The 113473-nt window shown below is 62.5% G+C and carries 103 protein-coding genes; 45 read left to right on the top strand and 58 right to left on the bottom strand.

All coding sequences use genetic code 11. The features are described from left to right. Nucleotides 1-133 precede the first annotated feature (133 nt). The 5 genes from AX729_RS34070 to AX729_RS34090 form a co-directional block, all read right to left on the bottom strand. On the bottom strand, nucleotides 134-757 hold the full coding sequence (locus AX729_RS34070) for a flavin reductase family protein (protein WP_061028837.1): 624 nt from the start codon (nucleotides 755-757) through the stop codon (nucleotides 134-136). 177 nt (nucleotides 758-934) lie between these two features. Further along, nucleotides 935-1534 (bottom strand): TetR/AcrR family transcriptional regulator, encoded by a 600-nt coding sequence (locus AX729_RS34075; protein WP_061028656.1) that lies wholly within the window; start codon nucleotides 1532-1534, stop codon nucleotides 935-937. 34 nt (nucleotides 1535-1568) lie between these two features. Beyond that, on the bottom strand, nucleotides 1569-4706 hold the full coding sequence (locus AX729_RS34080) for an efflux RND transporter permease subunit (RefSeq protein ID WP_061028658.1): 3138 nt from the start codon (nucleotides 4704-4706) through the stop codon (nucleotides 1569-1571). Between the two features lie 178 nt (nucleotides 4707-4884). Then, complete coding sequence (locus AX729_RS34085; RefSeq protein ID WP_061028660.1) at nucleotides 4885-5991, bottom strand: efflux RND transporter periplasmic adaptor subunit; 1107 nt, start codon at nucleotides 5989-5991, stop codon at nucleotides 4885-4887. A 203-nt stretch (nucleotides 5992-6194) separates the two neighbouring features. Further along, on the bottom strand, nucleotides 6195-7541 hold the full coding sequence (locus AX729_RS34090; protein ID WP_061028661.1) for an MFS transporter: 1347 nt from the start codon (nucleotides 7539-7541) through the stop codon (nucleotides 6195-6197). Nucleotides 7542-7621: 80 nt separating this feature from the next. On the opposite strand from AX729_RS34090, the gene AX729_RS34095 reads away from it, so the two are divergent. After that, complete coding sequence (locus AX729_RS34095; protein WP_061028663.1) at nucleotides 7622-8038, top strand: ribosomal maturation YjgA family protein; 417 nt, start codon at nucleotides 7622-7624, stop codon at nucleotides 8036-8038. 92 nt (nucleotides 8039-8130) lie between these two features. Here the strand turns inward: AX729_RS34095 and AX729_RS34100 are convergent, their stop codons facing one another. The 3 genes from AX729_RS34100 to AX729_RS34110 all read right to left on the bottom strand — a co-directional run bounded on the left by AX729_RS34100 (nucleotide 8131) and on the right by AX729_RS34110 (nucleotide 10012). Continuing rightward, nucleotides 8131-9297, bottom strand: a complete 1167-nt coding sequence (locus AX729_RS34100) for a winged helix-turn-helix domain-containing protein (protein WP_061028665.1) — start codon at nucleotides 9295-9297, stop codon at nucleotides 8131-8133. Between the two features lie 112 nt (nucleotides 9298-9409). Beyond that, nucleotides 9410-9655 (bottom strand): hypothetical protein, encoded by a 246-nt coding sequence (locus tag AX729_RS34105; RefSeq protein WP_061028668.1) that lies wholly within the window; start codon nucleotides 9653-9655, stop codon nucleotides 9410-9412. Nucleotides 9656-9775: 120 nt separating this feature from the next. Further along, on the bottom strand, nucleotides 9776-10012 hold the full coding sequence (locus AX729_RS34110; RefSeq protein ID WP_061028670.1) for a hypothetical protein: 237 nt from the start codon (nucleotides 10010-10012) through the stop codon (nucleotides 9776-9778). A 376-nt stretch (nucleotides 10013-10388) separates the two neighbouring features. On the opposite strand from AX729_RS34110, the gene AX729_RS34115 reads away from it, so the two are divergent. Continuing rightward, nucleotides 10389-11030 carry an OmpA family protein gene (locus AX729_RS34115; RefSeq protein WP_061028672.1) on the top strand — a complete coding sequence of 214 codons (642 nt, stop codon included), beginning with the start codon at nucleotides 10389-10391 and terminating at the stop codon, nucleotides 11028-11030. A gap of 58 nt (nucleotides 11031-11088) precedes the next feature. Here the strand turns inward: AX729_RS34115 and AX729_RS34120 are convergent, their stop codons facing one another. Then, nucleotides 11089-12519 carry a phospholipid carrier-dependent glycosyltransferase gene (locus AX729_RS34120; RefSeq protein ID WP_061028674.1) on the bottom strand — a complete coding sequence of 477 codons (1431 nt, stop codon included), beginning with the start codon at nucleotides 12517-12519 and terminating at the stop codon, nucleotides 11089-11091. 51 nt (nucleotides 12520-12570) lie between these two features. On the opposite strand from AX729_RS34120, the gene AX729_RS34125 reads away from it, so the two are divergent. Both AX729_RS34125 and AX729_RS34130 read left to right on the top strand, forming a co-directional pair. Next, nucleotides 12571-13272, top strand: a complete 702-nt coding sequence (locus AX729_RS34125) for a FecR family protein (protein ID WP_061028676.1) — start codon at nucleotides 12571-12573, stop codon at nucleotides 13270-13272. Between the two features lie 2 nt (nucleotides 13273-13274). Further along, nucleotides 13275-14426 (top strand): hypothetical protein, encoded by a 1152-nt coding sequence (locus AX729_RS34130; RefSeq protein ID WP_061028839.1) that lies wholly within the window; start codon nucleotides 13275-13277, stop codon nucleotides 14424-14426. A gap of 154 nt (nucleotides 14427-14580) precedes the next feature. On the opposite strand, the gene AX729_RS34135 is transcribed toward AX729_RS34130, so the two are convergent. From AX729_RS34135 to AX729_RS34145, 3 genes are all read right to left on the bottom strand, one after another. Then, nucleotides 14581-15069, bottom strand: a complete 489-nt coding sequence (locus AX729_RS34135) for a VOC family protein (protein WP_061028678.1) — start codon at nucleotides 15067-15069, stop codon at nucleotides 14581-14583. A 35-nt stretch (nucleotides 15070-15104) separates the two neighbouring features. Next, nucleotides 15105-15533 carry a VOC family protein gene (locus AX729_RS34140; protein WP_061028841.1) on the bottom strand — a complete coding sequence of 143 codons (429 nt, stop codon included), beginning with the start codon at nucleotides 15531-15533 and terminating at the stop codon, nucleotides 15105-15107. Nucleotides 15534-15659: 126 nt separating this feature from the next. Further along, nucleotides 15660-16172 (bottom strand): cupin domain-containing protein, encoded by a 513-nt coding sequence (locus AX729_RS34145; RefSeq protein ID WP_061028680.1) that lies wholly within the window; start codon nucleotides 16170-16172, stop codon nucleotides 15660-15662. 133 nt (nucleotides 16173-16305) lie between these two features. On the opposite strand from AX729_RS34145, the gene AX729_RS34150 reads away from it, so the two are divergent. Next, the gene (locus tag AX729_RS34150; protein WP_061028682.1) at nucleotides 16306-16524 is read left to right on the top strand and encodes a CsbD family protein; all 219 of its coding nucleotides are present in this window, start codon (nucleotides 16306-16308) and stop codon (nucleotides 16522-16524) included. Nucleotides 16525-16628: 104 nt separating this feature from the next. On the opposite strand, the gene AX729_RS34155 is transcribed toward AX729_RS34150, so the two are convergent. Then, nucleotides 16629-17093 (bottom strand): FKBP-type peptidyl-prolyl cis-trans isomerase, encoded by a 465-nt coding sequence (locus AX729_RS34155; protein ID WP_061028684.1) that lies wholly within the window; start codon nucleotides 17091-17093, stop codon nucleotides 16629-16631. Nucleotides 17094-17269: 176 nt separating this feature from the next. Beyond that, on the bottom strand, nucleotides 17270-18856 hold the full coding sequence (ggt, locus tag AX729_RS34160) for a gamma-glutamyltransferase (RefSeq protein WP_061028687.1): 1587 nt from the start codon (nucleotides 18854-18856) through the stop codon (nucleotides 17270-17272). Nucleotides 18857-19052: 196 nt separating this feature from the next. Here ggt and trhO point away from each other — a divergent pair, with 196 nt between their 5' ends. Together trhO and AX729_RS34170 are read left to right on the top strand one after the other, a co-directional pair. Further along, nucleotides 19053-19835 (top strand): oxygen-dependent tRNA uridine(34) hydroxylase TrhO, encoded by a 783-nt coding sequence (gene trhO, locus AX729_RS34165; protein WP_061028689.1) that lies wholly within the window; start codon nucleotides 19053-19055, stop codon nucleotides 19833-19835. Then, on the top strand, nucleotides 19825-20043 hold the full coding sequence (locus tag AX729_RS34170; RefSeq protein ID WP_061028690.1) for a SlyX family protein: 219 nt from the start codon (nucleotides 19825-19827) through the stop codon (nucleotides 20041-20043). Before trhO ends, AX729_RS34170 begins: the two co-directional genes overlap by 11 nt. Before the next feature lie 6 nt (nucleotides 20044-20049). Here AX729_RS34170 and AX729_RS34175 read toward each other — a convergent pair whose 3' ends face one another. Further along, the gene (locus AX729_RS34175; RefSeq protein WP_061028843.1) at nucleotides 20050-21951 is read right to left on the bottom strand and encodes a diguanylate cyclase domain-containing protein; all 1902 of its coding nucleotides are present in this window, start codon (nucleotides 21949-21951) and stop codon (nucleotides 20050-20052) included. A 174-nt stretch (nucleotides 21952-22125) separates the two neighbouring features. After that, a complete protein-coding gene (locus AX729_RS34180; RefSeq protein WP_061028844.1) occupies nucleotides 22126-22341 on the bottom strand; it encodes a hypothetical protein in 216 nt (71 codons plus the stop codon). Between the two features lie 103 nt (nucleotides 22342-22444). Here AX729_RS34180 and hemE point away from each other — a divergent pair, with 103 nt between their 5' ends. Beyond that, a complete protein-coding gene (gene hemE / locus AX729_RS34185; RefSeq protein WP_061028692.1) occupies nucleotides 22445-23479 on the top strand; it encodes a uroporphyrinogen decarboxylase in 1035 nt (344 codons plus the stop codon). A gap of 173 nt (nucleotides 23480-23652) precedes the next feature. Here hemE and hemC read toward each other — a convergent pair whose 3' ends face one another. The 3 genes from hemC to AX729_RS34200 are packed head-to-tail and all read right to left on the bottom strand — an operon-like array spanning nucleotide 23653 to nucleotide 26925. Then, nucleotides 23653-24633: a hydroxymethylbilane synthase gene (hemC, locus tag AX729_RS34190; protein ID WP_197433743.1), complete on the bottom strand. Its 981-nt coding sequence runs from the start codon at nucleotides 24631-24633 to the stop codon at nucleotides 23653-23655. A gap of 25 nt (nucleotides 24634-24658) precedes the next feature. After that, nucleotides 24659-26284 (bottom strand): GMC family oxidoreductase, encoded by a 1626-nt coding sequence (locus tag AX729_RS34195; RefSeq protein ID WP_061028696.1) that lies wholly within the window; start codon nucleotides 26282-26284, stop codon nucleotides 24659-24661. Nucleotides 26285-26334: 50 nt separating this feature from the next. Beyond that, nucleotides 26335-26925 carry a TetR/AcrR family transcriptional regulator gene (locus AX729_RS34200; protein WP_061028698.1) on the bottom strand — a complete coding sequence of 197 codons (591 nt, stop codon included), beginning with the start codon at nucleotides 26923-26925 and terminating at the stop codon, nucleotides 26335-26337. A 100-nt stretch (nucleotides 26926-27025) separates the two neighbouring features. On the opposite strand from AX729_RS34200, the gene AX729_RS34205 reads away from it, so the two are divergent. Further along, the gene (locus tag AX729_RS34205; RefSeq protein ID WP_061028701.1) at nucleotides 27026-27391 is read left to right on the top strand and encodes a nuclear transport factor 2 family protein; all 366 of its coding nucleotides are present in this window, start codon (nucleotides 27026-27028) and stop codon (nucleotides 27389-27391) included. Between the two features lie 10 nt (nucleotides 27392-27401). Here the strand turns inward: AX729_RS34205 and AX729_RS34210 are convergent, their stop codons facing one another. Beyond that, complete coding sequence (locus AX729_RS34210) at nucleotides 27402-28598, bottom strand: hypothetical protein (protein WP_245325494.1); 1197 nt, start codon at nucleotides 28596-28598, stop codon at nucleotides 27402-27404. A 231-nt stretch (nucleotides 28599-28829) separates the two neighbouring features. On the opposite strand from AX729_RS34210, the gene AX729_RS34215 reads away from it, so the two are divergent. After that, on the top strand, nucleotides 28830-30791 hold the full coding sequence (locus AX729_RS34215) for a putative bifunctional diguanylate cyclase/phosphodiesterase (protein WP_061028704.1): 1962 nt from the start codon (nucleotides 28830-28832) through the stop codon (nucleotides 30789-30791). Between the two features lie 208 nt (nucleotides 30792-30999). On the opposite strand, the gene AX729_RS34220 is transcribed toward AX729_RS34215, so the two are convergent. From AX729_RS34220 to pgm, 4 genes are all read right to left on the bottom strand, one after another. Next, entirely contained in the window at nucleotides 31000-31980 is a 981-nt protein-coding gene (locus tag AX729_RS34220) for a PDR/VanB family oxidoreductase (protein WP_061028706.1), read from the bottom strand. An 11-nt stretch (nucleotides 31981-31991) separates the two neighbouring features. Beyond that, nucleotides 31992-32744 (bottom strand): GntR family transcriptional regulator, encoded by a 753-nt coding sequence (locus AX729_RS34225; protein ID WP_061028707.1) that lies wholly within the window; start codon nucleotides 32742-32744, stop codon nucleotides 31992-31994. A gap of 3 nt (nucleotides 32745-32747) precedes the next feature. Further along, entirely contained in the window at nucleotides 32748-33797 is a 1050-nt protein-coding gene (locus AX729_RS34230) for an aromatic ring-hydroxylating dioxygenase subunit alpha (RefSeq protein ID WP_061028709.1), read from the bottom strand. Between the two features lie 318 nt (nucleotides 33798-34115). Then, entirely contained in the window at nucleotides 34116-35762 is a 1647-nt protein-coding gene (gene pgm / locus AX729_RS34235; RefSeq protein ID WP_061028711.1) for a phosphoglucomutase (alpha-D-glucose-1,6-bisphosphate-dependent), read from the bottom strand. A gap of 240 nt (nucleotides 35763-36002) precedes the next feature. On the opposite strand from pgm, the gene AX729_RS34240 reads away from it, so the two are divergent. Both AX729_RS34240 and AX729_RS34245 read left to right on the top strand, forming a co-directional pair. Next, entirely contained in the window at nucleotides 36003-37154 is a 1152-nt protein-coding gene (locus AX729_RS34240; RefSeq protein WP_156457359.1) for an alpha/beta hydrolase family protein, read from the top strand. Between the two features lie 49 nt (nucleotides 37155-37203). Next, complete coding sequence (locus AX729_RS34245; RefSeq protein WP_061028716.1) at nucleotides 37204-37998, top strand: lytic transglycosylase domain-containing protein; 795 nt, start codon at nucleotides 37204-37206, stop codon at nucleotides 37996-37998. Between the two features lie 121 nt (nucleotides 37999-38119). Here AX729_RS34245 and AX729_RS34250 read toward each other — a convergent pair whose 3' ends face one another. Further along, the gene (locus AX729_RS34250) at nucleotides 38120-38935 is read right to left on the bottom strand and encodes a response regulator transcription factor (RefSeq protein ID WP_061028719.1); all 816 of its coding nucleotides are present in this window, start codon (nucleotides 38933-38935) and stop codon (nucleotides 38120-38122) included. A 249-nt stretch (nucleotides 38936-39184) separates the two neighbouring features. Here AX729_RS34250 and AX729_RS34255 point away from each other — a divergent pair, with 249 nt between their 5' ends. Then, entirely contained in the window at nucleotides 39185-40033 is an 849-nt protein-coding gene (locus AX729_RS34255; RefSeq protein ID WP_061028721.1) for an MBL fold metallo-hydrolase, read from the top strand. 19 nt (nucleotides 40034-40052) lie between these two features. Here AX729_RS34255 and AX729_RS34260 read toward each other — a convergent pair whose 3' ends face one another. Then, the gene (locus AX729_RS34260; RefSeq protein WP_061028723.1) at nucleotides 40053-40943 is read right to left on the bottom strand and encodes an aldose 1-epimerase family protein; all 891 of its coding nucleotides are present in this window, start codon (nucleotides 40941-40943) and stop codon (nucleotides 40053-40055) included. A gap of 181 nt (nucleotides 40944-41124) precedes the next feature. Between AX729_RS34260 and AX729_RS34265 the strand changes: the two genes are divergently transcribed. From AX729_RS34265 to AX729_RS34295, 7 genes are all read left to right on the top strand, one after another. Beyond that, complete coding sequence (locus tag AX729_RS34265; RefSeq protein WP_061028725.1) at nucleotides 41125-42228, top strand: glycosyltransferase family 4 protein; 1104 nt, start codon at nucleotides 41125-41127, stop codon at nucleotides 42226-42228. A 250-nt stretch (nucleotides 42229-42478) separates the two neighbouring features. After that, nucleotides 42479-43618 carry a glycosyltransferase gene (locus AX729_RS34270; RefSeq protein WP_061028846.1) on the top strand — a complete coding sequence of 380 codons (1140 nt, stop codon included), beginning with the start codon at nucleotides 42479-42481 and terminating at the stop codon, nucleotides 43616-43618. A 109-nt stretch (nucleotides 43619-43727) separates the two neighbouring features. Continuing rightward, nucleotides 43728-45062, top strand: a complete 1335-nt coding sequence (locus AX729_RS34275; protein ID WP_061028727.1) for a hypothetical protein — start codon at nucleotides 43728-43730, stop codon at nucleotides 45060-45062. Nucleotides 45063-45090: 28 nt separating this feature from the next. Next, complete coding sequence (locus tag AX729_RS34280) at nucleotides 45091-46365, top strand: glycosyltransferase family 4 protein (protein WP_061028730.1); 1275 nt, start codon at nucleotides 45091-45093, stop codon at nucleotides 46363-46365. Next, nucleotides 46362-47753 carry a hypothetical protein gene (locus AX729_RS34285; RefSeq protein ID WP_061028733.1) on the top strand — a complete coding sequence of 464 codons (1392 nt, stop codon included), beginning with the start codon at nucleotides 46362-46364 and terminating at the stop codon, nucleotides 47751-47753. The genes AX729_RS34280 and AX729_RS34285 overlap by 4 nt, the downstream gene beginning before the upstream one ends. 496 nt (nucleotides 47754-48249) lie before the next feature. Beyond that, on the top strand, nucleotides 48250-52158 hold the full coding sequence (locus AX729_RS34290; protein WP_061028736.1) for a hypothetical protein: 3909 nt from the start codon (nucleotides 48250-48252) through the stop codon (nucleotides 52156-52158). Between the two features lie 245 nt (nucleotides 52159-52403). Beyond that, nucleotides 52404-53528, top strand: a complete 1125-nt coding sequence (locus AX729_RS34295; protein WP_061028738.1) for an acyltransferase family protein — start codon at nucleotides 52404-52406, stop codon at nucleotides 53526-53528. A 125-nt stretch (nucleotides 53529-53653) separates the two neighbouring features. Here AX729_RS34295 and AX729_RS34300 read toward each other — a convergent pair whose 3' ends face one another. Beyond that, on the bottom strand, nucleotides 53654-55135 hold the full coding sequence (locus AX729_RS34300; protein WP_245325495.1) for a lipopolysaccharide biosynthesis protein: 1482 nt from the start codon (nucleotides 55133-55135) through the stop codon (nucleotides 53654-53656). 110 nt (nucleotides 55136-55245) lie between these two features. Here AX729_RS34300 and AX729_RS34305 point away from each other — a divergent pair, with 110 nt between their 5' ends. Further along, on the top strand, nucleotides 55246-56079 hold the full coding sequence (locus tag AX729_RS34305) for a polysaccharide pyruvyl transferase family protein (RefSeq protein WP_061028743.1): 834 nt from the start codon (nucleotides 55246-55248) through the stop codon (nucleotides 56077-56079). A gap of 1 nt (nucleotide 56080) precedes the next feature. Then, complete coding sequence (locus AX729_RS34310; RefSeq protein ID WP_061028746.1) at nucleotides 56081-57196, top strand: glycosyltransferase family 4 protein; 1116 nt, start codon at nucleotides 56081-56083, stop codon at nucleotides 57194-57196. Nucleotides 57197-57213: 17 nt separating this feature from the next. Here AX729_RS34310 and AX729_RS34315 read toward each other — a convergent pair whose 3' ends face one another. The 4 genes from AX729_RS34315 to AX729_RS34330 are packed head-to-tail and all read right to left on the bottom strand — an operon-like array spanning nucleotide 57214 to nucleotide 61971. Beyond that, a complete protein-coding gene (locus AX729_RS34315; RefSeq protein ID WP_061028749.1) occupies nucleotides 57214-58302 on the bottom strand; it encodes an acyltransferase family protein in 1089 nt (362 codons plus the stop codon). After that, nucleotides 58299-59408 (bottom strand): acyltransferase family protein, encoded by a 1110-nt coding sequence (locus AX729_RS34320; RefSeq protein ID WP_245325496.1) that lies wholly within the window; start codon nucleotides 59406-59408, stop codon nucleotides 58299-58301. Before AX729_RS34320 ends, AX729_RS34315 begins: the two co-directional genes overlap by 4 nt. 6 nt (nucleotides 59409-59414) lie before the next feature. Next, nucleotides 59415-60752 carry a hypothetical protein gene (locus AX729_RS34325; protein WP_061028752.1) on the bottom strand — a complete coding sequence of 446 codons (1338 nt, stop codon included), beginning with the start codon at nucleotides 60750-60752 and terminating at the stop codon, nucleotides 59415-59417. 7 nt (nucleotides 60753-60759) lie between these two features. Next, nucleotides 60760-61971, bottom strand: coding sequence for an acyltransferase family protein (locus tag AX729_RS34330; RefSeq protein ID WP_245325497.1), 1212 nt, complete (start codon nucleotides 61969-61971; stop codon nucleotides 60760-60762). Between the two features lie 669 nt (nucleotides 61972-62640). On the opposite strand from AX729_RS34330, the gene AX729_RS34335 reads away from it, so the two are divergent. The 3 genes from AX729_RS34335 (at nucleotide 62641) to AX729_RS34345 (ending at nucleotide 66205) form a co-directional block, all read left to right on the top strand. Further along, a complete protein-coding gene (locus AX729_RS34335; protein WP_245325498.1) occupies nucleotides 62641-63147 on the top strand; it encodes a hypothetical protein in 507 nt (168 codons plus the stop codon). A 31-nt stretch (nucleotides 63148-63178) separates the two neighbouring features. Further along, nucleotides 63179-65380: a Wzz/FepE/Etk N-terminal domain-containing protein gene (locus AX729_RS34340; protein ID WP_061028753.1), complete on the top strand. Its 2202-nt coding sequence runs from the start codon at nucleotides 63179-63181 to the stop codon at nucleotides 65378-65380. A gap of 537 nt (nucleotides 65381-65917) precedes the next feature. Beyond that, a complete protein-coding gene (locus tag AX729_RS34345; protein ID WP_061028757.1) occupies nucleotides 65918-66205 on the top strand; it encodes a hypothetical protein in 288 nt (95 codons plus the stop codon). A 33-nt stretch (nucleotides 66206-66238) separates the two neighbouring features. On the opposite strand, the gene AX729_RS34350 is transcribed toward AX729_RS34345, so the two are convergent. Next, entirely contained in the window at nucleotides 66239-67669 is a 1431-nt protein-coding gene (locus AX729_RS34350; RefSeq protein ID WP_061028760.1) for an undecaprenyl-phosphate glucose phosphotransferase, read from the bottom strand. Between the two features lie 134 nt (nucleotides 67670-67803). On the opposite strand from AX729_RS34350, the gene AX729_RS40205 reads away from it, so the two are divergent. Both AX729_RS40205 and AX729_RS34355 read left to right on the top strand, forming a co-directional pair. Beyond that, nucleotides 67804-68271, top strand: a complete 468-nt coding sequence (locus AX729_RS40205) for a hypothetical protein (protein ID WP_156457360.1) — start codon at nucleotides 67804-67806, stop codon at nucleotides 68269-68271. A 5-nt stretch (nucleotides 68272-68276) separates the two neighbouring features. Beyond that, nucleotides 68277-69014, top strand: a complete 738-nt coding sequence (locus AX729_RS34355) for a metallophosphoesterase family protein (protein ID WP_061028763.1) — start codon at nucleotides 68277-68279, stop codon at nucleotides 69012-69014. A gap of 55 nt (nucleotides 69015-69069) precedes the next feature. Here the strand turns inward: AX729_RS34355 and AX729_RS34360 are convergent, their stop codons facing one another. Continuing rightward, a complete protein-coding gene (locus AX729_RS34360) occupies nucleotides 69070-69342 on the bottom strand; it encodes a hypothetical protein (protein ID WP_061028766.1) in 273 nt (90 codons plus the stop codon). Nucleotides 69343-69919: 577 nt separating this feature from the next. Here AX729_RS34360 and AX729_RS34365 point away from each other — a divergent pair. Then, nucleotides 69920-70183: a hypothetical protein gene (locus AX729_RS34365; protein ID WP_061028768.1), complete on the top strand. Its 264-nt coding sequence runs from the start codon at nucleotides 69920-69922 to the stop codon at nucleotides 70181-70183. A gap of 451 nt (nucleotides 70184-70634) precedes the next feature. On the opposite strand, the gene AX729_RS34370 is transcribed toward AX729_RS34365, so the two are convergent. The 6 genes from AX729_RS34370 to AX729_RS34395 all read right to left on the bottom strand — a co-directional run bounded on the left by AX729_RS34370 (nucleotide 70635) and on the right by AX729_RS34395 (nucleotide 77571). After that, complete coding sequence (locus AX729_RS34370) at nucleotides 70635-70925, bottom strand: hypothetical protein (protein WP_245325499.1); 291 nt, start codon at nucleotides 70923-70925, stop codon at nucleotides 70635-70637. 640 nt (nucleotides 70926-71565) lie between these two features. Beyond that, nucleotides 71566-72171, bottom strand: a complete 606-nt coding sequence (locus AX729_RS34375) for a putative colanic acid biosynthesis acetyltransferase (RefSeq protein WP_061028770.1) — start codon at nucleotides 72169-72171, stop codon at nucleotides 71566-71568. A gap of 36 nt (nucleotides 72172-72207) precedes the next feature. After that, nucleotides 72208-73170 (bottom strand): GDP-L-fucose synthase, encoded by a 963-nt coding sequence (fcl, locus tag AX729_RS34380; RefSeq protein WP_283807830.1) that lies wholly within the window; start codon nucleotides 73168-73170, stop codon nucleotides 72208-72210. Continuing rightward, entirely contained in the window at nucleotides 73151-74221 is a 1071-nt protein-coding gene (gene gmd, locus AX729_RS34385; RefSeq protein ID WP_061028774.1) for a GDP-mannose 4,6-dehydratase, read from the bottom strand. The genes fcl and gmd overlap by 20 nt, the downstream gene beginning before the upstream one ends. Before the next feature lie 153 nt (nucleotides 74222-74374). Further along, nucleotides 74375-75679, bottom strand: a complete 1305-nt coding sequence (locus tag AX729_RS34390) for a WcaI family glycosyltransferase (protein WP_061028776.1) — start codon at nucleotides 75677-75679, stop codon at nucleotides 74375-74377. An 863-nt stretch (nucleotides 75680-76542) separates the two neighbouring features. Beyond that, nucleotides 76543-77571 carry an ABC transporter substrate-binding protein gene (locus AX729_RS34395; RefSeq protein ID WP_245325500.1) on the bottom strand — a complete coding sequence of 343 codons (1029 nt, stop codon included), beginning with the start codon at nucleotides 77569-77571 and terminating at the stop codon, nucleotides 76543-76545. 191 nt (nucleotides 77572-77762) lie between these two features. On the opposite strand from AX729_RS34395, the gene AX729_RS34400 reads away from it, so the two are divergent. Next, a complete protein-coding gene (locus AX729_RS34400; RefSeq protein ID WP_082770608.1) occupies nucleotides 77763-79262 on the top strand; it encodes an undecaprenyl-phosphate glucose phosphotransferase in 1500 nt (499 codons plus the stop codon). Between the two features lie 228 nt (nucleotides 79263-79490). Further along, entirely contained in the window at nucleotides 79491-80711 is a 1221-nt protein-coding gene (locus AX729_RS34405) for a lipopolysaccharide biosynthesis protein (RefSeq protein ID WP_061028780.1), read from the top strand. A 4-nt stretch (nucleotides 80712-80715) separates the two neighbouring features. Here AX729_RS34405 and AX729_RS34410 read toward each other — a convergent pair whose 3' ends face one another. Beyond that, a complete protein-coding gene (locus tag AX729_RS34410) occupies nucleotides 80716-82167 on the bottom strand; it encodes a hypothetical protein (RefSeq protein WP_156457361.1) in 1452 nt (483 codons plus the stop codon). A 198-nt stretch (nucleotides 82168-82365) separates the two neighbouring features. Between AX729_RS34410 and AX729_RS34415 the strand changes: the two genes are divergently transcribed. From AX729_RS34415 to AX729_RS34430, 4 genes are all read left to right on the top strand, one after another. Further along, nucleotides 82366-83829, top strand: coding sequence for an endo-1,3-alpha-glucanase family glycosylhydrolase (locus AX729_RS34415; RefSeq protein ID WP_082770609.1), 1464 nt, complete (start codon nucleotides 82366-82368; stop codon nucleotides 83827-83829). Nucleotides 83830-83885: 56 nt separating this feature from the next. Then, complete coding sequence (locus AX729_RS34420; RefSeq protein ID WP_156457362.1) at nucleotides 83886-84665, top strand: class I SAM-dependent methyltransferase; 780 nt, start codon at nucleotides 83886-83888, stop codon at nucleotides 84663-84665. 118 nt (nucleotides 84666-84783) lie between these two features. Further along, nucleotides 84784-85455 carry an acyltransferase gene (locus AX729_RS34425; protein ID WP_061028786.1) on the top strand — a complete coding sequence of 224 codons (672 nt, stop codon included), beginning with the start codon at nucleotides 84784-84786 and terminating at the stop codon, nucleotides 85453-85455. 426 nt (nucleotides 85456-85881) lie between these two features. Then, nucleotides 85882-86691, top strand: coding sequence for a glycosyltransferase family 4 protein (locus tag AX729_RS34430; RefSeq protein ID WP_197433744.1), 810 nt, complete (start codon nucleotides 85882-85884; stop codon nucleotides 86689-86691). Nucleotides 86692-86709: 18 nt separating this feature from the next. Here the strand turns inward: AX729_RS34430 and AX729_RS34435 are convergent, their stop codons facing one another. The 5 genes from AX729_RS34435 to AX729_RS34455 form a co-directional block, all read right to left on the bottom strand. Next, nucleotides 86710-87105 carry a hypothetical protein gene (locus AX729_RS34435; protein ID WP_061028790.1) on the bottom strand — a complete coding sequence of 132 codons (396 nt, stop codon included), beginning with the start codon at nucleotides 87103-87105 and terminating at the stop codon, nucleotides 86710-86712. Further along, nucleotides 87105-87824 (bottom strand): hypothetical protein, encoded by a 720-nt coding sequence (locus AX729_RS34440; RefSeq protein ID WP_156457364.1) that lies wholly within the window; start codon nucleotides 87822-87824, stop codon nucleotides 87105-87107. Before AX729_RS34440 ends, AX729_RS34435 begins: the two co-directional genes overlap by 1 nt. Nucleotides 87825-87861: 37 nt before the next feature. Further along, complete coding sequence (locus AX729_RS34445; RefSeq protein WP_061028794.1) at nucleotides 87862-90081, bottom strand: polysaccharide biosynthesis tyrosine autokinase; 2220 nt, start codon at nucleotides 90079-90081, stop codon at nucleotides 87862-87864. A 224-nt stretch (nucleotides 90082-90305) separates the two neighbouring features. After that, nucleotides 90306-91031 carry a hypothetical protein gene (locus tag AX729_RS34450; protein ID WP_245325501.1) on the bottom strand — a complete coding sequence of 242 codons (726 nt, stop codon included), beginning with the start codon at nucleotides 91029-91031 and terminating at the stop codon, nucleotides 90306-90308. Nucleotides 91032-91047: 16 nt separating this feature from the next. Beyond that, the gene (locus tag AX729_RS34455) at nucleotides 91048-92487 is read right to left on the bottom strand and encodes an O-antigen ligase family protein (protein WP_082770614.1); all 1440 of its coding nucleotides are present in this window, start codon (nucleotides 92485-92487) and stop codon (nucleotides 91048-91050) included. A gap of 469 nt (nucleotides 92488-92956) precedes the next feature. On the opposite strand from AX729_RS34455, the gene AX729_RS34460 reads away from it, so the two are divergent. Both AX729_RS34460 and AX729_RS34465 read left to right on the top strand, forming a co-directional pair. Beyond that, nucleotides 92957-93865 carry a glycosyltransferase family 2 protein gene (locus tag AX729_RS34460; RefSeq protein WP_063817325.1) on the top strand — a complete coding sequence of 303 codons (909 nt, stop codon included), beginning with the start codon at nucleotides 92957-92959 and terminating at the stop codon, nucleotides 93863-93865. Between the two features lie 53 nt (nucleotides 93866-93918). Then, on the top strand, nucleotides 93919-94776 hold the full coding sequence (locus tag AX729_RS34465; RefSeq protein WP_061028802.1) for an FkbM family methyltransferase: 858 nt from the start codon (nucleotides 93919-93921) through the stop codon (nucleotides 94774-94776). Nucleotides 94777-95023: 247 nt separating this feature from the next. Here the strand turns inward: AX729_RS34465 and AX729_RS34470 are convergent, their stop codons facing one another. Next, nucleotides 95024-95605, bottom strand: coding sequence for a hypothetical protein (locus AX729_RS34470; protein ID WP_061028804.1), 582 nt, complete (start codon nucleotides 95603-95605; stop codon nucleotides 95024-95026). A gap of 172 nt (nucleotides 95606-95777) precedes the next feature. Further along, complete coding sequence (locus tag AX729_RS34475) at nucleotides 95778-96980, bottom strand: polysaccharide biosynthesis/export family protein (protein ID WP_061028806.1); 1203 nt, start codon at nucleotides 96978-96980, stop codon at nucleotides 95778-95780. A 402-nt stretch (nucleotides 96981-97382) separates the two neighbouring features. Here AX729_RS34475 and AX729_RS34480 point away from each other — a divergent pair, with 402 nt between their 5' ends. The 3 genes from AX729_RS34480 (at nucleotide 97383) to AX729_RS34490 (ending at nucleotide 99578) form a co-directional block, all read left to right on the top strand. Continuing rightward, the gene (locus tag AX729_RS34480) at nucleotides 97383-97826 is read left to right on the top strand and encodes a hypothetical protein (RefSeq protein WP_245325502.1); all 444 of its coding nucleotides are present in this window, start codon (nucleotides 97383-97385) and stop codon (nucleotides 97824-97826) included. A 74-nt stretch (nucleotides 97827-97900) separates the two neighbouring features. Further along, nucleotides 97901-98176 carry a hypothetical protein gene (locus AX729_RS34485; RefSeq protein ID WP_061028808.1) on the top strand — a complete coding sequence of 92 codons (276 nt, stop codon included), beginning with the start codon at nucleotides 97901-97903 and terminating at the stop codon, nucleotides 98174-98176. 130 nt (nucleotides 98177-98306) lie between these two features. Next, nucleotides 98307-99578, top strand: coding sequence for a hypothetical protein (locus AX729_RS34490; RefSeq protein ID WP_061028809.1), 1272 nt, complete (start codon nucleotides 98307-98309; stop codon nucleotides 99576-99578). A gap of 11 nt (nucleotides 99579-99589) precedes the next feature. Here the strand turns inward: AX729_RS34490 and AX729_RS34495 are convergent, their stop codons facing one another. After that, entirely contained in the window at nucleotides 99590-100216 is a 627-nt protein-coding gene (locus tag AX729_RS34495) for a transglutaminase-like cysteine peptidase (RefSeq protein ID WP_061028811.1), read from the bottom strand. A 192-nt stretch (nucleotides 100217-100408) separates the two neighbouring features. Here AX729_RS34495 and AX729_RS34500 point away from each other — a divergent pair, with 192 nt between their 5' ends. Further along, nucleotides 100409-101146: a metallophosphoesterase family protein gene (locus tag AX729_RS34500; protein WP_061028813.1), complete on the top strand. Its 738-nt coding sequence runs from the start codon at nucleotides 100409-100411 to the stop codon at nucleotides 101144-101146. Between the two features lie 62 nt (nucleotides 101147-101208). Beyond that, nucleotides 101209-101871 (top strand): hypothetical protein, encoded by a 663-nt coding sequence (locus AX729_RS34505; RefSeq protein WP_061028815.1) that lies wholly within the window; start codon nucleotides 101209-101211, stop codon nucleotides 101869-101871. A 3-nt stretch (nucleotides 101872-101874) separates the two neighbouring features. On the opposite strand, the gene AX729_RS34510 is transcribed toward AX729_RS34505, so the two are convergent. Next, nucleotides 101875-102282, bottom strand: coding sequence for a hypothetical protein (locus tag AX729_RS34510; protein WP_061028818.1), 408 nt, complete (start codon nucleotides 102280-102282; stop codon nucleotides 101875-101877). A 454-nt stretch (nucleotides 102283-102736) separates the two neighbouring features. Here AX729_RS34510 and AX729_RS34515 point away from each other — a divergent pair, with 454 nt between their 5' ends. Continuing rightward, on the top strand, nucleotides 102737-103114 hold the full coding sequence (locus AX729_RS34515) for a hypothetical protein (RefSeq protein WP_061028820.1): 378 nt from the start codon (nucleotides 102737-102739) through the stop codon (nucleotides 103112-103114). A gap of 356 nt (nucleotides 103115-103470) precedes the next feature. Here the strand turns inward: AX729_RS34515 and AX729_RS34520 are convergent, their stop codons facing one another. Beyond that, nucleotides 103471-103716 (bottom strand): hypothetical protein, encoded by a 246-nt coding sequence (locus AX729_RS34520; protein WP_061028823.1) that lies wholly within the window; start codon nucleotides 103714-103716, stop codon nucleotides 103471-103473. An 804-nt stretch (nucleotides 103717-104520) separates the two neighbouring features. Here AX729_RS34520 and AX729_RS41435 point away from each other — a divergent pair. Further along, the gene (locus AX729_RS41435) at nucleotides 104521-105108 is read left to right on the top strand and encodes a hypothetical protein (RefSeq protein ID WP_245325503.1); all 588 of its coding nucleotides are present in this window, start codon (nucleotides 104521-104523) and stop codon (nucleotides 105106-105108) included. Nucleotides 105109-105155: 47 nt separating this feature from the next. Here AX729_RS41435 and AX729_RS34530 read toward each other — a convergent pair whose 3' ends face one another. Together AX729_RS34530 and AX729_RS34535 are read right to left on the bottom strand one after the other, a co-directional pair. Continuing rightward, a complete protein-coding gene (locus tag AX729_RS34530) occupies nucleotides 105156-105389 on the bottom strand; it encodes a hypothetical protein (RefSeq protein WP_245325504.1) in 234 nt (77 codons plus the stop codon). A 276-nt stretch (nucleotides 105390-105665) separates the two neighbouring features. Further along, the gene (locus AX729_RS34535; protein ID WP_061028826.1) at nucleotides 105666-106082 is read right to left on the bottom strand and encodes a hypothetical protein; all 417 of its coding nucleotides are present in this window, start codon (nucleotides 106080-106082) and stop codon (nucleotides 105666-105668) included. A 730-nt stretch (nucleotides 106083-106812) separates the two neighbouring features. Here AX729_RS34535 and AX729_RS40830 point away from each other — a divergent pair. Together AX729_RS40830 and AX729_RS34540 are read left to right on the top strand one after the other, a co-directional pair. Further along, nucleotides 106813-106986: a hypothetical protein gene (locus AX729_RS40830; RefSeq protein WP_197433745.1), complete on the top strand. Its 174-nt coding sequence runs from the start codon at nucleotides 106813-106815 to the stop codon at nucleotides 106984-106986. Nucleotides 106987-107637: 651 nt separating this feature from the next. Further along, complete coding sequence (locus AX729_RS34540; protein ID WP_061028827.1) at nucleotides 107638-108003, top strand: VanZ family protein; 366 nt, start codon at nucleotides 107638-107640, stop codon at nucleotides 108001-108003. Between the two features lie 26 nt (nucleotides 108004-108029). Here the strand turns inward: AX729_RS34540 and AX729_RS34545 are convergent, their stop codons facing one another. The 6 genes from AX729_RS34545 to AX729_RS34570 all read right to left on the bottom strand — a co-directional run. Then, the gene (locus AX729_RS34545; protein ID WP_061028829.1) at nucleotides 108030-108314 is read right to left on the bottom strand and encodes a hypothetical protein; all 285 of its coding nucleotides are present in this window, start codon (nucleotides 108312-108314) and stop codon (nucleotides 108030-108032) included. Between the two features lie 166 nt (nucleotides 108315-108480). Next, nucleotides 108481-108924 (bottom strand): hypothetical protein, encoded by a 444-nt coding sequence (locus AX729_RS34550; RefSeq protein ID WP_061028831.1) that lies wholly within the window; start codon nucleotides 108922-108924, stop codon nucleotides 108481-108483. Between the two features lie 150 nt (nucleotides 108925-109074). Further along, complete coding sequence (locus AX729_RS34555; RefSeq protein ID WP_061028862.1) at nucleotides 109075-110802, bottom strand: hypothetical protein; 1728 nt, start codon at nucleotides 110800-110802, stop codon at nucleotides 109075-109077. A gap of 5 nt (nucleotides 110803-110807) precedes the next feature. Next, a complete protein-coding gene (locus tag AX729_RS34560; protein ID WP_061028833.1) occupies nucleotides 110808-111899 on the bottom strand; it encodes a protein-glutamate methylesterase/protein-glutamine glutaminase in 1092 nt (363 codons plus the stop codon). A gap of 16 nt (nucleotides 111900-111915) precedes the next feature. Continuing rightward, the gene (locus tag AX729_RS34565; RefSeq protein ID WP_061028835.1) at nucleotides 111916-112770 is read right to left on the bottom strand and encodes a CheR family methyltransferase; all 855 of its coding nucleotides are present in this window, start codon (nucleotides 112768-112770) and stop codon (nucleotides 111916-111918) included. 133 nt (nucleotides 112771-112903) lie between these two features. Beyond that, nucleotides 112904-113473 (bottom strand): methyl-accepting chemotaxis protein (locus AX729_RS34570; RefSeq protein WP_245325505.1); only part of this gene is annotated, 570 nt, incomplete at its 5' end.

A 113473-nucleotide genomic window follows, 5' to 3' on the forward strand; every position in this document is an offset into this window, starting at 1 on the left:
CGCGAAGCGTGAGCTATGGTGCGCAATTGCGCACCTGAGAATCCATCGTGCGGCAGCGTCGGTGGATGAATGGATTCCGGGCTCGACGCTACGCGTCGCCGCGGAATGCCGGTGGGCTAGAGTTTGGGCCGGCCTAATCCGGCCGGATCATCTCGAACATGTTTTCCGGCTTGATCTCGAAATAATCGCCGCGGCGGCCGGCGCGGACGATCGGGCGGGCGGCGGCGGTCTGGTAGACGCCGTCCATGATCAAGGTCTTGTCGATGTGGACGGCGACGACCTCGCCGAGCGTCAGCCAGGCGTCGGTCTCCTTGCCGTCGGCGCCCTTGAGGCGGACGATGTCGGACACCTTGCACTCGAAGGCGACCGGGCTCTCAGCCACGCGCGGCACGTTGACGAGCTTTCCGGGTACGGCGGTGAGCCCTGCAAGCTTGAACTCGTCGACCTCGGGCGCGACATGCGCCGCGGTCGCGTTCATCTGCTTCGCAAGGTCCATCGTGGCGAGATTCCAGACGAACTCGCCGGTCTGCTGCATGTTCTCGACAGTGTCCTTCCAGTTGGTGGAGGAGAAGCCGATGATCGGCGGCACGTAACAGAACGCGTTGAAGAAGCTGTAGGGCGCAAGATTGACGTGCCCCCTGGCGTCGCGGGAGGAGATCCAGCCGATCGGCCGCGGCGCGATGATGGCGTTGAAGGGATCGTGCTTGAGGCCATGCCCCTTGGAAGGCTCATAAAAGTACAGGTCTTTGTCGGTCACGCGGTGCTTCCTTCTCGTCATTGCGAGCGCAGCGAAGCAATCCAGAATCCCTCCGCGGAGACAGTCTGGATTGCTTCGCTGCGCTCGCAATGACGGCGTTTGTTGGTCCGTCCTGGCCGCCTCCAGCCGGTCAGCCCGGGGCGGCCGGCTGCTTATAGAGGGAAACCCACCGCCTCGTCAGTGGCGTGGCGACAGACCCGCGATGACGAAATCGATCATCTGGTCGATGGTCGGGCCAGGCTTGGTGGCACATTGGGCGATCATCTGGGGGTGGAAGAAGCGCACCATCGCAGTGCAGGAACACATCGCAGCCAGCTGCAGGTCCGGCGCCTCGAACTCGCCGGAGGCGACGCCTTGGGCGATCATCTGGCCGACCACGCCGGCGACACACTCCATATGGTTGACGCAGACCTGCCAGTCCTCCTGCATCGCGATCTCGACCATCTCGTGCAACTTGTTGTCGCCGACATAGCGCTCGGTGTTCATGCGGTGGATGGTGGTGAGCAGCTCGCGGAAGCGCTCCTTGACCGGACCGGGTTTTGCGACGATCCGCTGGGCTTCGAGCTCGACCTCGCCCATGAGCGAGCGGGCCACCGCCTGATGGATCGCTTTCTTCGATTCGAAGAAGCGATAGACGTTGGCGGGGCTCATCCGGAGCTCCTTGGCGATATCCCCGACCGTGGTCTTCTGGTAGCCGATCTGGCGGAACAGCCGCTCAGCCACCTCGAGAATACGATCCCGGGTGTCGCCTTCGATATGTTCCGCAACCAGTGTCATTTGTCAGGACTCGTCCGTCAGCACTTCATGTCACTTATTCAGCCGCTTCAGCAAGCGGAATTGCCGGATGCTCATCGCTGCCATGCTGCGGCGCGGCAGGCTGTTCGGGGGTACCTGCTTCATCCAGGCTCTTCCTGAACCACAGCGCGTAGAGACCCGGCAGATACAGGAGCGTCAGGAAGGTCGCGACGAACAATCCGCCCATGATGGTGATCGCCATCGGGCCCCAGAAGGCCGAGCGCGACAGCGGAATCATGGCGAGGATGGCGGCGAGCGCCGTCAACACCACGGGCCGGGCGCGGCGGACGGTGGCTTCCACGATCGCCTCTCGGCGCGTCAGGCCGTGCGAGACGTCGGTCTCGATCTGGTCGACCAGGATGACCGTGTTGCGCATGATCATGCCGGCGAGCGCGATCAGACCGAGCAGCGCCACGAAGCCGAACGGCGCGTTGGCCACGTTGAGCCCGAGCGAGGCGCCGACGATGCCGAGCGGCGCGGTCAGGAACACCAGGATCAGGCGCGAGAAGCTCTGCAGCTGGATCATCAGCAGCGTCAGCATCACCATGACCATCACCGGGAAGAGGATGAAGATAGAGGCATTGCCCTTGGCCGACTCCTCGAAGGCGCCGCCCGGCTCGATTCGGTAGGCGGGCTCGAGATGGTCCTGGATCGCCTTCAGCTTCGGCGCGATCTGATTGGTGACGTCGGGCGCTTGCACGCCGTCGACGACGTCGGAGCGCACGGTGATCGCCATGTCGCGGTTGCGCCGCCACATGATCGGCTCTTCATGGGCATACTCGATCTTGGCGATCTGCTGCAGCGGCACAGCCACCCCATTGCGCGAGGTGATGGTGAGATCACCGACACCGCCGAGGTCGAGGCGTTCGGACGGGACCGCGCGGGCAACCACGCCGACCTTCTCGATGCCGTCACGCACGGTGGTGACCTGCGAGCCCGAGATCAGCATGGAGAGCGCCTGCGAGACGTCCTGGGGGGTCAGGCCCATCGCGCGAGCGCGGTCCTGGTCGACGACGAGCTTGAGGTAAGGCGACTGCTCGTTCCAGTCGAGCTGGACGTCCTTGACGCTCTTGTTCTGCCGCATGACGTCGCGGACCTGGTAGGCGATCTCGCGCACCTTGTTGGCGTCGGGGCCGATCACGCGGAACTGGACGGGGAAGCCGACCGGCGGGCCGAAATTGAAGCGGTCGACGCGCACGCGCGCCTCGGTGAGCATGCCGTCGGCGACCGCATTCTCGATCTTGGCCTTGATGCGTTCGCGCGCCTCGACGCCCTTGGCGACGATGACGATCTCGGCGAACGCCTCGTTCGGGAGCTGCGGATTGAGGCCGAGCCAGAAGCGCGGCGAGCCCTGGCCGACATAGGAAGTATAGGTCTCGATGTCCTTGTCGTCCTTGAGCAGCGTCTCGGCCTTCTTCACCGTCTTCTCGGTGACGTTGAAGGCGGTGCCTTCAGGCAGGCGCAGCTGGAAGAACAGCTCGGGCCGTTCGGACAGCGGGAAGAACTGTTGCTGCACCTGGCCGAAGCCGACGATCGAGGCGACGAAGACGCCGACGGTCGCAACCACCACCGTGATGCGGTGGTTGACGCACCATTGCACGATGGCGCGCAGGCCGCGGTACATGCGGGTCTCGTAGATCGCGTGCGGGTCGCTGTTGTGGTGGGCCTTCATATCGGGCAGCAGCTTGACGCCGATATAGGGCGTGAAGATCACCGCCACGAACCAGGAGGCGACCAGCGCGATCGCCACGATCCAGAAGATGCTGCCGGCATATTCGCCGACCGCGGAATTGGCAAAGCCGATGGGGAGGAAGCCAGCGGCCGTGACCAGCGTTCCCGTGAGCATCGGAAACGCAGTTGATTCCCAGGCAAAGGACGCCGCGCGCATGCGGTCCCAGCCCTGCTCCATCTTCACCACCATCATCTCGACCGCGATGATGGCGTCGTCGACGAGCAGGCCGAGCGCAATGATCAGGGCGCCGAGCGTAATGCGATGCAGGTCGAGCGACATCGTGTTCATGACGATGAAGACGATGCCGAGCACCAGCGGCACCGACAGCGCGACCACGATGCCGGTGCGCCAGCCGAGCGCCAGGAACGAGACGAACAGCACGATGACGAGCGCCTCCATGAAGGAGCGCACGAACTCGCCGACGGCGTGCTCGACCACCTTGGGCTGATCGGCGATGAGCTTGACGTCGATGCCCTGCGGCACCGACTTCATGAATTCGGCCGTCGCCTTCTCGACCTCCTTGCCGAGATCGAGGATGTTGGCGCCCTTGGCGGTGACGACGCCGATACCGATCGCGGGCTTGCCTTCCTGACGGACGACGAAGCTCGGCGGATCGACAAAGCCATGGGTGACGGTGGCGATGTCGCCGAGCCGGAACACGCGGCCGTTGCTCTCGACCGGCGTTTCCGCGACGGCCTTGGCGCCGTCGAGTGCGCCGGTGACCCGCAGCGGCACGCGCTGCGAGGAGGTCTCGACCGTGCCGGCCGGCGTCACGTTGTTCTGCTTGGCGAGCGAATCGAACAGCGCCTGCGGCGTGATGCCGAGGGTGGCGAGCTTGGCGTGGGAGAATTCGACGAAGATGCGCTCGTCCTGATTGCCGTAGACGTCGACCTTGGTGACGCCGGGCACCTTAAGCAGGCGCTGGCGGAAGCCTTCCGAGACCTTCTTGAGCTGGGCATAGTCGGCGCCATCGCCGGTCATCATGTAGAGGATGGAATCGACGTCGGAGAACTCGTCGTTGACCACCGGCCCAAGGATGCCGGACGGCAGCTGGCCCTGCACGTCGACCAGCTTCTTGCGCAGCAAATAGAAGAGATAGGGCACGTCCTTCGGCGGCGTGCTGTCGCGGAAGGTCACCTGGAGCGCGGTGAAGGCGGGCTTGGAATAGGTCTGCACCTTCTCGAAATAGGGCAGCTCCTGGATCTTCTTCTCGATGGGATCGGCGACCTGGGTCTGCATCTCCTGCGCGGTCGCGCCCGGCCAGATCACGGAGACGTTGACCACCTTCACCGTGAAGAACGGATCCTCGCCGCGGCCAAGCTTCGAATAGGAGAAGAGGCCGGCGACGCCGAGCACGATCATCAGGAAGAGCACCAGCGTCGGATGGCTGACGGCCCAGGCCGAAAGATTGAAGCGCTTCATCGCACTCTCCGAAAGACGATCCAATTGCCAAAAACGACAGCCAGCCTGTTCAACACATCATCGCGAGGCAGCGAAGCAATCCAGGGGGCTGGGCAAGTTCTGGATCGCTTCGCCGCTTCAGCCCCAGCATTTGCGCTCGGGCCGAAACTCGCCTCGCAAAGACGGCAACTCGTAAACCTTAGAACGACAGCGACGACACGATCCGCACCCTCTGGTTCGGATCGAGCTTCTGCACGCCAAGGGCGACGATCTTGGCGCCCTCTTCCACACCGCCGGTGATGATCACGTCGTTGCTCTCGTAGGACTTCACCGTGACGGGCTTCAGTGTGACCGCGCCGTTGTCGTCGACGACGTAGAACGACGGCTTGTCGCCTGCATTGAACAGCGCCGACAGCGGCAACCGTGCGACGCGCTCGGTGGCGGCGTCCGACAGCGTCAGCGTCGCGGTCATGCCGAGCGCAACCTTGTCGTCGGCCTCGGGCAGCGAGAATTTTGCAAGGTACGTCCGCGTGGCCGGATCGGCTGTCGGCGCGATCTCGCGCAGCTTGGCCGCGTATTTCTTGTTCGGCTCGGACCAAAGAGTGACGCTGGCGGCGCCCGTCTTGGCGCGCCCGACCAGCGTCTCAGGGATCGCGACGACCGCTTCCTTCTCGGCAAAGCGGGCGACACGGATCGAAGCCTGGCCCGCGGCAACCACCTGGCCGGGCTCGATCAGCGTTGCGGTGACGACGCCACGGGCGTCGGCATTGAGCGTCGCGTAGGAAAGAGAATTCTTGGTCAGTTCGACCGAGCGCTCGGCCCGGTTCAGGCGCGCACGGGCCTCGTCGGCGGCAGCGCGGCTCGAATCCAGCTGCGCATCGGTGGTCCAGCCCTTGGCCTTCAAATCCTTGGCGCGCTGCTCGGCGGCGGCGGCCTGGGCCAGCACGCCGGTCGCGGCAGTCTGCTCGGCGACGGCCTGCTCGGCCTGGAGCTTCAGATCCACCTCGTCGAGGGTGGCGAGCGGCTGGCCGATCTCGACGGTCTGGCCGACCTCCACCAGGCGCTTGGCGACCTTGCCGGCGACGCGAAAGCCGAGATCGCTCTCGATCCGGGGCCTGATCGTGCCGACGAAGCTGCGCTCCGGCGTCTCGGCAACATAGTGCGCGGTCGCGACCAAAACCGGCCGCGGCGGCTCCGCCTTCTCGGCGACGGTGTCATTGCACCCGGCCAGCGCTGCGGCCATCAGGGCCAGCGACATACCTACCAATAGCTTGGAATAGCTGGACAAAACGGACCGGACGAACATGAAAGGACACTCCTGCAGCTCGAATGAGAGGAATGTCGACTAATCACTGATGAAAGTCAATATTCGTCAGTCATCAGGAAAGCGTGATCGTTAAGAGGCGGTAACCTCTCTGATATCTTGGCGAGCGCAAGGGCCATGACTCTTGAAGTGGGCGACTACTCGCCACGCGTGTCCGGGCCCTGGCTTTGCGAGGGCCGCGTCGGTTACGGCCTCTCGTCGGCGAACTCGTGCTTGCTGTCGTGGCCACCGACGAAGACAAGGATTCCGGCGATCAGCGGCAGCGCCGCGAGCACGAGGAGGCCGGTCGAGGTCTGGCCGGTGGCTTCCTTGACCCAGCCGATCAGGTAGGGACCGCCGAAGCCCGCGAGATTGCCGATCGAGTTGATCAGGGCGATGCCGCCGGCAGCCGCGGTGCCGGAGAGCCACGCGGTCGGCAGGGTCCAGAACACGCCGAAGCAGCAGAACACACCGATCGCGGCCACCGTCAGCACCACCATCGTCAGGGTGGGATCGGTGAGATAGGAGGAGATGGCGAGCGCGACGGCGGTGAGCAGCAGCGGTGCGCCCACATGCATCACGCGTTCACGCGTCGCATCCGAATGCCGCGCCCACAGGATCATGGCGATGGTGCCGAACAGATACGGGATCGCGGTGACGAAGCCGGTCTGCGCGTTGGTGAGGCCGAACGCCTTGACGATCTGCGGCAGCCAGAACTGCATGCCGTAGAGCGCGCCGACGAAGCCGAAATAGATCAGGCTGAGCGCGATCACCTTCGGCGAAGACAGCGCCTCGCCGAGCGACAAATGCTTCGCCGCCTGCTTTGCGGCGACTTCCGAGTCGAGCTTCGCCTTGAGCCAGGCTTTCTGCTCGGCCGAGAGCCAGTCGGCCTTCTCCGGCTTGTCGGTCAGATAGAACCAGGTGACGATGCCGAGCAGCACGGACGGGATGCCCTCGATGATGAACAGCCACTGCCAGCCCTTCAGGCCCATCATGCCGTCGAGCCCGAGCAGCAAGCCCGAGACCGGCGCGCCGATGACGGTCGAGACCGGCACCGCAATGGCGAAGGCCGCAAGAAAGCGGGCGCGATATTCGGCCGGATACCAATAGGTGAGGTAGAGGATGATGCCGGGAAAGAAGCCGGCCTCGGCGACGCCGAGCAGGAAGCGCAGGACGTAGAAGCTCGTGACGCCGCTGACCGCCGCCATCAGTGCCGAGATGATGCCCCAGGTCACCATGATGCGGGCGATCCATCGGCTCGCGCCGAATTTCTCCAGCGCGAGATTGCTCGGCACCTCGAAGATGAAGTAGCCGATGAAGAAGATGCCGGCGCCCCATGAGAAGATCAGCGGGGTGAACTTCAGCTCCGCGTTCATGGTGAGCGCGGCGAAGCCGAGATTGACACGGTCGAGATAGGAGAAGAAGTAGGCCAGCACCAGGAACGGAATCAGCCGCCACGAGATGGCGCGGATGGTCGATGTCTCGATTTCGCTCTTGCTGACGTTCTTGCTGGCACCGCCGGCGGAACCGGCATAGGCGGTGGTCTGGCTCATGGCTTCCCCCGGGTTGTTGCTTTTCTAGGGCCTGAGTGGCGGTTTTGAGCATCGCGGGCAAAGAGTCAATGGAGCGAGCAATGCATGTGGCGCAACCGGATCAACCTGTTGCGCCGATCCGGACATCGCTGATCCGCGCAGCGCTCGCGCTCGCTGTGATCGCCTGCGGGCTGAGCTTGCGCTGGTACGGCTTTCCGCTCGGGCTTCCAGCCTTCGTGGTGAAATATGGCGGCTCGCTGTTGTGGGCGACGATGGTGTTCCTGCTCGTCGGGGGTGCGCTGCCGCGCCTGCCCCGTACGCAGATCGCAATCATCGCAATGACAATCGCGGCCCTGGTCGAGTTCTCCCGGCTGGTGCATACGCCTTGGCTCGATGCGTTCCGGCTGAGCACGGCCGGCGCGCTGCTGCTGGGGCGCATCTTCTCGCTGTGGAATTTGGCAGCTTATGCGGTGGGTATCTTGCTCGGCATTTGCATCGATCGGCTCGTCGCGCGGTAGCGCCGTGCCCACCATTTCGCCTCATGTCGTGGCAATGGTGGCACTCTAGGCTTTGCCTATCTTTGCGAGAGCGGCACCGTGGCGAGCAACATTCACTCCGCCAATTGAAACCGCTCGAAACGATCGAGCTCGTCCTCGATTTTCCGCTTGAGCTCCTTGCGGCCTGCCGTCTTCTTGCCCTGCCCGACCCAGGTCCATTTTTGTATGGTGAGCTTCTTCGCCTGCCGGTCCGTCTTGAGGTCGAGCGCGGCGACGATCTCGTCACCGACGAGCACCGGCAACGCGAAATAGCCGAGCTTGCGTTTGGCTTTCGGCACATAGGCCTCGAACAAATGGTTGTAGCCGAAGATCAGATTGGTACGCTTGCGCTGGATGATCAGGGGATCGAACGGCGAGAGGATGTGGACGAGATCGGGCGACGGCCCCTCGCCGACCGCCTCCAGCGCTGCAGGCGAGACCCAATGTTCCTGCTTGCCGGCGCCCTCGAGCGCGACCGGCACGAGTTCGCCGCGGCGGACGCGCGAGGCAAGCAGGCGCGCGACCGGCTTCTTGCTCGGCGCGTCGAGATGGCAAATCGAATCCAGGCTGACCACGCCCTGCGCCCGCAGCGCGCGGTCGAGCAGATAGGCCGTGACGTCGCTTGCCGACGCCGGCCGCGGCAGCCTCTCCCAACCGAAATGGCGCGTCATCAGTTCGTAGGTCTTGAGCATGCCCCGGCGCTCGCTGATGGTGACGTCGCCGGTATAGAAGGCGAGTTGTAAGGCGCGCTTCGAAGGCTTGCGGCTCTGCCAGAGGTGCTCCTTTTCGACGAGCACGTCGTCCTCGATGTCTCGGATCGTCAGCGGCCCGGCGCGCAGCAGCCGCATCACCTTGCGCATGTCGGCCGGCTTCACCGAGGCGAACCATTTGTGCCCTTCGCGCCGGTGCTCCCGCATCGCCGGAAGGAAGAAGCGGAAGTCGGCGGCCGGCACGTAGGAGAGCGCGTGCGTCCAGTACTCGAAAACGCTCTTGTCGTCGCTTTGGGCCTGGCGCAGATCGGCGCGGCGGTAGGACGGAATGCGGCTGAACAGGATGTGGTGGTGGCAGCGCTCGATGACGTTGATGGTGTCGATCTGCACATAGCCGAGATGCGCGACCGCATCCGCCACGGCCTGCGCGCCGACGCCGAACGGCGTGCGTTCGTCCAGCCGCTGCGCATGCAGCCAGATCTGCCGGGCCTGTGCGGTCGAGAGAGGAAGAGGTTTCGGGGCGCGGGACATTGCGAAATGCAATGTAGCCGGATTCGCCGCGAGGCAAAGAAGCAGAGACACGAAAAGGCCGCGCTGCCATCTGCTGCCAGCGCGGCCATCACGTCCGGGATCGGCGGGAGGCCTACTTCATCGCCATCGCCTTCTCGGCGTTCATGTAGTGCTTGCAGGCGCCGCGCATGTTGCCTTTGCTCATGTCGGAATTGGCCGAGGCCATCGACTTCCTCGCTGCGATCTTGCCCGGCGTGTCTTCGCCGCCCATCCCGGCAACGAGCTTGGCCATATTTGCACTGGTGCACGCCATCTTGGCGGCGGATGCGGGGGACAGAGCAAGCGCCACGAATGCCGTCGCGAGCAACAGGGTCTTCATCAATTTTCTCCTCCGGAAAAGGAAGCCGGCCCAATACCGGCCACCGCAATTGCCATTCTTCAGTGACAAGTTTTCAGGGAGAAGACATTTTCGTTGCTGCGCCGCAACGCCATCCCGCCATCAGCGTGCGGCTTTTGGGCGCTCCCCGAGGCTACCCGTGGCAACGTCCGGCTCGCAGATGGCCCTGCCGCGGGCCTCCGCCTGGCAGCGATAGACGCTGCCGGTGAGGCGGTCGACCAGCCACATGTTCTCGTCGGTCGGCCCCTCCAGGCCGACGTAGCGGGAGGTCAGCCCCGTGATCAACGTCGAGAGCAGGATCGCCACTGCGATCATCGCCGCGCCGACATAGATGGGCATTGAGCTCAGGGATACTGTCCGATCCGGCGGGCCGCTGCGATAGTAGTCACGCTGATAGTCACTTGGCCTCGGCACTGGGCGGAACTCGGCTCCCGTCGCGGACGAATTGTCGATTGATTGAAGCGTGGTAAGCGGCCATCTCGACGAATTCTTGTTCGCGGGCGGGCCGTGAGACGACGCCTTTGCGTCGACCGGTGAACACGGCCTTCCCGGGACCCTCGGGGCGGGTGCGAAGCAAACCGCGAAACGATCGAGCCACACCACGTTGAACCCGGCTCGCAATTTCGAATGTGACAAAGATCACATCAACGTCTTTGAACCTGCCCTAGGCTCGCAGCATCAAATCGCCATCAGGCGTAACAGCGAGGATACGACAATGACCCGTTTTGATAAGTTTTTTGGATTGAAGGCGATTACCCTCTCCGCGGCCCTGTCGATGACGGCGGGCATGGCCCTGGCCGGAGACAACAACGTCTCCACCGACAAGATCCTGGATGCACTGAAGCCCAAGCCGTTGACTCGCGGCCTGTCTGTCGGGCCGCAGGCCGATACCGCCGCACAGGCCAAGGAATCGACCTTCCTGAACACCGTGCGCAATCGCTCGACCCGGTCGCTCTCGATCGGCGAACGCGAGCAGATCGCCGAGCTCGCGGCGACCAAGCCGAAGATCGATCTGGAGATCCAGTTCGACTACAACTCGGCCGACATCGCCAAGAGCTCGATGGCCTCGGTGCAGGCTCTCGGCAAGGCCCTGTCCGATCCGGCGCTGAAAGGCTCCACGTTCGTCGTCGCCGGCCACACCGACGCGACCGGCGGCGAAGAGTACAATCAAGGGCTCTCCGAACGGCGCGCCGACACCATCAAGAAGTACCTGGTGCAGAATTACGGCCTCAACGGCACAGATCTCGTGACCGTCGGATACGGCGAGACCAAGCTGAAGGACGCCTCCAAGGGCGGCGACCCGATCAACCGCCGCGTCCAGGTCGTGAACATGGACACCAAGACCGCGTCGAAATAAATCGAAGGCATTTCGTCGCAAGACGGCGCCGCCTGCCCTCCCCTGGCAGGCGGCGTCGTCATATCCAGCTCTGAAACAGCATCAATCGATTGAAGGTCTGCATCGAGACGCCGACGAAGGCCGCGGAGATCGGCAGCATGACGGCAAAGCCGGCCGCGGCGACGGCGACATAGGCCCACAGCAGCCAGCGCGGCAGCCCCTTCCGGCGCAGCACATAGACCAGCGCAAGCGACGCCGCGGTGGCGGCGGGAAGATAGTAGTAGATGAAGCCAAGCGTACGCGGCAGCAACGCCCAGGCGAGCCATGGGCCGAAATAGAATGCTGCGATCAGGAACGCATCCCAGCGGCGCGCCACGATGAAATCTCGCAGCACGATGACGAGCGCGAGCAGCGCCGGCCACAACACCAGCGGATTGCCGAGGAAGACGATCGCAGCGACGTTGTCCCCTGTCGTCTTGTCGAACAGGAACCACACCGGGCGCGCGAGCAGCGGCCAGGATGGCCAGCTGCTCATATAGGTGTGGCCGGCAATGGCCGTCGTGGTGTTGTCGGCAAAGATGCGCCGCTGGGCTTCGATCAAATCCGGCAACGACACTCCGTGGAGCGGAACGAAGGCGGCAAGATACGTCATTGCCGGCAAGATAGCGAAGCAGAGCGCGACATGATGCAGCTTCAACCCGGGCCAAAGCGCCGGCCGATACCAGTCGTCCGGCCTGGCATCGGCAAACAGCGTGCTCCAGCCCTGCATCAGGCGGATCACCGCGACGACGACGATGCAGACGCCGAGCGGAAACAGGCCGCTCCATTTGCAGGCCGCAGCAAGTCCGAACAGGGCTCCCGCCGCGGCAAACAAGGCATGCGGCCGCTCTCGTCCAAAGCCATGCATGAAGGCGGCGGTCGCAAGCAGGCCGAAGCCCAACGCAAAAATGTCGAGCATGGCGATGCGCGCCTGCACGTACAGCATCTGGTTGAACGCCGCAATCAGCGCCGCGGCGATCGCCGGTCCTTGCGCGGAGAACAGCGCGAGGCCGCACAGATAAATCGCGACGAGCGCGAGCGCGCCGAACAATGTCGCGGGATAGCGCCAGCCAAACGCGTTGTCGCCGAAAGCCGCGATCGACGCAGCGATCAGCTCCTTGGCCAGCGGGGGATGCATCGGATTGAGCATCGGCTGCGACATCGCAGGCGTCAGCATCTGCCGCGCCGCCGGCACGTAATGCACCTCGTCGAAGACGAACTTCTCGGGCGTCGCCAAGCCGATCAGCAGCGCAAGATGGCCGACCAGGAAAATTGCGACAGCAATCACTGCGCTTCGCGACAATTCCGGAACTGCGATCGCTCCAAGCGGCTGCTGTGGGGATGTTTTGCGTGGCAAATTTGCGTCACCGCGGACAAAAATAGAGATCGTCGTTTTCATTGAACGCATTCTGCCGCAACTGTCACTAAGCATAACGCACGTCCCGCGCCGCTTGTGATAATTCCGCCACATCGCAAGCGCGCGCGATCCGGTACGATCAGGGACAAATCGATCGGTTGCGAAATGAATTTGCGTTTTTGGCTTTTCCCCATCCTGTCGTCGGCCGCACTATGCGCGGCACCATGCGCGCAAGCGCAGACACGCGTCGGCCAAGCCGTCGTGGTCCAGAATGAAGTGGTGCGCGTCGCCGCGACCACGACGCCGATCAACGTCGGCGACAGCATGCTGCGCGACGAGACCGTGCGCACCGGCGCCGATAGCGCGGCGCGCTTCGTCATGGCCGACAGCACCAATCTGTCGCTGGGGCCCAGCGCAACACTGAAGCTCGACCGCACCGTCTTCAACGACGAGCACAGCTATCGCGACGTCGCGATCCGCATGACCACAGGCGCGTTCCGCTTCGTCACCGGCAACTCCGACAAGGCTGCCTACAAGATCACGACGCCACTCGCGACCATCGGTGTGCGCGGCACCACGCTCGACATCCTCTCGCAGCGCGGACGCTCCGTGGTCGTGCTTCAGGATGGCGCAGCCAGCGTCTGCACCAAGAGCGGCCAGTGCGTGCAGCTCACCCAGCCCGGCGACACCGCAATCATCACCTCGACCGGCGGCAAGGTGAGCATCACCAAGTCCAGCACGCCGCCCTGGACGTTCGCTGCCAACTGCGCCGCGAGTGCCGGGCTGTGCGCCGTCAACCGGTACGCCGGCGCCTCGCCGACCATCACGCCCGCCGTCCAGGACGACAGCATGCTGTGCGGGCGCTGACGATGGCAAAGTTCAACGTCAGGCGCCTCATACTCGCCACTGCGCTGACCGCGATTGCGGCGTTTGCGCTTGTCGCATTCAATGCCGGCCCGGCGGCTGCGCAGGAGTCGGAGTGCGGGTCCGAGTGCGAGCCGAATCCCACTCCGTCCCCGACCTATTCTCCGTCGCCGTATCCGTCACCCACTCCGACTCCCTCCCCGTCGCCGAGCCCCTATCCGTCGCCGTCACCAAGTCCGAATGCTCCGCCGTCGGGACCGACCGGCGCCGATTCCAGCGGCAATTCGATCGGCGGCCTCGCCAATCAGCGCTTCAACCAGATGATCACCAACCGCGTGCTCGGCACGGTGCTGCTCGGCGTCAACGAGCAGATCAATTGCGGCGACTGCGTCAGCGCGTTCGGCTCGGCGGGCTCGTTCTCCGCCGGCATCCACGGCCGCAAGGCGCTGACCAACAATCTGTCGCTGCTCGCCGGCATCGCCTACACGCACTACGATGGGCGTGGCTACGAGATCACCAGCGCACCGATCGGCGCTTTCGCGCTACGCTATGACTTCACCGATTGGGGCTCGTCGCGCCCGTTCTTCGACGTCGGCACGATCCTGACGCCGTGGGAGAAGGCTCGCTACACGCGCAGCTACGACACCAGTCTCGGGCCGGTGAGCGTGACCAGCTCGACCAACGCCTCGAACTACGCCGTCTACGGCCGCGCCGGCTGGATAAGTCGCCTCTCGCCACGCGACGAGGTCGCGGCCTCGATCGAGGTCTGGCAGCTCTGGCAACGCGTGTCGGGCTACACCGACAGTGCAGTGGCCTTCAATCCATTCGATGCCAGCATCGCGACCGGTACCGACCGCACCAGCCTCGTCAAGATCGGCGGCCAGTGGACACACCTCTTCGGCAGCAACATCGAGACCAACATCAATGGCGGCTGGGTGCAGTCGTTTGCGAGTCACAGCGGCATCGTCGCGACCGTGACCGGCAACGGCACGGTGGTGCCGACCATGGGCAACCAGGGCTGGTTCGAATATGGCGGCCGCCTCGGCTTCCGCGTGCAAAAGGGCTGGATCGTGGACCTCTTTGCCAACGGCACGCTGGGCCCGCAGCCGGTCGGCAACACCATCCACGGCGGCGTCGGGCTGCGGATCAATTATTAGGCCTTGCTCTCACCTCAGATTCCGCCGTCATGCCCCGCGCAGGCGGGGCATCCAGTACGCCGCGGCCTTTCGGCTCAATCAATGCCGTCTCGGAGTACTGGATCGTCCGCCTTCGCGGACGATGACGAAGCGTGTGAGGCGCGCGCGTGCCGCCTCACGCCGCCGACTTGCCCTCGAACGCCCGGCGCAGCACGTCCACGTCGAGCTTGACCATCTTCAGCATGGCCTGCACCGCGCGCGCGGCCGCCGCCTTGTCCGGGCTCGACAGGAACTCGAACATCACTTTCGGCACCACCTGCCAGGCCACGCCCCAGCGATCCCTGAGCCATCCGCACTGCTCTTCCTTGCCGCCGTGGGCGAGGAAGGCGTTCCAGACGCTGTCGACCTGCGCCTGGTCGTCGCAATGGATCATCAGCGAGATCGCGTGGGTATATTCCATCTTCATACCGCCATTGAGCGCGACCAGGGGCTGTCCGGCCAACGTGAACTCGACGACGAGCACAGAGCCTTCCTTGCCGGAGGGACCGTCCGAAACGTTGCGCTGGACGTGCGTGATCTCCGAATCCGGAACGAGCGAGACGTAGAATTTTGCAGCGTCCTCGGCGTCGCCGTCGAACCACATGCAGGGCACCAGCTTGGACATCGTAAATGCTCCTCTTCAGATCGTCTGGGCTCGGATCAGGCGTTTGCCATGTCGGGCTGCAGAGGCGCGGCCGCGAGATCCATCCAGTTCACGCCCCACATGTGGCCATCGGGATCTTCAAAGCTGCGGCCGTACATGAAGCTGTATTCGTCCTTCGGGCTGGGATCGGCCACCCCACCGGCAGCCTCGGCCTTGCCGACAAGATCGTCGACCTCGCTGCGACTGTCCGCGGACAGGCAAAACAGCGCCTGGTTCGAGGACTTGGCATCCGCGATCGGCTTCGGCGTGAACTGGCGGAATTTGTCGTGAGTCAGCAGCATGGCGTAGATGGTCTCGGAAAAGACCATGCAGCTCGCCGTATCATCGCTGAATTGCGGACTCTTGACCGCGCCGATCGCCTCATAGAAGGCAGTCGCGCGCTTGAGGTCGGTGACCGGCAGATTGACGAAGATCATCCTGGGCATCGGAAGCTCCTTGGCGGGTTCTGACCAAGGACGGACGGCCAGACGGCCATCCGACATCGCTTCCGACTTTTTTTGGACCCCGATCTGCCGGGTTCTGTCGCACCGACCCGGTGTGCCCTCGACGGCTTACTTTTTTTCGTTCGGATCGCGGTGAACCGGATCGATCCACAGCACGGTCTCGGGTTTCTCGACCGGCTCGATGTCGAGATTGATCGCGACCGCCTCGCCGTCGCTGCGCACCAGCACACATTCCAGCACCTCGTCCGGGCTGGCATTGATCTCCTGGTGCGGCACGTAGGGTGGGACGAAAATGAAATCGCCGGGCCCGGCTTCCGCAGTGAATTGCAGGCTCTCGCCCCAGCGCATCCGCGCCTTTCCCTTCACGACGTAGATGACGCTTTCGAGATGGCCGTGGTGATGCGCGCCGGTCTTGGCATCCGGCTTGATGCTGACCGTACCCGCCCACAATTTCTGCGCGCCCACGCGCGCGAAATTGATGGCGGCCGCGCGGTCCATGCCGGCCGTCGACGGCACGTTGGTGTCGAGCTGGTTGCCGGGGATGACGCGCACGCCGTCATGTTTCCAGCGATCGTCGTGATCGTGTGCATGATGAGTGTGCGAGTGATCATGGCCGGTCATGGGGATTCTTCTTTCTGTTGGTTCCGTGTGCGGCAAATTAACCCGAAGCGGGCTGCACTAGCCATACCCAAAATCGGAACCCTTATCGCCGCCCCGTGTTGTCATTGCGAGCAACGCAAAAGGAGCATTTTTCATGGGCAGCACCACTGACAAGATCAAGGGCACCGCGAACGAGGCGATCGGCAAGGCCAAGCAGGGCATTGGCGAAGCCACCGGGTCCGATCGCCTGAAGGGCGAAGGCGTCATCCAGGAAGTGAAGGGTAAGGGCCAGCAGGCCATGGGCGATGCCAAGGATGCCGCGAAGGATGCCGTGGATCGCGCTGCGGCCGCGGCGAAACGTGCAACGGACTAAGACACTCCGCACTGTTAGCCAAAGGACCGGCCGCGAGGCCGGTCCTTTTGTTTGCGTGGTCTTCATCCGTCATGGCCAGGCTTCACCCCGGCATGAGGCAGACGTCACTTCACGGCGAGCAATTCCACGTCGAACATCAGCGTTGCGTTCGGCGGGATCACGCCGCCGGCGCCGCGCGCGCCGTAGCCGAGCTGCGGCGGAATGATCAGCGTACGCTTGCCGCCGACCTTCATCGAGGCAACGCCTTCGTCCCAGCCGGCGATGACGCGGCCCTTGCCGATCGGGAACTCGAATGGCTCCTTGCGATCGACGGAGGAGTCGAATTTCTTGCCCTTCTGGCCGTTTTCATAAAGCCAGCCGGTATAGTGCATCACACAGATCTGACCGGGCTGCGGCGAGGCACCGGTGCCGACGCTGGAGTCGATGATCTGCAAGCCTGAAGCTGTGGTCATGGTCTTTCCTGCGGTCTGGGCCGAGGCCGTGGTGGAAACGAAATGCGACACGCTGGCGATCACGGTGATCGCGAGTGCCGACATCAGGGCGAGAAGCACGCGCTGGAAACGCCGCATAAAACACCTTCCGTTCGAGGCGGGAGGTGTCTAGCCCAACGGCGTCGCCGTTTCCACCCCTCAGATCCCGATATTCTCCGTTTGACCGGCAACTTGCGATGAAGGGCGGCGCAGCAGATGCCGCGCCGCCCTCCGTCAACTTTTCCTGATCTTGTGCGCGGAACCCCCGCGCGAGCTCAATAGCCGAGCGCGCAGCCATCCTTGCGCGGATCGGAGCCGCCGGTGAGCGTGCCCTTGTCCCAGTCGATCCAGATCGCCTGTGCGCCGCCGAGCGGGCTGACCACGCTAGTCGTCTTGTGGCCAAGCTTCTTCAGGCCTTCGACGATCGCGGCCGGGACGCTGTCCTCGAGTTGATACTGGCCCTCGTAGTGCAGGCCGCGGGGCATGTCGATCGCCTCCTGCACGTCGCAGCCGTAATCGAGGATGTTGGTGAGAAGATGGGTCTGTCCGGTCGGCTGGTACTGGCCGCCCATCACCGCAAACGACATCGTGGACCGGCCGCCCTTGGTGAGCAGCCCCGGCATGATCGTGTGCAGCGGACGCTTGCCGCCTTCGATGCAGTTGGGATGGCCGGGCTGGATGCGGAAGCCGCCGGCGCGGTTCTGGAACAGCACGCCGGTCTTGTTCGACACGATCGCCGAGCCGAAGGAATGCGCGACCGAGTTGATGAACGAGCAGACGTTGCGGTCCTTGTCCACCACCGTGATGTAGATGGTCGAGGGGTTCATCGGCGGCGCGACGTTCGGCAGGTCGAGCATGCCGTCCATGCGGATCTTGCTGATATACTCGTCGGCAAAGCTCTTTTCGAGCATCTCGGCGACGTTGATCTTCATGTGCTCGGGAGAGGCGACGTGCATCTCGCGATTCATGTAGGCGACGCGGGCGGCTTCTGCTTCGAGATGGAAGCGCTCGACGCTCACGGGCGCGTACTTGGTCAGGTCGAAGCGCGAGAGGATGTTGAGCATCAGAAGCGCGGTGACGCCCGGGCCGTTCGGCGGGCACTGCCAAACGTCGTAGCCCTTGTACATGGTGCCGATCGGCGTCGTCACCTCTGTGGTATGCGCGGCGAAATCATCGAGCGTGTGCAGGCCGCCGATCCCCTTGAGGGTCTCGACCATGTCTTCCGCGATCGGTCCCTTGTAGAAGGCATCGCGGCCGTCCTTGGCGATCGCGCGCAGGGTCTTGCCGAGCTCGGCCTGGCGGATGACGTCGCCAGCCACCGGCGGCTTGCCGCCCGGCAACAGGTAGCGCACGGTGTTGGTGCCATTCTTCAGCTTCTCGAACTGGTTCTTCCAGTCGAAGGCGATGCGGGGCGCGACGACATAGCCTTCCTCGGCCGCCTTGATCGCGGGCTGGAGCAGGCGGTCGAAACCGAACTTGCCGTGGTCGCGCAGAACCGTCGCGAAGGCATCGATCACGCCGGGGATCGAGACCGCATGCGCCGAAGTCAGCGGCACGGAGTTGATCTTGCGCTCGAGATACCAGTCGGCGTTCGCCGCCTTGGGCGCGCGGCCGGAGCCGTTATAGGCGATGATCTTGCCCTCGCCGCGCGGCTGGATCAGCGCAAAACAGTCCCCGCCGATGCCGGTCGACTGCGGCTCGATCACGCCGAGCAGGGCAGAGGCGGCAACGGCCGCGTCCACCGCCGTGCCGCCCTCACGCAGCACCTCGATCGCCGCGAGCGAGGCCTGCGGATGCGAGGTCGCCACCATCGCGTTGGTGGCGTGGACCGTGGACCTGCCGGGAAAATGAAAGTTTCTCATCGAATGTCTTGCTCTCTTGGCCGTCGGCGCGGATGGCGCGCCATCTCGAAAACCGCGTCTACATGACACATTCCGGCCCGGCGGGGCAATGCTGGCATACCAGGAAAATGGCTGCCATCCGCTGCGCGTATGGACCTTTCTGCGCTGACCGCCATGCGGGTTTTCCGGATGGCTGCCGCCTGCTAAACGAGCCGCCATGTCTCGTCCGGATTCAGCCGCCAAGGTCGCGGCCTTCTATCAGTTCGTCGCCCTCCCGGAATACCGCGAGCTGCGCGAGCCGCTGCGCGCCTTCTGCGCTGACCTCGAGCTGAAGGGCAGCGTGCTGCTGGCGCAGGAGGGTATCAACGGCACCGTCGCCGGTGCGCCGGAGGCGATCGATGCGTTCGTCCATGAACTCGCGCACGGCGGCCTGTTCGGCGGCCGGCTCGACAATCTCGAATTGAAGTTCTCGGCCGCCGAGGCGATGCCGTTCGGGCGCCTCAAGGTGCGGCTGAAGAAGGAGATCGTCACGCTCGGTGACGCGGCTGCCGATCCGACTCGCCAGGTCGGCACCTACGTCGATGCAAGCGAATGGAACGCGCTGATCTCTGCGCCCGACACGCTGCTGCTCGACACCCGCAACGCCTTCGAGGTGGCGATGGGAACGTTCGATGGCGCGATCGATCCCGGCATCAAGAGCTTTGGCCAGTTCAAGGATTTTGCCGCCGAGCGGCTCGATCCGGCAAGGCACCGCAGGATCGCGATGTTCTGCACCGGCGGCATCCGCTGCGAGAAGGCGAGCGCGCACCTGCTCGCACGCGGCTTTGCCGAGGTCTATCACCTCAAGGGCGGCATCCTCAAATATCTCGAGGAGGTGCCGGAGGCGGAGAGCCGCTGGCGCGGCGAATGCTTCGTATTCGACGAGCGCGTGGCGCTCGGCCATGGTTTGCGCGAACGGGGCTTGCTCAAACAGGAAATGGAGCACGGCCGTGACGAATGAGATCAAGGCGCTGAGCGAGCGCATCGACACGCTGGAGACGCGCCTCGCCTACCAGGACGACACGATCGAGACGTTGAACCAGACGATCACCGCGCAGTGGAAGCAGATCGACACGCTGACGCGGCAGATCGCGCAGCTCTATGAGCGACTCCAGGAGGCCGAGGCAAATGCGCCCGGACCTGCCAACGAGCCTCCGCCGCACTATTGAGCGGCCTTACTGGCCGGACGCCTTGGGGAGCAGGCTCATGAGCTCGCCGGACATCATCAGGCGGTCGCGGCCTGCGTCCTTGGCGGCGTAGAGCGCGCGGTCGGCGGCTTCGACCAACGATGCCACTCCCGCCGTGCGCTCCAGCGCCGGCCGGCAGGTCGCACCGCCGACCGAGACGGTGACGATTCCGGAAGCAGGATTGGCGCGATGAACGAGGCCGGCCTCGCGAATGGCGCTGCGGATCCGCTCGCCGACCAGGGCGCAGCCGGCGGAGTCGATGTTCGGCAGCAGCATGGCGAACTCCTCGCCGCCATAGCGCGCCGCAAGATCGCCGACGCGCTGAGCCTCGGCGGCGATGATCTTCGCGATCAGGCGCAGGCAGGCATCGCCCGCGGGATGGCCGTATTCATCGTTGTAGGCCTTGAAGTGGTCGACGTCGATCATCAGCAAAGCGAGGCTGGAGCGGTCGCGATAGGCGCGCGCCCACTCCTCCTGCAGCCGCTCGTCGAAGTGGCGGCGATTGGCAAGGCCGGTGAGGCTGTCCTCGATCGCAAGCGATTCGAGCCTGGTTTCCAGCCTCTTCTGTTCGGTGATATCGCGGGAAATCGCGACCACGCCGTCGACACGGCCATTGTCCTTGCGCGTCACGCGCATGGTCGATTCGAGCCAGATTTCGCCGTTCAGCCGGTGCGCGTTGCGGTAGGTGAGACGCGCCTCCTCCTTCTCGCCGCGCTTGATCGCATCGACGATCGCCTGGACCCCCGGTAGGTCCTCCGGATTGATGCCCGCAAGAGCCGGCGTGCCGACCAGCTGGTTTGGGCGCCAGCCGACGACGCGGACCGACGATGGCGAAACATAGCGCAGCCGTTCGTCGGGGCCGATGCGCGTCACCATGTCGCTGGAGCCTTCGGCGAGCAGTCGGAAATGGGCCTCGGTCTCGGCCAGCGCGACGGCCATGCGCTGACCCCGGTGCAAGTGCCGCACCAGTACGCCGCCGATGACCGCGATCAGCATCACCAGCGCGAGCACGTAGACCATGCGGGAGATGGCCGCGGCGCGCCAGGGCGCGAGCAATTCGTCCTTGTCGACGGTGGCGACCAGGACGAGCGGGAAACGGCTGCTGCGATTGAAGAAGCTGATGCGTTCGGCATCGTCCAGGGGCGACTTGAAATGATAGACGCCGCTCGGCCGCTGCAGGCTGGCATCGCGGAACAACGCGGTGTCGGCGACGCTGCGTCCAACGAATTTATCGTTGCCGGGATCGCGCGCGATGATCAGCCCATCGCCATGCACCAGCGTCGCGGAGCTGTTGCGGCCGATCTCGAACTGCTCGTAGAAATGCGAAAAATATCTGGAGCTGATGGTTGCGAGCACCACCCCGCCGAAGCTCCCGTCCTGCTTGTTGAAGCGGCGCGACATGGGCACGACCCATTCGCCGTCGATCAGGCTCTTCACGGGACGGCCGACATGGGCCTCGCGCTTCGGCGAGAGCCGGTGATATCGGAAGAACGCATCGTCGCTGAGGGTGGAGCCGATCGTACCGGGCGAGGTCAGCCAGTTGCCCTGATCGTCGATGATGGCAAGGCTGTGGATGCGCGAGATCGCGTTCTTCCGCGCTTCCAGGATCGTTCCAACCTTTGCGATCGCGGCCGGCCCGGTGCCATCCATCTCCAGCCGGCTCACCACGCCGACGACGCCGGAATCGAGCAGATCGAGGCTGTCTTCGGCATGCTGCGTCAGCGAACGCGCAACGTTCGCCATTGCGGTCTCTGCACCCCTGAGCACCGAGTCGCGCGCAGCCCATTCCCGCCAGGCGCTGACGCCGAGGATGGTCGCGCAGGTCAGCGCGACGAAAGCCGCCGCGCGTAGCGGCAGGCGGCTCCATCCGGCTTGTTGGGTAGCGCTCATGCGGCAGAGTCCTCCGATCATTCGGAAGCTCTGCCGTTTCTGTTATGGAACTCTGAAGCTACGACCCGAACAGGTACCGATCCGACCGCGTTCCAGTACTATTACGGACGCAATGAGCGGTGCGTCGCTAACAAGCCGTTAGCAAGCCTATCGGATTTCGGCGCCCCGAAGCCGCTAGCTGAAGATGGCCTTGACCTTGTCCCAGAGCGAGGGATTGTCGGCGTCCGCATCGGCCTTCGAGGGGGTCGGCTGCGCGGCGCTGACGGGATCGGAGGCCGGGAAGGTGTCTTGCAGCCCGGCGTCGAGCTTGGCGTTGCGGTCGGCAACGAGCGCCTCGCGCGGGTCGACGGCGTGCTTGTCGTGCGGCGCGGGATTGAATGTCTCAGCCATGATCTCCTCCATGAGCTGTCAACGCAGCCCGGTCGCGCTGGTTCCCCTGTTCCGCCGAGGGCTGGCGGTGTATCAGGAGCCATAACCGTCAGCAGGATCATTCGTGCCCCAGTCTCCGACGAAACCCTTCATCGACGTGCTCTCCGGCCGGCGCCAGACCATCCCGCCTTTGTGGATGATGCGCCAGGCGGGGCGCTATCTTCCGGAATATCGCGAGGTGCGCGCCAAGGCCGGCGGCTTCCTCGATCTCTGCTTCAACCCGGAGCTTGCCGCCGAGGTGACGCTGCAGCCGATCCGCAGGTTCGGCTTCGATGCCGCGATCATTTTCTCCGACATTCTGGTGATCCCCTATGCGCTCGGGCGCTCGGTGCGGTTCGAGGTCGGCGAAGGCCCGCGGCTCGAGCCGCTGGACGATCCCGCCAAGGTCGCGACGCTCGCCGCACAGGCGGACTTCGGCAAGCTCAAGCCCGTGTTCGAGGCGCTGAAGATCGTGCGCGGCGCGCTCGATCCCAAGGTGGCCCTGATCGGCTTTTGCGGCGCGCCCTGGACGGTTGCGACCTACATGGTCGCGGGCCACGGCACGCCGGACCAGGCGCCGGCGCGGATGATGGCCTACCGGCATCCGGAGGCGTTTGCGAAGATCATCGATGTGCTGGTCGACAGCTCGATCGAATATCTGCTGGCGCAGCTCGCCGCCGGTGCCGACGCGCTACAGATCTTCGATACCTGGGCTGGCGTGTTGCCGCCGGCCGAGTTCGCGCGCTGGTCGACCGAGCCGACGCGGCGCATCGTGGAGGGCGTGAGGGCCAAGGTGCCGGATGCGAAGATCATCGGCTTCCCTCGCGGCGCCGGCGCGCTGCTGCCCGGCTATGTCGAGGCAACCGGCGTCAATGCGGTCAGCATCGACTGGACCGCGGAGCCGGCCTTCATCCGCGAGCGCGTGCAAAGCAAGGTCGCCGTGCAGGGCAATCTCGATCCGCTGGTGCTGATCACAGGCGGCGGCGCGCTCGACCGCGCGGTCGACGATGTGCTGGCCAATTTTGCGCAAGGCCGGCTGATCTTCAATCTCGGCCACGGCATTCAGCCGGAAACGCCGATCGCCCATGTCGAGCAGATGATCAAGCGCGTGCGGGGCTGATCTATTTCGCCGCTTCGGGGGCGGCAAAACAAAAACCGCGAAAACAACCCCATGCACAGTAGACAAGTCATTGAAAAGCTTGGGCTGGCATGGCTCGTCCCGCGCGTTTGACACGTCGGGCAAAACAGGCGCACGATGACATCATCGCCGTCGTCGTTTCACAGCCAGGCCAATCAGCGCGGCCGGCTGCGCTCGATGATCTCCGCCGCCCCCTTCGCCAGCAGATCCAATCCCACGGCACGCCCGAGCTCACGCGGGCGGTTGGCGGGGCCTGCGCGCGAGGCTTCGATGATGGTGTTGCCGGAGAGGTCGAGCACGGAGGCGGCGAGCGACATCTGATCGCCTGCGATGGTCGAGAAGCCCGCGACCGGTGAATTGCAGTGACCGTTGAGCACCCACAGCACCTCGCGCTCGGCATCGGCCGAGGCGTGCGCAGCGGGATCGTCGATCGATGACAGGATCTGCCGCGTCTGCCAGTCCTGCGCGGCGCATTCGACGGCGACGATGCCCTGCCCCGCCGCCGGCAGCATCTCCGCCGCGGTAAACTCATAACCGATGCGGTGCGCAAGACCGACGCGATCGAGACCGGAACGGGCCATGATGAGCGCATCGGCCGGGCCCACCGCGCCGCCATCCGGCAGGCGCTGCTTCTCGCCGTTGTCGAGCTTGCGCACGCGCGTGTCGGCGGCGCCGCGGAAGTGGATGATCTCGACATCGGGGAACAGCCGCCGCGCATAGGCCGCCCGGCGCACCGCGTTGGTGCCGATCTTGAAACCCTTGCCGCCGGACTGGCGCAGCGCCTCCAGCGTCACGCCGTCGCGCAGCACCAGCGCGTCGCCCGGTGGATCGCGCGACAGCGTCGCGCCGATGACGAGGCCGGGCGTGTCCTCGTTGCCCGGCACGTCCTTGAGTGAATGCATTGCCGCCTGCAGCTCGCCCGACAGCACAGCGGCGCGGATCTGCGCCACGAAGGCGCCGCCCTTGCCGCCGTGCGGCAGGAGCTTGCTGGTCTGGTCGAGATCGCCCGTGGTGTCGAACTTGACGATCTCGACGTCCAGACCGGGCACGGCGGCGGTCAGGCGGCGCGCGATCTCTTCCGTCTGCGCCAGCGCCATGGCGCTCTTGCGGGTGCCGATCTTGAGTCGTGTAGCCACGTCGTTCTCCATCCCGGACGCGTACTCAGCGCGCATCCTCCAATATCATGTCGGAGGCCTTTTCGGCGATCATGATGATCGGCGCGTTGGTGTTCCCCGACACGAGGTCCGGCATGATCGAGCCATCGACGACGCGAAGGCCTTCGAGCCCCCTCACCTTCAGCCGCTGATCGACCACCGCGAGCGGGTCGTTGCCCATACGACAGGTCGAGGTCGGATGGTAGATGGTGCTGCCGCGCTCGCGGCAATAATCCAGTATCTCGGCATCCGTGGATACTTTCGCGCCGGGGTCGTACTCGCTGACGACGAACGGTTTCAGCGCCGGTGCGTTCAGGATCTTGCGCAGGATCTTCAGACCCTCGACGTTGGTGGTGCGGTCGGTCTCGGTCGACATGTAGTTGATGCGGATTTCCGGCGGCACGGCCGGGTCCGCGCTTTTGATGCGGAGGCTGCCGCGGCTTTCGGGCCTGAGCTGGCAGACCGAAGCGGTGAAGCCGGAGAAATCGTGCAGCTTCTCGCCCATCTTGTCGGTCGAGAATGGCAGGAAGTGCACCTGGATGTCGGGCGACGCCAGCCGTGGGCTGGTCTTGAAGAACGCGCCCGCGGTGCCCGCCGCAATCGTCAGCCAGCCCTTGCGGAACAGCGCATAGCGCGCGCCGGCCATGGTGCGGCGTAGCGGATGATTGATCGTGTCGTTCAGCGTGATCTTCTGCGAACAGCGCATCACGATGCGGACCTGCATGTGGTCCTGGAGATCGTGACCGACGCCGGCGGCGTCCAGCACGACGTCGATGCCGTGCTTGCGCAGGAGATCGGCGGGACCGACGCCCGAGAGCTGAAGGAGCTGCGGTGAATTGTAGGCTCCGCTCGACAGCACGATCTCCTTGCGTGCTCGCGCGCGGCGCACGGCCGCGCCTTGCCGATATTCGACCCCGACCGCGCGGCGCCCTTCGAAAAGGACGCGCTGAGCGTGTGCGGAAGTCTCGATCCTGAGATTGCTGCGCGTCCTGGCGGGGCCGAGATAGGCCACCGCAGTCGAGGCACGGCGGCCCTTGCGCGTCGTCGTCTGGAACAGGCCGACGCCTTCCTGCGCGGCACCGTTGAAATCGGGGTTGTAGGGCAGACCGGTCTCGACTGCGGCATCGATGAAGGCTTTGGACAGCGGATCGGTCACGATCATGTCGGACACCGGCAGCGGACCGCCCGTGCCGTGATACTGATCGGCGCCGCGCGATTGGTTCTCGGCTTTCTTGAAGTAGGGCAGCACGTCGTCGTAACCCCAGCCGGTGTTGCCGAGCTGGCGCCAGCGGTCGTAATCCTCGTGCTGGCCGCGAACATAGAGCAGGCCGTTGATCGAGCTCGACCCGCCCAACGTCTTGCCGCGCGGCTGGAACACCTGGCGTCCCTTCAGCTCGGGCTCCGGCTCGGTCTGGTACATCCAGTTGACGGTCTTCTCCTTGAACAGCTTGCCGTAGCCGAGCGGCACGTGGATCCAGATGTTGGAATCCTTCGGGCCGGCCTCGAGCAGCAGCACACTGTGCTTGCCGTTCGCCGAGAGCCTGTTGGCCAGCACACAGCCGGCCGAGCCGGCACCGACTATGATGTAGTCGAATTCGGGATCGGACGGCGCGAGAGGGGAGTTTGCGTTCATGTGCTACTGTTCTTCTTGGTGTTGGCGTTTCCGTCGCTCACTTAGCACAATCATTCGCGCAGGCGCAGCGCCTCGACCAGCGACTTGAACGCACGGGCATATTCCGCGCCCGCCCTTGCGATATCGGCGCGTCCGGCGCAGGCGACCGCGGCTTCCGTCACCGCGCCGAGCAGCAGCCGGGCGAGCGGCTCGACCGGCTGGCGCGCGATCAGGCCGGCGTCCATCGCCGCAGAGAGCGCGCGAGGCAGCTTGCCACCAAAGTGCCTGGCGTCGATCTCGCGCCAGCGCTCCCAGCCGAGCACGGCCGGGCCGTCGCGCAGAATGATCTGGCCGGCCGGTCCCTTCGCTGTCGCAGCAAAATAGTGCTGGGTGCCCGCGACCAGCGCGGCAAGCACATCCTTCTCGGCCCGTGCCGTGCGGTCGATCTCGGCCACGAGGTCGCGCGAGACCTGGTCGAACACGGCTTCGAACACCGCTTCCTTGGTCTTGAAGTGATGATAGACCGCGCCCTTGGCGACGGAGGCTCCTTCCGCGATCTCGTCCATGGTGGTGGCGGCATAGCCCTGCGTCCCAAACAGGCGACGCGCCGCCGTCAGAATCGCCTCCGTCGTCGCCGCGCGCCGCTCTGCTTGCTTGGCCATGAGTCTCGTCTAGTCGAAACGGGCGCAGGCCGCCAGTTGACTTTTCGACTATCGGTCGGTACTTACCAACTATCAGTCGGTTTTATGCCTGAGGTGCATCATGCCGAGCCGTGAGATCGTCGAAGCGTTCGCAAAGAGACTGGAAGGCGGCGACTTCGTCGGAGCGATCCTCGACTACTACGCGCCGGACGCCGCAACCTACGAGAATCTCGCCGCGCCAACGGTCGGGCGCGACAAGCTCGCGGACAAGGAGCGTGGCGTGCTGGCGGCGTTCAAGGAGGTCACGGCCGTGCGCCTCGGCCCGAGCTTGATCGATGGCGATATCGTCGCAAGCCGCTGGAAATTCTCCTTCACCAACGCCGAGGGCGTGACCCTGACACTGGAGGAGATCGCATGGCAGACCTGGCGAGCCGATGAGATCATCGAGGAACGCTTCTTCTACGACCCGAAGCAGCTTGGACGCTGAGCGGACTTCCTCATCGGTACAGCATGACCACGATCATGCCGATGAGAGGTGCAAAAAACCTGACGGCCTGCCACGGCGAGCCGTCGATCGACCAGCGTCCATAGACGATGGCGCCGCCGTCGTGGGATGACGGCTTCGGTTGATCCCGGAATGCTTTCCATCGCGCCTCCGCAGGCCCGAGAAAATCTTCCGGCTTGACCGTCATGTCGGCGCTGTTCAGCACCACCTGCATCATCTCGCCTTTCGGCTGGAACATGGCTTCGGCCCCGGGCGGCGCAAAGAAGCTGCGCTTCGGGGCGATGTGCTGTTCATAGAAATCCTGGCCGACCGTGACGGCCGCAGCATATGGACTGACGAACGGCACCCCCGAGATGCCGGGAACGACGAGATGGCCCACCCCACGCACCTCCCGCCAGGGAATGAAGAGACCCTTGAGCCAGGGCCTGTGAAACCGGATGCCCGTGGCAGACATTGAGACGACCGCCCGATCCGCGTAGAGATGCCGGTAAGCTGAAAACACAATCCATCCGAAACCCAGATAGAGCAACATCCAGCCGAAGACATTCAGCGATGGATTCACGAGGTGGCTCCAATAGAGACTGCGCATGGCCCCGACGTAGCTGGAACGGCCGCTTGGTCCGCCGACCAACACGCTGATGACACCGATCACGCCGGAAACGATGATCAGGACAAGGACGCCGATCAACAGTTCCAGAAGCAATGGCAGGCCGGACCGTCCGATCAGGGTCGTCAGTGCATAGCCTGCGAACGCCAGCCCCAGGAGAGCCAGATAGACGGCGGCCAGGGCCGCACCATTCTGGCCGCGGCTCTCGGCGTGAATGGCGATCGCAAGACCGGCGACGCAAGCCCACATGGCCCAGGGAAGGCGGTCCATCCGCCACTTGTCCATCGTGTATTCGACCGTTGCCGAAACATCGGCAGAAGGCTCGCTCATGGACAGGCCCTCGTGATCGCAAAACGTATCCGCAGCCGACGCGGCGCACTCAAACCTGGTCGGTCCGAGAAATCTTACCATGCGTTCGCGGAGGTCGTCACGATGCGGCCGGGGGGCGCGGAAAGAACGGACGAGGAGCGCTTCTATTACGATCCGAAGCAGCTGGGGCGGTGATTCCGGACTGAAGGCGTTGAACCTCCGCAGCGTCATGGCCGGGCTTGTCCCGGCCATCCACGAGCTTTCCTGCGGCACGAAGAACGTGGATGCCCGGGACAAGCCCGGGCATGACGGACCTGCGGCGATCGCTTCGGATGCAATTGCCTACCCCCGCCACCCTGCATCTGTATCGATTTGTTATCGATACTCCCTCACGAACACGCAGAAGTGGTCAGCGCGAGCACCGCAGCGAAGCATAATTCATAGTTCGTCAAAGGTTTGCGGCGAATTCTCGCGCGCCGGACAAACGGCCGAGCAGGCTCTGGAATGCGGACTCGAACGACCAACTATGCCGCACGGCTGTTCGCCGGCGATCTGTCGGCCTTTGGCGGTCCCGCAACCGACGAGGCCGTCGCCGGGTATATCCGTGCCGAACAGATGTCGCTGGTGCTCTGCTATTCGGTCGGCATCATGCTCGCCAATGCCTGCAACGCCATCGTGCTCGCCATCGCACTGTGGCAGTCGCCCGACGGGACGGCTGCCCTGATCTGGGCTGCCGCTGTCGCCACCGCCGCGATCGGATTCGGCCTGCAATCCCGCGCCGCGCGCCGCATCACCAGGCCGCTGGTCGTCTCGCGCCGCGCCATGCATCGGCTGGTACGCAATGCTTTCCTGCTCGGCGCGGCCTGGGGCATCGTCCCGGTCGCCTTCTTCGCCGACGCTTCGACCGGCGGCCAGCTCGTCATCACCTGCCTGTGCTCGGGCATGCTGGCCGGCGGCGCGCTGGCCTTCGCCACGATTCCGATCGCGGCCATCGCTTTCACGGCCCCCATCTTCGTCGGGATCGCCGTCTGCCTCGGCAGGAATGGCGACCTGGCCTTCCTGCTGATCGCCTTTCTGGTCGCAGTGTATGGCAGCGTCCTGCTACGCGGCGTGTTCGTCAATTCGTTCTCGTTCACGCGGCGTTTGATGCGGCAGATCGAGGCCGAGCGCACGGTGCGGCTGGATTCCCTCACCCATCTGCCCAACCGCGTCGCCTTCAACGAGACACTCGATGCGGCGCTCAAGCGGCTGGCGTTGTCGGGTGAGGAGTTCGCGGTGCTGCTGCTCGACCTCGATCGCTTCAAGGAGGTCAACGACCAGTTCGGTCATCCCGCCGGCGACGAATTCCTGGTCCAGGTCGCAAGCCGCCTGGAACGCTGCACGCGCGCAGGCGAGCATGTCGCGCGCATCGGCGGCGACGAGTTCGCGCTGGTCATGAACAATGTGGGGCGGCCGGAAGACGCGCTCGAGATCGCCGAACGCTTCGTCGCGGCCTTCACCGAACCGTTCCAGATCGAGGGCCGCCGGATCGTCGGCGCGACCAGCGTCGGCATCGTGCTGGCGCCGCGCGACGGCAACACGCCGCTCGACCTCATGAAGAACGCCGATGCCGCGCTCTACCGCGCCAAGAAGGCGGGACTCGGCACGGTCTGCTTCTTCGAACAAGCCGACGACAGGCTGTCCCGCGACCGCAAGGCGCTGCAATCGGACCTCGAGGGCGCGATCGCAGGGGACCAGCTGTTCCTGGTGTTCCAGCCGTTCCTCGATCTCGGCGGCAGCCGCATCACCGGCTTCGAGGCGCTCCTGCGCTGGCAGCATCCAACGCGCGGACTGGTACCGCCGAGCGAGTTCATCCCGATCGCCGAGGAGTCCGGGCTGATCCACGAGATCGGCGAATGGGTCGTCCGCCGCGCCTGCGCGACGGTCGCCGGGTGGCCGGAGGAGATCCGGGTGGCCGTGAACTTCTCGGCAGCGCAGTTTCACAACACAGCTATTCTCCAGATCATCGTGCAGGCGCTCGCCGAGGCCAAGATCGCCCCGCACCGGCTCGAGATCGAGATCACGGAATCGATGCTGCTCTCGAAATACGCCTCGGCCGCGACGGTCCTGAATGCGCTGCTGGAGCTCGGCGTCACCGTGGCGCTGGACGATTTCGGCACCGGCTTCTCGTCGTTGACTTACCTGCGCAAAGTGCCGTTCAGCCGCATCAAGATCGACCAGTCCTTCATCCGCGACATGCTGGAGCAGCCGGACTGCGCCGCGATCGTGAAGTCGGTGATCTCGCTCGCGCGCGACTTGCAGATCGGCGTCGTCGCAGAAGGCGTCGAGACCGCCGATCAGCTCGAATATCTGCGCCAGTTAGGTTGCGACGAGGCGCAGGGCTATCTCGTCAGCCGGCCTGTATCGCCCGATCGCGTGCTGGCGCTGCTGGATACGAAGACGTATCGGGCGACTTTCGCGGCGTAGGTGATTGGGGCGAAAGTGGCAGATACGGCGGCGGTAAGCCCCCTCTCCCGCTTGCGGGAGAGGGCTGGGGAGAGGGTTGTCTCCGCAGAGGGACTCCCCCAGAGCAGAGAACCCTCACCCGCGCCTTCGGCGCGACCTCTCCCGCAAGCGGGAGAGGTGGAGACCGCGGCGCGTCCATTCATCCCAACGAATTCCAGCTTCAGGCAGATCAGAGCGCGTCGACGCGCAGCAGCGTATCCACCGTGATCGTGCCGCGGGCGCGGGAGACGCAGGCGCAGATCTTCTGGTTGCTTTGCTTCTGGTGATCGCTGAAGAAGACATCGCGGTGGTCGATCTCGCCGTCGATATCGACCACGTCGATGGCACACAGGCCGCACTCGCCGCGCTTGCAGTCGTACATCACCTCGTGGCCGCTGGCGTTGAGCACGTCCAGCATCGAGCGCTCGCGCGGGATTTCGAGCTCGATAGCCGAGTCCTTCAATCGGACGCGAAACGTTTCGGTCGGCAGCGTGCCGCTGGAGCCGAAGGTCTCATAGCGGAGATCGGGAAGCGGATGACCGGCGCCGATCCAGGCGTGGCGCGCCGCGTCCAGCATCCGCATCGGGCCGCAGAACAGCGCGAGCGTGCCCTTGGGAAGTGAAGCAAACAGGCCGTCGAGATCGAGCCGGCTGCCTTCGTCGCTGGCATGAACGACGAGGCGATCGCCGAGCATCGCGGCGAGATCATCGAGATAGGCGGCCTCTGCGCGCGAACGCACCGCGTAGTGCAGCCTGACATTCGCCCCGCGGCGCGCCAGCGCCTGCGCGGCACCGAGGACCGGCGTGATACCGATGCCGCCGGCGATCAGGCAATAGTCTTCGCGGGTCCAGTCCACCGCGAGCAGCGAGGCGGGCTGCGTGATGTCGAGCCGCGCGCCCGGCTGCAATGACCACATGTAGCGCGATCCGCCGCGGGAATCGTCGGCGCGGCGCACCGCGATCTTGAATCCATGCGAAGAGGCCTCGCCGACCAGCGAATAGGACCGCGTCTCCGGAAGGCCGTCGATGGTCACGCTGACATTGATGTGGCTTCCGACCGGATAGGCCGCGACGTCGAGCTGATCCGGCTTGATCAGGAATTCGCGGATGCCGGGCGCGAGATCGCGGGTCGAGACGAGCGTTGCCGGATTCCAGGTTTCGATGAAGCGCATGGTGACGGCCCTCAATCGGTTGCGGTCTTGATCAGCGCGAGCGCCGGCAAGAGGTCGAGATGGGTCCGGTTGCGCAGCGCGAGGCGCAGGTTTCGCACAGCGAGCCGCGCGTGCTCACGCATGATGGCCTCGGCGCGCGCGCCTTCGCGGTTCTCGATGGCGTCGATCACGACGCGATGGTGCTCCTGCCCGATGATCAGGATCTGCTGCGCCTCGGGCAACGCCGACTGCGCCATCACGAAGCCGCTCGGCGAGGCGAACGGCAGCGCCGAGGCGCGGTCGATCTGGCGGATCAACGGCGGGCTGCGCGACAGTTCGGTGAGCACCGCGTGGAAGCGCGCGTTCAGCGTGACATAGGACGAGAAGGCATCGACCGAGATCGGCACCTGCCGCAGAAGCTCGTCGATCGCCGCGAGGCATTCCTTCAGCGGCTCGAGCTCGCGTGCGGAGACGCCGCGCTCGGCGGCGAAGCGCGCCGCAAGGCCTTCGAGCGTGCCGCGCAGCTCGATGGAATCGGAGATGTCGCGCTCCGAAAACGCCTTCACCATGAAGCCGCCGGAAGGGATCGCCTCGAGCAGACCCTCCTCCTCCAGCCGCACCAGCGCCATGCGCACCGGCGTGCGCGAGGCGCCGGTGGTCTCCACCGCCTGAAGCTCGGAGATGCGCTCGCCCGGGCGCAACGCGCCCGACAGGATCTGGTCGCGCAGCGCGAGCTGCGCCTTCACGGTCTGCGAGACGGATCGGTCGACTTCCCGCTCGGCCATCGCCTACTCCGCGGCCTGGAGGCGTTGCGGCGCATTCTCCTTGGCAATCATCTTGTCGATCAGCTTGCGCGACCACATCGCGCCGGCGTCGATGTTGAGGTTGTAGAAGATGCGGTCGGGGTTCTCGTCCATCGCGCGCTGCTGCGCCTCCAGGATCAGCTCGTCCTCGCGGAAGATGCCGGAGACGCCCTCACGGATCTCGGTGGTGATGCGCTGCTCGCCGAGGCGGTAGTTGCGCACGAAGGCCCAGAAATAATGGCAGGTCTTCTCTGTCTCGGGCGTAATGGTGTTGAGCACGAAGCCGTTGACGCCCTGCGAGCGGTCGCCTTCCGGCGCGCCGGTGCCGGTCGGCGCGACGCCGACGTCGATCGCGATGGTGCACGGGGCCTCGAAGCGGATGATCTGCCAGCGGTCGACGAGTCCGGGCTTGCCGAGCTGCTTGGCCCAGAACGGCGGCGGCTCGATGCCCCGCATCCAGCGGGTCACCGTCACGGTCTTCTCGCCATGGGTGACGTCGAACGGGGCTTCGGCAACCGCCTCGTTGCCGATCGAGGAGCCGTGCACGAAGGTCTCGTGGGTGAGATCCATGAGATTGTCGAGCACGAGGCGATAGTCGCAATTGACGTGGATGGTCTTGCCGTCGCCGGCCCAGGCCGGATCGTGATTCCAATGCATGTCCGGCACGAGCGCGGGATCGGCAAGCGCGGGGTCGCCCATCCAGAGCCAGATGTAACGGTGGCGTTCGACCACGGGATAGGCGCGCACGCAGGCCGACGGATTGATGGTCTCCTGCGAGGGCATGAAGGTGCAGCGGCCTTGCGCATTGTATTTCAGACCGTGATAGCCGCAGACGACGGTGTCGCCCTCGAGCCGACCCTTGGACAGCGGCACCAGGCGATGCCAGCAGGCGTCCTCCAGCGCGGCCACCGAGCCATCGGCCTTGCGGTACATCACGACATGCTTGCCGCAGATCGTCCGCGGCAGAAGCGCCGGCTTCACCTCCGCATCCCAGGCGGCGGCGTACCAGGCATTCATGGGGAAGGGCTTTGTCATCGGTCTCACTCCCACGGCTTATGTATGCGTTCTGTATACAATAGCGCGGGACTAGAATCGTTCAAGCGTGAAATAATACCGTTACTCGTCATATCGGTATACAGGAAATAATGTAAGATCCTTCCGCGGAGACGGTGCACCTCTCCCGCTTGCGGGGGAGGTCGGCGCGAAGCGCCGGGTGGGGGCTCTCTCCACCCAGGGGTCCCATCTGCAAGTCCCAGACAATCCCGACGCGGAGACACCCTCTCCCTGACCCTCCCCCGCAAGCGGGGGAGGGAACGCACCCGTCACCGCGGCGACAGCTTCGATTTCAAAAGACTACGCCCCGAACACCTTCGCCAAGCCCGCCTGCGCCTCGTCCTGGATCCGCTTCAGGTGCTCGGTGCTGCGGAAGCTCTCCGCGTAGATCTTGTAGACATCCTCGGTGCCGGAGGGCCTTGCAGCGAACCAGCCGAAATCGGTCTCGACCTTGATACCCCCGAAGGACTGGCCGTTGCCGGGCGCCTTGCTCAGCGTGGCGCGAACCGGATCGCCGGCGAGATCCTTCAGGCCGAGCTGCTCGGGCGTGACGGACTTCAGGATGTTCTTCTGCGGACCTGTCGCGGCGACGTCGATGCGCGCGTAATGGGGCATGCCGAATTCGGCGGTGAGATCGCCGAAGAGCTGGCTGGGATCGCGGCCGGTCTTCGCCATCATCTCGGCTGCGAGCAGGCCGAGGATGATGCCGTCCTTGTCGGTGGTCCACACCCCGCCGTCGCGACGCAGGAACGAGGCGCCCGCACTCTCCTCGCCGCCGAAGCCGAAGCCGCCAGTGAGGAGGCCATCGACGAACCATTTGAAGCCGACCGGAGTCTCGACCAGCTTGCGGCCGAGCTTTTTCGCGACGCGATCGATGATCGAGCTCGACACCACGGTCTTGCCGATCGCGGCATCCTTGCCCCAGTGTGGGCGGTGCGCGAACAGATAGGAGATCGCGGTCGCCAGATAATGGTTCGGATTCATCAGGCCGCCGGTGCGCGTCACGATGCCGTGGCGATCGGCATCGGTGTCGTTGGCAAAGGCGACGTCGAAACGGTCGCGCATCGCGATCAGGCTCGCCATCGCGTAGGGCGAGGAGCAATCCATGCGGATCTTGCCGTCCCAGTCCACGGTCATGAAGCGGAAGGTGGGATCGATCGCTTCGTTCACGACGGTCGCCTTCAGGCCGTAGCGCTCGATGATCGGATGCCAGTAATGCACGGCGGCGCCGCCGAGCGGATCGATGCCGATGTTGACGCCGGCGGATTTGACGAGGTCGAGATCGACGACATTGCCGAGATCGGCGACGTAGGGCGTGATGAAGTCGTAGGCGTGGACATTCGCGGATTTTTTCGCCTTGGCGTAGTCCATCCGCGCGACGCCCTTGAGGCCATCGGCGAGATAGGCGTTGGCACGCTTCTCGACGACGCCGGTCACATCGGTATCCGCCGGGCCGCCATGGGGCGGATTGTATTTGTAGCCACCGTCCTCCGGCGGATTGTGCGATGGGGTGATGACGACGCCGTCGGCGAGGCCGCTGGCGCGGCCCTTGTTGTAGGTGAGGATGGCGTGCGAGATGACGGGCGTCGGCGTGTAGCCGCCGTCCTTGTCGATCATGATCTCGACGCCGTTGGCCGCGAACACCTCGACCGCGCTGACCAGCGCCGGCTCGGCCAGCGCGTGGGTGTCGATGCCGATGAACAACGGACCCGTCAGCCCCTTTTCCTTTCGGTAGTCGCAAATCGCCTGCGTGGTGGCGAGGATGTGCCCCTCGTTGAAGGTGTTCCTGAACGAGGTGCCGCGATGGCCGGAGGTGCCGAACGCCACCCGCTGCGCGGGATCCGCAACATCAGGCTTGCCGGCGAAATAGGCCGTCACCAGCCGTGGAACGTTAGTGAGCGCGTCCGGCGAGACAGGCTTGCCCGCCGCGGGATGAACATCAGCCACTGAGATTTCCTCGTCCTGTCGTCACGGATTTAGCGGATACCATAGCATCGGCGGTGCCCCCGCCAAGTGCACAACACGCGCGGTGGGGAAGGCGTTCCTTGGGCATCAACCCGGAATGAATGCCGCAGCCCGCATGAGCAAAGCGATATGCGGGACCATCTGCCCCGGATGTCGCTCCGCTCATCCGGGCTACGAAACCGTGCTATGCTCTCCGCCAACGGTGCCCTTTCCAATCGTCTCATGATTCCTTCGCGCAAGCTGCTTCCGCTGATCGCTGGTCTGGTCTTCGGCGTCACCTTGGCTGGCCCGCCGACGCGGGCCGCCGAGTTCTACACCGAGGACCTGCGCATTCCGATGTCGGAGGCTGGGCCGCAGGGGCTGGAGGCGTTTCTGGTCCGCCCCGCCGGTGCAAAGCGTTATCCGCTGGCGCTGCTCAGCCACGGCTCGCCGCGCAAGTTCGACGACCGCGCGACGATGTCCGCGCGCAAATATTACGGCATCGCGCTCGAATACGCCCGGCGCGGCTTCGCCGCCTTGATCGTGATGCGGCGCGGCTACGGCACCTCGCCCGGCGGTCGCATCGACAGCCTCGGCGGCTGCGCGAAAGCGGCGTACCTGCCTGCAAGCGCAGTCGCGGTTGCTGATCTGCGCGCCGCGATCGATGCGATGGCGCGCCGGGCCGACGTGACGACGTCAGGCATGATCGCGGCCGGCCAGTCCGCCGGCGGGCTCGCAACCGTCGCGCTGAGCGCGCAGGCCCCACCCGGCCTCGTCGCCGCGATCAACTTTGCCGGCGGCCGCGGCTCGCGGAACGACGACGACGTCTGCAATCCCGATGGGCTGGTGCGCGCCTTCGCCACCTTCGGCAAGACGTCGCGCGTGCCGACGCTGTGGGTCTACGCCACCAACGATTCGTACTTCGGTCCCGACCTCGCGCGCCGACTCCATGACGGCTTTAGTGCCAGCGGCGGCAACGCGACGTTCATCGCGGCGCCGCCTTACGGCGACGACGGCCATTATCTCTATTCGGTCGCGGGCCGCCCGCAATGGACGCCGTATCTCGACGCATTCCTGCGCGAGCGCGGCCTCGTCGGCCGCGACATCCTCGGCCCGCCCGATCCGCTGCCGCCGCCACGCCAGCTCGACGAGGCCGCGCGGGCCGAGTTCGCCCGCTATCTCGCGAGCATGCTGCCGCACAAGGCTTTCGCGGTGTCGCCGAACGGCGGCTATGGCTGGCGCTCGGGCCGCGCAACGGCCGACGATGCCCGGCGCGACTCGCTGGCGGCGTGCCTGAAATGGTCGCCCGTCTGCACGCTCTATGCGGTCGACGACCGGTTGGCCGCGCCTTCGCCAGCGACCTCCACCGATCAGAGCGCCCGCGCGCGGCAGTGACGGCGCGCCGGATGCCGGTTTGTTAACTCCGGGGCTCTATGAGAAAACCATGCTGTGGGATCGGGCATGCTTCAAGCTCGGCGCGACGTGGAGACACGTAGCGGTCGTCCTGATTTTGTCGGCCCCGATCTGCGCGCATGCGAGCGACGGCGATACCGACGGGCCGCACACGACCTCGACGATCGCCAACGCCAGGACGGAGCTCGGTGCCGGCGAGACGCCGACATCCCGGGCCATGATCCGGAAAATCATCGAGAGAGAAACCGCAAACACCAATCTGTCGGCCGATATCGCCGAAGCCGTCGTCTTCGTCGAAAGCGGCTATAATCCGGGGGTCATCGGCAGCGCCGGCGAGATCGGCCTGATGCAGGTGCGGCCCGGGACGGCGGCGATGCTGGGCTTCCGGGGAAGCGACGCGGAGCTCGCAGAACCGGACGTCAACATCCATTTCGGCGTGCTTTATCTCAGCCGGGCCTGGCATCTGGCAGGCGGGGACCTCTGCCGCGCCCTGATGAAATACCGGGCAGGTCACGGCGAAGAAGAGATGACCGCGCGGTCGCAGGTCTATTGCAACCGCGCCCGTAACCGTCTCGTCGCGATGAGCGCGATGCCGACAGGGGCCGAAGCCGCGGCTGCTCCGGATCCGGCGCCCCCGGTCGCTGCTGTGGCTCCGGCAAAACCGGCGAGCCGCCCGAAGATGCCGGCGCAGCCCAAAGCGGTCTATGCACGCTATCGCCAAGGCACCGCGGCCGCCAGCCGCGCCTATTGGGCCGCGCACGAAGCCCGGATCACCCAAATCAAGGCGCGCATCCAAGCCAGATGGAAGCGCGTCGCATCGCGTTGACGGCGAGCCGGCCTCTCACCTGGAGCCTTTCCCGTTCCGATGGGATTGGAACGAGCCTCCAGATTCTTGGTCTAGCGTGTCTTCCTGACGCGAGCCGGTGTCCACTTCGTTCGAAAACGCTCTACAGCCGCTCGCTGAGCGCGAGCTTGTAGCCGACGCCGGTGACGGTCGCGATCACCGGCGTGCCGCTGCCGATCAGCTTGCGGCGCAGCCGCGCCACCAGCGCATCGACCGTGCGGATGTCGACTTCGGCCTGGCGGTTGCTGACCACCTCGATCAGATAGTCGCGGCTGAGCGGCCTGCCGTCGGCCCCGACCAGTGCCGCCAGCAGGTCGAACTCGGCGCGGGTCAGCGCCACCGGCTTGCCGTCGCTGCCGAGCAATTCACGCCGGGTCAGGTCGATGATCCAGTCGCCGAACGCGATCGAATTGTGGTTGCGCGCCGCCTTGCGGTCGATCGAACGCCGCCGCAGCACGCTGCGCGCGCGCGCGAGCAGATCGCGTAAGTTGATCGGCTTGGTGACGTAATGATCGCCGGCGATCTCGAGGCCGAGGATGCGATCGACGTCGGTGTCGCGGCGGGTCACGAAGATGATGCCGGCGTTGCTGGTGGCCTGGATCTCCTTGGCGAGCTCGAAGCCGTCGCCGTCCGGCAGCTGCACGTCGAGGAAGACGAGATCGGTACGCGCGCGCAAAGCCTGGCGACATTCCGCGCAGGAGCCGGCACCGACCACGTCGAAATTGTTCTCGTTGAAATAGCCGACCAGCATGGTCCGCGTCACCGGATCGTCCTCGACGACGATCAGCCGCTCGCGGCCGATAGGACGTAACTCCTGACGGGCGGAATCGGCCACGATGTTGGATATCCTGTGTGCTTGCGGCCCGGCCTGAAGACCCAGATCGTCGCGCAACGCGCGGCCTTGTGAACGACCATTCACGACCTGTTCGAGCCCCCGAAATTTGCCTGCCGCGATACTAGGCGTGTTGTACTGCCCAAACAATATTGGTCATGGCCTTGCCGCATTAAGTATGAATTGGCCCACATTTCTCATTCCGCGCATCATCGCGCCGGCAAGGTTCACGACTTCTGAAAATCAGATCCCGCAGCGGCAGCGACTCGCGGCTTGCTCCGCCGCGAGCTTCGCATCTACTGTGCGTCTCCGGAGTCTGCAGCTGGAGGTGGCGTCATGGAGGTCATACTGCTCGGCACCGGCGGCCCACGCCCGGACCCCCGCCGGATGGCGACGACCACACTGATCAGGCTCGGCGAGGAGAACATCCTGTTCGACGCCGGCCGCGGCGTCATGGTGCAGCTCAGCAAGGCCGGCGTGCCCCTCGGCGCCATCAACACGGTCTTTCTCACCCATCACCATTTCGACCATATCGGCGACCTCTACGACGTGATGCTGAATTCATGGATGCACGGACGCAAGGAGGAGTTGCGCATCTATGGACCGCCCGATACCGAGCGCCTGGTCAATACGCTGATCACGCAGGTTTACGACAAGGACATCGCCTGGCGCGATCAAGCCGAGCCGAGCTTCGGCGGCTGGAAGCCGGTGGTCGCAGCCGACATCGTGCCGGGCCCCGTTCGCGACACCGGCCGCTGGAAGATCAGCGCAGAACTCGTCTCGCACGGCGACGGCCTCGACATGTCGCCGGCGTTTCTCCACCGCTGGATGTGTCTCGGCTACCGCTTCGAGGCGGAAGGCAAGGTCATTGCGATTTCCGGAGATACGGTGCCGTGCCCCGGTCTCGAGCGACTGGCCGAGGGAGCCGACCTGCTCGTCCAGTGCTGCTTTCTCGCGACGCCCGAGATCAACAACGAGCAGCTCCGCCGCCTCGCAAAATTGACGATTGCCTGCGGCGATACGGTCGGCAAGGTCGCGGCCAACGCCGGCGTCAGGAAGCTCGCGCTGACCCATCACCGGCCGCGCACCGACGACACCATGCTGAACGCGCTACTTGACGACGTGCGGCAGGATTATTCGGGGCCGGTGGTGCTCGGCGAGGATCTCACGCGCATCGAGGTCTGAGGCCATCGGCCGTCCGGCCTCAGGACGATCCGACCTCGATCCGGAACGACAGCTGCTCTTGCGCGTCCGGCGCAATGTGCATCAGACCCGGCTTGTCGGTGAACTCGCCGTCGAAGCCGGCGGGACTGGCATAGCCGCGCCACGGCTCGATGCAGAGGAACGGCGCGCCTGCCGGTTTCGACCAGACGCCGAGCTCGCGAAAGCCGCGCCAGGACATTTTCAACCAGGGTCCGGCCGATGCGCCCTGCCCCGCGGCATAGCGGACCGAATTGCTCTCGATCCGGTCGAAGATGATGGCGTCGTCGGTGAACAGGGAATTGGACAAGGGAAGCAAGGCGCCTTGGACCGGGCTCGGCTCCGCTGCCGGCCGCAACAGGCCACCATCGAGACGGCGGACCGACGCCGATTCTGCGCCCGCGAAAGTCAGCGCATAGCTCTCCTTTGCCGCGCCAGGCTGGAGCGGCCAGTTGAAGGCGGGATGGCCGCCGACCGAAGCCGGCAATGTCTCCTTGCCGGTGTTGGCGACGGTGAGCGTCAGATCGAGGCCGGACTCGTCGATCGCATAGGCCGCCGTGAGCCGGAACGCGAACGGATAGAGCGCGCGGGTCGTCTCATTGTCATCGAGCACCAGCGTGCAGCGGCTCTCGCCACGTTCGGCCCACATAAAGCGGCTGTCGCGGGCAAAGCCATGCTGGGTCATCCGATACGTCTTGCCCCGGTGCCGCAATTCGTCGTTGGCGAGCCGCCCGACGATCGGAAACAACAGCGGCGCGTGGCGCGGCCATTCCGGCCCCGCCTGCCAGACGAATTCGAGACCCCTGCCATCCTTCAGCGAGCACAGCTCGGCGCCATGCGCCTTGACGGTTGCGCTGAGGGAGCCGCTGTGGATTGTGTGAGTGTCATCGCTCATGCGCGACGTCTATACCGCGACCTCACACGCGGCAAGGTGACGCCAGCCATGCAGGCGGAGACCAGGGTCCTGCAGAGCTGCGTCATATTTCTGTACCTAACGGTTGCTCCCTTGCGCCTCGTCCACCGTCTGAGTCCCGCAGTCCGGAGCCGGACTCCGAATCAACCATCGTGGTAGCCAATTGAAATTCTTCATCAACGGCCGCTTTCTGTCGCAAAAGCTCACCGGCGTTCAGCGCTATGCCGCCGAAATCGTCAAGGCGATCGACGCGCAGCTGGCCTCCGAGCAGACTCCCGCCTCGCTGCGGAGCGCAGACTGGCAGTTGCTGACGCCCGTGGATGCAAGCGAGGACCTTCACCTCGAACGAATCAAGATTCGCACCGTCGGCCGCCGGCGCGGACATGCCTGGGATCAAATCGATCTGGCGCGCGCCGCCACGGGAGGCCGCTTGATCAGCCTGGCCAATTCCGGGCCGGTGTTTCATCGCGACCATATTGTCGTGATCCACGACGCTCAGGTCTTTCGCAGGCCCGATTTCTTCAACTGGCGCTATCTGGCGGTTCACCGCACGATGGGACGGCTGCTCGCCCGGCATGCAAGCATCGCGACCGTCTCGGCATTTTCGCGCAGGGAGCTTGCAGAGGTGCTGCATCTGCCGGCAACGGAAATCCCGGTCTTCCCCAACAGCGCAGAACATTTCGCGAAGACGAAGCCGGATCCCGGCATCATGGCCCGGCTCGGCGTTCAGCCGCAGAAATTCTTTCTCTACGTGGGCTCGCGGACCAAGAACAAGAATCTTGCCGTCGCGATCCGCGCGGTCCAGTTGCTCGATCGGCCCGATGTTCCGCTGGTCATCGTCGGCGGCGACAACAGCAAGGTCTTCCAGGACAATTCGAGCGAAGGCGCTGCCGGCCTGCTGCTGGCCGGGCGCCTGACCGACAGCGAGATCGCAGCTCTCTATGCGCATGCATCGGCATTCGTGTTTCCCTCGCTCTATGAGGGATTCGGCGTGCCGCCACTCGAAGCCATGATCTTCGGCTGTCCGGTCATCGCCTCGACGGCTGATGCCGTCGTGGAGACGTGCGGTGATGCCGCTGCGTATTTTCACGCCAGCGATGCCGAATCGCTGAAGCAGCTCATGCTCGAAAGACTGGCAGCCGGCGCAATTTCTGATCAGGAACGCATGAAGCAGCAAGATCGGATTGCGTTCTATTCGTGGAAAAAGTCGGCGAAAGCGCTGCTCGATCATCTCGCCGGGCCGGCAAACGTCGCCAGCGCTGCTTGAAATTCCGCGCAACTCGCCCATCGCGCGCAATGGTTCTTGCACAAACGATTTGCAACTCGCTGCCTCATATCTGGTTCCATGAAGCTCTCCGTAATTGCTATGATTCGTCGGTGCAAAGAGCTTGGCGCAACATCACCACATCGCTGCCCCAATATCGCTACGTATTCGGGGAACTGTGTTCGCATCAGCGAGATCAGAACGAGGGTCCCCGATGCCCGGCTCTCCCACGCGGTCCTATGGAAAGCAAAAGATGAAAGTGCTGCACATCGCCGAGACCATCCGCGGCGGGATTGCGAGCTATCTGAACGAGCTGCATCCGCAGCAACAGGCAAGCTTCGGCGCCGAGAACGTGCACTATGTCGTGCCTTCCGATCATCGTCGCGACCTCGCCGCGATCGATGACAGCCAGATCACGACGTTCGAACGGTCGGGCCGCAGCGTCTCCGGCCTGTTTCAGATGCTGCGCGCGAGCATGCAGGCATTGGATGCCTTCCGGCCGGACGTGGTCCACCTGCACTCCTCGTTTGCAGGCCTCGTGCTTCGCCCCGCACTGGCGGCCCGCTCGGACGGACCGCGCGTCGTCTATTGTCCGCACGGCTGGGCGTTCTCGCGCGAGACCAGCCGCCTCAGCCATCTCCTGACGAAAGCGGCGGAAAAACTGCTTGCGCGCACGTCGGACCGAATCATCTGCATCTCGAGCGACGAGTTCAACGAAGCGGTCCGCGCCGGAATTCCCGCCGAGCGCCTGACCCTCGTGCACAACGGCATATCGAAGAGCCGCACGCCGCAGCCGGTCGCGGCAGACTGGACTTCCAACAAGGTCAAGGTCCTGTTCATCGGGCGCCTGGATCGGCAGAAGGGCTTCGATCTCCTGATCGAAGCGGCGCGTTCGCTCGAGCATGCGCTGGACGTCCGCATGATCGGCGCCTCCGTCGTCAACAAGTACGAAGGCCCGGCCGTCCCGTCCAACGTGGCCCTGCTGGGCTGGCTGGACCGCCCGACCATCGAGACGCAACTCGAGGCCGCCGATCTCGTCGTGATCCCGTCACGATGGGAAGCCTTCGGGCTCGTTGCGCTGGAGGCGATGCGCGCGGCCAAACCCATCCTGGCGTTCCGCAGCGGTGCATTGCCCGAGATCGTCGTCGACGGCGTCACGGGCGTGCTTTGCGAGCCGGTCGCCGTGCAGCCGCTCATCGACGGCTTCCGGCGCGCGCTCGATCTCGATCTCAAGGTGCTGGGACAGCGCGGCTACGACCGGTTCAAGCAGTTTTATGACGTTCAGAAGACACATGGGCAATTGCAGCAGGTCTATACCGAGCTCCTCCAGGACGACCCGACACCGGTCGAAGCGAAAGCGGGGCTGCAATCGGATCTCTCCAAGAATTTCTGATGATCAACATGCACGCCTGCTCTCGCACATGCTGGAGATCGGACTGGCGATGCCCTGGGCCGGGATCGGTGTCTCCGCCAGTGCGTCGCGCGTGAGCCTGATCTAGACCATGACACGCCCACGCACCTTTGTTCGCGACAGAGTCCTCCGCCTCGCGGGCCTCGTCTCGTCCATACTCCTGTCGGTTCCTGCCTGCGCTCAGCAAGCTCAGCCGCTCGATGCTCGATTCCTGCTGGGTGTCGGCACCCATCAGGGGCTGGGAGGACCCGTCAGCGCACGCGGATACGTTCCTGCGGAGAACATCGCCCAGATCAAGCAACTCGGCCTCAATTCCTTCCGTGACGATTTCCCCTGGTCCGATTTCGAAACGGCCGGGCGCCGGATGGGTTTCGCGCCCAGACTCGGTAGGCTGGAGGCGCAAGTCAGGTCCGGAGTCGCGCGCCCGCTCCTGATCCTTGCGTTCGGCCATCATCTCGTTCCGAACTCCTCGCCACCGACGACCGATGAAGCCCGGCGCCGGTTTGCCGATTATGCGGCCGCCGCCGCGCAATCGGTCGTGACGCAACATCCGATGTTCGAGCTCTGGAACGAATGGAACCTGGCGGCCAAGAAGGATGCCGCATTCTCACCGGAAAACTACCTGGCGCTTGCCGAGGTGACGCGGCCGGCGGTCAAGCGGGTTGCCCCGAACGCGCCTTTCATCGTCGGCGCGCTCGGCGACGATCCCGGCTGGACATGGACGGAGAAGATGCTGCGGACCGGCATTCTTCAACACGCGGACGGCGCCTCGATCCATCTCTACAATTTCTGCATGGGGCCAAGCAAACGCACCTCGGCTGAAATCATCGACAGGCTGACGGCGTTTCACCGCCTCGTGGGCCAGGCGAGCGGAAACCCCGACTTCCCGATCTATGTGACCGAAACGGGCTGGACGACAGCCACCAACAAATGCGGCGTCAGCGAACAGGCCCAGGCCGACAATACGGCGCAACTGATCCTGTGGGCGTCGACCGCGACGCGCTGGCTCAAGGGAATGTGGCTCTACGAGCTCAAGGACAGCGGAAAGAATCCATCGGAGCTGGAGGACAATTTCGGACTTTATCGTTTCGACAATTCGCCAAAGCCGGTCGCCTGCGCGGCTCAGGGCGCGTGGGCTTTCATTCGCTCCAGCCTGAGTGCCGAGCGGCGAGAGCTCGCCAGCGGCGTCGTGTCGATCAATGCATCGACGGCGTCCGGCGGCAGAGTTGCGGTCTGGTCCGAGGCTCCGGACCGACGCTACGAAATCCGGCTCAAGGGTGATCCGCAAGGGGCAACCGTCGCCATGCCGTGCGACTCCACGGCAAGACCCGCCTCCGGGGCCTGGATTCCCGTTTCGAGCACACCGGTCCTGATTGCAGCCAATGACAGTGCAATACCCGCTCTGGAGATACGGCCGGCGCGGTAAACGCAATTTCAGACATGAGGTTGACACGATGAAAGTTCTTTTGACGTCCACGCTTTATCCGACGCCTCAGGCACCAAAGATCGTCGGCGGCGCAGAGATCTTCGCGCGGCGTTTCGCCGAGGGCCTGGCGCAACGCGGCGACGAGGTGGAAGTGATCCGGGCCGCGTCCTCCCCTGGGCAGGCGCGCGAAAGCTGCAACGGCATCGACATCTATTCCGCGCCGGTGCAGAACGTCTATCTGCCGTTCACCGAGCAGAAGAACGTCGCCTTGCGCAGCATCTGGCACGCCGTCGACGATTGGCAGATGCAAGCGCCCTTGATTGCGGAGCGCATCCGGGCCTTCAAGCCTGATGTCCTGCACTCCAACAATCTATCGGGTCTCACCACCGCGATCTGGCGCGTTGCGGCCCAGCTCGGCGTTCCCGTGCTCCATACGCTGCACGACTATTATCTGACCTGCCCGCGCTGCTCCCGCTTCGACAAGGGACGGTCTTGCGAGCACACCTGCACGAGCTGCAAGATTCTGAGTTTCCATCGCAGGCGGGCCACGCATTGGCTCAGCGCCGTGGTCGGCGTCAGTGAACGCGTCCTGTCGATCCATACCGACATGGGCATGTTCACGGAGACGCCGATACGTACCGTGATCCGCAATGCCTCGACCGAGCCGCCACGTGAGCCCTACCCTCGCCCGGTCTGCACGACCGAGGTGACGTTCGGGTTCATCGGCCGCCTCACGGAGGAAAAGGGCATCGACAACCTGATGCGGGCGCTTGCCCTGCTGCCTCGTGATCGCATCCGGATGCTGATCGCAGGTCGCGTCAGCGACGAGGAGCAACGGCGCCTCAGGGCGCTCGCGCCGGATGCGCGACTCGAGTTCATGGGATTCGTGGTGCCGGACGATTTCTACAAGCAGGTCGACGTGGTGGTCGCGCCGTCGATCTGGCACGACCCAGGTCCGCTCGTGGTCGCCGATGCCAAGGCGGCCGGCAGGCCGCTGCTCGGAACGCGCTTTGGCGGCATGCCCGAGGTGATCGAGCACGGCGTGACCGGTTGGCTGACCGAAGCCGATCCGCAATCCCTGGCCGACAGCATGCTCGCGGTCGCCTCGGATCCGCGCAAGATCGACGAGATCAGCCGCCGCCTCATCGCGGATACCAACAAGTGGATATTTGCCGACGTGCTGTCTTCATACAAGAACCTGTATGAGCAGTTGCGCGAGCAACGGATGTCGCGCATGCGCGCCGCCACGGCTGAAGCGCCACAGGGACGGGGCGTCGGCAAGGAGCGCCTCATTCCCAGATGACACGCCTCTTCGCCATGGCGGGCTACGTCTATCAGAGCGCCGCGGCGATCATCCTGATCTTCGCGATCAGCCATCTGTTGCCCGCTTCCGACTACACCAGCTTCTCCTTCGCGCTGGCCTCGAGCCAATTGCTCTGCGTCCTGATGTTCGAATGGCTGCAACTCGCCGGACTGCGCTTTCTGGCGGGGGCCGGAGAGAACGAGGCGGCGCGGCTGAGATGGTCGCTGTTTGCGGCAGGCCTGTCGAGTGCGGGCGCGCTCGTCATCGTCGGGAGCTGCGCATCCCTGACCAGCGCGCTTCCCGCAGAAATCATCGCGCTCGGGCTCGGCATATCCGTGCTTCAGGGCTTGACGGATCTGTACTTCCTGACGGTCCGTCTGTCCGACCGGCTGGGCGTCGCATCCTCCCTTCTTGCGCTGCGCGCCACCGCCCTCCTGGCCGGGGCCGCCGCAGGAGGTGCGATGTCGGGGACGGCCGAGGCCGCGCTGCTCGGCATTGCGTCGGGCCACACGCTGGGCCTCGTCGCCGGGCTCCTCGCATACCGCACGCCGCTGGAGCGCGCGTCGTTGCCGGCGATGCTCGCCGACTGGAAGACTTTCGCCCGCTACGGCATGCTCGCGGCCGGCGCATCCGTCATCCATTTGTCGGTGCCGGTGCTGCTCCGCGTCATCATCATCGGCCGGCTCGGCGCGACGGGAGCCGGCGCCGGATTCTCCATCGCGCTCGACCTGCTGCAACGTCCGTTCTGGGTTCTCAACGCGGCGATCCACACCGTGAGCTATCCCGAGGTGGTCAAGGACTTCGAGCACGGGAGCGTCACGAAGTCGGTTCGATCGGCGCGACGCATGTTCGAGTTCATGATCTGCACGACCCTCGTGCTGTTCGGCGGGCTGGTCGGCTTCATTCCGGATGCGGCCCGCATCTTGGTGCCGCGGGAGAGCCTGGATGGGTTCCTGCAGACGGCCCCCGCGGTGGCCGCCTTCTATTTCCTGCACCTCCATCTCCAGGCGACCGTCGCAGTCGTTCCTCACCTCGAGAAGCGCGCGACCCGGCTCGTGGTGGTCGCGGCCGGACAGCTCGCGATCGTCGCGGCCTGCTCGCTGGCTGCGGTATGGGCCGGCCTGTCGCCGCGACAGGCGGTCGGCTGCGCGTCGCTCGCCACGCTCGCGGCGATCCTGGCCGCGCTCGGTCCGACCCTGCGGTTCGAGGCATTCCCGCGCTGGCAGCTGGTCACGCAGGCGCTGGTGGCCGCGATCCTGATCGGATCGCTCGGCGCGATGCCGACGGAACCCGCGGCATGGCTCGCCGTCAAGGTCGTGATCGCCGCGATCGCGACGGCGATCATCGGATGGCGAGGAGACTTTCTGATGCTGGCCCGCCGCAGCTAGTTCGTCGCGCCCGGCGCGACCGAGCCACCCCGCGCGGACGGCGGTGAGCCGTTGGACGACGCCGCCGATCCCGTTCTGCGCGGAACCGTCAGGCTTCCAGATCCAATCAGACGGCAAACATCCTGGAAACTACACACACAACCATCACGATAATATTTATTAATCTACCCGCCATCGAAAACGGCATCTGCCGATGCGCTGTGCAATCCGACGATGAAGATGAAAGCTTCAGCGGAAAACGCTGGGCAACCCTGCCGGCATGCGCACATATTCAGCAGCGCGGATCGTGAAAATCACGAAAGCGCCTTTCTCGCGTCACCCTGCTTTGGCATCGCATTACTATTCTGCTGCAAAAGAGCGATTCTGTTCCTGCGCAAGGAACCTCTGTTCGCTCGCGATTTGTAGCTTCCATTTTTATCTGAAATTCACACTCGACAGAGATGGTTGACCGCAAATCCAGCGAGCAATTTCGTTCGCGCTGAAATTCGAGTGTGCAATGCCCGATCAAGCCATCTTGTCTGCCAGCGGATTCATCAACTCCATCGGCGTCAACACGCATGCCGGCTTCGGTTGGACCGGCTACAACAATCTCGCGCTGATGGTCGAGGACCTCAAGTATCTCGGCGTCACCCATCTCCGCGACGCGATGGGCACCAGCCCGGCTGCGCAACCCGTCGTCGAGGGATTGGCGGCCGCCGGATACAAGTTCGACTTCCTGGTGTCATCTGCCCTGCCCCAGACGGGCACGGTCGGGCTGCAGAACTACATCGCCTCGCTCGAGAAGTTCGCGACGAGCTATGCGGGCAGCATCAGCGCCATCGAGGGGCTCAACGAGGCCAATCACCAGCCCTTCAGCTACAATGGCAGTTCGAGCCTCACGGCCGCGGGTCAGTTCCAGAGTGCGCTCTATCAGGCCGTCAATGCCAACGTCGCGCTCGCCAGCATCCCCGTCTACAATCTCTCACTGGCCTACAACGATCCCCAGGGCTACAGCCAGCTCGGCAACATGTCGGGCTCCGTCGACTACGCCAACGCCCACGCCTATGTCAGCACCAGCCTGACGCCGAGCAGCTCCATTGCGGCGACGCTGAGCGCCGTCATGACCGCTGCACCGGGAAAGCCCGTCGTCATCACGGAAACCGGCTACACCACGCAGGCCAACACCCAATATCTCGGCGTCAACGAGACGGTGCAGGCCAAATCGATCCTGAACACGCTCGTCGATGCCTACAAGGCCGGCGTCAGCGCGACTTATCTCTACGAGCTGTTCGACCGCGACTCCTCCGCGAGCAATACCAATCCGGAAGCCAATTTCGGCCTGTTCAACTCCGACGGCACGCCGAAGCTCGCCGCGACGGCGATTCACAACCTGACGACCATTCTGGCTGACGACGGCAAGGGCGGCCTGCAGCCGACTGATCCCTTGAACTACACGCTGAGCAACATGCCGGCCTCGGGCAACAGCATGGTGCTGGGCAAGAGCAACGGTGCCTACGAGCTCGTCGTCTGGGCCGAGCCGAAGCTGTGGAACGACGCCACCGATACCGAGATCAGCAATAGCGCCCAGACGGTCACCGTGAACCTCGGCGCCGTCCATCATACGGTGAAGGTGTACGACACGCTGACGGGCACCACCGCGATCGCCAGCTACACGGACGTCAGCACGATCACGATTCCGGTCAGCGATCACCCGCTGATCATCGAGATCGATGCGCCCCCGACCACGCCCACTCCGCCGGACACCCGGACCAGCATCAGCGGCACGGCCGCCGAGATCGTACCGCAACTGTCCGACCTGAGCGACTCGACGGCGCTGCAAACCATCACGCTGACGGACTCGCATGTCCTGCCGGTCGCCTCGAAAGCGACGATGGACTACATCATCGCCCATTACGGCAGTGCGCTGTCCAAGATTGGGGGCGGATACTCGTTCTCGGTGACGAACACGGCCGCGACCTGGACCAGCACGAAGACTTACGACGCGAGCGGAAAGCTGCTCTCGCAGTCCGACACCGGCCTCAATTCGAGCGGGCAACCGACCTCGACCACGGTCGCCTACACCGACGGCTCCAAGGATGTGATCAGCTACACCGCCGGCGTGCAGACGAAATTCGTTCACATCGGCACCGACGCAACCCGGACCACCGACACCTACAACACGGCCGGAACGCTTCTGAGCGAGATCGTGCAGAAGGCCGACGGCTATTACTCCACGACGCTCTACACGAACGGCGTGAAGACCGCCGCCTACGTCAAGAATGCAGACGGATCGCAGGACAACTTTACCTACAACATCACGGGCAAGAGCTTCACCACGCAGGTGCAGCACCTCGACAAGACGGGAAAGGTCACCTCGGTGACCCGCAGCCATGCCGACGGCTCGCTGGACTCGACGCAGGTCTACAACAGCGACGGCAGCAGCGTGATCACCACGTACAGCGCCACCGGCGTCAAGCTGGTCGAGACCAGCTATCATGCCGACAAGAGCAAGGACGTCTGGACCTACAACATCAAGGGCCAGAACTACACGACCGAGCACGACGTCTACGACTCGACCGGCTTCCTCACCACGCTGACACGCCTGCACAGCGACGGCAGTCTCGCCTTCAAGCTGGCCCAAACCACCGACGGCACCAAGACGACCGATTGGTACAATGCCGCCGGCAGCCTCACCAGCGAGGTGGTCCAAAAGGCCGACGGCTTCACATCGACGACCCTCTACAGCAACGGCGTCAAGACCAAAGCCTATATCAAGAACGCCGACGGCAGTCAGGACAACTATGCCTATGGCATCAGCGGCCAGAGTTACACCACGCTGATCCAGCACGTGGATCCGTCCGGCAAGGTCACGGCCGTGACCCGCAAGCATGCCGACGGCACGCTCGACTACACACAGGTGATCAATGCCGACGGCAGCAGCGTCGTCACCAATTACGACGCCGCAGGCGTGCGGACCAAGGAAACCAACTACCACGCCGACGGCAGCAAGGACGTGTTCCTCTTCAACATCACCGGCCAGACCTACACGACCGAGCACGACATCTACGATACGACCGGCTTCCTCACCACGCTGATCCGCAAGCACGCCGACGGCAGCATGGCGTTCAAGCTGATGCAGAGCAGCGACGGCACCAAGACGACGGACTGGTACGACGCCAAGGGTGTCCTCACCAGCGAAGTGCTCGAGAAGCCGAGCGGCTACAGCTCGACCACGGTGTACACCAATGGTGTGAAGACCGCGGCCTACATCACCAATGCCGACCAGAGCCACGACAACTACAGCTACAACATCACCGGCCAGAGCTATACCACGCAGTACCAGCACGTCGACCCGACCGGCAAGACGACGGAGGTGACCCGCTGGCACGCCGACGGCTCGCTCGACTACACCCAGGTCGTCAACGACGACGGCAGCAGCGTGGTCACCAGCTACGATGCGGCCGGCGTCAAGAAGCTGCAGACCGACTACCACGCCGACGGCTCCAAGGACGTCTACCAGTTCAACATCGTCGGCCAGACCTACACGAACGAGCACGACAGCTACGATTCGACCGGCTTCCTCACCAACATCGTGCGCACCCACGCGGACAACAGCCTGGCCTTCACGCTGGTGCAGAGCGCCGACGGCACCAAGACCTCGGACTGGTATGACGCCAAGGGCGTCATCACCAGCGAGGTGACGACCAAGAGCGACGGCTACAGCTCCACCACAGTCTACACCGGCGGTATCAAGACCGCGGCCTACATCAAGAATGCCGACGGCACGTCGGACAACTGGAACTACAACGTTACCGGGCAGTCCTACACCACCCAGCATCAGCACCTCGATGCCTCGGGCAAGCTGGTCGAGCTCACCCGGACCCACGCCGACGGCACTCTGGACTATACCCAGGTCATCCACGACGACGGCAGCAAGCTGACCGACATCTATAACAGCGCCGGCGTCAAGACCCAGGAGATCGCCAATAACGCGGACGGATCGAAGGACGTCTTCCTGTTCAACTTCAACGGACAGTCCGGTACGACCCAGCACGAGAACTACAACAGCGCCAACACGCTGCAGTTCTTCGACCAGACCAAGACCGACGGCACCCACAACGTCACGGCGGTCGCCGCCGGCGTGACGATCCAGGGCGGAGCCGGCAACGACGTGTTCTCGGCCGCGCCGAACTCGACCACCATCGCCTACGACCATGGCCAGGACCAGATCGTCAACTTCCAGGCTGGCGACGGCACAACGCACGACGTGATCCAGATCTCGAAGCTTCTGGCTGCCGACTACAGTCACCTGCAGATGACTCAGTCCGGCACGAACGCGCTCATCACGTTCTCGGCCAACGATTCGATCCTGCTGAAGAACGTCTATGTCAGCAACCTGACGAGCCACGATTTCCTGTTCGTCTGATCGCTGCGGAGCACTGGCAAGACAGGCGGCAACGTCGCTGGGGGCGGGGGCCATGTCCCCGCCCCGTTCATTTGTTGGGCGCCTGCCTCATCGATGAGCAGAGAGCCGACTGCCATCCGCATTCGGATGGGCGCCATGCATTCGCGGACTGCCGCGATTGCGCCGTATCGGCCAGTGTGCTTGCGAACTTGCGTCACAATTCGTCTCTAGAAGAGAGACGAACCGCGCAAGGACTCCGAGACCCGATGGAAGCCAGTGAAGCAAGACGTTTTGTCGTTCTCGACTTCTACCGCTTCGTCGCCGCGCTTGGGGTCTTCATCTTCCACCTGAAGCTGATCGACCCCGGCATCTCGCCGGCCTGGAACGGGTCCTACGGCCTGTTCGTGGACATGTTCTTCATCCTGTCCGGATTCGTGATCTCCTACTCCTATCCGTCAACCTCGACAGGCCTGCGCTCATATGCGCGCTTCCTCGTTAGGCGGATTGCGCGAATCTACCCCTTGCATCTGCTCACATTGTTGACATTCGCGGCCCTTGCTCTCGTGGGCATATCCGGTCCGACCTCGCACGCGAGCTGGCTGGATTTCATTCAAAACCTCTTCCTCGTGCAGGCGTGGGGCGTCACAGATCATCTCAGCTTCAACTCGCCGGCCTGGTCCATCAGCGCCGAGCTGTTCTGTTACTTTTTATTCCCACTGTTCGTGCTGCTGGCCGGCAGGATCTCGCCGCTGATGCTCGCGATCATCGTCGCGCTCTCTTATGGAATCCTCGCCCACGCTCACCTGCCGATCTGGCAGGAACGCTCGCAGATGTACGGGGCAACCTTCGATTTCGGGATTTTACGGGCCCTGCCGAGCTTCCTGAACGGGATTCTCCTGACCGTCCTGTTCAGGCTCTCGAGCGACTATCGCAAGAAGCCGGTCGCATTCGCCGGAATAGCGCTGTTTGCCGTATCGATCCTGGTCCTCAACGTCTATGCCAAGCCCGACCTTGCAATCATACTGTTCTCTCTCGCGATCCTCGTCACCGCCACTGGCGAAAGCGCTTTCGCCCGGTTTCCCGGCTCTGACTGGCTTGGCCGCCTCGGCAACACGTCATATGCAATATACATGGTGCACGAAGTGCTGCTGATCCTGCTTTTCAAGCCGGCCTGGCACTTTTTCGGACTTCAACCAGGCATGTTTCCTGTGTTTGCGTTGGTCTGTTGCATCGTCCTGACAGTCGTTGCCGACGTGACATATCACTACGTCGAAGATCCCGCTCGAAAGCTGATCAACCGGCTTGCGCCCGGCGACGCAAGATCAACCCGCATCCCGAAGGCCGAGCCACTCGATCTTTCCGAGACCAGACAGGCGGCCAACGCAAGCTAGGTGTTTGCAGGCCAGATCTTGCCGCTAACGCATGATCCGGAAAAGTGTGCAGCGGTTTTCCGAAAAGATCATGCTTGAACAAAAACCTGAAGCGCGATGACGAGTCATCCTAATCGCATCGCGCTTCAGGTCCTCGACGATCGCCGCACACGACCCAGGATTTCCTGGCATATCCGTACCACGGCCGGCCGGGCGATCGCGACAACAACGACAAGATAAACCGAAGAACCAAGCAGCACGAGCGCGGCGAGACGCAGCCATGGCGACGTGGCCGGCATGGTGACGGAGGCACCAACCACCGCGCATGCCATTACCGCGGAGCCCGCAAGTGCGGGCATCAGCGCCGCGGCATAGGGCCTGATACCGAGCGACAGGATCCGCATCGAGGCTCCGGCGGATAGCGGATACAGCAACAAGGCGCGAACGACGTAGCCGACAGCAATCGCGATGAGGCCAAACGGCGCAGCGAGGATGAAGATTGCTATGTTCGAAACCGCGTAGATCAGTGTCAGCCAGGTCTGCCAGTGCGGTTTGCCAAATGCCAGGATCACGGAGTGATTGTAGAGGCCGATCGTGGTCAAGAATCCGGTGACCGACATGATCGCGAGTAGTGGGGCGGCCTCGCCCCACTTGGATCCGAAGAAACCGACGATCAGATCCGGCGCCAGAGCCGCAATGCCAGCGAAAATCGGGGCCGTCAGCAGCGACGTGTACATGACGAAGTCGACCAGCGTCGAACGCGACGCTTCCCGGTCATGCTGGAGACCCGCGATGGTCGAAAAGAACACGCGGTTCAACGCATTTCCGATCACGGTACTCACGGCGTTGACCAGGCGCTTGGCGAGGCTGTAGAAGCCCGCACCGGCGGCGCCGGTATACCAAGTGACGAAAATCAGATCGGAATTGGCGTTGGCGAAGTTCGTGATTCCCGTCAGCGCCACGTAGCGCGCATAGCTCAGGAGTTCGACAACAGCCTGTCGGCTGACCCGGAGCCGAGGGCGCCAGGGCGTCAGTATCCAAAGGCTCACCAGCGAGATCAACGAAGTCGTGACGAGCTGTCCGACCAGCGCAACGACCCCGTAACCCTGGATCGCCAGCCCGATCCCTACGGCCCCGCCAACCGAGATTGAAGAAAGCGAGCGGATGGCGAGGGATCGAAAGAGTTGATTGCGCGTCAACCAGGCTTCGTGCGTCCGTGACAGGCCTTGCACGGCCACCACGATGCAAAATCCCTTGAGAACGATGGCAATATCCGAAAGACCCGAGAATCGTTCGATAGCGCCGCTCGAGGCGAACAGTGCGAGCGCTGCAAACAAGGAGAGGCCCGCGATGAGCCAGAACGAGGCGGTATAATCCTCGTCCTTCGGCTCGGCACGCGCCTGGACGGCAATCGCGACGCTCTCGATCAGGACTGCCCGGCAGAATTCGAGCGCCAGCGCCCCCGTCGCCACGATGCCGAGAATCTGCGGCGACAGCAGCCGCGCCATGATCATGTAGATTGCGAGCGCGAGAGCCTGTCCGACTGCGGAATCGAGTGCGGACCAAATGACGCCCGAAACGATTGAGCGCGGCTTGATAGTCTCGTGGCGCAATTGGAAGCCTGTCACAATCTCGGGTTAGGCGGATCTTCGTCGATGGCCCATTGTCTGCAATGGTCCAATAGTCGCCTTGTTTACGAGGACACTACGGCAAGAAAGCAGCTACAATCCGAGGCAGCATGAATTTTCGAGGCAATTTACGACGGCTGATCAACGAGGTCGGTTGCGACTTTATTCATCAACTGCCGTATCCGCATGTCGACTTGTTCTTCTGGCGTCCAGACGACGGAACGATAAATTTCGGCGACCATCTTTCGATCATCGTCGTTGACCATCTCTTGCGACATTTCGGCTATACGCTCGCCGACGAGGTGCCGCGGCAAACGCGCTTGTTCGCGATCGGCTCCGTGCTCCACTACGCGCGAAATGGCGATGTGATCTGGGGAAGCGGCGTGAACGGGCGCCCCGGTCAGGACGACCTCAACCGCCGCGTGCAGAACTTGGACGTGCGAGCGGTGCGCGGCCCTCGTACACGGGAGGTCTTGCAGCGCCGGGGCATCGCGGTACCCGAAGTGTTCGGAGACCCTGCGTTGCTGCTTCCTCAGCTGTTTCCGAATCGCTTTCGCCCTACTGCCAAGAAGCCGTGGGTGTTTGTTCCGAATTTGCACGATTTGAGTCTCATCGACCATGCCAACGATACAGTGGTCTCACCGCTGGGATCCTGGAACCGGCGAATTGACGCCATTCTCGAAGCTGAACTGGTTCTGGCCAGTTCGCTCCACGGCATCATTGTCGCCGAGGCATTCGGGATACCGGCTCGATACGTGCGTCTGAGCAGCGGAGAGTCCGAGTTCAAGTATCGTGACTATTATGAGGGCACCGGGCGGTTCGCCGTCGAGTTTGCCACAAGTATTGACGAAGGTCGCGAGATGGGTGGGGCTGCGCGCCTCAACTTTGACCATCGTGCCTTGATGAGTGCATTCCCGATCGACCTCTGGAACGGAAAGAGCTGACATGGCCAAGCGCCTCCGCGTGGCCATCTACGCACCGCATTTTGCTGAATATTCCTACCGTCTCGCATCGGGATTGGCGCATCATTGCGACGTTCGCCTCGTGCTCAACCGCAAGGACGCGAACCAGCAATGGGAACTGGCCGATATCGCCGTCGCCGCGCCGTTCGAAACACGCATTCGGGACCTCAGTCTGCGCCGCGGCGGCGCGATCGGCATCCCCGCGTCCTTCATGGATGTAATTTCGTTTCGTCCGGACGTGATTCATTGTCACGAAGTTCCGGAAATCTACACGTATAGGCTGATCCAGCTGCTCCGTCCACTCGGCATTCCCCTGGTGTTGACGGTTCACGACGCAATTCCGCATTCGGAAGGCGGCTCGGGCACCTCGCCGCGTGAGGATGCCTGGCGTGGGCGCATGCGCGCGGCCGCCTCGGTCGTCACGACGCATGGCGAGAGCTGTATTGCCGATTTCCGCCGTGCCTCGCCCGACTTCAAGGGCGAGACGGTCTCCAGCATGCACGGCGTGCTCATGGTTCCGCCAGCCAAGGGTGCGCTCGCCGAGCCGGAAGCCGCGCAGATTCTGTTTTTTGGACGGATGTGGGCTTACAAGGGCCTCGACGTCTTCATCGATGCGATCGACATATTGGCCCAGCGCGGCGTGGCGCATGAAGCGATCGTCGCCGGCCGCGGCCCCGAGATGACGCGGCTCGGCGCGCGGATGGAGGCGATGCCGACCGTCAAGACGATCAACGCCTATATTTCGCCTGCTGAGACCGGACGGCTGTTTCAATCAGCAACCGTGGTTGCCCTGCCCTATAAGGATGCAACGCAGAGCGGCGTGCTGGCATCCGCCTATGGGAATGCCCGGCCCGTCGTCGCCAGCGCAACCGGCGGAATTCCCGACGTCGTAACCGACGGGGTGAACGGGCTCCTGGTTCCTCCCGGCGATGCCACTGCACTGGCCGATGCACTCGAGCGCGTGCTGACGTCGAAGCCTCTCGCCGCGACATTGACCGAGGGCGCACGGCAAACCGCGGCTGGCCCGTTGAACTGGGATCGCATCGCCGAGCAGCTACTCGGCTCCTATCACAGGCTCGCCGGTCGCACCGTGAGCTGAGCGCCAGCGGCGATCCTTCAAACCGATTGCTCGATCTGCGGCCGAAAGAACGTGCCGCGGGTCGCGCCGTCCAACAGGCGCCTCAGCCTGACCTCGATCAACTCATAACTGATCGCGCTCGCGACGAGCGACATCACCAGCCCGAGCCCGATGAAGGCGGCCCACAACAGCCAGCGGTCGACGCCGGCGGCAACCAGCTTCAGGCCGATCATCTGCAAGGGGAAGAGCACGAAGGGGTGCACGAGATACAGGCTGTAGCTGATCTTGCCGATATACTGGAGCGCCGGCGTACTCAGAACCCTGCCGAGGCCTGATTCCGGGGCAAGCACCATGCCGAACAGCAGAAATCCGGGAATGAGCCCCACGAACGGGTGAAACAGCACGAGGCTCGCATACAGGGCGGCCCCGCAGGCTAAGCCTGCGAATAGCCCGAGACGTCCAGGAATGGAGATACGAAATCCGGTGGCGCTGAACAGCATTCCGATACAGAAGAACGCAGTGATCGGCCAGTGCATCAGGCAGGCCAGACCCAGCAGGATCAGCGGCGCCGCCAGCAGCCTGCCCCCGCCGCGCCACACCGAGAACGTCAATGCAAACCAAATGTAGAATGCCCACTCGTACGTCAGCGTCCAGGCATTCTGCTGGGCGATGGGCAAGCCGAGCGCATCCTGCACGAAGAACAGATTGGCTGCGAAAATCGCGAGATAGCTGGTCAGATCGATGTCACGGAAGAATTTGTAAGCCACGATCGGCCCGATCGCGAACAGCGCAAGATGCAGGACGACGAACACCGGCATGATGCGCAGGACGCGATCGAAAAAGAACCGCGACAGGGATCCGTGCCGCACCAGGCTCGCCGGAATCAGGAAGCCGCTGATCATGAAGAACAGCTCGACACCGTGGCCGCCGACATTGATCACCGATTGCAGCCAGGGCCAGAGCGGCGGCAGGAAGCCGGGATTCGGGATGTCGTACATCCCTGCCTTCGGCATGTCGTAGAAATGGTCCATCAGCACGCTAAGCGCGGCGATGGCACGAAGGCCCTGGACCGAAGGAACGAACGATCCATCATACGCGGCGCCCGCCTGGTGGGGTGCCTTGATCACTCTGCGGCACCCTGGGTGCTGAGGGCCGGCTCGAGGATAACGGGCCTTCTTCGCGCCGAGCGGAACCTCTGCCCGAAGGAAATGCTGGGCTTCTCGATGAAGGCGAATGTCATCCAGCTGACGAGGATCGACAACGCCAGGATCACGACCAGGAAGATCGACCATCCGAGAGGTCCGTCGCCGAACCAGACGAGGCGATGGATGAAGACGATCACGAACGGCGACATCAGGTAGACCGAATAGCTGATCACGCCGACGAAGGCCATGGGGCGCCAGGCCATTCGTTCGCCGAACACGGCAAAGCCGATGAAGACCAGTGCCGCGCAGACATAGGCCGATCCGATCGAATAGCTGTAGAAGAAATTCTCGTGATACACGCCTCCGAACCTGCGGTCGGACAGCGTGATGGCGAAGATCGCATACATCAGAGTGCAAATCGTCACATGGCTCCACCGCAGCTTTCCGCCGATGACGGTGTCGCGGATGATCTTGCCCAGGAACATCGCCGACAGGTTCAGCCCGACCTCCATCACCGAGGAGACCGTCCTGTTCTCAACGAAGAGTGCAGCGGTGGTTCCGACCAGCGCGGCCGCAACGACGATGCTCACCGCCGTGAAGCGCCGGTTCAGCAGCCCCATGGCAAAGAGAATGGTGCATCCGACGTAGAACAAGAGCTCGATCGCCAGCGTCCAGTAGAACACCCAGAGGTTCGGGATGTTCACGAAAGTCTGGAACATCGTCACGTTCGCGGCGACCTGCCCCAGCGGATAGACCTTCGCATCCAGCAGATACATCATCACGAGCCCGACCACGAGCGAGGTCCAGTAGGCCGGATACAGCCGGAAGAAGCGGCTGATCGTAAAGTCGCGCACGGGCGTGGCGCTGTCCGGGAAGCTGAACGGAATGACGAATCCGCTGACGAAGAAGAACAACACGACACCGAACCGGCCAAAGTTCATGTAGTAGCCGAACACATCATGAATGGGCCAGTAGTAGGCGCCAGTCGGGTGCTTTTCGACGATCACCTCGAAGACATGCTGGACCAGGACCGACAACACGGCAATGCCGCGCAGCGTGTCGATGAATGCGAGCCTTTTATGCATCATTCGTTCTCACCTGCTTCCGCTCGCCGCCGGCATATCCGGGCGGAAGCCTTCCAATGACGGCATCGGCGGCCGCACGACAACCGGCACGGCTTCGCCCGCTCGTGCGGAGGTTGCACGGCGCGAGAAAACCTCGCTGAAGCTCAATGCGATGATCAGAAGCCCCGACGCCGGGCCGTAGTTCAGCACGGTGATCGTGAACAGGTTGACGACGAACAGCAGCGTAAGCTTGTAAACGTCAGTCGCGCCGAACGTCGCGCGGAATACCATCACCATGAACGCGACAAAAGGAAGGCCGAACATGAGGTAGGTCCCGATGTAGAAATTGTCGACGGGCACCCAGTATTGCGCCAGCGGCGAGAACAGCTTCTGCGGATAGTTGAAGCAGCCGGCCCCGCAGCCGGTCACCAGGCCGATCGGCATGAGCTGGCTCATATAGACGAACGGCAGCTGCCAGCTGTTGTTGATGCGATCGACGATGCTGAACAACGTCGTGTGCGGCACCGCGGCGGTACCGGAAGCGAGCACGATCATGAAGAAGGGTACGAAGATCGCAACGAACGACCACTGCGCAATCGACCGGATTGCGGGAAAGCGCGATCTCTCCGGGAGCATCCGCACGCACACGAGCAAAATCAGGTAGACCACGAGGACGATCATGGTCGTCTTGCTCGTGGTCAGGCGAGTGGCATAGATCGCGATGGAACCGAATAAGAGGCACCACGTGGTGCTCATGCGAATGGACGTGATTGCGAACGACACCAGGATGAAGAAGGCCGCCATCGTATTGTCCGCGGCAAAACCCATGAGGCGCTGGTCGTCGCCACCATAAGCCCACCACAGACGGCCAGCCTCGCGCACCGCGCCGAAGGCTTCGTATTTGTAACCCACCCAGGGCATCAGGAAGAACTTCGTCAGGAACACGCCGATCACAGAGAGGTAGAAGGTCACTGCAATGACCGACAGCAGCTTCCGATACGAGCCGAGGCTCGAATCGCAGAAGCAGAATCCGACGAACACCGGCAGCATCATCTTGAAGGACGAGATCGCCGCATTCATCGTGCCCATCATGAAGTAGCCGAGCACGAGCGACAGCATGATCTGCACGAGCACGATCAGGGCCAGCGTACTGCGATTGCGCAGGACGCAGTGCACGAAGAATTGGGCCAGACACAGAAAGGCCACGCCGTCGGGCAGGTACCAGAGCGCATCCATATGATAGATGCTGGTGTAGTAGCGCATCGCGCCGCCGAAGGCGTCGCGGACCAGATAGACCCCGAGCGCGATCGCCTCGATATTGAGACTGATCAGCGTGATTCGCGGCCGGTGCAGCGCGAGGATGCTCATGCTGGACTCAGTTGGTCAGCCGCGCCGATCGCGCGGGAGATGGCGAGAAATCCGGACGGCTTCCAAGTGCATTGCGCATGAACTTGCCGCCGGGAATTTCGACATAGAGATAAGTGAAGTGCGAAACCACCAGCACCGCGGCCAGCGAGACGATGAGATTCAGCGACGCCGGCAGGCCTGCCCAAACCGAATCAAGCGCGGCGATCCGCCCTGCCCCCACGGCCCGCACGAAGTATTCGGCCAGCAGCACCACGAGCGCGTGCACCATATAGATGGAATAGGAACGGCGCCCGAGCCAGACCAGCGGCTTGGCCACCAGCATGCGCGGGACCAGCAGCGCATCCGGAAAGGCCAGCAGGCTGCCGAGGAAAATCGCAAACGTCACCGGCGCCAGGAACGTTACCGCAGGATTGGTCTCCGCGAGGGACACCAGGACGATGCTGGCGACCATGGCGACGAATTGCAGCGCGCCCTGCATGGCTGGGCCCGGCTTCGCCGGCAGGCGATCGACGATCCTGACCGTCAGCACGCCCAGAAAGAAGCTCACGAAGCAGCGCAGGATGCCGAAATCGGTCTGAAGCCCGAGGCTCCTCTTGTCGAGCACGAAGATGATGAAGACCAGACTGCCGACCGCAAGCGCCCCGCAGAGGATGTAGAACCACAACAGCGAACGCAGGCGCTGGGCCAGCAGGAGGATCAGGCCAAACACCAGATAGGTGTAGAACTCGACGCTGATGCTCCAGCTCGGCGCATTCCAGCTGAGATAATCGATGAATCCCATCGAATGCAGCAGGAGAACGTTGAGACCGAAGGAATAGGCGTTGTTCACCTCGAAGGCCGCCGGCGCGGCCACCACGACACCTGCCATGACCAGACCAATGCGCAGGAGACGAAACACGAGGTTTGCCAGCAGCATGACGATGTGCAGCGGATAGACCCGCGCCAGTCGCCGGATCATGAACTCACGCAGCGAGAAGCGCCCGAAGTCGCTCTCGACATAGCTGAGCGACATGACGATTCCGCTGAGAACAAAGAACAGGTCGACCAGCAGCCAAGCGCTCCTGAAGAAGGAGCAGTTGATCCAGGCATTATGCGGGAATGCCGCGAGGAAGGTCGGCATCAGCAGAAGGTGGTGAATCACCACCGACGTCGCGGCGATCCCCCGAATGCTGTCGAGCGGCAGGACATGCGCCTTCTCACGATGAACCAGCTCCGTCACATCAACATTCCATGGCTATTGCACCGCAACAGTGTGAAGGAGGTCGCGCCTGCTTTCAATCTCCGGATTTGCGGACTCGCATTCGGCGCATGATGACCGGCGATAAATTCAACGCTCGCAAATCATTCGACATGCGAGCGCCAAGTTCACGCCATCTTTCACTGGGACCGCGCGCATGTCCGCGCGCATAATCGATCGCGCGGGATGATTGCGAGCATTTGCGTGCAAAGTATGCGCGAAATTCGGCGCTGTTGCGATTCGCAGCCGCGACAGATCACACCGGCACATCAACGAGCAGACGTCAACGTGCAGACGTCGCGAATTTTTTGGCAGCCGCCACGGAACAAGAATGGCACTGACGACTTGTGTCGGTTTTACGACGCATGAATGCGCAGATGCCTCATATGTTTTCAATCTGCAAGATTCCTGGGCGCGATCTGCCGATCACGCGTGCATTGTAGATCTTCCATCCACAACCGGTCGAATAACGCACAAGTGGCTCGCAATCACCGGTCGGCACGCGACGAATTTTGCGTCGCACAAAAATTGACATAGTTGTCTGCCAGTTTTCGCGTATTCTCCCATTGCAACAGCGACGAAGGGACACGGATGGGCTGCGGACTAACACGTCGTCGTCATGCAAGGCCTCGTTGGCTACCGGTCGTCTTGATGGGTTCTGCCCTGATGGTGAGCATCGATGCTTGCCGCGCTCAGTGCGTCGAATTCTCGGACCGCACCTCGCAGGTCGAACTCGACACGTTCGTGAAGTCGCCTTCCTCGCTTCTGGAGCGACTGCGCAATGACAAGGAGAAACTGAGATTTCGGCTCGCCAGCTACATCGCGACGAACCCGGCGGTGCTGCCGTCCGTTCAGACGCTCATTTCGGCGGCGGCTTCAAGCGACCGGTCGGCGATCGGAGCCGCGCTGCGGATTGCCGAGGTACGGTGCACGTCGACGAAGCCTGACGCGGCGCGAAAGATCCGGGACTTCGCGCAGCGCGTCGGCGATCTCAACGTGCAATCAGGCTATTCCGCGGCGGGAGAGGACAACTCCGGCGCCCTGGCACAACCGCAAATCAAGGGTTCCGCGCAACCGCCCAGGGGCGCGGCCCTTCTCGAAGGCGAATGGAAGACCAAGCTGGCCAATCCATTCAAGCCCGTCCCGATTCCTCGTTGATCGACGACCGTCAAAGGCAGCGAATTAGCAAATGTACCAGCCTCGAGAACATTTCCAGTCGGGCCACCGTTTCGGCCTCGAATTCGGCGGAGCGGTCCTCAGCTTCGAGCGCGTGGCCGATGTGTTGCGCCGCCAGTGGCCGATCATCGCTGCCTGCGTCGGAGCCTCTATGGCGCTGGTCATCGTCTACCTGCTCATGGCGAGCCCCATGTATACGGCAAATGCCCGTATCATGATGGATACGCGTCAGGCACAGGTGTTGGACAAGGACAGCAACGCCAGCAGCGCTCTCATCGACACCGGCTACGTCGACAGCCAGGTCGAGATCATCAACTCGGACGACCTGATTTTGTCCGTCGTCCGTCGCCTGAAGCTGACGGAGGATCCGGAATTCAATGGCTCCAAGCCGGGCCTCCTCTCCCTCGTCCTCGGCAAGATCACCTCGCCATTCGGCTCCGGCGAACCGCCGAGCCAGGAGCGCATCGAACATGCCGTGGTCGAACAGGTGCAGAAGAACCTGAGGACGGAGCGCGTGCTGACGACCTATGTCTTGTCGCTGAGCTATCGCGCACGGAGCCCCGACACGGCCGCCAAGATCGCCAACGCGATCGCCAACGCCTACCTCGTCGGTGCGCTGGAAGCGAAATATCAGTCCACCAAGCGGGCAACCGAATGGCTTAAGCAGCGCAGCATCGAGCTGAGCGAGCAGGCATCGGCCAGTGACCGCGCCGTCCAGACCTTCAAGGCCGAAAACAACATCGTCGGAACCAGCCGCGGCCTGATGTCCGAGCAGCAATTGTCGGACCTCAACACGCAACTGGTTCAGGCGCGAGCTGCGACCGCCGAAGCCAAGGCCCGGCTGGACCGGATCGATACGATTTCCGATCAGGATGTTGCGCAATCAACCGTGACGGACGCCCTCAACAACTCGGTGATCACCCGTCTGCGCGCTCAATACCTCGACCTCCAGGCCCAATATGCCGATTGGTCCAGACGCTACGGCAAGACCCACCTTGCGGCGGTCAACCTGGCCAACAAGATGGAGGAGCTGCGCAAGAACATCGCCGACGAGCTGCGTCGAATCGCAGACGCCTATCGCAGCGACTACGAGATCGCAAAGAGCCGGGAGGCCTCGCTCGAGAAGAATGTGAAGGAGCTCGTCGCCCAGGCCGGCAACAAGGGCCAGGCCGAGGTCAAGCTGCGCGATCTCGAAAGCGCGGCCGACACCTACCGCAATCTCTACAACAACTTCCTGGAAAAGCTGCAGAGCGCGACGCAGAACCAGAGCTTCCCGCTCAGCGAGGCTCGCCTCATCAGCACCGCCACCAAGCCGGATCGCAAGAGCTCGCCGCGGACGATGCTGGCGCTGGTGGGGGGCCTGGTGGGCGGTCTCTGTCTCGGCTTCGGCGTCGCATTCGCGCGTGAACTGCTGAGCGACGTGCTGCGGACGCCCAGCGAGGTCGAGGACGAACTCGGCGTGAAGTGCCTGGGCGTTCTGCCCGACATTCGTTCGGCCACGAAGACCGGCCCGTCCGACCTGTCTCGCTACGTCGTCGATCATCCATTCTCGCGATTCGCCGAGACGTTGCGCAACATCAAGGTGTCGATCGACGTTGCGCGCCTGACCCGCGAGATCAAGGTGATCGGCATCGTCTCGTCCCTTCCCAAGGAGGGGAAGACGACCGTGGCTGCCAATTTCGCTCAGTTGATCGCTCTCACGGGTCACCGCACGGTTCTGATCGACGGCGATCTGCACACGCGCTCACTGACGCGAGAGCTCGCGCCGAACGCCAAGAGCGGACTTGTGGAAGCGCTGAACGACCCCGCGAGCCTCGGCTATCACGTGCAGCGGAGCAAGGAGACCGGACTGGATTTCCTCCCGTCCGTCGTCGCTTCCCGCATGGTGAATTCGGCCGACGTGATTGGCTCGAAGGCGATGGCCGAGCTGCTCAAGGCGCTGAGAGAGCACTACGAATATATCGTGATCGATCTCGCCCCGGTCATGCCGGTGGCGGACTCGAAGGCCGTCAGCTTCCTGATCGACGCCATGGTCTACGTCATCGAATGGGGGCAGACGACACGAAGCGCTCTTCAGGAATCGGTTTCCGGGTCGGAAGTCCTGCAGAAGAAACTGCTCGGCGCCGTGCTCAACCGCGCCAACCCGAAGATGCTCAAGCGCATCGAGGCCTATAAAGGCAAGCACCACAACAGCTACTACGTCGAGCATGCCTAGGCGGAGGCGCGGCGCCCCGCCTCCCGCTCGCGCGGGTGGAAGAGTTCGGCCGGGCGCCGTGGTTCACCCTCCCGGACAGGGAGAGTTCGAGCTGGACCGATGCGGAGGCCTCCCCGGCCGGGTAAGCCGCCCGGCACTCCACGAGAGCGGAGCCCTCGGGCTTTGAATCAGCACTGATCGTGCTTCAGCTGGACTGGCTGAGACGCGGCCGGCCGAGCCACAGGCCGCGAGCGGATCGCTCGGCGAGCCAAATTGCTGCGGGGGGCTCGTTCGGAAGCCGCCAAGCGGGGCTTTGGTCCGCGCGCCTCCGGCTCGCTGCCTCCGTATTCGTCCGGAATCCACAACTTGCGGTTATTGCTCTAGCCAAAAGCAACGATTGACGACAAGATGGTGACTAGGACATTGGCTACCATCCGTCGAAGAGACGAGACAATCCTGGCCTTGATGCCTCAAGTGCTGAAAATTTAGGCACCTTTCCTTCTCGGTGCCCTGAGGCTAATCTCGCCTCATACTCGCAGTTCCTTTCCGGTGGCTCGGATGCTGATCGCGCTTACGATTCTGACGATTTGGGTTCTGCTCAACATTCTATTCGTGTTGATCGTGGTCCCCCCGCGCAAGCCGCTTCGGCAGCCTATGACGACGACGCTCTCACCGGCGCCGATCGAGCCGAACCGGCGCGAGATCGAGCAGGACGAACCTTTCTCGATTCGCCACGTCATCGTCTCCGTTGCAATGGGGACCTTCTTCGTGCTCGTGCCGCCGCTGCTGGCCCTGCGCGATGCGATCATGCGGCTGATCGGCAAGTCCCCACGCAATGGAACCTGAGGCGGGTGGGGATCCCCATAGTCCGGAAAACGACTAGTAGGCTTCCTGGAACATCACGGCGGACGCCGTGCGGGCCATGATCTTCAGGTCGAGCCAGATGCTCCAGTTGCTGACGTACCAGACGTCGTACTCGACCCTCTTCTCCATCAGATCGATCGTGGGCGTTTCTCCCCTGAATCCGTTGACCTGGGCCCAGCCCGTCAGGCCCGGCTTCATGTGATGGCGGTAGACGTACTTGCTGATGAGTTCGTCGTAGTAGTTGTCATGGGCGAGCGCGTGCGGACGCGGTCCGACCAGCGACATGTCTCCACGCAGCACGTTCCAGAGCTGCGGCAGCTCGTCAATGCTGGTCATGCGCAGGAAGCGCCCGATCTTGGTGACCCGAGCATCCCTCTTGGTGGCCTGGGCAATCGTTTCTCCGTTCTCGCAAACGGTCATGGTTCGGAACTTCCAGATCTCGAACGGCTTGCCGTTAAAGCCGCGGCGGGACTGCCGGAATATGACCGTTCCGGGCGAATCCAGCTTGATCAGCACGGCAACGGTCAGCAAAAGCGGCGTCAGCAGGACCAGCGCGAACAGCGCGACGCCGACGTCGAGACAGCGCTTCTGCAGCCGCTCGAGAATCGTGAGCGGCGGTCGCTGGATCTCGACCGCAACGGTTCCGCTGACCGGCAGAAAGGGACGGGTCACCAGGTCAGCGACCGGGTCGTCCGGCAGCAGGCGAATGGGCTGCGGGACAGCGCGCAAATACGGCCCCAGCTTGCGCAGCATCGGCAATTCGTTCCAGTCGATGGCAAGCAGATATTCGTCGACATCAGCCGAGCGCGACTGACGGATGACGTCGCGGATCTGTCGCTCCCATTGGCCATCCTCCCGGTCGGCTGAGAGCACGAAATGGCGCATCACGTCGAAGCCATTCCTCCGCAGATCCTTGAAGCGGTTCGAGGTGAAGTCGAGCGGCTTCAAGCTGAGCAGGATCACCTTGCGGTCGACCAACCGGCTTCTCGCAAAGCTCATGCCTAACACGGCCTGCCAGCCGAAGCGGAGGCTGATCAAGCCAAGGCCGCCGATCATGGCGAACACGATGACGGTGCCACGCGATAGATTGTCGGTCGATTTCAGCAAGAAGGCCGCAACGGCAAGGATCGTGAGCGACGTCAGCCAGATAATCACCGCCATTCGAAGCTGCCATACGAGATTGAGCAGGCGGTGCGTGGAATAGACGTCCCGGAAATAGGCGATCCCGACGAACACCACGCCGACGAACAACCCGGCCCCCACCGAGGCGCCGTCGGCAGGTGACGGGACTGCCACACCATACAGCGCTCCCCCCGCCGCATAGCTCAACAGGATCAACAGGAAGTCGACGGCGATGACGACGATCTGAAAGGGCCTCTGGAGAGCGCCGCCACGCGCAGATGACAGCGCGTGAGCGTTCTCAGAACCATAAGTTGCAACAGCCATTCGAACCTCTGCTTGTCGAGAGAGTGCTTGACGCTCATCGTGATGCTGAAGACTCGTCACTTCCCCGCTCTGAAAATGTTGATTGATCGCAGCGACATTGTGGCACTGCACGCAAAAACTTTTGCGACGCACGGATGATGCGTCGTGTTGAAATACGCGGTGAAATTCGACGCGCCGAAAATGTCGTCACAGTGCTGACATACGAGCGGGCGGACTGCCGCATTTTGAATCAAGTCCTGCATCCGATGCGGGCGCCCGGTCGTTGCATGAGCGTCTATTCGCTCAAGTATGAGGCGCTGCGATGCTTCGCCGAAGCACATCGATTCAGCCGCGGGAATCTCGTCGAACTTCCATCTATGGATGCATACGAAATTCTGCGCCGAGCCATGCAGCTTTGCCGCACAGCGATGCAATTCCGGCGCGCCGATCTTGTTCCTGCAATCCGCTACGAAGCAAGGTCGGCAAAAAATGCCGCGCCCTTCTTTTGGCGTGATCCGGTCGGAGAACAAGGCGCGGCCCCACCGAACTCGCGTTGTTCGTGTTGGAGGAAGCTCTCCGGTGCCGACGACTTGGGGACTTTTTTCGACCACCCGATCGATTGAGCGCCATGAAACCCCTCGCACGACCACGTCCGTCCATTCCCAAGCCGCAATTGCCCGACGGAGTTCGCATCTATGCGATCTCGGATATTCACGGCTGCGCGCATCTGCTCGAGCCCATGCTGCGGGTGATCGACGCCGACGTTGCCCACAGCCGGCCGCGCTATGCCATCGAAGTCTTCATGGGCGACTACATCGATCGCGGCCCGGATACGCGCTCGACCCTAGACTTGCTGGTCGAGCGAAGCCGCCGGGGAAATGCGGTTTTCCTCAAGGGCAACCACGAGGCGTTCCTGGTGCGGGTATTCGAAGACCCCTCGCTGTTCGAGGACTGGATAGCTTTCGGCGGCACGCAGACATTGATGTCCTACGGGCTTGCGCCGCCGGATCTCAAGCGCGATGAGCCGGCATCGATCATGCGCGATTTGATCCGCGCGATGCCGGCCGAACATCTGGAATTCCTCGACAATCTGCGGCTGAGCTTCACTTGCGGGGACTTCTTCTTCGTCCACGCCGGCGTTCGCCCGGGCGTCCCGTTGGCCGAGCAGTCAGAGCGCGATCTGCTCTGGATTCGCGAAGAATTCCTCCGGAGCGAGGAGCAGTTCGGCAAGTATATCGTCCATGGTCACACGCCGGTCCGAAACGCCGAATTCCTGGCGAACCGCGTCAACATCGACACCGGCGCCTATGCGACCGGCAACCTCACGCTGATGAGCATCCAGGGAAGCCGAATGCTCGCGGTGTGAGGTGGCGACAACCGCCTGCCACTGATGGGCGATATGGCTTCGCCCCGATGGCGCGCTAGTTGAGCAGAGGCGGCTTCTCCAGCCGCGTCCGGGCCATCCAGTCGCTCCAGGCTCGTTCGTGCTTGACGTAGAGCTCCACCCAACGTTCGCCGTGCTTGGCCTGACGGACCCGACCAGCCTCGCCAAGCAAGTCGGCGCCCGGATGCGTGTCCGGCTTGTCCAGCGCTTCGAACTCGATGGTCTCCGAGATGGACAGACCCACAAGCACGCGCTGTCCCGCGCCATCCACGATGTAGCGCCGAGGCGCATCCTTCTTGGGCTCACTCATGCGATCACGCCCCCATTCGATTTAGTGAGAACCCCGCGCCCCGTCGCCAAACCGGATCGCACCTAAAAGGCGCGTCGGGCATGGCCGAACGTTGAAGTGGGGGTCGAGGTCCGACCGGATGAGGTTGCAACCCGTCGTTGCACGCGCCACGCGCGCAATACGTATCCCAGGATGAGGCCAGCGCCAAAGATGAAAGCAGAGACAAGTGCAGAAGTCATGGAGAGTCGTCCCGGATAATCCGGGGACAGATCAAGACCGAGCAGTGTGTCGACATCATGATTCTCCGGTGGCTTCCGACGCCGAAAGATTGTTCACGCCTCGACCTCACGCGTGCATCCAAGTCAATGCCCCGTCTGATCGTCCCCTCACTTTCTTATCTCGGCCGGAAACTGCGTATCAGAGTCGAGGAGATGCATTTGCGATCATGCGGGTTCGAGCCTTTCTCGTCGCGGAGTGCTTGGAGCGGGCCTTGCCGGCCTCAACGGGCGATTCGGTCCGATCAGCCGGCCGATGCCCTTGCAACCATCCGGAACCCGTCGCATTATTTCGCATCGCATTGCATGAGGGATTCAATCCAATGAACTTCCGCGCCATTATTCCATCCATTGCCCTGTCTGCTCTCGGCCTCACCTTGACGGCATCCGTCGCGCCTGCCGCCGAGCTCGCGCCTGCTCCGTCACATCGGTCGGCCGCGGTCCAAGGCGGAGTTGTGCTGTGGGATGACGTCTACCCGCCCGCGATGTACGGCCCCCAGGTCCGGCCGGTCGAGGAAGTCGCAGCCATGAAGGCGCAGGCGCGCCCGGTTTCCCAGCGCTGGTGGGGGTATTGGTACGTCCGGTAGGAAGCCGGAGCGCCTTGATTTCAGCTATTTAGCGCCAGAACAGGCTGGCTTAACGGATCGTATTTAAGACGGGTCATGCGCAACACGTCACTGCGCGCGCGGCTTCACCGCCGCGTCGGCTCCGGCTCACAGATATCACCGACATCCCGACCGAAACGGACGAGCTGTATCCGGCTGCCGTCATGGACCTTCCAAGACCGCACGCTTGCGCGGCCACATGCGCCCGAGCCCACATCGTTCGCACTGACGATTCGCGCTCCGACAGCAGCGGTCTGCTGCCGGATTGATCAATCATTCCGACTGCGCGTGCCGTGTCTCCCAACAACATCGCGCACGACAAAGCAATCAAACGGCGAATGCGGGTAAGATTGAAACGGTGGCATGGTTGAAGCAGAATAAGGGAGAGCCGCCATTTCTCCCTTGCGGATTGCAGAAACCACAATCCTAGGTTTTACAGATCCAGCTGGCTGCGCAAGGCGTCACGCTCGTCGAGGAGTTCTCGTAGTTGTCGAGCATTGTCAGATTGTGTCTCCTGCCACTCGATGCGGTCCTCGGCAGTCCACAGGTAGGATTCGCGATTGAACCGAGCTTTCTCTGCCCTATCAAACTCCGTGAAGAGTCTGATATCGCGCTCAACCTCGTCCAATTGTTCCTGGAGAGTTCTTGGCATCAGCCGCTCCCTCGGCTCTGCCTCTAGCCCATTTCGATTTTCCGAGTGTTCGGCGTAGCGATCAATAGGCATTCACTCCCCTCGGGCGCGTGGATCGTCGCCCAGACATCACCGCAAAGGTTGCATTTTCCGGGTGTACATCTTCCTACTTTTCGATTGAGGTCAAACGAGGACGGCTGCGACGCTACTTTTGGTCTGGAACGCCAAAAGCTGTGGGTTGCTGGCTGCGGAAGACCTCACCGAGGAGCGGCCATGCCGAGCCCCGAGCACACAGATCGGAGGTCGTGATCTTCGGACAATCCCGTGGAAGCGCACCTAGACCTTGCTGCTTCGCAGGAACCCTAGTCAGCCGACCCCAGGCCCTGCCACCAGGGCCGGGTTGAGAATGCAAAAGGATTTCTGCAAATCTCTTGCCCTGAGAACAGCTCGCAAGAGCAGCACGCCTGTCTAAACTTCAAGTTGATTTTTAGCTTGATTGCAGCTTGCATGTAAGCTGATCCGCGAGCGCGCTAGAACCAAAGGTGTCGCGCGTAATTCGTCGGGCAGTCGGGCAGTCGATTCGCCACGACCGAAGCTCCGAAAACCGCGACGAGCCGGTGCTGTTCATACGGGACTCTGCGATGAAGTCGGTCGGATGGTGCTTGATCAACTGCACGTCGTCCGCCGGAAGATGACTCAGGATCAGGAGTCCGAGACCTGTTGCTCAAGCCAATTAGCAGCGCGGATCGGATTGTTCCGGGAGTGCATCGCAGGACTTGTCCGCACCGGGCGCGAGGCGATTGCGCACCACCCGCGCGGGCTCGCCCATGGCCACGACCTCGGGAGGAACGTCCTTGAGTACGGTGCTCCGCACGCCGATGACGGCGCCTCTGCCCACCTTGACGCCCGGCGCAACAAACACATCGCTGGCGATCCAAACTTGATCGCCGACCGTGATAGGAGCCGTGACGTAGCTGAAGGCGAGGTCGTCCATGTCATGCGACCCCGTGCAGAGATAGGACCGCTGCGAAATGACCGAATGAGAGCCGATTGAAATGCGATCCAGGCTGTACAGCTCGACGTGATCACCGACCCAGGAAAAGTCCCCTATTTCGGTCTTCCAGGGGTAGGTCACGCGCACCGTCGGACGCAGCAGCACCTTGCGGCCAATCTTTGCTCCGAACAGGCGCAAAAGAAAGCGACGCCAGCCAAAAAAGGGCTGAGGCGAAAGTGCAAAGAGCGTCGATTGAACGAGCTGCCAAAGCGCCACGACGACCGGTCCCCGTCCGCGAAACCCCGGCGGCACACGAAACTGATCCAACTTCTGGAACTCGCGCATTCTGGTAAATTCGAACGACAGAGGGAGGACTATGTTTCAGCGATGGTCTGTGGCGGATGCCTGGGTCGTCAGGTAGGCCTCGTAGGCGCGCCGTATTCCGGCTTCCAACGGAGTCTTGGCCCGCCACCCGAGTGTTGAGAGACGACCGACATCGAGCAGCTTTCGCGGCGTTCCGTCAGGGCGCGTCGGATCGAAGACGATATCCCCCTGATAGTCGACGATACCGGCGATCATACGGGCGAGCTCGGCGATGGTAACGTCGCTGCCAGTCCCGATGTTGATCGGCCTCTCGTCGGAATAGTTCTTCATCAGGTGGATACAAGCATCCGCCATGTCGTCAACGAAGAGAAACTCGCGGCGCGGCGAGCCGCTGCCCCAGACGACGACGCTCTTGCTGCCGGCGACCTTGGCTTCGTGAAAGCGTCGGATCAGGGCCGCAGCGACATGGCTATATTCCGGGTGATAGTTGTCCCCAGGGCCATAGAGATTGCTCGGCATCACGCTGATGAAGTCAGAGCCATATTGACGCCGATAAGCCTCTGCCATCTTGATGCCCGCGATCTTGGCAATGGCATAGGGCTCGTTCGTCGGCTCAAGCGGACCAGTCAAGATCGACTCTTCGCGCAGCGGCTGAGGCGCAAACTTCGGATAGATACAGGATGAACCAAGAAACATCAGCTTCTCGGCTCCGTTTGCATGTGCAGCGTGGATGACGTTAGCCGCGATCGCTATGTTCTCGTAGATGAACTCGGCGCGAAGCTTGTCGTTCGCGGCAATTCCTCCCACCTTGGCCGCTGCGACGAACACGACCTGCGGCCGCATCCTTGCGAACCAATCGAACACCTGAGCTTGGTTGATGAGGTCGATTTCGGTTCGCTTCGCGGTGAGCAACCGTACGTTTTCTTGCGCGAGCCTGCGCACGAGCGCAGCACCGACCATCCCCCGATGCCCGGCGACGTAGACGCTCTTGCCCTTCAGATCAAACTCCGTGGCTGGCACTCGATCGCTCCCGCCTTGCATCCTTCAGATCGCTTGCCACCATCTCGTGCACGAGCTGACCGAACGTACGCTTCGGCTTCCAACCCAGCACCCGGTTCGCCTTGCTGGCATCGCCAACCAGAATGTCCACCTCGGTTGGCCGGAAATAGGTCGGGTCGATTCGAACCACCGTCTTGCCGCTGCTTCTGTCGATGCCGATCTCATCAACGCCCTTGCCGCGCCATTCGATCTCGCGTCCCACCTCCCTGAAGGAGAGTTCGACCATCTCGCGCACCGAGCGGGTCTCGCCGGTGGCAAGCACGAAATCGTCCGGCTTATCCGCCTGCATGATCAAGTGCATCCCTTCGACATAGTCCTTGGCATGCCCCCAGTCTCGTTTCGCCTCGAGATTACCCAGGTAAAGCGTATCCTCGATCCCGACTTCGATGCGGGCCACAGCGCGCGTGATCTTGCGGGTTACGAAAGTTTCGCCGCGGATGGGGCTCTCGTGGTTGAACAGGATGCCGTTGCTGGCAAACATCCCGTAGGCTTCGCGGTAGTTGACCGTGATCCAGTATCCGTAGAGCTTCGCCACACCATAGGGCGAGCGCGGATAGAACGGCGTTGTCTCCTTCTGCGGGATCTCCTGCACCAGCCCATACAGCTCGGACGTCGATGCCTGGTAGAACCGCGTCTCCTTCTCCATGCCGAGGATGCGGATCGCCTCCAAGAGCCTCAACACCCCGATTGCGTCGGCGTTCGCGGTGTATTCAGGACTCTCGAAGCTGACGCCGACATGGCTCTGCGCCGCCAGATTGTAGATCTCCGTCGGCCTGATCTGCTGCACGAGCCTGATCAGATTGGTGGAATCCGTCATGTCGCCGTAGTGCATCAGGAACGGCACCTCACCAACGTGCGGATCCCGATATAGGTGATCGACACGAGCCGTATTGAACGAAGACGAACGCCGTTTGATGCCATGAACGACATAACCGAGCGATATGAGGTGCTCGGCGAGATACGCACCGTCTTGTCCAGTAACGCCCGTAATTAGCGCAACACGCCCACTCATATGCGAAAACCTGCCGTTGACCGCCGGGATTGGAAGCAAATACGGTGACGATAGAATGCCTCAACCACCGGAGACATGTAGAAGCGACCTTTCATGCAGGTCAATCGCAGCCGGGACTGATCGTTAACGCGGGAGACATCCCGCCGCGTTGCGTCAGGACAGGGGAAGAGCGTCATTGATCGATGTCGTCGCCTTCCCGGAAACCACACCCGGCCCGTGTTCAGATCTGCCCGGCCGACCGCAAATCGAACTCATGCTCTCGATCCAGCGACGCACGATGGTACGGCGGTCCCAACGCTCGATGGAACGCTTTCGTCCCTCTGCACCGAGCCTCTCGCGAAGAGAAGAATCTTCGCTCAACTGAAGAATGGCATCTGCAAGCGATCGAACGTCTCCCGCCGGAACGAGCAAACCGGCACCCTGCACTTCGGCAGCAAGCCCCGTGCCTCGTGCTGCCATAGCGACGACGGGACGCGCGGACGCAAACATCGCCCCCAACTTGGACGGCAGTACAAGATCGGCCGCCTCCGCCCTCTGCGGGACGACGTGAAGGTCAGCCGTCGCCAGCAATTCGTTGAAGCTTTCGTTCGGCTGCAGTCCCAGGAAATGAACTCTCGGGTTGTCAGAGGCCATGTCCACCAGTCTTGCCTTGTGTGGCCCTTCGCCAGCCAGAATGAAATGCAGTCGCGGATTGCGCCGAAGAAGAGCGGCGGCTTCGACGAGGAGGTCAAGTCCTTGCTTGGCCGACATGGTCCCAGCGTAGAGAGCAACGACGTCATCTTCGCGGATATTCAGGGATGTGCGATATTTGGTCTGCTTCGGACGGGGAACTATCACATCCGTGTCGATCCAGTTTCGGATCTCGGTCGATCTTTGCGGATCAACGTTTTTGTCCCACAAACGCTCCACCATTTGCGGACAAATGCTGGAAACGCGATCAAACGATCTGAGGACCGCCGCCTCGGCCTTGAGCATCAGCTTCCGCAGTGAAGCATTCCGTAGCAGACCCAGACCGTATGCGGCGTCAATTTCGAAGTCTTGCACATGAAGCCACGACTTGGCATCGATGCGACGAGCAACAAAGGAAGCAAATCGGGCCGACATCAACGACGGCGCGACGGAAATGATGATGTCGGGCCGCCAGTAATATGCATCGATCAGCACCGGCACCAAGCTTGTCAGTGCAAAAGACAGGTGATGGATCAGCCGCTTTGCACCGGTCGGCTGCTTGGGAACGTAGATCGGCGTTCGCATGACGCCCACGCCCCCCATCGTCGAGCGCCTGAAATAGGAGGTATTCGAACCGGCGGGGATGCTCCAGGCCGGATAGTAGGGAGGCGCTGTAACGACCCTCACCTCATGGCCCTCGGCAACAAGGTTTTCGCAAAGCTCCGTATTGTATTTGGCCACACCGATCAGATCGGGAGCGTAATTGATGCCGACCAAAAGAATACGCATTCAATCCAAATCCTGAACGACAACTCGTATCCAAAACTCGAGACAGCCAAGCATCACCGCATTGGCTCTACAGCCTCCGCTGAACGATCGCTGTCGCAGCGGCCAATCGCCGCTTGAACTCCGATGCGAAATCAAGGGGACTACGCTTGGCCTGCCAATCATCGGAACGAAAAGTTTCGCTCCGCATCGACACGCCACGGCTTTCGCCGGTCTTCGCAGCCTGACCGAGCTCGCCCCGCAGTCCGTGAACCTTCGGGCCAGAACGTGCGCTTGCGCAAGGCGTCAGCCTCTCGCTCACTGCGCTTTCGCTTGCGGGGTGGTGGCAGCTCTCATTAACGGAGTAAAGAAATGACCATTTTAATGATGAACGCGCACCGTCAAGGGCGGTCAAACGTGACAAGCAGTTGGAGCTTTCCGAGAAACGCCCTTCCTAGTAAGCCCGGCGAAGGACCGGGCTGGTCCCCGCCATACAGACACGGTCCAAATACCAGCCGTAGGGAGTCTCCACGCGGACTTGAGGGCAACGCCGCCGCGGCACATAGCGGTAAGGATATGATTGAGCCCAGAAGGTGACTGGGAGTACGTGTTCGACTGGCGTCGAGACTAGGGGTGCCGGCAACTGCATCGCAGCGATTGCCTGCGGCCCGGCCAACAAGACCATTGCCGATACCAACAACCCCAAACGCCGGATAGTCTGCTTTGCCATCGCCTTCCCCTGCGCTCGCCAACCGGCGACAAAATGCGCCAAATTAGAATATTTCAAAATCCAGCCGGATATCGTGTTTATTGTTTATCAACGGGATCAGAAAAAGGCAACGGACCATACGGACCCATCCAGCAGCCGGAATGTCCAATCGGGTCGGCTAAAAGGCGCCGGCGCCTTCCTTTTCCGGCGCTCGCCGGTATTCGCCCCTGATGAATTGTGTGCTGACAGCCTGAAACAGCGGGGCGTTTTCCCTGCCAAGACCCGCGAAAACCAGGATGTCGCGCAGCGTGCGCCATCGACTTTCGTCGTATTCGCCTATTCGTGCGCCAACAGGCAGCACCAGCGACCGCTGCTGCTCCAATTCAAACTTGACGCGCTCAGGAGCGAGGCTCGACGGGTCAAAATCGACAATGATCGGAATCGCCCGGCTGTAATCGGCATAGGCAAATTGCCAACCGCGAACCAGGCCGTGCAACAGATCGGCAATTGCGGACGGCCGGTCTCGGATCAGATCGTTGCTGGCGAAATAAACCTGCCCAGGCACGTGGATTGCATAGTCCTGAGGCTTCATAACGCTCAATGGGACGTAGTCCGCGCTTGTCGGGCCAGGCTGCTGATCGATCGGGACAACGATCGCGTCCACATCCCCAGATCTTAATGCCTGGAAGTCAGCTCGGTCGGGAACTTTGACAATCTGACTACGTGGCAGTCGAAGCTTGGCCATCATGGCGTCGAAGACGACCTCGGCCTCACTCCCCTCGCGGCAGCCGATGCGCTTGCCGATCAGGTCGTCCGGGCGATGCAAGCCCGACCGCTCCAGTGCAAAAATCGCCACCGAGGTATCAAGAAAGCTTGCTGCAAAGGCAGTGACAGGAGCCCCTGCCCAAACGGCAAGCAAGAACTTCTGGCCGGTGGTCACCCCGATTGCATTCTGCCTCGCAACCGCTTCGACGAAATTGGGATCGTCCGGAACGGCTCTCACTGTGACGCCGCGCTTGAAATAGCCCTCCTTGGCAGCAATCATCTCCCCAGCGAAGCGAGCGGAGTACGGCCCATCCAGGAAAAAGCTGGCATGAAACGAGGAATCGGCGGGGGTGTGGACGGGCGTAACATCAGGAACCAAGGCAAAGATAACAAGGCCGGTTGCGGACAGCGCCGCGAGACCAATCGCCACCCGGCGCGTCACCGTTGATCCTGATCGCCGCCGTCGGTGACGCATGCACGTATCCTCTTCCGGCCTTCGAATTTTGTATTCCAAATGGCAGAACTAGGATAATGAGATCACAAGAAGTAGGGTTATTTTTTCATTCGTCTTGTTTCGGCTACGGCCTTTCCTGATAACACCCAATCCGATCTTCCTTGTCCTGAGTTCATATTATGACAGTTGCATCGGCCCGCCCGACCTCCGCCGCGGACAGTCCGGTCGAAATTCACATTCTCGATGAGGCGAATCCGGCACGCGCAAGCTTAGTAGTGAGATGGTGGCGACCGCACATTGTTGAACTCCTGGCTCTTGTGGCCGACGCCATCATCATCGTGGCAAGCGGCGTTGGCTGTGCTGCCGGATACCAGATCTATGCACGGCCGGAGCCCGACCAACTCGACGTCTACGCCGCGCTCAGCCTCGTCGTTGCGGTCAACTTCATACTTCTGATCAAGGTTCAGCACGGCTACGCTCTCAAAAACTTTACCGACCTGCCGCGGCTATTCAAGAAGACACTGGCAACGTGGACCGCCTTGTTCGGCGTGCTGATCGTTGTCACCTTCGCCATGAAGGCCAGCAATCAGATCTCGCGCGGCACGATAATCTCGTTCTACCTGGTCGCTCCAGTTCTGCTTCTGCTGGCAAAGGCGGCCATTGCGCGATTTGTCACGACTGCATTGCGGAACGGTGGCGCCTTCGCCAGGCGCCGCGCCGTGGCGATCGCTGAGCGCGGGTTGATGTCGTCAGAGGCAATGGCAGAACTCACACAGCATGGCTACCGGATCACGCGCGTCATGGAGCTCCGCCCGGAGTGCCTGACTACGCCGTCGCTGATTCCGTCGATCGGTCCGCGCCTTGACGACTTTATCGCCTATGCGCGAGAGAACCAGATCGAACAGGTGTTCCTGCTGCTCAGGTGGGATCATGGGCACGCGATCGACATGATCGCGGACGCGCTGAGAATCCTTCCGATACCGGTAAATCTCGTCTCCGATCCGGATGTTTCGAGGTTTTTGCGCTACCCGGTCACGACGGCCGGAAACAGCATGATTGCCGAGATACGGCGCGCACCAATTTCGCGGCAAGAGCAGGCTCTCAAACGTGCGTTCGACCTGATCGGCGCCAGCCTCGGCCTGCTGGTGTTCGCACCGGTCATGCTGATGACCGCAATCCTGATCAAATGCACATCGAACGGCCCGGTGCTCTTTCGGCAAACCCGGAACGGCTTCAACGGTCGCGCCTTCAGGATCTACAAGTTCCGGACGATGCGCGTGCTGGAAGATGGACCAATCATTCTGCAGGCGCGCAGGAACGATCCTCGCGTAACCCCGGTCGGCAGATGGCTCCGCAAGACCTCGATCGACGAACTGCCTCAGCTCTTCAATGTCCTGCTGGGCGACATGTCGCTGGTCGGCCCCCGCCCCCACGCGGCTGCGCACAACTCGGAGTATGAGCAGGTCATCAGCAACTACGCGTTTCGCCAACACGTCAAACCAGGCATCACTGGCTGGGCCCAGGTCAACGGCTACCGCGGCGAAACGCTGACCGTCAACATGATGAAAGCCAGGGTCGACCTGGACTTGTGGTACATCAACAACTGGAGCATCTGGCTCGACGCGAAGATCATCTTGCGCACCGTGGTACAAGTGACCCGCGATCCCGTGGCCTACTGATGTCTCGCCCCGCTCACCCGCCAGCGGGTGCAGCCGATTCATTCTGCGATGTCACCGATCGTATGGCGCGCGCCTGATCGTGATTCATTCCCTCAATGACGATCAGGCAATTAACTTTGTCTTCAAACAGGCCCTCACCAGGGCTCCTCATCATCCTATAACGTTGCGCAACCAGGGCCCCAGCGCTATGACCCTAGCGCCCGCTGGCCGCAATCCAATTTCAGGACGATGAAAACCTACCTCATCAAATACTTCGTTCTGGGCAGCGAACAGGTCATCTTCAGCTTCTCCAATTTCTTCTACCTGGCGATGGTTGCGCGTCGGCTGCCGCTGGCCGAGTTCGCCGAACTGAGCCTTGGATACACCTGCTATCTCATTCTCATCGGATGCCATCACGCGGTCATTTGCGATCCCATCATCGCGACTGGAATCAGCGCACAGGCCAGTCAACGATCGTTCTTAACGCGCCTGTGGACGGTGAATGTATCCTTTTGCTGTCTCTCACTGGCCGCAGGATGCGCACTCGTCTTGAGCAGCAGAACTCACGAGGTGCAAACGCTCACCGTCGTGGCTCTGGCCTGCTTGTTCTTCAGCTTTGCCGGTCCGGTGCAGTTTGTTCGGCGAATTATGCATGTTCAGGGGCACGTGCAAGCCTCTGCCATCGCAGCAGCGGCTTACGCAACCGTCCTGATCGTGTCGGCCTGGATACTTCCCCACGTCAATCTGGAATCGCACTTCGCCTACACCGTACCCTTCATCCTCGGCAATCTGGTTTTCCTCGTCTCAGCCTGGCGAAACATTCCCCGCAAACTCAACGACGACCAGAACGTGTCCCTGAAGTCGCATTTCCGTGCCGGGTACTCGTTCCTGATCAACAACCTCCTCGGCCTTGCGACGACGAACATATACCCCTTCGTGTTCGTGTTTCTGGGCTCGCCTGAGGCCGTTGCAAGTTATCGACTAATGTTCGCCGTCATAGCCCCGTTCGCTCAGTTGCTCGGCGGGCTCTCGGGATTCATCACGCCACGCATTGCAGTCGCGAAGATCAGCCAGATTGAAACCCCTCACCTGCTCATCCTGGCTCTGATCGTCTTCGCTCCCCTTCCGTTGGCCGTCCTGGCAATTTGGTTCGGCAACGACGCGGCCTCTCTCATCTTCGGAACCAAGTATGTCGCGCTCGGAGGCTCCATCCCCGTTGCATTGATCTCGACGAGCTTCGCCCTCGCACTTGCGACTGTGAGCATGTGGCTAAGGGCCAATCATCGGCTGGGGCTGATGCAAGCCGGCAGCTTGATCTCCGCGGCGATAACCGCCGTCATCGCGATTCCCAGTTGCCTGGCTCTTGGAGTTACCGGTGCGTTCGTGTCCCTGGCGATTGCCAATGGAGCCGCGGCAATTTGGGTCGTATTCAAGGGAGCCTCGGGCCGTATCCGGACGCAGCCCGGTTAGCCGCCTAGTTCTGCGACGTCTCCGGCATTGCCCCGCGGCGAATTGAGGGGGGTGCAGGAACATAGACAGCGCGTTTGGTGAGGAGCAGCATGACCGCCGAAGCCATGACGGTCGAGCTATGGATCGCCCATTCCGACCACCCCACTTGAAACGGGCCGCGAAGCAAGATCATGCAAAGCATGGGCGAAAGACAGAGAATGAAGTACAGGGGCGACAGCCTTTGGGCCGCGTAGCCGCGACGTTCTACCCGGTCGAGAACATAGACGATCGCGACAGACATCAGCATCGCCCCAACAATCCCGAAGCTGAAATAGCCCTCGATCGGCGGCGGAGCCGAAACGTTGTCGGTGCCGAAGCCCTTCAGGATGAAGATGTAGTCATGCATGATCTCACCGACCGTTCTTCCCTTCCCGGCCCATAGGTCGCGAGGAACGAAGAACAGAAGCGCGCCCATGATGTTCGATCCCCATTCCAAGCCCTTCATTTCGACCCACATGATGGCGTAGCAGAACAGATCGAGGCCTGAGAAATCGGGATGAACGAAGAACTGGGAGAACGGCCGCTGATCGAGAGAGACGTTCGCGTACCGGAAAATGGATCCGAATATGGGCGAGGCCAGCAATCCGGCGAAATAGGTAACGAGGAACAGACGAACGCTTCTTGGACCAAAGATCGCAAGCACGCAGAATACAATCAATGTCGAGGAGCGAAATCGCGCGGAAATGAGTGGGTTGTTGATGAAGAGACCCGCCAGAAGCAGAACTGCAAAACACGTCACCCAGCCCGTGTCCCGGCGAGCCAAGGCGACACTCACACCGATGACGGGAGCAACCAGGGTGAACGGCCGGAAGAACGCCGTGACCAGAATGTTGATCATCTTGCTCTCGCCGACCACCGAACCGAACGCCTCGCGATTCACCTGAAGCAATGACGAGCCGAGATAACCGACCAATCCCAGCGATATGACGATCGAGGCAGCTGCCAACAGGCTGTAGTTCGGATTTGGCTCGGCGGCGAGGCTTCTGTCGAGAAACCGGTTGTGGCGGGGTTCGGGAGTTCGAAAGGGACGATAGATGACGAAGCAGAGGCCCACGATCGTCATGAATGTGCAAAGCACGCTGGCCGGCACAACGAGACTTACGTCAGCCAGAATTGGATCGAAGTCGTTTCCGATCTGCTGAAGAGGCGCCACGGCCAGAAACAGCAGGTTGAAGACGAAGAAGACGACGAAGAGCAGGTAGGACCTGGCCAGAGCGATCTTCAATCCGAACAGGGAAATTATCCCGTTCACGCCGAGTATCATGGCTGCGATCAACGACGCACGTGGGCTCGACCAAGCCTGGGTGAACGAGAGGAGCAGGTAGGCGCCGCCTAAGCCCATCACGGCATAGTCGAAGGCGCTCTTCGGCGTCACATGCAATTGGGTAGCGGCTGCACTACGCGAGAACTGGTTCATAGCCTGGATACATTGGAGTTCGTCAAGCTCCGCAGTGCGGGCTCTGGAAAGAGCGCAGCACCGCAGTTCAACTTCGACGCAGATCGCACAATACTAGTCTCGGTCGCGTTAACGCTTCGAACTCGTTCACCTTGCGGCCAAAACTCAGGTAAGATATCCTTGTAATATATAGAAGATATCAACGGAATACTTACTTGAATGTCCTTTCCACCGGCCCGGATTAACAACGATCTCAGGCTGCGCGCCCGCATGGACCGGCGTCAGCTTCTTTCCACCGGTATCCTCCTCGCGGGAACATCTTCAATGCCGGCCTCGGTGGCGGCCGCGACGGGTACGGACACGAAGACCAAGAAAGTCTACGCTCACTGGCACTGGTTTCCGACCTCGTTTGACAACTGGCCGGCGGACAAGGATCAGTATGCCGACTATATGTCGCCAGACGGGACCCAAGGCAAACTTCGGGCCGAAGGCGGCTTCATTCGCGAACGGCCCCTGCCTCGCCCCCCACGCCCGGAAGCAAACTGGGCCGTGCTTGATATGCTTGATGAGATCAAGGCCGCGCATCACATCGGGCTGGATGGTTTCCTGTTCAACATGGGAGGCATAGACGACGGCTCCCCGTACATGATTCATCTGCGCAACATGCTCGAGGCCGCCCAACAGGGCCCGCCGGGATTTGAAGTCATACTATCGATCGATACCGTAATTCTGGTGAAGACACCGGTCGATGCGATCGCCGACGCAGTCCTCAAGCTGGCGCGGAACCCCCACGTTGCGCGCCAATCCGACGGCCGACTGATCCTGGGGGCCTTTTCTCCCGAGCAGTGGGACGTCGGCCGATGGAAGGAATTGTTGCAACGACTGACGGCCGGCGGAGAGAAGGTATTCTTCTATCCTACATTTCTCGATGTCCGCAGAACTGTCGATTTCATGGAGCTGATCGATGGCGCATCGATGTGGGGTGTCGACAAGTTGAGCGACGTCCCCCTTCTTAGGAAGGTGGGAAAGTTGACCAAACAGGCTGGGAAGGTCTGGGCATCCGTGGTGTGGCCCCAGGACTTCCGGCCGCACAATCGCTGGTTCTCGGAATGTCATAACAGTGAGTTGTTCCGGGCTTCATGGGCCGCGGCGATGGAAATCGGCTCCGACGCGGTCAACATCGCGACCTGGAACGACTATTCCGAAGGATCCGAAATTCGACCATCCACCAGCATTCAATATGCCTTCTATGATCTCGCTGCGTTCTATATCGCTTGGTTCAAGAACGGCACGATGCCGCCGATCACTGAAGACGTGCTCTATTATTTTCACCGGATCGAGTCCACCGAGGCGCCTGGGACCGGCTCTGCTCAACCGTTCAGGTTCGCAACAAATCTGGTCAGTCGCTTTGCCGATCCGCCTCAGAACGACATTGAGCTGCTTGCGTTCTTGAAGGAGCCGGGGGAGCTCACGATAGCGACCGCGAAGGGCTCAAAGAGCCTGAAGGCGAAAGCTGGAATCACGTCGTTTCGAATTCCGCTCGTGCCGGGCAAAGTGAATTTTCGGCTCAGCCGCGGAGACGCCAGCGTAATAGACCTGCCGAGCGCGTTCGAAATTCGCGAGACCTCGGCCTATCAGGATCTGCTGTATCACGGCGGGTCGTCGTCCCGTCCACCGGTCTAGAATATTCCGGCCGTGGTTCAGACGAGAACTGCCTGGATATCTGGCCGTCATTTCTCTTGGGCGCAGCAGCGTCAGTGAGTCCCATGCATTCAACTTTCTTCCCGGAACTAGCTGTTGGCGGATTTACCAGAATCGACGGCACGGTTGCGTTTTACCAACGCGTGAATGCCCTCGTGACGCCGAGCACCAGAATGATCGATTTCGGCGCAGGCCGCGGCATGATCCATGAAGACGTCAGCTCGGAGTACCGTCGCAATCTCTGCAACTTCAAGGGACGCGTTGCCCAGGTCATCGGATTGGACGTCGACGAAGCCGTCTTCACCAATCCGTCGCTGGACGAGGCGATGCTCCTGGATCCGACGGGACGTGCGCCTCTGCCCGCCAACTGCGCCGACATCATCCTGTCGGATTGCACATTCGAGCATATCCCGGATCCGGCCCAAAGCACCGCCGAGATGGACAGGCTCTTGAAGCCCGGCGGCTGGATCTGCGCGCGGACCCCAAACAGGTACGGCTACATCGCACTGGCCAACCGCCTGATCCCGAGTGGAATTAGCCGCACCATACTCAGCTCGGCACAACCCGAGCGCAAGGATGAGGACATCTTTCCGGCGGTCTATCGCTTGAATACGCCGGCTACCCTACGGAGGTATTTCCCACCCGCGCGGTTCGACCATTTCGTATATGCTTGGGATGCGGAGCCGGCCTACCACGCCAACAACCGCGGCATCTACCGTGCGTTCCAACTCATTCAGCTCCTTACGCCTCACGCCTTCAAGACGGTCTTGATGATCTTCATCCGGAAGAAGCTCAACTGTCCGGCCGAAGCCGCCTAGCTTGCGGGCTGGTGAATTCGCACGCTCGAGGCGATACACTGTCGAAATAACCTTAAGGCCGAGATCTTGACCAAACCGCAGCCATTTCGGCTATTTTGGGTGGGCGCAAGGAACGACTATGCTGAAAATCGTCATTCAAGTTCTATTCCTTTTATTCCCCTGGAGAGTCCGTCGGCTGGTCCTCAACGCGATCCCTGGTTTTTCCATCCATCGCGACGCACGAATCGGTCTCTCCCTGATCCTTGCCGACGAATGCATCCTGGAAGCGAAGACCTACATCGGTCATCTCAACTATATCGGCCGGCTCGATCGGTTGCAGATGGACGAAGATGCGGTCATCGGCAATCTGAACTGGATAGGTGGACTGTCAACTCGCCTGAACTCGCCGGCCTTCCGAAGCAGAACGAAGCGACGTTCGGACCTCATCATGCGCAAAGCGAGCCTGGTGATGAGCCAGCATTACATCGATTGCACAGACCGGATCGAGTTTCGTCAGTTCTGCGGTCTCGCCGGTTTCCGCAGCCAGTTGTTGACCCATGGGGTCAATCCAATGTCCGCCCGGCAGACATGCTCTCCTATCACGATAGGAGCCTACACGATGATCGGCACAGGCGTGATCATTCTGCAGGGCGTCACCATCCCGGACAATTGCGTTGTGGCTTCGGGCGCCGTCGTAACCCACGTCGCGCCCCGGGAATATTCGATGATCGGCGGCAATCCGGCGGTTCACCAGCGGGACATCCCGAAGACCGCCAGGATATTTCACCGAACCACCTTTACAGTCACATAAGCTCGGACACGGCTCGCAGCCGCATCCCGGGCACGCCCAATGACCCGCCTCTACGGTCAATTGGGTGGCATTGGGGAGCCGTGGCGCCCTCTTGCCAGGATGCTGCTCTCGCCATCGATTGTTCATGTGCCGACATGCTGAGCGACCGACGCCGTGCCCAGTAAAATGATCGTTGTGGCGGGTCCCCTTCCTCCGCCGGTCCATGGCGCAGCGCTCATCACCAAGCGAGCGGTCGACACTCTGCGCGCTGCTGGATTTCAACTCGCGCTCGGGAACACCTCACCGGGCGATGCTGCCGGTGGGTGGCGGCATCATTTCAATCGCGCACGGGCCTACGTCCGATGCGGACGGACCATCCTTCGTCACCCCGATGCCTCGATCCTCTACCTCTCTCTGTCCGGCGGATATGGACTGCTCTATGACCTCTTGATCGTCGTCCTTGCACGGTGGCTCGGGAAGACGATCGCGTTCCATCATCACAGCTTTGCATATCTGACGAAGCGCAGCGCCATCCTGGCGTCCATCGTCCGCATGGCCGGCGCCGACCAGCTTCATATTGCGCTCTGCCCCAGAATGGCGACGAGGCTTTCGGAGCTGTATGGCGGACATCTCAGAACGGTCGTCATTTCCAACCTGGCCTTCATGGACCTGCCCGCGGCCGAGCTACGGAGCCCTGAGCGGAGATTCAACTCGATTGGCTATCTGTCGAACATCTCGCTCGAGAAAGGCATCGACCGCTTTCTCGACCTGATGGCTCGACTACGAGAGAGCGGATCCGGCCTGACGGCACGAATCGCCGGTCCCTGCTCCGATCTCGAAATCGAGCGCTACATCAAGCGCCGCGCGAGCGAGATCGATGGAATCGAATATGTGGGGCCCGTCTATGATGACGCCAAGACCAACTTCCTCTCATCGATAGACGTCCTGGTGTTTCCGACAAGGTACGTCAACGAGGCGCAGCCCGTCGTCATATACGAGGCGCAGATGGCAGGCATCGTCGTTGCCGCCTCTTGCCGTGGATGCATCGCCAACATGGTGCCGGAACAACTGCTGCTCGATCCGAGCGCATCAGATCTGGACAAGATCGCAGAACAAATCCTCGCGTGGGAACGGTCGGACGCTGACTTTCAAGCCGTTCTGAACGAAGCCAGGGACAATCGAGCAGCGCTGCTCGTTCAGCGCGAAGACGACGCCAGAAAGTTCCTGGAGCTTTTCGAGGCCCCCGCGACTAGATGAGCGGATAGTGCGGCAAGTTCATTTTTGCGATAGTGAATATCTGAACGTCGACATCTTCATCGTTCCCAGAATCGTGTCGACGCGTTGATAGCCGTAGACGGTCGCATCCTTGCAGTGATCGCTATGGTAATAGCAGATCTTGACCCTGATCATTCGAGAGCAGTTGTTCTTGACGCTGACGATATGATCCATCAGTTCTCCGTTCGCGACATGCCCTTTGGCGGCCGCCTCGACATTGAGGCAAGGACGATTGGCGCCGTCACGGATGACAGGCGATTCCGATGTGTCGGCGGCGCCTTGCATCATGAATTTCGGCTTGGTGCCTTGTGCGTGAGCCGACGGAAGGTTCTGGACCAATGTCCAGGCCGGAGCCATGCAGATCAGCACGACAAGCCGAATGAGCGATCGAACCATTACCGCCACATCCTTTCAGGCAACTCGACCCCCGGCACGGCAGCCTTCACGCCTTCATACGCCAGCCGCTTCGCAAAGGCTTCACGGGCGACCAAGCTGACGCCCCCGAGGCTCGCCAGCAGTCTATCCTTCTGAGCCCAACCGACTCCCGTCAGGTTGCGTGCCGCATCATCGGTGAACTCGCTTTCGACCATGCCAGCGAACTCGGCAACGACCTTCTGCTGCAGCTGTTCGCCAAGCAATGGAAATATCGCAAGCGCCAGCCTGTTGCGACGGAGCGCAATCCAGCCTTCGTATGGTCCGGCCGCATACGACTGTTCAAGATAGCGAATATTTCCCGCGTCAAAACCGTCACGTTCGTTCTTCACCCAGTACAGCAACAGCCAAAGAAAGGCGTCGGCCGGATTGAGCATCAACGACGACTTCAGCTTGTCCTCCGCAGCCGACAATCTGCGGTCCAGGTCCTGGGAACCCTTTCCCAGCAGGCCCTCCTCGGCGGAGCGAAGTGCAATCAGCGCCCGGGCTCGCACCAGACTAGGGTAGAGAGGGCCCGATGGCGAGCCGGCGTCCATACGCACCGCGATCGGCTCCACCGTCCCCGGCTTGAGCCGTTCACCGACCAGGATGTGCGTGGCGACGGAGCTGACCTGCAGATCGGACCAGAACGATGGCAACACGATCAGTGACCAGGCTACTCCAGCGATACCCGTCAGAAGCAATGCGCCCCTGCAGCATTTCCGCCAAACCTCGCCCATGCTAGTCGACGTAGCCGTAACGGGCATAGTTCTTCTTGTAATAATAACGGCCGTGATAGGACTCGTAGCGAGCAAGGCGCTTCGTATCCGCCTTGTTGAGCACGACGCCAAGCAGCTTGTCTTGGATTTCCTGAGAACCACGCAGATTGTGCCTGACGACATCCATCGGCGTCTTGCCCCACTCCACGACGAAGACGTAGGAGTCAACGAAAGTCGACGTCACGCGCACGTCCACCACCGGCGCCATGGGCGGCATGTCGATCACGATGTAGTCGAACTTGCCCCTCAGCTCGCCAATGAGGCCATGCATCGTCTTTGACGCCAGTATCTCGTTGGTGTGAAGAAGCTTGGAGGTCGTACCTGCCGCCAGAATCGAGAGCCCCGTTCGCGCATCGACCGTCAAGGCCTTCTCCAACTTGTCCTTGTGCGCGAGGATCTCGACCAACCCAATCTCCGCGTCGGGCGTCAGCGCGCGCGAGAGCGAGGGATTGCGGAGATCGCAATCGATCAGGAGAACGCGCGCACCGCCATGGGCCATCAATTGCGCAAGGTTGGCAGACAGCGTGCTCTTGCCCTCATTCGGAAGGGTCGACGTAACCGCCAGCACGCGGTTCTCTCGAACAATCGAGTTCAGATCGACTGCCACCTTGGTCGAGCGTACCGCTTCCGAGAAGCGCGAGAGAGGATGATCAACGACGTAATTCAGCAATTTTGCCCCGGCGTCCTTGGTCGCAGCCGCGTTCACCGTCGGCAGCAGCGCTATACAATTCGCACCGAGCACCTCTTCGACCTGTTGGGTCGTCCTGAACACCCGGTCCATCATCTCGCGCACGATCGCCAGGACGAAGCTCAGCACCAGGCCGCCAAAAAGAGCCACGCCCAGCACGATGAGAGTCTTTGGGTAGCTCTTGACCAGCGGTGTCGTTGCTGCGCTGATCACGCGCGCTTCACTGATCGGGAAGGATTGCTGCTGGACCGATTCCATGTAGCGCTGCAGGAAATTGTCGTACATCGCCTGATACGACTGCGCATTGCTATCGAGCTCGCGTAGCCGAACCTGCGCCTGATTGGTCAGCTGGGACTCCGAGACTACAGTGGCCAAACTGGCCTTGATGCTCTCCTCGCGCGTGACGGCGATATCATAGTCGCTCTTGTAAGACTCCTGAATGCGCTTGAGCTCGTCGATGATGTTGCGCTTGATCTCGTCCATTTGGCGACGCAGGTTCACCGCAGCAAGATGATCGTGGCCATACTTGGCTGCCCAGATCGCTTCCTTGGCGGCCATGTCGACATATTGACCTCGCAGCTTGACGATGGTCTCGTTCCGAAGAGCATCCGCCACTGCCGCGTCCGGGATTTCGCGCTTCAGAATATCGTTGATGCGGTCCAACCGCGCCCGGGCCTCGGCCGTCGAAGCATGGGCCCCAACCAGTTGGCTGTTCACTTCGGCGAGCTGCTGCTCGTTCATCAAGCGCCCGCCGGTATCGACAATGTTGTTGGCCGTCTTGAAATCGACGACCGCCTTCTGTGCCGCGGATGCCTGAGCGCGCAACTCCTTGATGCGGTCCTGCAACCAGACGCTGGCACGACGCGTCGATTGGTACTTGGCTTCCAGCTGGTCAACGATGTAGGCGTCGGCGATCGCATTGGCGATCTGCGCCGCCTTCGCTGGATCACGCGACGTGAAGCCGATCTCCATGACGTATGTGAGACCGAGGCGCTTGATGGTGCGATTGCTCTCAAATCGTTGCAGAGCCTTGCGCTGCAATCTGAACTCGGAACCGGCGCGGCCGCTGGAGAACAGATCGGAAAAGAAATTGCCGATCGACCCGATCAGGCTTCCGCCGTTGCCGAGAAACTCCGGATCTTCCGTCAGGTGCAAGTCACGAATGACCGCCAAGCTGATGTTCTCGGACTTGAGAATTTCGACCTGCGTTTCCACCGACGCGGAGTCAGGGGCCACATCGCCGAGCATCGATTGCTGTTGGAACAATTGTACTTTGCGGGTGTCGATGACGATTGAAGCCGTGGAGGTGAATTGCGGAGCTTCGGTAAAGAGATAGAGAAGCGCCAGGATCAGGGAGGCGGATATGATCGCGACAATTGTCGGGAACTGATGCCGGATGACATCCAAATGCAAGGTCAGCGATTGAAACGGAGAGCCTTGTGTCTCAGCGAATTCGCGATTGATCTCTGAGGTGGACTTGTTCAGCTGCAACATCCGGTAATTCCTGAAATCAATCAATGCCCGTACTTGGACCGACAAGCGCGCGACGACGTGATTTCACCTATCCGCAAATCACGCACAGCCATCGAAGCATGGACGCACCACGTGCTTCACGGGTTGTATATTGAGCGAGTTACCGCAGAAGATCAAAGGCAGCGTGTGAACACGCTGCCTTGGTTTATTTTCTCTTAGGGATGCCGGCGCAAGAAGCCCGGACGTTACTGCGTCGGACTGACCGCGGGATAGGCGGTCGAGGGAGTCACCGATCCCGTATAAGTCGTCACGCGGTTCGGGTAGTTCAGGCCACCAAAGAGCTGAACGCCGGAGCTGCTGCCGCCCGAGGCGAAGCCAGAGCCGGTCGTTGGACCGCCGCTGCCGCTACCGCCACCGCCGGCACCCGCCGCAGCGATTGCAACATCACCGGTCGCGGCCTGGTAGGCAGCAATGACGTCCGGATTGTTCGTTCCGGCGACGGCGGCCTGAATTTCATTGGCAAACGCCTGATCGGTCTGCGCCGCCATGCGCGCCACCTGGGCAAGACCAGCGACGATCGCGCGCAACTGATCCTTCGTCGTCGCCGGGTTCTTCAACAATTCGATCAGACCCGGCACCGTCGTCGGATCCGACGCTCCAAGGTCTCGGACGCGCGAGATCAGCTGCGGACCGCCATCGGGATATTGCTGCAAAAGCGTTGCGGGAGATCCCTTGAAATCGGAGATGATCTGAGCCTGCAGTTGCCGGCTGGGCGGATAGACAGCTGCGCTGGCAGCGGAGGATATCGAGCTTGCGACGGCAATCATCACAGCGGCACGAACCGTAAACCTGACAAGGTTCATAATTTCCTCAACAACTAGTTTGCCTTTATGGCCGGAACGAAAGCGATGGGAAAGTAGTCGAAAGAGGCGGCCCTGTCCACCAATTCTAAAGGAATAGTTAAGGCCCAAGTACCTGGAAAGACGGCTATTTTGGCGATCCCGAGGTGCGAGCACGAGTCGACAGCGCATTTGCCGCAGTCTCTTGCGGCTCCGCGCTCCCCTCGCCGGAGTGAAAGGATTGCGCCAGACCGACCCCGAACAGCGCAAAGAAGGGGATGCTGTAACCCGGCATCTGCAACGTGAAATCCAGGCAGGAATGGAGCAACGCCAGCAGTGCAGTGCCGACGGCCGCCAGTGGAATCGATGCGTCACGCTTGCGGCTGAACACCCCACGCGCAAGCACTGTGAGCATCACCGCCCAACTGGCCGACAGGAGCAGCGTCATCGGAATTCCGGCCTCCAAAGCCACCTCCAGAGGAGTCGAATGGGCTGCATTCCAGGTGCCGCGCATAGAAATATTCGAGCTGCGGAAGGCTGGAAACGCCGACTGGAAAGTCCCCATTCCAGTGCCGAACCAGGGATTATCGGTGATGATCCGCAACGAGGACTTCCACCCCTCCAGCCGACCACTATCGGTCAGCCCCTGGCTATCGAAGCGGCCCATGACACGACCACCGAGCAATTCCAGGAGAACGAGAGCTGCCAAGGCGGCGGCCGCCAATGCCATCCAGACGCCGGTGCGCGGCGGCAGGTCCTTCCGCAGGAAGACGACAAAGACGAAGATCATGGAGAGCAGCGAAACGGCCACGCCCGCCCGTGAGCCAGTCATGAACATCGCCATGACGCAGATCAGGAGTGCGGCGAACTTCAGAGCTAGCAAAGCCTGCGGAATTTTCGTCAGATCGCGGGAGAGATTGCTCCACCTGAAGCGCCCTCCGGGGAGGTGGCGGCGCACTTCCGTAAGAAGCAGAAGTATCCAGATGACGGCACATGAGCCGAAATAGGCAGCAGCGGTATTGCGGTTGATGAACGTGCCGGTGACGCTGCTGAGATAGGCGGTCTTGTCGCGCCACAGAATCATGGTCGGTTCGATGAGGAACGAGAGGACGCCATACGCAGCATAGAAGCTGCCTGAGAGCGCAATCACGAGCATTATCTGGCGCGCACGCCTCGCGTCGGCGCCGATGACAAGCCCCACCAGAATAGCCAAAATGTTCGCAAGTGGCGCCCCCAGAGCAAAGAGAGCTTCGTGCCTGACAATCGAGGCCGATGGCGCAACGGATGAATCGAATAGCGAGCCGATCTGATTCCAGATCGGATGATAGGGCGCAATCCACGGGCTGTCGGACAACTGTTCGTGCAGCACGACCCCGTAGGCCGCAACGACAATGAAGATGCCGGCGATGATCCAGAGATGGGGACGGCGCAAGGCCTTCGCTGGCGCGAATATCAAGGCGATTCCCAGACAAGCGCACCAGAAGGCAATAGCCAGATTGTTGGTCGACCCAAACGGGAACGGCGCGCTCGCTACAACAAAGAACAGTGCACAGCTGGCTGCGAGATCAGCCGACCAGCGAATGTTCATCGAAACACGGCCCATCACTTTCGTCTGACGACCCCCAGTGGAGAATACATTAGATCGGATGATCCCGTGGGCGTCCAGCAAGTGCCGCGCCAGGTCCCGCAGTCGGAAGAGACGGTGGACGATCCATTCCAAATCATACCCCGCCTACAGAGGTTAATTTCCGGCGTCAACTCGTCCGGGAGCACGGTGACGAGGAGAACGAGTTCGTTAACAGGGCGATTCACCACAGGCGCAGGTCTCCTCCGATGAAGGGGCTGGACGGTCCCAATTTCAGTCAACTACGCTGGATTTCGGCAACGTGGTCCGGTAGTGCTTCGGCCACACCGCATCTCCAGGCTTAAGAAAACCCGCGTCGCCAATTGCCGACGGACTATTTCCGGGAGAATTCCTGCTTCTGATCGAACGTTTTCCATGAAGTTCTTATGTCAAGACGACCGACGTTTGCTGGCCGTCTCTCTGCGAGGGCAAATTGAATATTGACGTCATCTTAGCGACACGCGGCAGACCGGCAGACGTTCAAGTTCTTCTAGACCAGCTTCGACTTCAAGAACGCGCGCCCGATAACGTCATGCTTGTGGGCGCTGAACCCAAAGATCTGCCCGGTGTTGCCGCCGTCCCGAATGATCTGAGCGTGCACCGACTGGTTTCTCCGCGGGCGGGACTGACGTCGCAGAGAAATCACGGCATTCAAACGGCCAGGAGGATGAGCTCTCCCGAGGCCTGGCTCGCGAAGATCATTGTCTTCTTCGACGATGATTTCAGGCCTGCAGCCGATTGGCTGCAGAAGTGCGAAGCGCTGTTTGCGGCAAATCCGCAGGTCCTAGCCGTTACAGGAGCGGTGATCATGGACGGGGCAAGAGGCAGCATCGCAATCACCGAAGAGCAGGCTTCGGATGCGCTGGCGCTGCCTCGGGCGAGCGATCAGATCGGATACGGCAAGTGGAAGGAAGGCCTGTACGGATGCAATATGGCTTTCAGAGCGACAGTGTTCGATCAATGTGCGTTCGACGAGACTCTGCCGCTTTATGGCTGGCTGGAGGATACGGATTTGTCCGGACAGATCAGGAAATTCTCGGACGTCTATCGAGCTTCAAACTTGATCGGTGTACATCTTGGGTCAAAGTCTGGACGGGTCAGTGGCTACAAGTATGGCTACTCGCAACTCGCTAATCCGCTCTACCTTGCGCGCAAAGGAACAATTTCCCTCGGAAGGTGCGCATACTTTTGGACACGAGCGCTCGCGTCCAACGCGCTGCGCTCGCTTCGCGAACATCCGGCGATCGACTACCGAGGCAGGCTTGCCGGAAACATGGCTGCAGCGGCGGACTTGGTTGCCGGATCAATTCATCCCACCAACATCTTGTCATTCCGCCGCTAGAAACGCATTGCGCGCGCGACGCTCCTCACGACCTGGACACGAGTACGAAAATCATGATTGACGAAAACCTCATTTACGATCTCGGCGCCCATAAAGGTGAAGACTCCGGGTTCTATCTCAAGAAGGGATTCAAGGTCGTTGCCATCGAAGCTGTACCGGAATTCTGTAGCGCACTTGGCCAGCAGTTTTCCCAGCAGGTTGCCACAGGGCAACTGAAGATCCTCAACCTGGCCGTCGCCAAGACGCCGGGGAATATCGACTTCTACGTCAACACGGAGCACTCGGTCTGGGGAACGGCAAACCTCGAGTGGGTCAAGCGAAACCAGATGCTGGGCGCAGCGAGCGTGCAAAAGATAACAGTCAAAGCCGAGCGGCTGGCCGATATCATGCGCGACCACGGCATTCCCAGATATTGCAAGATCGATATCGAAGGGAACGATTTTGACGCATTGTCATCGCTCGGGAACGTTTCCGAACCCCCGCGATTCGTCTCGATCGAGTCCGAGAAGAAGAATTGGAGCGATCTCGTAAGGGAGTTCGAATTGCTCAGGAGCTTGGGCTACTCCAAATTCAAGATTGTGGATCAAAGCCTCGTCTCCCTGCAGGAGCCGCCTCAGCCGGCGAGCGAAGGCTGTTTCCAGCCGCACAGATTCGAACAGGGCAGCAGCGGATTGTTCGGTAACGAATTGCCCGGACGGTGGATGGACATGTTCGAAGCGCTCGAGGTCTACAAGGGAATCTTCCGCGGCTATGCGCTGGCGGGAGACGCAGGCATCTTCCAGGGGCGAAAGAGTGTGTTCCGCATGCTTGGAGGGATTCAGGCCGCGCTGGTGCGCGCGGCCGGGCGAAAGGATTACCGTTTCCCGGACTTTCCTCCAGCTGGCTGGTACGACACGCACGCAGCGCGATAGCGCGTCGGGAGCAGATCAGATCGGGAAGCACTACTAGCCCCGAGGCTGATCGCTCCTTGCCCGGTTCTGTTCGGAGTCGCGGACTAAAGCGCGATGCGCTTAGGACGAATCGTCATCGCGCTTTAGGTTGTTGTTGAAGCATGATCTTTTCGGAGAACCGCTGCGCACTTTTCCGGATCATGCTTTAGGATTTTCGATCAACCGCAAACCGCAACGGTCGTCGTTCCCATGAACTGCCTTGCCTGAACTAAAGAGGGCAATCGATTGAGTAGATCTTGAGGTCCACGTTCAGGCGGCTGTTCCGGGTCTGCGCCCGCAAGGCATAGAATGCCCCAAGGCTATCGCTCCCGGGATCAAGCTTTATTCCCGGAGTCAATTCGTCGGGCGGGACCAGAAGTCCGATGCGCCGGTTGAGGGCGGAGATCTCGACCCGCCCCTCGCCTTCCGCAAAACGCCCGCCGAGCTGGGTCACGGTGACCTTCGGCAGGCCGCGGCGCTGATGGCAGACCTCCTCCTCCCAGAGCTTGGTCTGTTGCACCAGCTGTTTGCCCGCGCCATCGGGAACGACGATATCGGGAAAGGACGGGCGCAGCATGCCGAAGAACCTGCTCTCCTTGGAGTTCGCCGAGAGACGGACCGTCAAGGACAGCTCGCCCTTGGCCCCCCTCAGGCGCGACAAGATCGGAGCATCGGGCTCGGCGGAGACCATCACGTCGATCCGATGGCGGACGCCCAGCTCCGCGGCAGCGCCGAGAGCCTTTCCGATCGGTGCAAGCCCGAAGGCGAGAGGAACGAGCGCCAGAAGACGCCAGAATGCTCGAAACCGCATGAAGCCCCTTGCAACACTGCGGGGTGGACCGATGACCGGCGCGCCGTGTTCAGCGGCGCCTTGATCCAGATCCCGAACTTGTAGCCCCGGCAGAACCGCTTCGGTTCCTAAACGAAAATGGCACCGGGACAAAGGCCCGGTGCCATCGGTTTTGGTCGATCAGGTTGGCGTCTTACGGCGCCAGCTTGATGTTGTTGCGGAAGATCAGGGCATCGTTGGCGAGGTTCACGGCATCGCTGCCGGTCGCCATGACCACACGCAGGTAGTTCAGGAACTTGGCAACTTCGACGTTGCGCGAGTTCGAGACGTAGATGATGTCCTGGTTCTTCATCATGACCTTTGTCCCGAGGAAGAAGCCGCCCGGATCGCGGAAGTTCACGTTGAAGATGACCGGGATCGTTTCCGACGTGTACTTGCTCACGTCGATGCCGAGCTGGGCAGCGACCTCGCGCGGCTCGCGACGATAGAGATAGACGGCAGCCGGATCGGCCTGAGCATCCAAAAGACCGCCAGCCTTGCCGACTGCTTCGGCGAGATTGATGCGCCAGGCATCGAAGTTGAACTCGCCGCTCTGGCCGCTGGCGCCGAACGCCAGGAACTTCTGCTGTTCGCGATAGACGTAGATGCTGTCGTCGGGACGAACATAAACGTTGTTCTCGGGCGCCATCACGAGATTCTCGAACGGCACGGTCGCCCGCCTGCCGCCGCGTTCGAGCATGACCCAGGTCTCGAAGCCCTGGCCCTTGATGCCGCCGGCGCGGGTGATCGCATCGAGCACGCGGTCCTTGGCACCCGCCGCACTCGCCGGATAACGCGCCGGCGAATTGACTTCGCCGAGCACGCTGATGAGCTGGGTGCGCTGCGAGGACATCGCCACGATCGCCTGCGGCTCGATGGCACGGTTGCCGATCTTCTCGACGATCGCGCGCTGGATTTGGACCGCTGTCAGGCCCGCGGCCTTGATCTGGCCGGCATAGGGCACCGTGATGAACCCGTCGTTGTCCACCGACTGGTCCGGGATCGTCACATAGTTGCCGGGGCGGACGCCGGCTTCCGCCGGGATGAACAGACCGCCTGCCGCGGCTTCGAAGATGGTGACGCTGACGACGTCGCCGATCCCGAACACGATGCTGGCGGGCGGGCGGCGATCGGTGAACACGCCGGCGAGCCCCTTGGGCTCATGCGTGTGCAGGATCTTCACGGTCGCCGGATTGAGCGGCACCAGCTCATAGGCCGGCGCGTTTTCGGTCTGGATCCTGTTGTTGACGTCGTCCGTGAGCGGTCCGGAGCCGGGATTGGTCGAGCAGGCTCCCAGCGCCAAAGCGATCACCAGGAATGCTGGCTTCAATATGTAGCTCTTGGCAATGGATTGCATGAACGCGCCCGAGAGTCCCCAATTGGCATAGATTGGTACGGCCTAGGGGGTGGTGCGACAAGTGTTCCCGGCGGTCAGCGGTGCGATCCGTTGACTACTGTTGCGTGCGGGCCACTGTTTGGAGCGCGGTTTAACCCATTGTGGCCATTTGTTGTATTTCCTGTGCCCGATCGCCAATCAAACCGCCAAGCTCAAGGACTTGGTGTGTCGCGCACAGGCTTCTTGGCATCGCCGCCTTCTGCTAAGGCTCGGCCTATCTGAAGTGGGAATCTCATGCCCGATCTCGTTTTGATCATGCTGTTGGCAGGTTCGCTCCTTGGCGGCGCCGAAAACGGACGGGATCGACCGGCCCCCTGCCCTGGCAGCGCGGAATCCTCGTGTCGCGGCGCACCCGTCATTGCGGTGGCCGCCCCTGCCTCCTCTTCCGTCTGGAAATTCACCCGGACGCAAGGGACGAAGGACGGCGAGAGCTTTGCCGCGATCATGAAGACTGCGGACACGGCCCAGTCGGATCCGGACTTCGCCGGCCTCATCGTCCGCTGCGCGCCGAGGGGCAAGATCGATGTGCTGGTGGCCCTGATCCGCCCCCTCCCGCCCCGGAGCCGCCCCAAGGTCACGATCGCCGCCAGCAGCGGCGGCACCCTGACGTTCGAGGCCAGCATGGCGGCCGTGGGCGCTGCCGTGCTGTTGCCCGACGAGGTCTCGGCCTTTGCTGCCGGGAAATGGCAGACCACGCCCTCGGTGTCCGTGGTCGTCAGGGAGAGCGACAGCGAGATCAAAGGTACCGTAGCATTGACCGGGCTGCGGGAGGCCTATCATTCGCTGCTGGCGAATTGCACCCAGTAGGCTAAATTTAGCCAAACAACTTAAGGGTCTTTTTAGGGCGGGGAACCTAGGGTCCGAGGCACGGAGTGTTTCGGATGACCGCGTTTTTGATCTTCAGCTTTCTCGTCGGTGCCGTGCTGGGGCAACGCTTTCGCGTCCTTGTGCTGGTGCCCTTGACCTTCTTCATGGTCCTCGCCGCGATCCCGGTTGGCTTGATCGCCGATCTCACGGTGCTCGAGAGCCTGAAGGGCGTGATGTTCGCAGCCATTGCCTTGCAGGGCGGTTATCTCTTCGGTTCAGGGGCTCGCTTTGGCCTCGCTGCCGCGCGCGCTGGCCGCGTCTTCGCCCGGCCCGTCAAGACTGTCCGCTGACGCAGCGATGAACCTTTCGCGGGACGCGAGAGGTGAAGACTGCGCCGTTGCCTGGGCAGACCTTCGCTTGAAAACCCGCCGCCCGCTTGTATGGTGACCTGACTGTTTCAGGATTCCCTTCGAGCACCGTTTGTCCCTCGCCTATTTTGCCCTCATCGTTTCCATCGTTTCCGCTTCCGCTCTCGAAATCGCTGGCGCCAAGTTCGGTGCGCAGCTCGGGATGCTGGCTGTAGCGCTGAGCTTGCTGGGGGCCACCGCAAGCGCACGACGGGCCGACTACGATCACTATGTCCGCGCGCTTTCCTGGGGGCGCTGGATCCTGATCGCCATTCCGCTGTGCATCGCCACCCAGCTGATTCCTCTTCCGCTGAGCTGGGCGCATCCGATCTGGTCCAGCGCTCACGACGTCCTCGATGGCCCCTCGCTCGGGCGGATCACGGCCGACACCGGCCTGACCGTGAACGCTCTGCTGCTGGCGCTTGCAGCGATCTCGTCGCTCGGCGTCACCATCCTGGTGGTCCGCAACCGTAGCCGTGCCGAACTGATCCTCTTCGTGCTGAGCGGCGTGACGGCAGTGGCCGCCTTGATCCTGGACGTGCGTCGGCTCTCGCCCGCCGTTGCAGCAGCCGCGCCCTCCGAGCTCATGACGACTCTTGCCGGCCTCGGCCTCATGCTCAATCTCGCCGTCATGCAGCTCGCAGCCGAACGGGCCGAAACGCATCACTCGGTGCTTCGCTCGGTCGCGATCGGCCTTTGCGGTCTTGTCGGGGCTTCGGCCAGCGCGGCCGCCATTTTTGGGTTTTCGGGAACGAACAGCGCGATCGCAGCGGCTTTCGGCGTCGCGCTGATCCTGCTGATCCTCGTCATCCGCAGGCTCGACCTCTCCCCATTGGCGGCCGGCGCATTGGCGGCGGCAGCCCTGATCGGCGCGGCGATCGTGCTGACCTTCCTCTTCGAGAAGAGCTCCGGACCAATCCTCCTGCGGCTCGTGCCGGAAATGGGAGCCGAGACCAGGGCGCCCCTCGAGCGCATGTTGGCCGACACGCGCTGGTTCGGCGCCGGTGCCGGGACCTTCGTCGCGGTGGGCAGGATCTATCAGAGCGATGCCGGAGTCGTCTTGACGGCGCCGTCGGCGGCCACGGCCGTCTTCGCAGGCATGGGATGGATCGGCTTGGCTGCCACGATGGCCGTGAGCCTGATCGCTCTGGTCCGCCTGTTCTTCGGCGCCTTGCACCGCGGACGCGACTCGTTCTTTCCGGCGGCGACCGCCGGCTGCGTTCTCTTTGCACTCGTCCAGAGTTTCGCCGGCCCCGGATTGCTGGGACCGGCCGCAATCCTGTGTCTTTCGGTGATCGTGGGACTGGGGCTGTCGCAGAGCGTCAGCCAATCCTCATCACGATAGAGCGCCGATCGTCAGACTGAACGATCGCCGAGCGAAGCCCAGTAGTTCGGGTTCTTGGGCGACTGGATGCGGACCCAGCGATACGGTTTCTTCGACCACGGCATGATGTGGCCGGAGAGATTGTCCAGCACGAGATCGCCGGAGAAGGTCCGCACCACGACCACGAGATGATGCTCGCCCCAGGTGGTCACGACCTCGCTGAGCAGCACCGAGCGCGCCGGAAAGCCCTTGGCGATCAGATCGTGGCGTTTTGTCACGGCGTAGTCGTTGCAGTCGCCGCTCGCCGGATGCAGCAGCCATTTCTCGCCGCGCAGTCCTTCCAGGTTGGGTTCGGGACGGATCGCGCTGTTGACCCGCTGGTTGACCTCCTGCATCTGCGCCAGGCGTTCGGCCGTGAGCTTCAGACGGCCGCCCCTGAACACGATCTGCTGCGGCCGCGGCTTGCACTCATCCTTGTACTTCAGGCAGAAGATCGTGAATGCCATCGGCGCCAGCGTCGGCTGGTCGAACTTGATGTATTGGATGGCGCCGCGCAGCCCCATGGGCGCGCCGACGAAAGCGGCTTCCGCGTTCTGCTGCACCCCCGCAGCAACGACGATGGCGGCCATGGCCGCCAGGAACTTTACAACTTTGCGCATGTTGCGCTCCCCGTTCTTGTCGGGGAGACGCTACGCCAGACGTCTTGAAATACGGCTCAAAGGCCGCGTCATCCTTTAATCAAATGCGGGCTAACCGGTCGGAAACAATTAAGAATACCGGTATGTGACTTGTTCTGCTAAGAGCGGTCACGATGATCCGCTCGTGACGCCAGAAGCGATTCGACCGACCTGATGGGCCTTTCCAGCCGTTTTCGAAAGAGGACCAAGCCTCGGCTTCCCGACGGCCTTCGCGTCTATGCGATCGGCGACGTGCACGGCCGCGCCGATCTGCTTCGATCGCTGTTAACCGTGATCGACGTCGACCTCGCGCGCTCTGCGCCCGAACGAGCCATCCAGGTCTTTCTCGGCGACTATGTCGATCGCGGCCCGGACTCACGCGGCGTTCTCGATATCTTGATCGAGCGCTCGAAATCGCATGAGACGGTTTGCCTGAAGGGCAACCACGAGGTCTTCCTGCTCGAGGTCCTCAAGGACCCCGCCCGCCTGCAGGAGTGGCGCCATTACGGCGGCCTCCTGACACTGGTCTCCTACGGCATCACGCCGACGATGAATCCGTCCCCGGAGCAACAGGTCGAACTGATCGAGGCGTTGAGACGCGCGCTCCCGCCGGAGCACTTGGCGTTCCTCCAGCAATTGCCCTCCTCCTTCACGTGCGGCGACTACTTCTTCGTCCATGCCGGGGTCAAGCCGGGCATCGCGCTCGATCGCCAGAAGGATGAGGATATGCTCTGGATCCGCGAGGAATTCCTCGCCTCCGAGGAGCGCTTCGGCAAATATATCGTTCACGGTCATACGCCGGTCAGCGCGCCTGACATCCGCCCGAACCGCATCAACATCGATACCGGCGCCTACGCGACCGGCAACTTGACGCTGTTGACGATCCAGGGCGATAGTCTCATGGCAATCTAACGGCTCCGGCCGAACCTCGGTCCCGTCTTCGGCCCGCCCGCACTGGCCTCGTCAATTCCTCAATGAACCGCATCATCCTGCTCCGCGTCGCCGGCATCTGCACCGCAATCGTGCTGGCGCTTCACGCCGGCATGACGTTCTACGGCGATCTGATACGGCCGAACTTTCGCGCCAACGATCTGTTCTCGGGCGAGATTCCGCCGGACAAGGCGAAGCTGGCAGCCGCTGGTAGTTTGGCCTCGTTTTCATGGGATGGCGACCTGCTCGCGAACTACGCGGCGGCGATGGCCACCGACGTCCTTCACCGTCCGTCGACCGAAGCAGGCGGAATGACGAGCGAGAACAAGGCAGCCCAAGCCGCCGTCGTGGCTGCCTTGAAGGTGTCGCCAATCAGGCCCGCGCTATGGCTCACGCTCGGCGCGCTCCAGACCAAGGCCGGCGAGGCGGCGACGGCTGCGGTAAAGATGTCCTACTTGACCGGGTCGGTGCCGCTCGACGTTGCGTTCTCTCGCGTCCGGACCGTCACCTCGAGCGCGGCTGCGACCGATGACGAGATCAAGCTCCTGGCGCAATCCGACATCCGGGCGGCGCTGGCCAATCGCTCTCGTTACGAGCCGCTGCTGATCGCGACCTACGTGCAGGCAACTCCGCAAGGCAAGTCGCTGCTGCTGGAGGCCACGAAAGTGACCGATCCCAAATTCAACGAGATATTGCGGCGGTACTGAACCTCAGCGCACCGATTGCGGATTGACCGGCACGAAGTCCTGATCCCGGCGCGGCTGATCGGATCGCCCCTGGTAGACGAACATGCCCTTCTTGGTCGCGACGATGTCGCCTCGTTGCAGACTATCGTCGCGAAGAAGGCGCTCGGTCGCGACGCGGTCCGGGTCTTCCGGAATCGGCTTGTAGAGTTCCGGATGCTCCCGTCGCTCGCGCGATACCTCCCTGGCGCGGCGCCGTGCCTCCTCGATCCGCTGCCGCCATTCGTCGCGCGAGACTTCCGGCTCGCTCGGCGGAAGGTAGTCGTTGATCGAGGGCTCCGGTCCGGTCTGAGCGAGACACAAGGACGGCCAGGCAAGGCCGAGACCAAGACCAAGACCAAGGCCGAGTGCACCGGCAACGACCGCCCGAGACAACTTCCCAAACCGCTTTTCACAGTAGCCACGTCGGCCCGTTCGCACGCTGATGACTCCAGTCAGAGCGACAAGGACGACCATTGGAAGGACGAGCATTGGCCGATGTCCTCATCTCCAACCTCCATTCTATACCTTTGCCGATTGCAGGAAAACGAATTCGCGGACGAGCTTTCCCTGCGGCGTTTCGCAGCCCTCCCGTCAAAAAAATCGAAAACAACCCCATGCACAGTAGGAGGCATCAGCCGGATCAATGGGTTACGCCTTTTCCGAAAATGAAGTTGACTCGTCAGGCAAAACAGGGGCAGAATGGCATGGTCTGGAGAGAGGCCGACCGCAATGACGGGTGCACCTGAGATCCGCGTCACATGACCGGTTCAGGGCAAACGGCTTCGTTCTAAGACCTCGTTAGGTCATCGCTGCTAGCTTTGCACATCCCTTCGTGGAGTGGCCGAGAATGCGTACAGGACCGGTATCGCTGCTGAGTATTGCCCTCGCGGTTTTCGCCCTGTCTGGCGCGTCGGCGCACGCCAGCCGCCTCTGCATCAAGGAACGCACGCCGTTCGCCTTGTCGCAAGATACGGTGAAATGGACGATGTCGATCGCGCCTGGAACCGACTGCATCCAGGGACTGCGTTGGTCCTACATGCAGATATTCAACGTGTCGGTCGTGAGCGGGCCATCGCGGGGACAATTGGCCGTTGTCGGGTCCGGCTTCCGCTATGCGGCAGACAGCAAGTTGAGCGGCAGCGACAAATTCACGCTGCTGATATCGGGCAAGAACCTGCACGAAGCAGGGACATCGACCCTGGAGGTCGAGGTCAATCCGCAATAGCCGTCCTGCGATCCTGTCGGGTGTCCAGCGCGCCTAATAACGGCGGCTCGACCCGCTGCCCCTGGTTCTATTCCCGTAATATGGCCGGGCACGACCGCCGCTCGTCGTCACGGGCGGTTCGATCCGGCTCGGAATGTTCGGGGTCGCCGTGGAGCGCGACGGCTGCGACGGGTTGACGATGATCACATTACGGTTGGGTGTCGACGCATCGTTGACGCCCTGGGCCCAGGCGCAGGCAGGCACGAGAAGCGCGAGTGTAATCAAACCTAATCGTTTCATGCTATATCTCCCGAGCAAGAACGTCAGGGAGGCGAACACGGTTCCTTCACGGCTGCTTCACGGTTCGTTGCGTGACCTCATCGCGGCACCGCGACCAGCTTGCCATCCCGCCAGACGCCTTGAGCCGACCTTCCGGCAGGAAGGCTCCCCGACACATTCCGAGTAGCCGTCGGCCGGGACGCGGCTTGGGTGGTTTGCGCCTTTTTCGTCGGTGTCGTGATGATGCTGGAGCTTGTGGTGTTGGCCTGATCCTTGGTCCCCTGCGCAGAAGCAGACTGAACCAGGAAGGCCAGGAACACGATCGCCGTCAAAATGCCGCGCATGGTCAAACACCGGAAGAAGGAGCTGGGCGGAATGTCACAGGTTTCCGCCCAAAAGCAAGCTCTTCGAGGCGATCGCGAACGACCGCTGCGTGTCGTTGCCGTCGGAGCGTTGCGCCGCTTGGCCAAGGGAATCCAAGTGAAAAAGCCTAGCGAAACAGCAGTATCCGGGCTAGTTGATCGGCCTTGATGACGGAGCCCGGCGACACAGCAGCCCACGCCTCGAAGGCGCAGGAGATCAAGGCCGGACTGGTCCGCCTGTTGTCAGGGCGGATCCGCGAAATCTCCGACGATCCCCGGCAGATGCGGGATGTCGTTTACGAATTGGCCCGCGTCAAGCTTCTGGAACAATTCAGCCACACCGATGCGCGGGAAGCGCGGGAGCTCCAGCAAGTCCTCGAGCGCGCCATTCGGGAGGTCGAGCGGTCCTTTGAGCGAAGCGGAACATCGTCACCGGCAAAGGCTGCCGCAGACCCCGTGGCGAATCCTCCACCGGCCGACATCCCAGTTCCACCGCCCATTCCGATGCCGGTTGCCTTGGCTTCACCAGCCGTTTCGCAGGCTGCGGAGACGCAACGCCGTCCTGCCGCACCGCCAATTTCGCTCGACCGACCCAAACGGAGCGGCGCCTTCAAATCTCTCGTTCGATTGACCGTCATCCTCCTGCTCATTGGTGGGGCCGGGACCTTGGCCGTCTATTGGCCTCGGCTGAGGACACAGCTGACCGCATTATCGCCGACGGCGTTGCCGCCCGAGCGGGCACCGAACAGCCAGGAAGCTCGCCCGGCCGCCAGCCCGGCTCCCCCCGTGGCCGAAACTGCTGAACGGACGCCGGATAGCCAGAAAGAGCCGGCGCATCCCTCGATGCCTTTGCCGACGACATTCGGCGTCTACGCCTTGAACGAAGGCCAGCTCCATGAGCTCAAGCCGGTGCCTGGAAAGATTCCCGACCGGCGCGTCGCGATCTCGGCGGCCATCACCGCGCCGAGCGTGACCACGTTGACGGACGGCGACGTCAAATTCATCGTGTTCAGGCCCGACGGAGGTGTCGACGCAAGCGGGACCGAAGTTCGGGTGGTCGCGAAAGTCTCCCGGGCCATGGGCGTCGATGCCACCGGGAAAGCCGCCATCGTCAACGTCGGCGATTCCTGGGTCATTCGGAGCATGTCCTACCCCTACAAGGTAGGTCCGGTCGACGACCAGCCGAGAATGCTATTGCTCCAGCCGGAGCAAGACGGCTTTACGCTCGCTCCCGGCCGCTACATCGTCGTGGTCAAGGGCATGGGCTACGACTTCACCGTGGCTGGAACGATCACCGACCCCAATCAATGCGTCGAACGGATCAATGCGGCGAACGGCGCGTTCTACTCGCCCTGTCCGCCGCCACGACGCTGAAGCATCGGGACTGATTGAATCAAACGCTCTCGCAGCAAGCTCGATTCCTATTTGGCCGGCTTGCTGTCTTTTGGCGCGTCCGCCGGCATGTCGTCGACCTTGCCGTCATTGGCAACGCATTTCTTGAAGTATTCGCGCTGATCCTTGCCCGTTCCCTTGGTGCTGCCAGCTGCGGGGTTGCCGATTTGTCTGGGCGGAAAGGCCTTGGCCACCGCCGCCTCGCATGCGCGCGCGACCTCGACCGTGATGGCCGAAGCCGTTCCCGGCGCGGCCAGCGTCAAAACAGCCGCCAATCCGGCCGACGTTCGCAAATCCCTGATCTGCACTCTGTCGCTCCCTCAATCCGTGAACCGTTGCCGAAACCATATCAAAAAGGGTCGCTGCACCAAACGGCAAACCGGCGCCGAATTGCCGAGCGGTCGCCCCTGCGTGCCGCAGAGCCGCTTCATATGAGGTCGTGGGAAACCTGAGCGCGCGCCAAAGGGCGGCCGTCTCGAAGGATGGCCGCAAGCATACGGCCTCAAATGCGAAGCGCGGGACAGGATCCCCGGACTAGACTAGCTGTTGAGCTGCGGCGGCTTGAAATCCGGGAAACGCGTGAGCATTGCGGTCTTGACGAACTTCAAGTGAGCAATGGAGCTGGCCAGTTCCTTGAGCCGTCGCTGGCCGTTCGAGATGTCGGCCGCGAAGAGATCCTGATGATGATTGTCGAGCGCCTCCCGCTCGAGATATTCGTCGGTGCCGTTTCCGAAGGTGACGGATGCACGAGCAAGGGCATCGTCGACGCGGCGGTTGAGCCCGGCCTGCTCCCTCTCTGCCTCCTGCAACGCCGTTTCGATCGCCGTCAGGACGGCACCGATGCGCACGCGATCGGTCTCCGCATCACGTTCGACGGAGCGGGCCTTGAAGCCTTTGTCCTCGCGGCGGGAGCCGAGAAGATTGTGTGCGCGCGCTCTCAGGAACAGCTGAAACATCCGGGCCATCCCACGATCGAGATTCAGAGGACTACCATCGGTCAGCCATAGTTAACAAACCCTGAATCTTGCACCCGCTCTGCCTGGCTTTCTACGATCCACGCCCGCCAGGCCCCTTCGTGCTTGGAATGGAGCTCGAGCCAGCGAATTTCGTGCGTGGCAGCGGCTCGTTCGCTCACGCAGATCCGGGATGCGAACCGCACTGTCTCATTCGGCGCAAGATCCAGCGCTTCGAACTTTGCCGTCTCTTCCGGAGACAGGCCGATCAGAACACGGTGTTCTCGCACGCCGACGAAATATCTGCGGGCGCGTCGCGCCTCAGTTCAATCATTCGAGCGGCCCTAGCTCATGATCCAGGGCCCGGAAGATCTTTCAGTCGCCGATCAAAGGTAGGAACGAAAGCGGTCAAAGTGAGCGCACCGCTGCCGGGCGCAGCTGCGGCCGGCGCGGGATACCTGCGACGCGGACTCGAGCGGATCCGGCAGCCGTCGCGGACGACACCGGCCGGCACAAGATCCGTGGTTATACGGGGCGTCATTCACCAACTTCATCCCGGTAAGGTTGAGAGGTTAGCTTAATCCGCGTTGTTTGTTGCGAACGCGCGCGCTTTGCTTATCCATCTCTCGCACCGGGCTCCCCCAAGTCCGGCCCCACCCAAGCAAAGCCGTCGAGCGAACATGGGTCCGCTTGGCGGCTTTGTCGTTGTGTCGACGAGAGGAACATTTCGGTTATGGCGCGCAGGCCCTGGTCGTTCAAGGAAGATCGCCGGCTCATGGAGCTGGCCAAGTCTTCAGCCTCGCTGGAGCAAGCGGCGAAAGCTCTCGGTCGCACGCCCGATGCGATCAAGCGCATGGCCTTGCGGCTGGGTCTTTCGTTGAAGTCGAAGTCGGGCAAGAAGAACTGACTGCGAGAACGGCAGCGCCGCACGCGGCCGATCATATTCATAGCTCGTTCCCGTCCGCCATCGCCTCCGGCGGAGAGCGTCGAATGAGCGCTCCCGCCTCTTGACGAGCCGCTTCCTTGCCTAGTTCTGCGACTTCTTCTGGGATCCCATCCCGGGGCTGGTCCCGTAAGTCGGCGTCCCCGTTCCTTTGAACGCGCCGCCCATGCTGTCCGAACCGGAATTCGTTCCTGTGCCGCTGCGGGTCGAAGACGTGGGCTGCGTGCCCGATGGCGTGTCTTTGGTCCCCTGCGCCAGGGCCACAGAGCTTCCGATGGCTGACGCGAGAAGAAGGAGACTTAAAGTCCTGATCATACTGCTCAACTTTCCATGTTCGTGCGGCGAGACCATTGGTCAGCCATCGCCCAGGTAGACCCACTTCGGGCCTGTGTGCCCGTTAAACCCTATCTTGGCCCCCGCTGGCTAGAAGCCATTGCTGAAGGCAAACTGGAATTTCGAGCTCTCGGGGAATGTCGTGCCCAAGCATCTTCCACCGAAGCGCATCGGCGGGACAACAGGCTTGTGGCCGGCGGGACCTCTGACGACGACAGCGACCTTTTAACGATACTCTCGGCTTTCGAACCAGACCGGCGGCCAACCTTGTATGTTGGCGCCATGCGCAGGAACCACCTGATTGCAGCCGCGAGCATCTGTCTTGCGCTGATCGTCTATGCCACGCTGGCGCGGCTGGCGGGACGGCCGGCGCTCATGGGGCACCACGAGGCCTATTGGGTCGTCGTGATCGAGCGTTTCAGTGCCTATGGGTTGCTCGGCTTCCTGCTTTCCTTCCTGCTGCCGGGACGGTTCGTCCTGGCCTGCTCTCTCGTTATCGGCGTCGCCATGGGGCTGGAGCTGATGCAAGCGTTCATACCCGACCGGGATCCGGGCTTCCTCGACGTGCTGCAGAAGGCGGCAGGAGGGACCGTCGGCGTCATGCTCGCCCAGATGATCCTGGCGTTCCTGCCCCGACCGCCGTCCTGAAGCGTCCAGCCTCTCGGCGAGGAGAGTCAGGCCACCCCGCGCCTGTTGCGGAGTTCGGCAGGCGCCAGCAGTTCGGCCATCTGCCGGTGGGTGTCGTGCAGCGCTTCGATGGCGCAATCGAGATCGAAATCCGCCTCACGCACGGATGCAAGGAATTTGGCCGTCAGTGCCAGGTCGAGCTTGACGCGCGTCGCCCCGTCGCGACTCTTGCGACGATCGAGCGACAGATGGATGGCGCGGGTCCGCGCCTCCATGGCGCCGCAGCCGCAAAGCGCGCCGAGTTCGTCGTATGTCATCCAGATTTGAGGCATGTTCTTCCACCACGCTTGATCGGCCGCAGACTAGCTCTCGCTTCTAAAGGCAGGGTTTCTGCAGCGCGGCCGCGGCGTGAATTCAAGACGACAGCGTCAATGCAATGCTAATCACGGCGTTCGGCGCGAAGGCTTGTGGCGCCGCGAATTTGTTCGATCTGCCTTTTTACTTGGGCGAGCCAGCCGCAAACGGATTCCGCGATCGGGTGCGGCCGTCGAGCCGCTTGGGCAGCTTGTCGGAATTGAGTTTCACGACCGCGCCACGGGCATCGGGCGCCGGCGCGTCTTCCTGGCTGTAGATCAGCGTCGCCTCGAACATCACGCCGGGCGCCTCCCGGGCCGTTCCCGAACAGGTCGCCATCGCACCGCTGTAAACGCCCGAAAGCTCGACCTCGACTTCGTCGTAGCCGAACACGGTCGGCGGCCCGTCGGCATGTCGCCGTGTGGTCAGAACGGCCGTGAAGTGCTGGTCGTCATCGAAATGATAGGAGCCGCCATAGGTGAAGAAGCTGTCACTGCCCGAGATCCGGCCGTCGGCCAGATGCACGATGCCGGTGCCTTGCGCCTGCGCGGTTCTGAACCACGCCGCGTATTTGCCCTCTTTCAGCATGGAAACGTCCGTCGTCAATTCCGTCCGTATTTGCAACGAACAGTGGGGCGCAACAATGACCGGCGCGGCGAGCATTCCGCCACGGTTAACGCCCTGCAAAATCAATCCGTCAAAATTTCTGCGGGCACGCGAGGCGTGCCCGCGGCAACATCAAAACAATTCTATGCCGTCGTCCGCAGCCTCGACCGCCTCGATCCGCCGCGCGGTGGCGACCGACGTCAGCCCGAGCGTCTGCAGGAATTCCCGGTGGACGTCCCGCTCACGCTCCATCGTGTAACGCGCAAACAGCTCGTCGAGCACCGCTTCGTCCTGCGCTTGCGGCCGCGGCTTCTGCGCGCCCGCGCTCGCGGCTTCGAGCCGCGCAGCGACCGCGGGCAATGCCGCCGAGCCTTCGCCGAGGGCGCTCATCAGGCCTTGCGCCGAATTCATGAGACCTTCGAACTCCGCACCTTCGTCGACGAGCCGGCTCATCAGCCTGCCGAGCCGTTCGTTGCCGGCCTCGACCTCGCGCAGCGCCTGGAGAATCTGCGGTTCGAGCTGGGCGAGCTGCGTGGGATCGCCCTGCACGCGAAGCTCCTTCAGCTCCGCGGCCGATCGCTCGATACCGTCGAGCACGGGCCTCAGACGCGCCGCCCCCGCCGACACCTGGTCGGCGGTGGCCTTGAGCTCGTTGGCGATGACGACGAAAGCGCTGCCGCGGCTGCCGAGATGGCTCGCCTTGAGGCCCGCATTCATTCCGATCAGCGTGATGTCGACCGTCGCCTCGGCCAGCCCGGCGATGGCCTGGCGGAATTTCGTCAGCGTATCCTCGACGATCGCGAGCGCCTCGTCGACCGAGCGGCCGGCACCCTCGCAGGTGGCGATCAGGTTCGATGCATGCGCCAGCGTCTGCTTGATGCGCGTCAGGAACGACGACGAGCCGCCGTCATCGCCGCCGAACAGCGAGCGGCCGTGGCCGACGACATTGCCCGCATCGCGCAGGATGGCGGCGAGCGCGCCAACGATCTGGCCGACGTCGCCGCTGAACTCGCGCTGTGCGTCCCTGAGCTGAGCCGCCTGCAATTGGCGGATCGCGCGCGCGCCGTCGTCGCTCGCCATCGGTACGGGAACGAGGCTCGGGGCGCGAGCCGACGCAAGGCCAAGGCCGTGCGAGACGTGCTCGAGGCGCTGGCGCGTGCTGTCGCCGGCCTGCAAGGAGACGATCGCGCTGCCCACCGCCTCGGCGATCTTCCTGGTGCTGGAGCTCGCGAGGTCGGCGAGATGGCTGCTGTTGCTGCGCTGATCGCGCAATCCGGAATAGGCGGAGCCGAGCTCGGCGCTCTGCGCCGCCAGCTGATTGCGGTAGCGGCCCTCGAACTCCTTCTGCCGGCCGAACGCGGTGGCCACCGCCTCGGACAGGCGCTGCTGATCCCGCGCGCAGCCTTCGAGCGCGCCCTGTACGGCCTTGCCGAGATCGTAGGCCTCCTGCGTGAAGGCGAGAAAGCCCTCGCGGTCGCCGTCGAGCGAGGCTGCCTCGATCCGCGCGCTGCGGGCGATGATGGTGATCATCTGGATGTGCTTGAACAGCGGCTTGAGCAAGGCGGATGCCTCCGCCGTGCTCTTGCCGATCGTCTCGAGCAGGGCGGTCTCGGCCGGCAGGGCCTCCGCCAGGTCGCTGAGCCGCGCGGCGATCTCCTGTAGCGCGGTTGCGGCCCCCTCGATCTCAGCACCGGAGAGTTCGGTGGAAAGCGCGGCGAGGCCCTGGTTCAGCTCCTTGAAGATGAGATGACCGCGTCCGAGGTCGTGACCGACGCGCGCGAACACGTCCTCGATGCGCGAGTTGACGTCCTCGATCGCGGCGATGGCCTCGGCGGACGTATCGGCCGGAATGAACGACATCGCCATCAACCCGCCATCACGGGTTGCCCGGCCTGGTACCAGAGCATGATCTCGCGCGGAATGTGGTGCAGCGAAACGACCTTCTCGACGCCGCCATGGGCGATGGCTTCCTTCGGCATGCCGAACACCACGCAGCTCTCTTCGTCCTGAGCCCGCGTCGAGGCGCCGAGCTTGCGCATCTCCAGCATTCCGCGCGCACCGTCATCGCCCATGCCGGTCATGATCACGCCGAGCGCGTTGGCGCCGGCATGCTGGGCCGCCGAGCGGAACAACACGTCGACGGACGGACGATGCCGGGACACCGGCGGGCCGTCCTTGATCGCGATCTGGAAGCGAACGCCGATGCGCTGGAGCAGCATGTGGCGGGCGCCCGGCGCGATATAGGCGCAGCCCGGCAGCACCGGCTCGCCGTCCTCGGCCTCCTTGACGCGGATCTGGCAGACGCCGTCGAGACGCCTGGCGAAGGCCGCGGTGAAGCCCGCCGGCATGTGCTGGACGATGACGATCGGCGGGCAGTGCGCCGGCAGCATCTCCAGGACGTCGTTGAGCGCTTCGGTTCCGCCCGTCGATGCACCGATGCACACGATGCGCTCCGTCGCCGGCCGGACCTTGCCCTGCACCGGCGGCGGGATGATCGCATCGGCCGTCAGCTTCTTCTCGATCTCCCGGCGCTCTGCGCGCGGACGCACGCGCGCGCGCGCTGCCGACTTCACGGCTTCACGCAGCCGCGTCGAGCATTCGAGCAGCGCTTGGCGCGTGTCGATCTTCGGCTTCGGCACGATGTCGACCGCACCCGCCTCGAACGCCTCGAACATCACGTTCGAGCCCTCCTCGGTCAGCGAGGAGCAGATGATCACCGGAATGGGACGTTGCGCCATGATCTTGCGCAGGAAGGTCATGCCGTCCATGCGCGGCATTTCGAGGTCGAGGATGATGACGTCGGGCAGCTCCCTCTCGAGCCGCTTGGCCGCCACGAACGGATCGGACGCGGTCGCCATCACCTCGATCTCGGGATCTTCACTCAGGATCGTCAGCAGGATTTGGCGCACCGACGCCGAATCGTCCACGATCAGTACGCGAACTTTCTCGCTCGGCATTTTGGTTGCGCTCCGGCTAGACTTGGAAGATGGTCGGCTGAACCTGTTTCAGCCCAGGGACGGCACTGTGAATCATCGATTCTGAATGCCCGACCAGCAGATAGCCGCCCGGACGCAAATGGCTGCACAGACGCTCGACCACCTTGCGCTGGGTCTCGCGCTCGAAATAGATCAGGACGTTGCGGCAGAAGATGATGTCGACGTCGCGATCGACGGGATAGGACTTGTCCATGAGGTTCATCCTCATGAAGTGTGTCATGCGCCGCAGCTCGGGTACGACCCGCACCTCGCCGCGCGACTTGTCCCGCGACCACGAAAAATATCGCTTCACGAATTGCTCCGGAACCGGGGCGAGCACGTCGCGGGTGTAGATCGCCGTCCTGGCGAGGCGCAGCACCGCGGTCGAGATGTCGGTTCCGAGGATGCGGTACTGGAAGCGCGATCCGCTCCGCGTCATGTCGTCCAGCACCATCGCCGTCGTGTAGGCTTCCATGCCGGTGGAGCTCGCCGAGCTCCAGATCTTCAGGTTCGCGTTCTTCCGTCCATGCGCTTTGAGCAGGCCCGGGACCGCGACGTCCCTCATGAAGACGAAATGCTGCGGCTCGCGGAAGAAGTCGGTCTTGTTGGTGGTCACCACATCGATGAGGTGAGTGAGCTCGGTTTCGAAGTGATCGGCCTCGAACAGGTTCTCGACATATTCATTGAGGTCGGAGAAGTTGAGCGCGCGCACGCGCTTGTGCAACCGCCCTTCGAGCATCAGCCGCTTGCCCTGCGGCAGCTTGATGCCGACCTGGCTCTCGATCAATTCGGCAATGGTCCGGAAATGGCGCTCGGACAGATGCACAGCCGTATCCTGCATGGCGGGCATCATGGGCGACGGCTCCCGCCCGGGATGGCCGCCTGCACTGAATGTCGGGCCATACGGGCCATCTTGAAACCTACGCGTTCATCGAACTGCGGAAAGTGGACCGGTCCACCGCCAGGGCGGACCGGCCTTCAAAGTCCTAGCGCTGGAAATCGGCGTCCCGATCGTCCTCGCCGTCATTGAGATCGAAGGCGAAGCCGCCGCCGGCAACCTTCGCGGCGCGCGCCGGCTTGGCCTGCGGCTTCTTCGCCGGACGTTCGACGGCCGCCATGGACGCCGCCTTGGCGCGCAGCTGGTTCACCGCCCGGTCGATCGGCGCGGGCGCCTGGCTCTTTGCGCCGTGGTCGATGCGGAAATAGGCGATGGTGGATTGCAGCTGCTCGGCCTGCGAGGCGAGCTCCTCCGAGGTCGAGGACACCTGCTCGGACGCGCTGGCGTTCTGCTGGCCGACCTTGTCGAGCTGCTGGATCGCCTGGTTGATCTGGGCCGAGCCGACGTCCTGCTCGCGGCAGGCTGCGGTGATCTCTTCGACGAGTTCGGCGGTCTTCTTGATGTCCGGAACGAGCTTGGACAGCATGGCGCCGGCCTCTTGCGCGACCTTGACGGTTTCGACCGAGAGCGTTCCGATCTCGGCGGCTGCCGCCTGGCTGCGCTCGGCGAGCTTGCGCACCTCGGAGGCGACGACCGCAAAGCCCTTGCCGTGCTCGCC

It is taken from the genome of Bradyrhizobium sp. CCH5-F6 (assembly GCF_001556045.1).
Classification (GTDB): Bacteria; Pseudomonadota; Alphaproteobacteria; order Rhizobiales; family Xanthobacteraceae; genus Bradyrhizobium.

Excerpts from the sequence above, each read along its gene's own strand:
- AX729_RS34230 (WP_061028709.1), bottom strand. The coding sequence starts at position 33,797 with ATGACAAAGCCCTTCCCCATGAATGCCTGGTACGCCGCCGCCTGGGAT.
- AX729_RS34545 (WP_061028829.1), bottom strand. The coding sequence starts at position 108,314 with ATGCCTCAAATCTGGATGACATACGACGAACTCGGCGCGCTTTGCGGC.
- AX729_RS34520 (WP_061028823.1), bottom strand. The coding sequence starts at position 103,716 with ATGCGCGGCATTTTGACGGCGATCGTGTTCCTGGCCTTCCTGGTTCAG.
- AX729_RS34515 (WP_061028820.1), top strand. The coding sequence starts at position 102,737 with ATGCGTACAGGACCGGTATCGCTGCTGAGTATTGCCCTCGCGGTTTTC.
- ggt (WP_061028687.1), bottom strand. The coding sequence starts at position 18,856 with ATGAGAAACTTTCATTTTCCCGGCAGGTCCACGGTCCACGCCACCAAC.
- AX729_RS34410 (WP_156457361.1), bottom strand. The coding sequence starts at position 82,167 with ATGAACCAGTTCTCGCGTAGTGCAGCCGCTACCCAATTGCATGTGACG.
- AX729_RS34310 (WP_061028746.1), top strand. The coding sequence starts at position 56,081 with ATGGCCAAGCGCCTCCGCGTGGCCATCTACGCACCGCATTTTGCTGAA.
- AX729_RS34245 (WP_061028716.1), top strand. The coding sequence starts at position 37,204 with ATGCTGTGGGATCGGGCATGCTTCAAGCTCGGCGCGACGTGGAGACAC.
- AX729_RS34540 (WP_061028827.1), top strand. The coding sequence starts at position 107,638 with ATGCGCAGGAACCACCTGATTGCAGCCGCGAGCATCTGTCTTGCGCTG.
- AX729_RS34135 (WP_061028678.1), bottom strand. The coding sequence starts at position 15,069 with ATGTCCAAGCTGGTGCCCTGCATGTGGTTCGACGGCGACGCCGAGGAC.
- AX729_RS34275 (WP_061028727.1), top strand. The coding sequence starts at position 43,728 with ATGACACGCCCACGCACCTTTGTTCGCGACAGAGTCCTCCGCCTCGCG.
- AX729_RS34155 (WP_061028684.1), bottom strand. The coding sequence starts at position 17,093 with ATGCGGCGTTTCCAGCGCGTGCTTCTCGCCCTGATGTCGGCACTCGCG.
- AX729_RS34535 (WP_061028826.1), bottom strand. The coding sequence starts at position 106,082 with ATGTTTCAGCTGTTCCTGAGAGCGCGCGCACACAATCTTCTCGGCTCC.
- AX729_RS40830 (WP_197433745.1), top strand. The coding sequence starts at position 106,813 with ATGGCGCGCAGGCCCTGGTCGTTCAAGGAAGATCGCCGGCTCATGGAG.
- AX729_RS34455 (WP_082770614.1), bottom strand. The coding sequence starts at position 92,487 with ATGAACATTCGCTGGTCGGCTGATCTCGCAGCCAGCTGTGCACTGTTC.
- AX729_RS34335 (WP_245325498.1), top strand. The coding sequence starts at position 62,641 with ATGGGTTCTGCCCTGATGGTGAGCATCGATGCTTGCCGCGCTCAGTGC.
- AX729_RS34285 (WP_061028733.1), top strand. The coding sequence starts at position 46,362 with ATGACACGCCTCTTCGCCATGGCGGGCTACGTCTATCAGAGCGCCGCG.
- AX729_RS34270 (WP_061028846.1), top strand. The coding sequence starts at position 42,479 with ATGAAAGTGCTGCACATCGCCGAGACCATCCGCGGCGGGATTGCGAGC.
- AX729_RS34290 (WP_061028736.1), top strand. The coding sequence starts at position 48,250 with ATGCCCGATCAAGCCATCTTGTCTGCCAGCGGATTCATCAACTCCATC.
- AX729_RS34425 (WP_061028786.1), top strand. The coding sequence starts at position 84,784 with ATGCTGAAAATCGTCATTCAAGTTCTATTCCTTTTATTCCCCTGGAGA.
- AX729_RS34400 (WP_082770608.1), top strand. The coding sequence starts at position 77,763 with ATGACAGTTGCATCGGCCCGCCCGACCTCCGCCGCGGACAGTCCGGTC.
- AX729_RS34555 (WP_061028862.1), bottom strand. The coding sequence starts at position 110,802 with ATGTCGTTCATTCCGGCCGATACGTCCGCCGAGGCCATCGCCGCGATC.
- AX729_RS34280 (WP_061028730.1), top strand. The coding sequence starts at position 45,091 with ATGAAAGTTCTTTTGACGTCCACGCTTTATCCGACGCCTCAGGCACCA.
- AX729_RS34255 (WP_061028721.1), top strand. The coding sequence starts at position 39,185 with ATGGAGGTCATACTGCTCGGCACCGGCGGCCCACGCCCGGACCCCCGC.
- AX729_RS34415 (WP_082770609.1), top strand. The coding sequence starts at position 82,366 with ATGTCCTTTCCACCGGCCCGGATTAACAACGATCTCAGGCTGCGCGCC.
- AX729_RS34560 (WP_061028833.1), bottom strand. The coding sequence starts at position 111,899 with ATGCCGAGCGAGAAAGTTCGCGTACTGATCGTGGACGATTCGGCGTCG.
- AX729_RS34220 (WP_061028706.1), bottom strand. The coding sequence starts at position 31,980 with ATGCGCTTCATCGAAACCTGGAATCCGGCAACGCTCGTCTCGACCCGC.
- AX729_RS34465 (WP_061028802.1), top strand. The coding sequence starts at position 93,919 with ATGATTGACGAAAACCTCATTTACGATCTCGGCGCCCATAAAGGTGAA.
- gmd (WP_061028774.1), bottom strand. The coding sequence starts at position 74,221 with ATGAGTGGGCGTGTTGCGCTAATTACGGGCGTTACTGGACAAGACGGT.
- AX729_RS34110 (WP_061028670.1), bottom strand. The coding sequence starts at position 10,012 with ATGCCCATCTATGTCGGCGCGGCGATGATCGCAGTGGCGATCCTGCTC.
- AX729_RS34205 (WP_061028701.1), top strand. The coding sequence starts at position 27,026 with ATGCCGAGCCGTGAGATCGTCGAAGCGTTCGCAAAGAGACTGGAAGGC.
- AX729_RS34405 (WP_061028780.1), top strand. The coding sequence starts at position 79,491 with ATGAAAACCTACCTCATCAAATACTTCGTTCTGGGCAGCGAACAGGTC.
- AX729_RS34215 (WP_061028704.1), top strand. The coding sequence starts at position 28,830 with ATGCGGACTCGAACGACCAACTATGCCGCACGGCTGTTCGCCGGCGAT.
- AX729_RS34260 (WP_061028723.1), bottom strand. The coding sequence starts at position 40,943 with ATGAGCGATGACACTCACACAATCCACAGCGGCTCCCTCAGCGCAACC.
- AX729_RS34505 (WP_061028815.1), top strand. The coding sequence starts at position 101,209 with ATGAACCGCATCATCCTGCTCCGCGTCGCCGGCATCTGCACCGCAATC.
- AX729_RS34320 (WP_245325496.1), bottom strand. The coding sequence starts at position 59,408 with ATGATGCATAAAAGGCTCGCATTCATCGACACGCTGCGCGGCATTGCC.
- AX729_RS34140 (WP_061028841.1), bottom strand. The coding sequence starts at position 15,533 with ATGCCCAGGATGATCTTCGTCAATCTGCCGGTCACCGACCTCAAGCGC.
- AX729_RS34340 (WP_061028753.1), top strand. The coding sequence starts at position 63,179 with ATGTACCAGCCTCGAGAACATTTCCAGTCGGGCCACCGTTTCGGCCTC.
- AX729_RS34105 (WP_061028668.1), bottom strand. The coding sequence starts at position 9,655 with ATGAAGACCCTGTTGCTCGCGACGGCATTCGTGGCGCTTGCTCTGTCC.
- AX729_RS34355 (WP_061028763.1), top strand. The coding sequence starts at position 68,277 with ATGAAACCCCTCGCACGACCACGTCCGTCCATTCCCAAGCCGCAATTG.
- AX729_RS34360 (WP_061028766.1), bottom strand. The coding sequence starts at position 69,342 with ATGAGTGAGCCCAAGAAGGATGCGCCTCGGCGCTACATCGTGGATGGC.
- AX729_RS34295 (WP_061028738.1), top strand. The coding sequence starts at position 52,404 with ATGGAAGCCAGTGAAGCAAGACGTTTTGTCGTTCTCGACTTCTACCGC.
- AX729_RS34485 (WP_061028808.1), top strand. The coding sequence starts at position 97,901 with ATGACCGCGTTTTTGATCTTCAGCTTTCTCGTCGGTGCCGTGCTGGGG.
- AX729_RS34495 (WP_061028811.1), bottom strand. The coding sequence starts at position 100,216 with ATGCGCAAAGTTGTAAAGTTCCTGGCGGCCATGGCCGCCATCGTCGTT.
- AX729_RS34150 (WP_061028682.1), top strand. The coding sequence starts at position 16,306 with ATGGGCAGCACCACTGACAAGATCAAGGGCACCGCGAACGAGGCGATC.
- AX729_RS34375 (WP_061028770.1), bottom strand. The coding sequence starts at position 72,171 with ATGCGCGAGTTCCAGAAGTTGGATCAGTTTCGTGTGCCGCCGGGGTTT.
- AX729_RS34345 (WP_061028757.1), top strand. The coding sequence starts at position 65,918 with ATGCTGATCGCGCTTACGATTCTGACGATTTGGGTTCTGCTCAACATT.
- AX729_RS34175 (WP_061028843.1), bottom strand. The coding sequence starts at position 21,951 with ATGAGCGCTACCCAACAAGCCGGATGGAGCCGCCTGCCGCTACGCGCG.
- AX729_RS34500 (WP_061028813.1), top strand. The coding sequence starts at position 100,409 with ATGGGCCTTTCCAGCCGTTTTCGAAAGAGGACCAAGCCTCGGCTTCCC.
- AX729_RS34390 (WP_061028776.1), bottom strand. The coding sequence starts at position 75,679 with ATGCGTATTCTTTTGGTCGGCATCAATTACGCTCCCGATCTGATCGGT.
- AX729_RS34225 (WP_061028707.1), bottom strand. The coding sequence starts at position 32,744 with ATGGCCGAGCGGGAAGTCGACCGATCCGTCTCGCAGACCGTGAAGGCG.
- AX729_RS34325 (WP_061028752.1), bottom strand. The coding sequence starts at position 60,752 with ATGAGCATCCTCGCGCTGCACCGGCCGCGAATCACGCTGATCAGTCTC.
- AX729_RS34075 (WP_061028656.1), bottom strand. The coding sequence starts at position 1,534 with ATGACACTGGTTGCGGAACATATCGAAGGCGACACCCGGGATCGTATT.
- AX729_RS34445 (WP_061028794.1), bottom strand. The coding sequence starts at position 90,081 with ATGTTGCAGCTGAACAAGTCCACCTCAGAGATCAATCGCGAATTCGCT.
- AX729_RS40205 (WP_156457360.1), top strand. The coding sequence starts at position 67,804 with ATGATGCGTCGTGTTGAAATACGCGGTGAAATTCGACGCGCCGAAAAT.
- AX729_RS34550 (WP_061028831.1), bottom strand. The coding sequence starts at position 108,924 with ATGCTGAAAGAGGGCAAATACGCGGCGTGGTTCAGAACCGCGCAGGCG.
- AX729_RS34565 (WP_061028835.1), bottom strand. The coding sequence starts at position 112,770 with ATGATGCCCGCCATGCAGGATACGGCTGTGCATCTGTCCGAGCGCCAT.
- AX729_RS34195 (WP_061028696.1), bottom strand. The coding sequence starts at position 26,284 with ATGAACGCAAACTCCCCTCTCGCGCCGTCCGATCCCGAATTCGACTAC.
- AX729_RS34125 (WP_061028676.1), top strand. The coding sequence starts at position 12,571 with ATGAATTTGCGTTTTTGGCTTTTCCCCATCCTGTCGTCGGCCGCACTA.
- AX729_RS34435 (WP_061028790.1), bottom strand. The coding sequence starts at position 87,105 with ATGGTTCGATCGCTCATTCGGCTTGTCGTGCTGATCTGCATGGCTCCG.
- AX729_RS34095 (WP_061028663.1), top strand. The coding sequence starts at position 7,622 with ATGCATGTGGCGCAACCGGATCAACCTGTTGCGCCGATCCGGACATCG.
- AX729_RS34180 (WP_061028844.1), bottom strand. The coding sequence starts at position 22,341 with ATGGCTGAGACATTCAATCCCGCGCCGCACGACAAGCACGCCGTCGAC.
- AX729_RS34350 (WP_061028760.1), bottom strand. The coding sequence starts at position 67,669 with ATGGCTGTTGCAACTTATGGTTCTGAGAACGCTCACGCGCTGTCATCT.
- AX729_RS34370 (WP_245325499.1), bottom strand. The coding sequence starts at position 70,925 with ATGCCTATTGATCGCTACGCCGAACACTCGGAAAATCGAAATGGGCTA.
- AX729_RS34100 (WP_061028665.1), bottom strand. The coding sequence starts at position 9,297 with ATGTCCCGCGCCCCGAAACCTCTTCCTCTCTCGACCGCACAGGCCCGG.
- AX729_RS34470 (WP_061028804.1), bottom strand. The coding sequence starts at position 95,605 with ATGCGGTTTCGAGCATTCTGGCGTCTTCTGGCGCTCGTTCCTCTCGCC.
- AX729_RS34475 (WP_061028806.1), bottom strand. The coding sequence starts at position 96,980 with ATGCAATCCATTGCCAAGAGCTACATATTGAAGCCAGCATTCCTGGTG.
- AX729_RS34115 (WP_061028672.1), top strand. The coding sequence starts at position 10,389 with ATGACCCGTTTTGATAAGTTTTTTGGATTGAAGGCGATTACCCTCTCC.
- AX729_RS34130 (WP_061028839.1), top strand. The coding sequence starts at position 13,275 with ATGGCAAAGTTCAACGTCAGGCGCCTCATACTCGCCACTGCGCTGACC.
- AX729_RS34365 (WP_061028768.1), top strand. The coding sequence starts at position 69,920 with ATGAACTTCCGCGCCATTATTCCATCCATTGCCCTGTCTGCTCTCGGC.
- AX729_RS34240 (WP_156457359.1), top strand. The coding sequence starts at position 36,003 with ATGATTCCTTCGCGCAAGCTGCTTCCGCTGATCGCTGGTCTGGTCTTC.
- AX729_RS34145 (WP_061028680.1), bottom strand. The coding sequence starts at position 16,172 with ATGACCGGCCATGATCACTCGCACACTCATCATGCACACGATCACGAC.
- AX729_RS34200 (WP_061028698.1), bottom strand. The coding sequence starts at position 26,925 with ATGGCCAAGCAAGCAGAGCGGCGCGCGGCGACGACGGAGGCGATTCTG.
- AX729_RS34305 (WP_061028743.1), top strand. The coding sequence starts at position 55,246 with ATGAATTTTCGAGGCAATTTACGACGGCTGATCAACGAGGTCGGTTGC.
- AX729_RS34080 (WP_061028658.1), bottom strand. The coding sequence starts at position 4,706 with ATGAAGCGCTTCAATCTTTCGGCCTGGGCCGTCAGCCATCCGACGCTG.
- AX729_RS34090 (WP_061028661.1), bottom strand. The coding sequence starts at position 7,541 with ATGAGCCAGACCACCGCCTATGCCGGTTCCGCCGGCGGTGCCAGCAAG.
- AX729_RS34120 (WP_061028674.1), bottom strand. The coding sequence starts at position 12,519 with ATGTGGCGGAATTATCACAAGCGGCGCGGGACGTGCGTTATGCTTAGT.
- AX729_RS34085 (WP_061028660.1), bottom strand. The coding sequence starts at position 5,991 with ATGTTCGTCCGGTCCGTTTTGTCCAGCTATTCCAAGCTATTGGTAGGT.
- trhO (WP_061028689.1), top strand. The coding sequence starts at position 19,053 with ATGTCTCGTCCGGATTCAGCCGCCAAGGTCGCGGCCTTCTATCAGTTC.